Annotated in this window: 95 protein-coding genes, 1 other RNA gene, 1 pseudogene and 2 riboswitches (1 of these 99 running past the window's edge); of the genes and pseudogenes, 32 read left to right on the plus strand and 65 right to left on the minus strand. The window is 67.2% G+C overall.

Annotation, left to right across the window (positions count from 1 at the left end):
- Positions 1-521: 521 nt before the first annotated feature.
- The 3 genes from AC5P8J_RS13620 to AC5P8J_RS13630 form a co-directional block, all read right to left on the minus strand.
- A complete protein-coding gene (locus AC5P8J_RS13620; protein WP_495216867.1) occupies positions 522-1,682 on the minus strand; it encodes an MFS transporter in 1,161 nt (386 codons plus the stop codon).
- Between the two features lie 225 nt (positions 1,683-1,907).
- Positions 1,908-2,657 carry a TerC family protein gene (locus tag AC5P8J_RS13625; protein WP_019661110.1) on the minus strand — a complete coding sequence of 250 codons (750 nt, stop codon included), beginning with the start codon at positions 2,655-2,657 and terminating at the stop codon, positions 1,908-1,910.
- 33 nt (positions 2,658-2,690) lie between these two features.
- A complete protein-coding gene (locus AC5P8J_RS13630) occupies positions 2,691-3,086 on the minus strand; it encodes a diacylglycerol kinase (protein ID WP_005415335.1) in 396 nt (131 codons plus the stop codon).
- Between the two features lie 212 nt (positions 3,087-3,298).
- On the opposite strand from AC5P8J_RS13630, the gene AC5P8J_RS13635 reads away from it, so the two are divergent.
- Positions 3,299-4,000, plus strand: a complete 702-nt coding sequence (locus AC5P8J_RS13635; protein WP_495216868.1) for an SGNH/GDSL hydrolase family protein — start codon at positions 3,299-3,301, stop codon at positions 3,998-4,000.
- Positions 4,001-4,093: 93 nt separating this feature from the next.
- Here the strand turns inward: AC5P8J_RS13635 and AC5P8J_RS13640 are convergent, their stop codons facing one another.
- The 3 genes from AC5P8J_RS13640 to AC5P8J_RS13650 all read right to left on the minus strand — a co-directional run bounded on the left by AC5P8J_RS13640 (position 4,094) and on the right by AC5P8J_RS13650 (position 6,964).
- On the minus strand, positions 4,094-5,365 hold the full coding sequence (locus AC5P8J_RS13640; protein WP_019661107.1) for a sensor histidine kinase: 1,272 nt from the start codon (positions 5,363-5,365) through the stop codon (positions 4,094-4,096).
- Positions 5,366-5,518: 153 nt separating this feature from the next.
- Complete coding sequence (locus AC5P8J_RS13645; protein WP_002811889.1) at positions 5,519-6,232, minus strand: response regulator transcription factor; 714 nt, start codon at positions 6,230-6,232, stop codon at positions 5,519-5,521.
- Between the two features lie 87 nt (positions 6,233-6,319).
- Complete coding sequence (locus AC5P8J_RS13650; protein ID WP_019661105.1) at positions 6,320-6,964, minus strand: arylesterase; 645 nt, start codon at positions 6,962-6,964, stop codon at positions 6,320-6,322.
- A gap of 75 nt (positions 6,965-7,039) precedes the next feature.
- Here AC5P8J_RS13650 and AC5P8J_RS13655 point away from each other — a divergent pair, with 75 nt between their 5' ends.
- Positions 7,040-7,687 carry an ABC transporter ATP-binding protein gene (locus AC5P8J_RS13655; RefSeq protein WP_495216869.1) on the plus strand — a complete coding sequence of 216 codons (648 nt, stop codon included), beginning with the start codon at positions 7,040-7,042 and terminating at the stop codon, positions 7,685-7,687.
- The gene (locus AC5P8J_RS13660; RefSeq protein WP_495216870.1) at positions 7,684-10,200 is read left to right on the plus strand and encodes an ABC transporter permease; all 2,517 of its coding nucleotides are present in this window, start codon (positions 7,684-7,686) and stop codon (positions 10,198-10,200) included. Before AC5P8J_RS13655 ends, AC5P8J_RS13660 begins: the two co-directional genes overlap by 4 nt.
- 107 nt (positions 10,201-10,307) lie before the next feature.
- Here the strand turns inward: AC5P8J_RS13660 and AC5P8J_RS13665 are convergent, their stop codons facing one another.
- The 5 genes from AC5P8J_RS13665 to AC5P8J_RS13685 all read right to left on the minus strand — a co-directional run bounded on the left by AC5P8J_RS13665 (position 10,308) and on the right by AC5P8J_RS13685 (position 15,737).
- Positions 10,308-11,234, minus strand: coding sequence for a DUF6607 family protein (locus tag AC5P8J_RS13665; RefSeq protein WP_134735122.1), 927 nt, complete (start codon positions 11,232-11,234; stop codon positions 10,308-10,310).
- Positions 11,235-11,307: 73 nt separating this feature from the next.
- Complete coding sequence (locus AC5P8J_RS13670; protein ID WP_495216871.1) at positions 11,308-11,907, minus strand: Hemin transport protein; 600 nt, start codon at positions 11,905-11,907, stop codon at positions 11,308-11,310.
- 4 nt (positions 11,908-11,911) lie between these two features.
- Positions 11,912-14,155 carry a TonB-dependent hemoglobin/transferrin/lactoferrin family receptor gene (locus AC5P8J_RS13675; RefSeq protein WP_495216872.1) on the minus strand — a complete coding sequence of 748 codons (2,244 nt, stop codon included), beginning with the start codon at positions 14,153-14,155 and terminating at the stop codon, positions 11,912-11,914.
- A 153-nt stretch (positions 14,156-14,308) separates the two neighbouring features.
- Entirely contained in the window at positions 14,309-14,503 is a 195-nt protein-coding gene (gene hemP, locus AC5P8J_RS13680; protein ID WP_005412278.1) for a hemin uptake protein HemP, read from the minus strand.
- Between the two features lie 262 nt (positions 14,504-14,765).
- A complete protein-coding gene (locus AC5P8J_RS13685; RefSeq protein WP_134735121.1) occupies positions 14,766-15,737 on the minus strand; it encodes an aldo/keto reductase in 972 nt (323 codons plus the stop codon).
- 193 nt (positions 15,738-15,930) lie between these two features.
- On the opposite strand from AC5P8J_RS13685, the gene AC5P8J_RS13690 reads away from it, so the two are divergent.
- From AC5P8J_RS13690 to AC5P8J_RS13710, 5 genes are all read left to right on the plus strand, one after another.
- On the plus strand, positions 15,931-17,229 hold the full coding sequence (locus AC5P8J_RS13690; RefSeq protein WP_019661098.1) for a NupC/NupG family nucleoside CNT transporter: 1,299 nt from the start codon (positions 15,931-15,933) through the stop codon (positions 17,227-17,229).
- A 25-nt stretch (positions 17,230-17,254) separates the two neighbouring features.
- Positions 17,255-18,220, plus strand: a complete 966-nt coding sequence (locus tag AC5P8J_RS13695; protein WP_019661097.1) for a ribokinase — start codon at positions 17,255-17,257, stop codon at positions 18,218-18,220.
- A gap of 149 nt (positions 18,221-18,369) precedes the next feature.
- Positions 18,370-18,801, plus strand: a complete 432-nt coding sequence (locus AC5P8J_RS13700; RefSeq protein ID WP_021203449.1) for a hypothetical protein — start codon at positions 18,370-18,372, stop codon at positions 18,799-18,801.
- A gap of 147 nt (positions 18,802-18,948) precedes the next feature.
- Positions 18,949-19,944, plus strand: a complete 996-nt coding sequence (dusB, locus tag AC5P8J_RS13705; RefSeq protein WP_049453467.1) for a tRNA dihydrouridine synthase DusB — start codon at positions 18,949-18,951, stop codon at positions 19,942-19,944.
- A 59-nt stretch (positions 19,945-20,003) separates the two neighbouring features.
- On the plus strand, positions 20,004-20,831 hold the full coding sequence (locus AC5P8J_RS13710; RefSeq protein ID WP_005415318.1) for a class I SAM-dependent methyltransferase: 828 nt from the start codon (positions 20,004-20,006) through the stop codon (positions 20,829-20,831).
- 44 nt (positions 20,832-20,875) lie between these two features.
- On the opposite strand, the gene AC5P8J_RS13715 is transcribed toward AC5P8J_RS13710, so the two are convergent.
- The 3 genes from AC5P8J_RS13715 to olsF form a co-directional block, all read right to left on the minus strand.
- Complete coding sequence (locus tag AC5P8J_RS13715; RefSeq protein WP_494540266.1) at positions 20,876-21,922, minus strand: metal-dependent hydrolase; 1,047 nt, start codon at positions 21,920-21,922, stop codon at positions 20,876-20,878.
- A 119-nt stretch (positions 21,923-22,041) separates the two neighbouring features.
- Positions 22,042-22,842, minus strand: a complete 801-nt coding sequence (locus AC5P8J_RS13720) for a UDP-2,3-diacylglucosamine diphosphatase (protein ID WP_019338088.1) — start codon at positions 22,840-22,842, stop codon at positions 22,042-22,044.
- Positions 22,839-24,554 (minus strand): bifunctional ornithine lipid synthase OlsF, encoded by a 1,716-nt coding sequence (olsF, locus tag AC5P8J_RS13725; protein ID WP_043398002.1) that lies wholly within the window; start codon positions 24,552-24,554, stop codon positions 22,839-22,841. Before olsF ends, AC5P8J_RS13720 begins: the two co-directional genes overlap by 4 nt.
- 326 nt (positions 24,555-24,880) lie before the next feature.
- Here olsF and metK point away from each other — a divergent pair, with 326 nt between their 5' ends.
- Complete coding sequence (metK, locus tag AC5P8J_RS13730; RefSeq protein WP_494540263.1) at positions 24,881-26,092, plus strand: methionine adenosyltransferase; 1,212 nt, start codon at positions 24,881-24,883, stop codon at positions 26,090-26,092.
- Positions 26,093-26,232: 140 nt separating this feature from the next.
- Positions 26,233-26,739 carry an acyl-CoA thioesterase gene (locus AC5P8J_RS13735; RefSeq protein ID WP_019661090.1) on the plus strand — a complete coding sequence of 169 codons (507 nt, stop codon included), beginning with the start codon at positions 26,233-26,235 and terminating at the stop codon, positions 26,737-26,739.
- A gap of 67 nt (positions 26,740-26,806) precedes the next feature.
- Here the strand turns inward: AC5P8J_RS13735 and ppc are convergent, their stop codons facing one another.
- Both ppc and AC5P8J_RS13745 read right to left on the minus strand, forming a co-directional pair.
- The gene (gene ppc / locus AC5P8J_RS13740; protein ID WP_134731301.1) at positions 26,807-29,518 is read right to left on the minus strand and encodes a phosphoenolpyruvate carboxylase; all 2,712 of its coding nucleotides are present in this window, start codon (positions 29,516-29,518) and stop codon (positions 26,807-26,809) included.
- Positions 29,519-29,755: 237 nt separating this feature from the next.
- Entirely contained in the window at positions 29,756-32,272 is a 2,517-nt protein-coding gene (locus AC5P8J_RS13745; protein WP_134731250.1) for a S9 family peptidase, read from the minus strand.
- 120 nt (positions 32,273-32,392) lie between these two features.
- A riboswitch (S-adenosyl-L-homocysteine riboswitch) is annotated at positions 32,393-32,476 on the plus strand.
- Between the two features lie 36 nt (positions 32,477-32,512).
- On the opposite strand from AC5P8J_RS13745, the gene ahcY reads away from it, so the two are divergent.
- The 3 genes from ahcY (at position 32,513) to AC5P8J_RS13760 (ending at position 35,114) form a co-directional block, all read left to right on the plus strand.
- Complete coding sequence (gene ahcY / locus AC5P8J_RS13750; RefSeq protein WP_019661087.1) at positions 32,513-33,958, plus strand: adenosylhomocysteinase; 1,446 nt, start codon at positions 32,513-32,515, stop codon at positions 33,956-33,958.
- A 197-nt stretch (positions 33,959-34,155) separates the two neighbouring features.
- Positions 34,156-34,629, plus strand: coding sequence for a Cys-tRNA(Pro) deacylase (ybaK, locus tag AC5P8J_RS13755; RefSeq protein WP_134731248.1), 474 nt, complete (start codon positions 34,156-34,158; stop codon positions 34,627-34,629).
- The gene (locus AC5P8J_RS13760) at positions 34,629-35,114 is read left to right on the plus strand and encodes a hypothetical protein (RefSeq protein ID WP_134731246.1); all 486 of its coding nucleotides are present in this window, start codon (positions 34,629-34,631) and stop codon (positions 35,112-35,114) included. The genes ybaK and AC5P8J_RS13760 overlap by 1 nt, the downstream gene beginning before the upstream one ends.
- 75 nt (positions 35,115-35,189) lie before the next feature.
- Here the strand turns inward: AC5P8J_RS13760 and AC5P8J_RS13765 are convergent, their stop codons facing one another.
- Genes AC5P8J_RS13765 through AC5P8J_RS13780 form a run of 4 tightly spaced genes read right to left on the minus strand, consistent with a single transcriptional unit; the run spans position 35,190 to position 38,527 of the window.
- The gene (locus AC5P8J_RS13765) at positions 35,190-35,747 is read right to left on the minus strand and encodes a DUF3228 family protein (RefSeq protein ID WP_134731244.1); all 558 of its coding nucleotides are present in this window, start codon (positions 35,745-35,747) and stop codon (positions 35,190-35,192) included.
- 51 nt (positions 35,748-35,798) lie between these two features.
- A complete protein-coding gene (locus tag AC5P8J_RS13770; protein WP_134731242.1) occupies positions 35,799-36,530 on the minus strand; it encodes a LytR/AlgR family response regulator transcription factor in 732 nt (243 codons plus the stop codon).
- On the minus strand, positions 36,527-37,576 hold the full coding sequence (locus tag AC5P8J_RS13775) for a sensor histidine kinase (RefSeq protein ID WP_134731240.1): 1,050 nt from the start codon (positions 37,574-37,576) through the stop codon (positions 36,527-36,529). The genes AC5P8J_RS13770 and AC5P8J_RS13775 overlap by 4 nt, the downstream gene beginning before the upstream one ends.
- A 24-nt stretch (positions 37,577-37,600) precedes the next feature.
- Positions 37,601-38,527, minus strand: coding sequence for an alpha/beta fold hydrolase (locus AC5P8J_RS13780; RefSeq protein ID WP_134731238.1), 927 nt, complete (start codon positions 38,525-38,527; stop codon positions 37,601-37,603).
- A gap of 203 nt (positions 38,528-38,730) precedes the next feature.
- On the opposite strand from AC5P8J_RS13780, the gene metF reads away from it, so the two are divergent.
- Complete coding sequence (gene metF / locus AC5P8J_RS13785) at positions 38,731-39,558, plus strand: methylenetetrahydrofolate reductase [NAD(P)H] (RefSeq protein ID WP_164145421.1); 828 nt, start codon at positions 38,731-38,733, stop codon at positions 39,556-39,558.
- 40 nt (positions 39,559-39,598) lie between these two features.
- Positions 39,599-40,183, plus strand: a complete 585-nt coding sequence (locus AC5P8J_RS13790) for a DUF4124 domain-containing protein (protein WP_058980414.1) — start codon at positions 39,599-39,601, stop codon at positions 40,181-40,183.
- 87 nt (positions 40,184-40,270) lie between these two features.
- Here AC5P8J_RS13790 and AC5P8J_RS13795 read toward each other — a convergent pair whose 3' ends face one another.
- The 3 genes from AC5P8J_RS13795 to AC5P8J_RS13805 form a co-directional block, all read right to left on the minus strand.
- Positions 40,271-41,227, minus strand: coding sequence for a Nudix family hydrolase (locus AC5P8J_RS13795; RefSeq protein ID WP_227853646.1), 957 nt, complete (start codon positions 41,225-41,227; stop codon positions 40,271-40,273).
- A gap of 102 nt (positions 41,228-41,329) precedes the next feature.
- Positions 41,330-44,062 (minus strand): preprotein translocase subunit SecA, encoded by a 2,733-nt coding sequence (gene secA / locus AC5P8J_RS13800; protein WP_111108789.1) that lies wholly within the window; start codon positions 44,060-44,062, stop codon positions 41,330-41,332.
- A 278-nt stretch (positions 44,063-44,340) separates the two neighbouring features.
- Positions 44,341-45,297 carry a M23 family metallopeptidase gene (locus tag AC5P8J_RS13805; protein WP_019661077.1) on the minus strand — a complete coding sequence of 319 codons (957 nt, stop codon included), beginning with the start codon at positions 45,295-45,297 and terminating at the stop codon, positions 44,341-44,343.
- A gap of 12 nt (positions 45,298-45,309) precedes the next feature.
- Here AC5P8J_RS13805 and AC5P8J_RS13810 point away from each other — a divergent pair, with 12 nt between their 5' ends.
- Complete coding sequence (locus tag AC5P8J_RS13810; protein WP_026347140.1) at positions 45,310-45,759, plus strand: DciA family protein; 450 nt, start codon at positions 45,310-45,312, stop codon at positions 45,757-45,759.
- A gap of 282 nt (positions 45,760-46,041) precedes the next feature.
- Here the strand turns inward: AC5P8J_RS13810 and lpxC are convergent, their stop codons facing one another.
- The 15 genes and pseudogenes from lpxC to mraZ all read right to left on the minus strand — a co-directional run bounded on the left by lpxC (position 46,042) and on the right by mraZ (position 62,865).
- A complete protein-coding gene (lpxC, locus tag AC5P8J_RS13815) occupies positions 46,042-46,953 on the minus strand; it encodes a UDP-3-O-acyl-N-acetylglucosamine deacetylase (protein WP_019661076.1) in 912 nt (303 codons plus the stop codon).
- Between the two features lie 171 nt (positions 46,954-47,124).
- Positions 47,125-48,360 carry a cell division protein FtsZ gene (gene ftsZ, locus AC5P8J_RS13820; protein ID WP_058980418.1) on the minus strand — a complete coding sequence of 412 codons (1,236 nt, stop codon included), beginning with the start codon at positions 48,358-48,360 and terminating at the stop codon, positions 47,125-47,127.
- 177 nt (positions 48,361-48,537) lie between these two features.
- Positions 48,538-49,773, minus strand: coding sequence for a cell division protein FtsA (ftsA, locus tag AC5P8J_RS13825; RefSeq protein WP_005408083.1), 1,236 nt, complete (start codon positions 49,771-49,773; stop codon positions 48,538-48,540).
- 68 nt (positions 49,774-49,841) lie between these two features.
- Positions 49,842-50,519, minus strand: a pseudogene (locus AC5P8J_RS13830) (cell division protein FtsQ/DivIB); the annotation flags it as partial.
- Entirely contained in the window at positions 50,516-51,478 is a 963-nt protein-coding gene (locus tag AC5P8J_RS13835; protein WP_134735112.1) for a D-alanine--D-alanine ligase, read from the minus strand. The pseudogene AC5P8J_RS13830 and the gene AC5P8J_RS13835, both read right to left, overlap by 4 nt.
- A complete protein-coding gene (murC, locus tag AC5P8J_RS13840; RefSeq protein ID WP_019661073.1) occupies positions 51,475-52,911 on the minus strand; it encodes a UDP-N-acetylmuramate--L-alanine ligase in 1,437 nt (478 codons plus the stop codon). The genes AC5P8J_RS13835 and murC overlap by 4 nt, the downstream gene beginning before the upstream one ends.
- A 40-nt stretch (positions 52,912-52,951) precedes the next feature.
- Positions 52,952-54,040, minus strand: coding sequence for an undecaprenyldiphospho-muramoylpentapeptide beta-N-acetylglucosaminyltransferase (gene murG / locus AC5P8J_RS13845; protein ID WP_111102184.1), 1,089 nt, complete (start codon positions 54,038-54,040; stop codon positions 52,952-52,954).
- Entirely contained in the window at positions 54,037-55,362 is a 1,326-nt protein-coding gene (gene ftsW / locus AC5P8J_RS13850; RefSeq protein ID WP_019661071.1) for a putative lipid II flippase FtsW, read from the minus strand. Before ftsW ends, murG begins: the two co-directional genes overlap by 4 nt.
- A 1-nt stretch (position 55,363) precedes the next feature.
- Entirely contained in the window at positions 55,364-56,449 is a 1,086-nt protein-coding gene (gene mraY / locus AC5P8J_RS13855; RefSeq protein ID WP_019661070.1) for a phospho-N-acetylmuramoyl-pentapeptide-transferase, read from the minus strand.
- Positions 56,439-57,833 (minus strand): UDP-N-acetylmuramoyl-tripeptide--D-alanyl-D-alanine ligase, encoded by a 1,395-nt coding sequence (locus tag AC5P8J_RS13860; RefSeq protein ID WP_134731232.1) that lies wholly within the window; start codon positions 57,831-57,833, stop codon positions 56,439-56,441. The genes mraY and AC5P8J_RS13860 overlap by 11 nt, the downstream gene beginning before the upstream one ends.
- Positions 57,830-59,338: a UDP-N-acetylmuramoyl-L-alanyl-D-glutamate--2,6-diaminopimelate ligase gene (locus AC5P8J_RS13865; protein ID WP_021203427.1), complete on the minus strand. Its 1,509-nt coding sequence runs from the start codon at positions 59,336-59,338 to the stop codon at positions 57,830-57,832. Before AC5P8J_RS13865 ends, AC5P8J_RS13860 begins: the two co-directional genes overlap by 4 nt.
- Entirely contained in the window at positions 59,335-61,179 is a 1,845-nt protein-coding gene (locus AC5P8J_RS13870) for a peptidoglycan D,D-transpeptidase FtsI family protein (RefSeq protein ID WP_111098017.1), read from the minus strand. Before AC5P8J_RS13870 ends, AC5P8J_RS13865 begins: the two co-directional genes overlap by 4 nt.
- A complete protein-coding gene (gene ftsL, locus AC5P8J_RS13875; protein WP_005412242.1) occupies positions 61,176-61,439 on the minus strand; it encodes a cell division protein FtsL in 264 nt (87 codons plus the stop codon). The genes AC5P8J_RS13870 and ftsL overlap by 4 nt, the downstream gene beginning before the upstream one ends.
- On the minus strand, positions 61,436-62,404 hold the full coding sequence (gene rsmH / locus AC5P8J_RS13880; RefSeq protein WP_012479154.1) for a 16S rRNA (cytosine(1402)-N(4))-methyltransferase RsmH: 969 nt from the start codon (positions 62,402-62,404) through the stop codon (positions 61,436-61,438). The genes ftsL and rsmH overlap by 4 nt, the downstream gene beginning before the upstream one ends.
- 14 nt (positions 62,405-62,418) lie before the next feature.
- Positions 62,419-62,865, minus strand: a complete 447-nt coding sequence (gene mraZ, locus AC5P8J_RS13885; protein ID WP_004143635.1) for a division/cell wall cluster transcriptional repressor MraZ — start codon at positions 62,863-62,865, stop codon at positions 62,419-62,421.
- Positions 62,866-63,188: 323 nt separating this feature from the next.
- Here mraZ and AC5P8J_RS13890 point away from each other — a divergent pair, with 323 nt between their 5' ends.
- A complete protein-coding gene (locus tag AC5P8J_RS13890; RefSeq protein ID WP_111098018.1) occupies positions 63,189-63,941 on the plus strand; it encodes an NRDE family protein in 753 nt (250 codons plus the stop codon).
- A gap of 355 nt (positions 63,942-64,296) precedes the next feature.
- Positions 64,297-64,776, plus strand: coding sequence for a DM13 domain-containing protein (locus AC5P8J_RS13895; RefSeq protein ID WP_134731228.1), 480 nt, complete (start codon positions 64,297-64,299; stop codon positions 64,774-64,776).
- 89 nt (positions 64,777-64,865) lie between these two features.
- On the opposite strand, the gene rnpB is transcribed toward AC5P8J_RS13895, so the two are convergent.
- Positions 64,866-65,217: RNase P RNA component class A (rnpB, locus tag AC5P8J_RS13900), an RNA gene on the minus strand.
- Positions 65,218-65,372: 155 nt separating this feature from the next.
- Entirely contained in the window at positions 65,373-66,191 is an 819-nt protein-coding gene (gene rsmI / locus AC5P8J_RS13905) for a 16S rRNA (cytidine(1402)-2'-O)-methyltransferase (RefSeq protein WP_483017117.1), read from the minus strand.
- A gap of 81 nt (positions 66,192-66,272) precedes the next feature.
- On the opposite strand from rsmI, the gene AC5P8J_RS13910 reads away from it, so the two are divergent.
- The 4 genes from AC5P8J_RS13910 (at position 66,273) to AC5P8J_RS13925 (ending at position 70,461) form a co-directional block, all read left to right on the plus strand.
- Positions 66,273-67,994 carry a penicillin-binding protein activator gene (locus tag AC5P8J_RS13910; RefSeq protein WP_155028954.1) on the plus strand — a complete coding sequence of 574 codons (1,722 nt, stop codon included), beginning with the start codon at positions 66,273-66,275 and terminating at the stop codon, positions 67,992-67,994.
- On the plus strand, positions 67,984-68,352 hold the full coding sequence (locus AC5P8J_RS13915) for a YraN family protein (RefSeq protein ID WP_181453528.1): 369 nt from the start codon (positions 67,984-67,986) through the stop codon (positions 68,350-68,352). Before AC5P8J_RS13910 ends, AC5P8J_RS13915 begins: the two co-directional genes overlap by 11 nt.
- Positions 68,353-68,461: 109 nt before the next feature.
- Entirely contained in the window at positions 68,462-69,079 is a 618-nt protein-coding gene (locus tag AC5P8J_RS13920) for a metal-dependent hydrolase (protein ID WP_495216874.1), read from the plus strand.
- A complete protein-coding gene (locus AC5P8J_RS13925; protein ID WP_346469866.1) occupies positions 69,076-70,461 on the plus strand; it encodes an FAD-binding oxidoreductase in 1,386 nt (461 codons plus the stop codon). The genes AC5P8J_RS13920 and AC5P8J_RS13925 overlap by 4 nt, the downstream gene beginning before the upstream one ends.
- Before the next feature lie 100 nt (positions 70,462-70,561).
- Here AC5P8J_RS13925 and AC5P8J_RS13930 read toward each other — a convergent pair whose 3' ends face one another.
- Positions 70,562-72,583 carry an acyltransferase family protein gene (locus tag AC5P8J_RS13930; protein ID WP_495216875.1) on the minus strand — a complete coding sequence of 674 codons (2,022 nt, stop codon included), beginning with the start codon at positions 72,581-72,583 and terminating at the stop codon, positions 70,562-70,564.
- Positions 72,584-72,775: 192 nt separating this feature from the next.
- Complete coding sequence (locus tag AC5P8J_RS13935; RefSeq protein ID WP_495216876.1) at positions 72,776-75,997, minus strand: autotransporter family protein; 3,222 nt, start codon at positions 75,995-75,997, stop codon at positions 72,776-72,778.
- A gap of 335 nt (positions 75,998-76,332) precedes the next feature.
- Here AC5P8J_RS13935 and AC5P8J_RS13940 point away from each other — a divergent pair, with 335 nt between their 5' ends.
- The 5 genes from AC5P8J_RS13940 to AC5P8J_RS13960 all read left to right on the plus strand — a co-directional run bounded on the left by AC5P8J_RS13940 (position 76,333) and on the right by AC5P8J_RS13960 (position 81,533).
- On the plus strand, positions 76,333-78,732 hold the full coding sequence (locus tag AC5P8J_RS13940; protein WP_483017121.1) for an autotransporter family protein: 2,400 nt from the start codon (positions 76,333-76,335) through the stop codon (positions 78,730-78,732).
- A 378-nt stretch (positions 78,733-79,110) separates the two neighbouring features.
- Positions 79,111-79,659 (plus strand): hypothetical protein, encoded by a 549-nt coding sequence (locus AC5P8J_RS13945; protein ID WP_155028946.1) that lies wholly within the window; start codon positions 79,111-79,113, stop codon positions 79,657-79,659.
- Positions 79,660-79,776: 117 nt separating this feature from the next.
- Positions 79,777-80,169: a DUF805 domain-containing protein gene (locus tag AC5P8J_RS13950; protein ID WP_483017127.1), complete on the plus strand. Its 393-nt coding sequence runs from the start codon at positions 79,777-79,779 to the stop codon at positions 80,167-80,169.
- Between the two features lie 452 nt (positions 80,170-80,621).
- Positions 80,622-81,032: a hypothetical protein gene (locus AC5P8J_RS13955; RefSeq protein WP_346473710.1), complete on the plus strand. Its 411-nt coding sequence runs from the start codon at positions 80,622-80,624 to the stop codon at positions 81,030-81,032.
- Positions 81,033-81,161: 129 nt separating this feature from the next.
- Positions 81,162-81,533, plus strand: a complete 372-nt coding sequence (locus AC5P8J_RS13960) for a DUF805 domain-containing protein (RefSeq protein ID WP_021204583.1) — start codon at positions 81,162-81,164, stop codon at positions 81,531-81,533.
- Positions 81,534-81,680: 147 nt separating this feature from the next.
- Here the strand turns inward: AC5P8J_RS13960 and thiL are convergent, their stop codons facing one another.
- From thiL to AC5P8J_RS13985, 5 genes are all read right to left on the minus strand, one after another.
- Positions 81,681-82,643 carry a thiamine-phosphate kinase gene (gene thiL / locus AC5P8J_RS13965; protein ID WP_483017122.1) on the minus strand — a complete coding sequence of 321 codons (963 nt, stop codon included), beginning with the start codon at positions 82,641-82,643 and terminating at the stop codon, positions 81,681-81,683.
- Between the two features lie 125 nt (positions 82,644-82,768).
- Positions 82,769-83,248: a transcription antitermination factor NusB gene (gene nusB, locus AC5P8J_RS13970; protein ID WP_005408062.1), complete on the minus strand. Its 480-nt coding sequence runs from the start codon at positions 83,246-83,248 to the stop codon at positions 82,769-82,771.
- The gene (gene ribH, locus AC5P8J_RS13975; RefSeq protein WP_005408061.1) at positions 83,245-83,712 is read right to left on the minus strand and encodes a 6,7-dimethyl-8-ribityllumazine synthase; all 468 of its coding nucleotides are present in this window, start codon (positions 83,710-83,712) and stop codon (positions 83,245-83,247) included. Before ribH ends, nusB begins: the two co-directional genes overlap by 4 nt.
- A 197-nt stretch (positions 83,713-83,909) precedes the next feature.
- Positions 83,910-85,010, minus strand: a complete 1,101-nt coding sequence (gene ribB, locus AC5P8J_RS13980; protein ID WP_021204342.1) for a 3,4-dihydroxy-2-butanone-4-phosphate synthase — start codon at positions 85,008-85,010, stop codon at positions 83,910-83,912.
- Entirely contained in the window at positions 85,007-85,633 is a 627-nt protein-coding gene (locus AC5P8J_RS13985; RefSeq protein ID WP_021204341.1) for a riboflavin synthase, read from the minus strand. Before AC5P8J_RS13985 ends, ribB begins: the two co-directional genes overlap by 4 nt.
- A 77-nt stretch (positions 85,634-85,710) precedes the next feature.
- Positions 85,711-85,856: riboswitch (FMN riboswitch) on the minus strand.
- Positions 85,857-86,043: 187 nt separating this feature from the next.
- On the opposite strand from AC5P8J_RS13985, the gene AC5P8J_RS13990 reads away from it, so the two are divergent.
- The 3 genes from AC5P8J_RS13990 to AC5P8J_RS14000 all read left to right on the plus strand — a co-directional run bounded on the left by AC5P8J_RS13990 (position 86,044) and on the right by AC5P8J_RS14000 (position 88,221).
- Entirely contained in the window at positions 86,044-86,664 is a 621-nt protein-coding gene (locus tag AC5P8J_RS13990) for an outer membrane beta-barrel protein (RefSeq protein ID WP_021204340.1), read from the plus strand.
- Between the two features lie 151 nt (positions 86,665-86,815).
- On the plus strand, positions 86,816-87,700 hold the full coding sequence (locus tag AC5P8J_RS13995) for a hypothetical protein (protein ID WP_134731596.1): 885 nt from the start codon (positions 86,816-86,818) through the stop codon (positions 87,698-87,700).
- Positions 87,701-87,834: 134 nt separating this feature from the next.
- Positions 87,835-88,221, plus strand: coding sequence for a hypothetical protein (locus tag AC5P8J_RS14000; protein WP_171953417.1), 387 nt, complete (start codon positions 87,835-87,837; stop codon positions 88,219-88,221).
- Positions 88,222-88,246: 25 nt separating this feature from the next.
- Here the strand turns inward: AC5P8J_RS14000 and ribD are convergent, their stop codons facing one another.
- From ribD to AC5P8J_RS14030, 6 genes are all read right to left on the minus strand, one after another.
- Entirely contained in the window at positions 88,247-89,332 is a 1,086-nt protein-coding gene (gene ribD, locus AC5P8J_RS14005; protein ID WP_495216878.1) for a bifunctional diaminohydroxyphosphoribosylaminopyrimidine deaminase/5-amino-6-(5-phosphoribosylamino)uracil reductase RibD, read from the minus strand.
- 120 nt (positions 89,333-89,452) lie between these two features.
- Positions 89,453-89,974, minus strand: a complete 522-nt coding sequence (gene nrdR / locus AC5P8J_RS14010) for a transcriptional regulator NrdR (RefSeq protein WP_019661036.1) — start codon at positions 89,972-89,974, stop codon at positions 89,453-89,455.
- A 144-nt stretch (positions 89,975-90,118) separates the two neighbouring features.
- Positions 90,119-90,568: a hypothetical protein gene (locus tag AC5P8J_RS14015; protein WP_021204335.1), complete on the minus strand. Its 450-nt coding sequence runs from the start codon at positions 90,566-90,568 to the stop codon at positions 90,119-90,121.
- Positions 90,569-90,595: 27 nt separating this feature from the next.
- Positions 90,596-91,015: a hypothetical protein gene (locus tag AC5P8J_RS14020; protein WP_111098850.1), complete on the minus strand. Its 420-nt coding sequence runs from the start codon at positions 91,013-91,015 to the stop codon at positions 90,596-90,598.
- Positions 91,016-91,080: 65 nt separating this feature from the next.
- Complete coding sequence (gene glyA, locus AC5P8J_RS14025; RefSeq protein ID WP_019661033.1) at positions 91,081-92,334, minus strand: serine hydroxymethyltransferase; 1,254 nt, start codon at positions 92,332-92,334, stop codon at positions 91,081-91,083.
- Between the two features lie 159 nt (positions 92,335-92,493).
- Positions 92,494-92,970: an RcnB family protein gene (locus AC5P8J_RS14030; protein WP_019661032.1), complete on the minus strand. Its 477-nt coding sequence runs from the start codon at positions 92,968-92,970 to the stop codon at positions 92,494-92,496.
- A 252-nt stretch (positions 92,971-93,222) separates the two neighbouring features.
- Here AC5P8J_RS14030 and ettA point away from each other — a divergent pair, with 252 nt between their 5' ends.
- Positions 93,223-94,887, plus strand: a complete 1,665-nt coding sequence (gene ettA, locus AC5P8J_RS14035; protein ID WP_005415249.1) for an energy-dependent translational throttle protein EttA — start codon at positions 93,223-93,225, stop codon at positions 94,885-94,887.
- 124 nt (positions 94,888-95,011) lie between these two features.
- Positions 95,012-96,328: an NCS2 family permease gene (locus AC5P8J_RS14040; RefSeq protein ID WP_019661030.1), complete on the plus strand. Its 1,317-nt coding sequence runs from the start codon at positions 95,012-95,014 to the stop codon at positions 96,326-96,328.
- A 65-nt stretch (positions 96,329-96,393) separates the two neighbouring features.
- Here the strand turns inward: AC5P8J_RS14040 and bcsZ are convergent, their stop codons facing one another.
- The 12 genes from bcsZ to AC5P8J_RS14100 all read right to left on the minus strand — a co-directional run.
- Positions 96,394-97,527 carry a cellulose synthase complex periplasmic endoglucanase BcsZ gene (gene bcsZ, locus AC5P8J_RS14045; protein ID WP_495216879.1) on the minus strand — a complete coding sequence of 378 codons (1,134 nt, stop codon included), beginning with the start codon at positions 97,525-97,527 and terminating at the stop codon, positions 96,394-96,396.
- A complete protein-coding gene (gene bcsC / locus AC5P8J_RS14050; protein ID WP_134731602.1) occupies positions 97,511-101,092 on the minus strand; it encodes a cellulose synthase complex outer membrane protein BcsC in 3,582 nt (1,193 codons plus the stop codon). Before bcsC ends, bcsZ begins: the two co-directional genes overlap by 17 nt.
- The gene (gene bcsB, locus AC5P8J_RS14055; protein ID WP_134731604.1) at positions 101,092-103,455 is read right to left on the minus strand and encodes a cellulose biosynthesis cyclic di-GMP-binding regulatory protein BcsB; all 2,364 of its coding nucleotides are present in this window, start codon (positions 103,453-103,455) and stop codon (positions 101,092-101,094) included. Before bcsB ends, bcsC begins: the two co-directional genes overlap by 1 nt.
- On the minus strand, positions 103,452-106,076 hold the full coding sequence (gene bcsA, locus AC5P8J_RS14060; protein ID WP_019661026.1) for a UDP-forming cellulose synthase catalytic subunit: 2,625 nt from the start codon (positions 106,074-106,076) through the stop codon (positions 103,452-103,454). The genes bcsB and bcsA overlap by 4 nt, the downstream gene beginning before the upstream one ends.
- Positions 106,076-106,831, minus strand: coding sequence for a cellulose biosynthesis protein BcsQ (gene bcsQ / locus AC5P8J_RS14065; RefSeq protein WP_021204329.1), 756 nt, complete (start codon positions 106,829-106,831; stop codon positions 106,076-106,078). Before bcsQ ends, bcsA begins: the two co-directional genes overlap by 1 nt.
- A complete protein-coding gene (gene bcsR / locus AC5P8J_RS14070) occupies positions 106,828-107,007 on the minus strand; it encodes a cellulose biosynthesis protein BcsR (protein ID WP_021204328.1) in 180 nt (59 codons plus the stop codon). The genes bcsQ and bcsR overlap by 4 nt, the downstream gene beginning before the upstream one ends.
- Positions 107,007-108,638 carry a cellulose biosynthesis protein BcsG gene (gene bcsG, locus AC5P8J_RS14075; RefSeq protein ID WP_031270787.1) on the minus strand — a complete coding sequence of 544 codons (1,632 nt, stop codon included), beginning with the start codon at positions 108,636-108,638 and terminating at the stop codon, positions 107,007-107,009. Before bcsG ends, bcsR begins: the two co-directional genes overlap by 1 nt.
- A complete protein-coding gene (gene bcsF, locus AC5P8J_RS14080) occupies positions 108,635-108,814 on the minus strand; it encodes a cellulose biosynthesis protein BcsF (protein ID WP_021204326.1) in 180 nt (59 codons plus the stop codon). Before bcsF ends, bcsG begins: the two co-directional genes overlap by 4 nt.
- Positions 108,811-110,349: a BcsE family c-di-GMP-binding protein gene (locus tag AC5P8J_RS14085; protein ID WP_167692779.1), complete on the minus strand. Its 1,539-nt coding sequence runs from the start codon at positions 110,347-110,349 to the stop codon at positions 108,811-108,813. Before AC5P8J_RS14085 ends, bcsF begins: the two co-directional genes overlap by 4 nt.
- Positions 110,350-110,563: 214 nt before the next feature.
- Positions 110,564-111,598, minus strand: coding sequence for a fimbrial protein (locus AC5P8J_RS14090; protein WP_021203174.1), 1,035 nt, complete (start codon positions 111,596-111,598; stop codon positions 110,564-110,566).
- On the minus strand, positions 111,589-114,153 hold the full coding sequence (locus tag AC5P8J_RS14095) for a fimbria/pilus outer membrane usher protein (protein ID WP_346484069.1): 2,565 nt from the start codon (positions 114,151-114,153) through the stop codon (positions 111,589-111,591). Before AC5P8J_RS14095 ends, AC5P8J_RS14090 begins: the two co-directional genes overlap by 10 nt.
- 92 nt (positions 114,154-114,245) lie before the next feature.
- Positions 114,246-114,755, minus strand: the 3' portion of a protein-coding gene (locus AC5P8J_RS14100; protein WP_021203172.1) for a fimbrial biogenesis chaperone. Its footprint extends 219 nt past the window's final position; only the last 510 of its 729 coding nucleotides appear in the window; its start codon lies beyond the right edge, outside the window; the stop codon is at positions 114,246-114,248.

Consider the following 114,755-nt stretch of genomic DNA (forward strand, 5'->3'; position numbering starts at 1 on the left):
GCTGCTTACATCCACGGCTTCTACAATCCAGCCCGGCTACACTCGGCGCTGGGCTACCACTCGCCTAACAACTACGCCCGGCAGCTCCGGGCTGCCGCCTGAAACGGCTTCATGGCGTCCGTTTTCAGGGGGCCAGATCACACGCCCCCAGCCGACCCACCCTCCAGGCCACGGACAATTTCCTGCGCACCGCGGGAAGATCAAAAGAAAAATCAAAAGCAAAAGCCGGTTCTTCAGGCATTCGTGTCGACCAAGGTCGACACCTACCAAAGCAGAACGCCGTTCCGACCGATCGCGGCAATCTGTCGGAGGCGGGGCGGTACGGGTTGGCAGGACCGTTGGCGCCATGGATGGCGCCATCGAGCCCCCATGGATGGGTTCACGGCGTGTCCTGCCAACCCACACCGCCCCGCCCAACCCTCAGAAAACCAGCGCCGGCTGTTGCGGTTGCTGTTGCTTCGGCGGTTGCCTTCGCCTTTAGCGGGTGCAGGGCTGCAAGCCCTGCCGGAACCCCATATCACTCAGCAGGCCTCAGCCACCGCAGTGCGGCTACGGCCCAGCCATGCCAGCAGCAGGCCCGACGCGGCCAGCAGGCCACCGGCCACCGGAATCGCGGCGTAGCCCAGTCCCGAGCTGATCACCGCACCACCCAGCGCAGCACCTACCGCATTGCCCAGGTTGAATGCACCCACGTTGATCGACGACGCCAGGCCCGGCGCCTCGCTGGCCACCTGCATCACCCGGATCTGCAGCGGCGGCACGAGGGCGAAGGTCGCCGCACCGAACAGCAGTACACCCAGCGCCGCGGTGGCGTGGCTCATGAAGGCCAGCGGCAGCACGAACATCAGCACCGTCAGGACGGCCAGCAGGATCCGTGTGGCGCCATCGAGCGACCAGTCAGCCATGCGTCCACCGATGCCGTTGCCGAAGGTGAAGCCGATGCCGATCAGGGCCAGCGCCATCGCGATGAAGGTATTGGGGGCGCCGGTCAACTCGGTCAGTACTGGTGCGACGTAGGTGTACAGCGTGAACATCGCACCCGCACCAAGCACGGTAGTGGCCATGGCCAGCAGCACCTGCGGCTGCAGGATCGCCTTCAGTTCGCGGCGCACGTCCGGGCGCGGTCCCGGTGCGGACGCGGGCAGCGCGAAGCCCAACGCAGTGATCGCGACCAGGCCCAGCGCCGCAGTCCCGGCGAAGGACAGGCGCCAGCCCAGCTGCTGGCCGACCCAGGTCGCCAGCGGCACGCCGCCGATGTTGGCGATGGTCAGGCCCATGAACATGGTGGCCACGGCCGCAGCCTGCTTTTCCTTCGGCACCAGGCTCGCAGCGACCACCGCACCGATGCCGAAGAAGGCACCGTGGTTGAGGCTGGTGACCAGGCGCGACAGCAGCAGCATCCCGTAGTTCGGCGCCAGCGCAGACAACAGATTGCCGGCGACGAAGATCGACATCAGCAGCATCAGCGCGGTGCGCTTGCCGAAACGCCCCATCAGCAGGGTCATCACCGGCGCGCCCAGCATCACGCCCACGGCATAGGCGGTGATCAGCATGCCCGCAGTGGGGATGCCAACGCCGACGCCGTCGGCGATGACCGGCAACAGGCCCATCGGGGCAAACTCGGTGGTTCCGATGGCGAAGGCGCCAACGGCAAGCGCCAGCAAGGCGGCTCTGGAATTCATGGGGGAGTCCTGGGGGGCGGAATCGGGAGTGCGTAGCCTGCGCGCTTTGCTGCGCCGGATTAAGCCTCGCCCCGGGAAAACACTGTTGATCCTGATTCACAAGTGGAGGCCGGAACGCAGCCAAAAGTGCAAAAACCGCAGTGCCGTTGCAGAGCCAACCTCCCCCACAACGCAGAACCCCCGGCGTGCCGGGGGTTCTGAGGGACTCACACGCCTGTGGCGCGCTTACCAGTTGCCGGCACCCGGCACGTTGTGCTCGCGGGCGCGGCGGCGCATCAGCAGATTCAGCCACTCCACCAGCACCGAGAAGCCCATCGCGGCGTAGATGTAGGGCTTGGGCACGTGCACGTCCAGGCCGTCCAGGATCAGCACCGCACCGATCATCAGGATAAAGGCCAGGGCCAGCATCTTCACGGTCGGGTTGGCATCGATGAAGCGGCCCAGCGGGTTGGCGGCCAGCAGCATCACCATCACCGACAGCAGGATCGCGGCGACCATCACCGGGATGTGGTCGGCGATGCCGACGGCGGTGATCACCGAGTCCAGCGAGAACACGATGTCGATCACCGCGATCTGCGCGATCACGTAGCCGAACACGGCCGAGGCCTTGGTGGTGCTGGGATCTTCATCCTCGCCGCCGCTGATCAGCTCCTTGATCTCCATGCAGCCCTTGATGATCAGGAACAGGCCACCAACGATCAGCACCAGGTCGCGGATGGAGATGCCCATGCCGGCCACGGTGAACAGGTTGGCCGCCATGTGCGCCAGGTAGGCCAGCGACACCAGCAGCGCGATGCGGGTGATGCAGGCCACCGCGATGCCAAGCTTGCGGGCGAACGGGCGACGCTCTTCCGGCAGCTTGCTGACCGCGATGGAAATGAACACCAGGTTGTCGATGCCGAGCACGATTTCCAGCGCGCTGAGCGTGAACAGGGTTACCCAGGCATTGGGGTCGGCGAGGAACTCAAAGGACATGGAAACTCTTCAAGGCAGTGGGGGAATGGGGTTTCAGCCGTAGTTGCCGGCCAGCGCGTGCGGAACCACGACAAGCGCCCAGCACAGCAGCACGTTCATCATCAGCACGAAGACCGCCGCCGAGCCCATGTCCTTGGCGCGGCCGGCCAGCTCGTGAATCTCACTGCCGTAGCGTTCGATCACCGCTTCGATGGCCGAGTTGGCCAGCTCCATCGCCAGCACCAGCAGCATCGAGCCGATCAGCAGCGCGCGTTCGACCGGCGTCTGGCCCAGCCAGATCGCAATCGGCGTCAGCAGGATCAGCAGGTAGACCTCCAGCCGGAACGAGGACTCGTGCAGCCAGGCAGCGCGCAGGCCCTGCCAGGACCAGCGGGCGGCCTGGAAGATGCGGCGCGGGCCGCGCGGCAGATGGCCGAACTGATCAGCCACGGGGCGAACATCCAGCAACAGGGACGCGGCGCAGCGACCGCTCAGACGCACGGCAGGGGATCATGGGCGCACAGGAATAGGCAGATGGCCGCCATTTTGCCACAAGGCCGCCCGCCGCCGCCCGGCACCGGCCCGGTGAACGGACTGCCAGGGGCAAGCTTCGACCTGCCCCAGCTTCTATCATGGTCGTCCCTACCCTGCCGGAGCGCCTGATGTCCCATCGCCGTACCTGCCTGCTGATGCTGGGCCTGCTGACCGCCGCCCCCCTTGCCCAGGCCCTGGGCCCGGCCAAGTCACCGCGGGTACCCGAACAGGTCTCCAACGTGGCCTGGGCCAGCGACATGGCCCACTTCGCCAGCGCCGACGAGGCCAGCCCGCCGCCGCGTGGCGGTATCGAGTTCATCGGCAGCTCCTCGATCCGCATGTGGGAGAGCCTGGCCACCGACTTCCCCGGCCAGCCGGTGTTCAACCGCGGCTTCGGGGGTTCGGAAGTGCGTGACAGCACCTGGTATGCCGATCGCATCGTGGTGCCGTATGCACCGTGCAAGGTGTTCTTCTACGCGGGCGACAACGACCTCAACAGCGGCCGCAGCGCCGTGCAGGTGCGCGACGATGTGGTTGCCTTCGTGCAGCGCGTGCATCGCGACCTGCCGAAGACCCGGGTCGAGTACCTGTCGATCAAGCCGAGCCCGTCGCGTGCGCATCTGCTGCCGGCGATCAACGAGGCCAATACGCTGATCAAGGCCGCCCTGGCCACGCTGCCCAACACCGGCTTCACCGACATCTACACGCCGATGCTGGGCACCGATGGCCAGCCGGATGCAACGCTGTTCCGCGAGGACATGCTGCACATGACCCCGGCCGGGTATGCGATCTGGACCAAGGCGCTGGCGCCGAAGGTCAACTGCAACTGAGGGACTGCGGACGCCGGGCATGGCCCGGCGCTACCGCAACCCCATCCACGCATGGCGTGGATCTACTGAATCACGGGCAATGGGGTCGGAGGATCAGCGGAAGATGACCGTGGCCTCCGTGCCCTGGCCTGGCTCGCTGGCCAGCCTGACCTTCCAGCCGAAGCGGTCGCACAGCCGGCGCACGATCGACAGGCCCAGGCCGGTGCCCTGCGGGCGGCTCGGCTCGGCGCGGTAGAACGGTTCGAAGGCCCGCGACAGGGCGTCGGCAGACATGCCGATACCGGTATCGCGCACTACCACCCGGTCGTTGTGCACATGCACGTCGATGCGCCCCTCGTCGGTGTAGCTGCAGGCATTGCGCACCAGGTTGCTGATCACCACCTGCAGCACCCGCGGCGGCGCATGCAACTGCACCGGGCCGTCGCTGTGCAGGTGCACCGACACCGGGCGAGACCCCAGCAGTTCGTTGGCATTGTCCACCTCGTAGCGGACGATGTCGTTGACGTCGAACAGCTCGATCTGCGGTTCGACATCGGCCTCGCGGGCCAGGATCAGGAACGCATCGATCACCGCCTCCATGTCGCGGCCAGCCCGCTGGATGCGCTGCAGGCTGCGGCGCAGGCGCGGCTGCAGGGTTTCATCGCCAAGGGCCATGTCGCTGGCGACGCGGATGACGGTCAGCGGTGTGCGCAGTTCATGGCTGGCGTCGCGGGTGAAATTGCGCTCGCGCGCCACATGCGCGCTGACCCGGTTGGCCAGCGAATGCAGTGCGGCCGCCAGCTGGCGGGTCTCGCCCTGCATGTCCGCCGGCAGCTTGTTCGGCTCCAGATCGGCCGCTTCGGGGTGGCCCGGGTCCCAGCGCGAGACGCGCCGTGCCAGCCAGTTCACCGGCGACACCAGGCGCTTGGAAGCCCGATAGGTCACCCAGCTGGCGCCATACACCGCCAACAGGGTCAGCAGCACCGGCACGATGCCGAACCAGAACGCCAGCATCTCCGCACGCGAACGCAGGAACACCAGGTACAGGCGACCGGCGGGGCGCACATCGACCAGCACCAGCTGGTCATCCTGAGGCAGTTCGTGGAAGCCGGGCTCCAGGTTGCGCAGGTTGGCTGGCAATGACAGCGCCGACTGCCCGCTTTCCAGCAGGTAGCCGCGGATGTTCTGGGTGTTGGGCGGCGGCTGCACCGGCGACGCCTCGTGCAGCGTCCAGTAATAGGCCGCTTCCTCGCGCAGGGCGGCGCCGACCAGGCTGTGCTTGATGACCAGCGACACCAGCCAGGCACCGAGCAGGATGCCCAGGCTGGCCAGGACTGCCTGCAGGATGAAGGCGATACGGATCTTGCGCGGCAGGCCGTGCGGCATTGCGGGGTCCCGGTCAGAGCGCTGCGATTATAGGCAGCGCGCTGCGCCGTAGTCGTGCACGGACGCTGACCGGCGGCAGCGCCGGCCGGTCATCCGTGCCCGATGCGGGGTCGTTGCCCGGCCGGGCCTGATGCTGCACCGGCCCGGCCCCGATCAGGCCATCGGCTGTGCGATATCGGCAATGCGGTAGCCGGCGCTCTGCACAGTGTGCAGCAGCGGACGGTCGAACGGCTTGTCGATGATCTTGCGCAGGTTGTACAGATGGCTGCGCAGCGTGTCCGAGTCCGGCAGGCCATTGCCCCAGATCTCGCGTTCGATCTCCTGGCGGGTGACCACGCGCGGCGATTCGCGCATCAGGATGGTCAGCAGGCGCAGGCCGATCGGCGACAGCTGCAGCTCGGTACCGGCACGGGTGGCCCGCATGCTGACCGGATCGAGCACCAGGTCGGCGACCTTCAGCACCTCCGAACCCACCTGGCGACGTTCGCGGCGGATCAGCGCGCGCAGGCGGGCTTCCAGCTCCTGGATCGCGAACGGCTTGGTCAGGTAGTCATCGGCGCCGAACCCGAGGCCGGTGAGCTTGTCGTCCAGCGTGTCGCGTGCCGTGAGCATCAGCACCGGGGTGGACTTGCGCGCATCGTTGCGCAGGCGACGGCACACTTCGATGCCATCCAGGCGCGGCAGCATCAAGTCGAGCACCACGACGTCATAGCTGTTCTCCGCCGCAAGGCGGTAGCCATCCAGGCCGTCCTGTGCATAGTCGACTTCGAAGCCGCGACCTTCCAGGTATTCGCCGATCATCTCGGAGATGTTGCGGTTGTCTTCGACCACCAGCACCAAGCCGGAGGTCTCCTTCGTCTGACGCATGTGATTCCCTCTAACTTCAGCTTTGTGAAACATGCCGGATCGACGGTGGACGCGATGTGAAGTTCCGTCAAGAGGTACACAAACGGTTCAGAGGAGCGGCCTGAGCAGCGGCCAGACGTTGTCCAGCACCCTCGGTTGCGCCTGCGCCGTGGGGTGCAGCCCGTCGGCCTGCATCATGCCCGGCTGCAGGGCCACGCCTTCCAGCAGGAAGGGCAGGAGCGGCACCTCGTACTGCGTGGCCAGCGCCTTGTAGGCCGCAGCCAGGCGCTGGCGATAGGCCGGCCCGTAGTTGGGCGGTACGTCGATGCCCAGCAGCAATACCTTCGCGCCGGCCTTCTGGCTGGCCTGCACCATCTTTTCCAGGTTGCCCTGCACCTGCGCCGGGGTCAGCCCACGCAATGCGTCATTGCCGCCCAGCGCGATCACCACCACCGTCGGCTTTTCCTTCGCCAGCAGGCCCGGCAGGCGGGTCAGCGCGCCGGCGGTGGTCTCCCCGCTCATGCTGGCGTTGACGATGCGCGCCGGGGTTTTCGACTGCTGCCTGACCCGCTGTTGCAGCAGGCTGACCCAGCCGGCGTCGGCAGGGATATTGTGGGCGGCACTGAGGCTGTCGCCGAGCACCAGCACGGTGCGGGCCGGACCTTTGGCACAGGCCAGCCCCGGCAACAGCAGGAACCCTAGCAGCAGCACCACCATCGCGCCGGCTCGCCGGCTCCATCCCGTCTTGCGCATTGGAGTCTCCTCATCGACAGCCTGTCCCCCCGCAGCGCGCCCGTCGCCATCGCCGTCGACCAGGTCGGCAAATCCGTGCAGGGCCCGGAGGGTGAAGTCCACATACTGGACAACATCACCCTGACCGTCCATGAAGGCACCAGCGCGGCCATCGTCGGCGCCTCCGGTTCGGGCAAGACCACCCTGCTCGGCCTGCTGGCCGGGCTGGACCTGCCCAGCCGCGGCCGCATTGCACTGTCGGGCCAGGACCTGGGCGACCTCGATGAAGAAGCGCGGGCCCAGCTGCGCGCGCGTGAGGTTGGCTTCGTGTTCCAGAGCTTCCACCTGCTACCGGCGCTGACCGCCGCCGAAAACGTCGCGTTGCCACTGGAACTGGCCGGGCGCGAAGACCGTGCGCGGGTCGATGAAGTGCTGGCCCAGGTCGGGCTGGCCCATCGCGCCCGCCACTATCCGCGCCAGTTGTCGGGCGGCGAGCAGCAGCGCGTGGCATTGGCGCGTGCGTTCGTCACCCGCCCGCGCATCCTGTTCGCCGACGAACCGACCGGCTCGCTGGACCACGCCACCGGCCAGCACATCAGCGACCTGCTGTTCGAACTCAACGCCGGCAGCGGCACCACCCTGGTGCTGGTCACCCACGACCTGCGCCTGGCCCATCGCTGCCAGTACATCCATCGCATCGACGAGGGCCGGCTGCTGCCGGTCGACCATGGGGCGCAGGCATGAACCTGCTGCGGCACGCGTGGCGCGCGCTGCGTCGCGAGGCCCTGGCCGGTGACCTGCTGACCGTGTTCGCCGCACTGGTGCTGGGCGTGGCGGTGATGACCGCGGTGGGCACGCTGGTCAACCGGGTCAACCTGGCGCTGACCGGCAGCGCTGCGGAAATGCTCGGCGGCGACCTTGGCATCGTCGGGCGCGATGACCCGCCGCAGGCGTTCGCCGACGAGGCACAGCGGCGTGGACTGGCCTACACCCGCATCGCCAGCTTCGGCAGCGTGCTGTTCAACGGTGATGCCAGCCAGATGGCCAGCATCAAGGCGGTGCAGGCGGGCTATCCGCTGCGTGGCACGCTGCGGGTGCGGGCCACACCCGGCGGCGCCCTGATCGCCGATGCCGGCATGCCGCCCAAGGGCCAGGCCTATGCCGACCCGCGCCTGTTGCAGGGACTGGGGCTGAAAGCCGGCGATGACCTCGAATTCGGCGCCGGCACGCTGCGCATCGCCGGCATCATCGAGGCCGAACCGGATACCGGTGGCGACCTGCTGACGCTCTCCCCCACCCTGCTGGTCAACCGCGCCGATGTGGAAGGCACAGGCCTGCTTGGCCCCGGCAGCCGCATCAACTACCGGCTGATGTTCGCCGGCTCCGCCGACCAGGTTGCCGCGTTGCGCCAGTGGCTGCTGCCACAGGTGAAAGGCCTTCGCCTGCTGAGCGTGGACGACACCCAGCGCGGCGTGCGCCACGCCTTTGATCTTGCCGGGCGCTTCCTCGGCCTGAGCGCGCTGCTGGCGGTATTGCTTGCCGGCGTGGCGACCGCGCTGGCGGCCAACCGTTTTGCCCTGCGCCGCATCGACCAAGTGGCGATCCTGCGCTGCCTGGGCGCGCGCCAGCGCGACATTCTGTCCGGTCTGGCACTGCAGCTGCTGATGCTGGCAGTGCCGGCCTGCGCACTCGGCATCGGCCTGGGCATGGCTGCGCAGGAAGGTCTGGTGCAGGTACTGGGCAGCCTGGTGCCGCAGCGCTTGCCGCTACCCGAGGCAATGCCGGCGCTGACCGGCGCCGGCATCGGCCTGTTGCTGCTGTTCGGCTTCGGCCTGCCGCCGCTGCTGCGCCTACGCGGGGTGCCGCCGATGCGCGTGCTCAACCGCTCCTTCGCCGCCCTGCCCCCGGCCTCGCTGCTGGCCTACGTAGCAGCGCTGGCGGCCAGCCTGCTGCTGGCGGTGCAGGTGACCGGTGATCTCAAGCTGGCGCTATGGGTGCTGGGCGGCCTGGCCGCGTTGGCGGTGGCGGCCGGCGTGGTCGGTTTCGTGCTGCTGCAGCTGCTGCGCGGCCTGCAGCACCGTCTGCACGGCCACTGGCGGCTGGGCCTGGCGGCGCTGACCCGGCGCCGGATGCTGGCGGTGATGCAGCTGGTCGGGCTGTCGCTGTCGCTGTGCGCGCTGTTGCTGCTGGCGGTGACCGGCCCTGGCCTGCTGCAGCAGTGGCGCGAACGCCTGCCCGCGGATACGCCGAACTACTTCCTGATCAATATCCAGCCCGGACAGCGTGACAGCGTGCTGGCCGCGCTGCGCGGACTGGGGGCCAACGACGCCAGCATCGAACCGATGGCGACCGGTCGCCTGATCGCGATCAACGGCAAGCCGCCGCTGCGCGTGGATCGCTCGCCGGACCAGAGCGGGCAGCCGGCGTCAGGCGAAGCCCAGCGCGATGACGACGACGAGAACCGGCCGTTGAACTTCAGCTGGCGCAGCAGCTTCCCGCCGGCCAACACGCTGATGAACGGCACCTTCTGGACGCCCGACAGCACGGCGGCGGAGGCGTCGGTTGAAATCGGCTGGGCCAAGCGCTACGGCGTGTATCCGGGCGACCGCATCACCATTTCAGTAGGCGAGCAGGAGCGCGAGTTCACCGTCACCAGTGTGCGCAAGGCCGACTGGAACACCTTCCGGCCGAACTTCTTCGTGCTGCTGAATCCCAATGCGGTGGGCGACACCCCGCACAACCTGCTGTCGGCGTTCCATCTGCCGGCCGGCAACGCGGCCGGGCTGGGCGAGCTGGTGCGCGCGCAGCCCAACCTGTCGCTGCTGGACGTGGACGCGGTGATCTCGCAGGTGCGCGATGTGATGGAGCGGGTCGCGCAGGCGGTGCAGCTGGTGATGGTGTTCAGCCTGCTGGCCGGCGTGCTGGTGCTGCTGGCCGCACTGCAGGCCACGGCGGGCGAGCGCCGCTACGACAGCGCGGTGCTGCGCACGCTGGGCGCGACCCGGCGCCAGTTGCGTGGCGCGGTGCTCGTTGAGTTCGGCGCGCTGGGCACGCTGGCGGCGATGCTGGCGGTGGGCGCGGCGGCCGTCATCGGCGTGGCAGTCTCGCAGAAGGTGTTCGAGCTGCCGTTGCTGCCGCCGTGGCCGGGCCTGCTGATCGGCGGCGTGGTCGGCATCGGGCTGAGCCTGCTGGCAGGCTGGTGGGGTACGCGGGCGATCCTGCATACGCCGCCGGCATTGGCGCTGCGTGAGGCCTGAGGCGGCGCCGGACCGGGGCGCGTGCCGAGCAAGCTCGGCACCTACCAAGTGCACATGACGGCGTTGCCAGTGTTCAAGGAACAAGCACATCCACGCATGGCGTGGCTCTACTGGGCCTTTTCCACGTACTTGGCGAACACGTCGTCAATCTGCTTGTCCTTCACCTTCTTGCCGGACTGGATCTCTTCGGCCTGGGTGAACAGCGGGATGATCATCGCCATGCCGTCGATCCTGGTCTTCAGGTGCACGCCCGGCGCCTGGGTCAGGAAACCATCCCAACGCTGGCGCACCTTGGCCCAGTAACCGGCGGTGGCCTTCCAGTAGTTGCGCGCCGGGGTGAAGTCGACCTCGGTGGTCTTCACGTAGTCGTTGAAGCCGAACTCGCGTGCGATCTCCACCTGGCTGCCATCGGCGTTGCGCTGCACCTTGGTGTTGAACTGTTCGTGGGTCCAGCCGTTCGGGGTCAGCGTGTGGCGGTTGATCACGGCCAGCGCGTTGTAGTCGCTGCGCTTGGTGTACTCACGGCGCGGCAGCGGGCGCCAGCTCAGGTCGCTGGTCCAGCTCGGCACGTTGTTGGTGTAGGTCCAGGTGCCGGTGCCGCAGTAGCGCGGTGCGTCGCTCACTTCGTACACGCACTGGGTCCAGGCGCCCTGGTTCACCGCCGACGGAATATTGCGCACCTTCCAGGTCTGGTCGGCGCTGAACTCGAAACGATTCGGTGCTTCGTACACCCAGTCCTGGCGCCAGTGCTTGGTGATGTGGCCGCTCTTTTCATCCAGCAGCAGGTGCTGCAGCACGATGCGCTTCGGGGTGTCCTCAACCACGATGACCACTTCGCTGCCGCCGCTGCGCATCGCCGGTGCACGCTCGTAGCCCGGCTTCAGCAGCACGGTCTCGTCGAAGGCGAAGTCCACGGTGTACTCACCCTGCATGGCGAGGATGCTGTCGTGGTCGCGGGCGATATCGGAGGGCTGCGCGCTGGCCACGCCGCTGGCGGCGAGCAGCAGCATGGCGCTGGCTGTCTGGAGCTTCATCGGGGTCTTCCTTCGGGGGTGCAGATTCATTGAGGGGCCATCCGTGGCCAACGGGCGTTCCATCAGGAGAGGGTCACAGGCGGATCAGCGGCAGGTCGCCGGGAATCTGGGGCGCCGGACGCCGGGCGGCGTCGGCACAGCAGCAGTCGTCGATCACCAGCTCGCCTTCAGCACCTTCCAGGCGTACGATGCGGCGCGCGGTGGCCGCGCCCAGCGAGGACAGGGTCGACAGACTGGCGGCCAGCGTGCGTCCGTCGTCGGCGGCATGCAGGCGCAGCGCGCACAGGCGCCAGCGCTGGCCGCCAAGATGGCCGGCCAGGCGCCGCCACAGGCGTTCGCCAACGCTCGCCTCGCTGTCGTGTTCCGGTCCCGGCGGCAGCGGCGCGACCAGACGGTCCCAGGCCAGGAAATCACTGTCGGGCAGCAGGTACAGGCGCCACACGCAGCGGCCGCGGCCATCAAGGAAGCACAGGCTTTCGCGCAGGCCCTCGCTGTCCACGCCCTGGCAGGCGTGTACGCGTACGGCCTGGCGCCAGCCGCCCAGCTCGTTGCCGTCGGCGTGGTACAGGCACAACACGGTGCCGAGCGTGGCCAGCTGTGCCGGGGTCGGCCAGGCCGCGCTGTTCGGCGCGGCGATGGAGTCATTCCTGCGTGCGGACAAGGCTCGGCTCATGAGATCACCAGGAAACGGCAAGGCTGGCGGAGAAGGTGCGGCCCGGGCTGCTGAAACGATCGCTCAGTGCGCGATCGGTGATCAGGCTCGGGGTGATCGACGACCATTCGATGTAGCGCTTGTCGGCCAGGTTGAACACGCCGACATTGAAGGTGGCACCCGGCGCGAAGTTCCAGTGCGCCATCAGGTCCAGCACGCCGTAGCCGGCCGGCTGGTAGACGAACGGCGCCGGTGCGTTCGGATTGGTCTGCGCCGCAGGCGGCGGCAGGCGCTTCTTGCGCTGCACGAAGGTACCGGCCAGTTCGACGCCCCAGGTATCGGTGTCGTACATCAGGCCCAGCGTGCCACGCAGCGGATCGACCGAGGCCAGCGGTTCGTCATCGGTCCGGTTGTCACCACGCGACCATGCCAACGCACTGCGCAGCGCCCAGCCCTTCAGCGCCGGGCTGAGTTCGCCAAACTCGATGCCGGCCTTCATTTCCGCGCCATAGATGCGCGCGTCGGCGATGTTCTGCGACTGGAACACGGTCAAACCCTGCGCGTTGCGACCGGTATCGACGTTGGACTCGATGAAATCCTTGTAGTCGTTGTAGTAGCCGCTGACGCTGACGTACGCCGCCGGCGCGATGAAGCGCAGGCCCAGTTCGTAACCGTCGCTGGTTTCGGGCTTCAGGTCCGGATTGGCGATGGCGGTATAGCGGAAGGCGATGTTGGTCAGGCCGATGTTGACGTCGTTGTACGGCGGCGAACGGAAGCCACGCGCATAACCGGCGAACAGCGACCATTCGTCGGTAAAGCGCCAGACCATGCCCAGCTTCGGCGACACGCTGGTCTTCTTCAGCTGCGCCACGGCCGTGGTCGGGTTGTCTTCGGCGAAGATGCTGTCCACTTCCGGCTTCAGCTCGTAGCGGTCCACGCGCACGCCCGGCACCAGCGACAGCCTGCCATCGGCAAAGCGCATCTCATCCTGTGCATACAGGCCCAGCTCGGTAGTCTTGCTGATAGGGAAGTCACGCACCGGGAAGGTGTCCGGCAGCACCGTGTTGCTGACCACGCCAGCCTTACTGACCTGATAGCCGTCGCGCTTCTGGCGGATCTCGGTACGGGTGCCTTCGAAACCGTAGGTCAAAGCGTGCTCGACGCTGCCGGTGGCGAACGCCTTGTTGAACTGCGCCTGCAGGCCATAGGCATGCTGGTCGAAGGAGAACACGCGGTGGCGACGGGTGCCGTCGGTGCGGGTCTCGTCGGTCTGCTGCCGGGTTTCGCTGTTCTGCGCGTACACCTGCCAATGCAGGCTGTCGGCGAACGGCTGGTCCAGCGCATCCATCTCGTGGGCGAAGGAGACGCGGTTGCGCTTCTGGGTGTCGTGGGACTTCATGCCAGTGGCAGCAGCCATCGCGCCGGGGCGCGGTGCAACGCTGGCGATCGCCGACAGCACATTGGTATCGGTGGTGTCTTCGTTGCCTTCCACGGTCAGGCGGAAGCGCTGGTCCTCGCTGGGTGCATAGACCAGTTTGCTGAGCAGGCTGCGGCCGTCGCGATCCTGCGGATTGGACGCGGTGCGGGTGTCGTTGTCGCTGCGAACCGTGCCCTTGTTGTCCGTTTCCTGGCCCTGGTGGTGATTGACGTTGACCAGGCCGCTCCAGTGGTCGCCACCGAAGGCGGCCGTGGCACCGCCGAGCAGGCCCTTCCACTCACCGTCGTAGCCGAACTTCAGGCCGAAGTAGCTGTTCTTGCCGTCCTTGAGATAGTCGGCCGGGTCTTTGGTCACGAACGTGACCACGCCACCGAGTGCATCGGAGCCGTACAGCGGGCTGGCCGGTCCACGCACGATCTCGACGCGCTTGAGCGTATCGAGGTCGGTGAAGTTGCGGTTGGAACTGGCGAACGAACCGATGTCGAACCGGGTCGGCATGACGATGCCGTCGGTCTGGATGCGCACGCGGTTGCCGTCCAGGCCACGGATGCGGAAACCATCCAGGCCGAAGCGGGTCGCGCTGCGGGTGACCGACAGGCCCGGCTCGTAGCGCACCAGATCCTTGATGTCCTGCACCAGGTGCCGGTCCATCTGCTCACGGTCGATGACATCCACGGTGGCCGCCACGTCACTCAGCGCCCGCTCGGTGCGGGTGGCGGTGACCTGCACCCGATCGAATTCGCGCGCATCGGGGGCAGCAGTGGCAGCAGCGTGGGCGGACAGCGGCAGCGCCATCCAGACAGCAAGGCAAAGGGCGGTATGGCGGGTCATCGGGTTCGTTCGGTCAGGCAGGGGAACCCCCGGTTACCGGCGCACCCGGAAGGTGCACGCGGTAGACCGAGGGGGAGAGAGCGGGAGCGGACGGGTCGCCCACCCTGTCGGCGCTGCCGGCAGGAGGGAGGGAGGCGGGCGACCAGACCGCGATTACTTGGTCAGGATCAGCTTGTCGTTGCTGGTGTGCCGCAGGCGATAGAAGCGGTCGCCGTGCTGGATCAGGATTTCACGACGGCCCTTGAGCAGGGCTTCGCTGTCGATGACCTCTTCCGGCGGAACGACACGGACCGGACGATCGCGGAGGGTCAGCGTTTCGGGGCGCAGCAGTACAGGTTGAGCATTCATGAGCATCTGGACTCGTGCGAGGGACGAGTTAAATGATAATGATTCTCAGTTGATAATCAACAACCATTCTCAACTTGATCGATTGGATTAATGATCGAATTTTCAGATTCGATAGATCGCATCAATCAAATGGCGACGCATGTGTGTAGAGTCGACTGTTGGTCGACTGCTTCGAGCAACAGCAGTCGACCAACAGCCGACTCTACCGAGGCACGGGCCCGAGCCGGCCCGACCGAGGCCCAGGCCCGGTCGGCCCCGGGGTTCAGGCGAAGGCGGCTTCGACGTCGGCCCAGCCGGCGGCGTCGACCTGCTCCAGCGCTTCCAGTGCCTGCAGGTTCTGCAGCAGCTGGCTGACCCGGCTGGCACCGAGGATCACGCTGGAGACGTTCGGGTTGCGCAGGCACCAGGCGATGGCCAGCGTGGCCGGCGCCTGCCCCAGCGCACGCGCCACCTCGCTGAAGCGGCGCACCTGGGCCAGGCGGGCTTCGGCGTCGGCACCCAGCACCAGGTCCTGCAACCACTGCATGCCTTCCCGGCCCAGCCGCGCATCGGCCGGAATGCCCTGGTCGTACTTGCCGGTGAGCAGGCCCGAGGCCAGCGGCGAGAAGATGGTGGTGCCCAGTCCGGCGCCGGCATACAGCGGCGCGTACTCGACCTCCACGCGCTCGCGGTGCAGCAGGTTGTACTGCGGCTGCTCCATCGACGGGCCCTGCAGGTTGCGCGCCTGCGCGATGTCCAGCGCCTGCTGGATCTGCACGGCCGACCACTCCGAGGTCCCCCAGTAGAGGATCTTGCCCTGCCGCACCAGGGTGTCCATGGCATGCACGGTCTCGGCGACCGGTGCGTCCGGATCCGGGCGGTGGCAGTAATAGAGGTCCAGGTAATCCACCCGCAGGCGCTTGAGCGCGGCGTGGCAGGCATCGGTCACATGCTTGCGCGACAGGCCGCGCTGGGTCGGCCGCGGGTCCTTGGCGCTGCCGAAGAACACCTTGCTGGAGACGCAGAAACCGTCGCGCGGCAGGCGCAGGTCGGCGATCACATCGCCCATCACCTGTTCGGCGCGGCCGTTGGCATAGCCCTCGGCATTGTCGAAGAAGTTGACGCCATGATCCCAGGCGGCCGCCACCAGGTTGCGGGCCTCGTCGCGCGGGATCTGGTCACCGAAGGTCACCCAGGCGCCGAAGGACAGGGCGGAAATCGGCAGGCCGGTGGAGCCCAAGCGACGGTATTGCATGCGAATCTCCTGCTGCGGGCCCGCATCCGGGCCGGGATCGAACTCCATTCTACCTGCCGCCGCCGGCCGCAAGCCCTTGCCGTTGCTGGCCCGATCGGTACCGTTGGGTGCGCGCACGCTGCTTTTTCTTGCCCCGGCCCCTGCCCTGCACTAGGCTTCCCGTTTTTCGCGACGCCCCAGGGGAGTCACTCACATGGTCGAAGGTTTGGGCAGGATCGGCTTCGGCCTGTTCGGGTTGGCGGTGCTGATCGGCATCACCTGGTTGTTTTCCAACAACAAGCGTGCAGTTGACTGGAAGCTGGTTGCCACCGGTATCACCCTGCAGATCGCCTTTGCGGCGCTGGTGATCCTGGTGCCGGGCGGGCGCGACGTGTTCGATGCGCTGGGCAAGGGCTTCGTCAAGATCCTCAGCTTCGTCAACGAGGGCTCGGGCTTCATCTTCGGCTCGTTGATGGACACCAAGAACTACGGCTTCATCTTCGCCTTCCAGGTGCTGCCGACCATCATCTTCTTCTCGGCGCTGATGGGGGTGATGTACCACCTCAACGTCATGCAGGCGATCGTGCGCGTGATGGCCTGGTCGATCACCAAGGTGATGCGCGTGTCCGGCGCGGAAACCACCAGCGTCTGCGCCAGCGTCTTCATCGGCCAGACCGAGGCGCCGCTGACCGTTCGCCCGTACATCGCCAGGATGACCCAGTCCGAACTGCTGACCATGATGATCGGCGGCATGGCGCATATCGCCGGCGGCGTGCTGGCGGCCTACGTGGGCATGCTGGGCGGCGGCGATCCGGCGCAGCAGGCTTTCTACGCCAAGCACCTGCTGGCGGCCAGCATCATGGCGGCCCCGGCCACCCTGGTCGTGGCCAAGCTGCTGATTCCGGAAACCGGCACCCCGCTGACCCGCGGCACGGTGAAGATGGAAGTCGAAAAGACCTCCAGCAACATCATCGATGCCGCCGCTGCCGGCGCCGGTGACGGCCTGAAGCTGGCACTGAACATCGGCGCGATGCTGCTGGCCTTCATCGCCCTTATCGCGCTGCTGAACGCGCCGCTGACCTGGGTGGGCGAAGTGACCGGCCTGGCCGCTGCCATCGGCAAGCCGACCAACCTGTCGACCATCTTCGGCTATCTGCTGGCCCCGATCGCCTGGGTGATCGGCACGCCGTGGGCCGACGCCACCACCGTCGGCTCGCTGATCGGCCAGAAGGTCGTGATCAACGAGTTCGTCGCCTACACCGAACTGTCGCAGATCGTGAACGGCCAGATCCCGGGCGTGAGCCTGTCCGCCGAAGGCCGCCTGATTGCCACTTACGCGCTGTGCGGCTTCGCCAACTTCAGCTCGATCGCGATCCAGATCGGCGGTATCGGTGGCCTGGCGCCGGAGCGCCGCCACGACCTGGCCAAGTTCGGCCTGCGCGCGGTGCTGGGCGGTACCATTGCCACCTTCATGACGGCGACCATCGCCGGCGTGCTGACGCACTTCAGTTGAACCCCTGGTTGAGAAAAGATTTCCTATGAGCAGCAGTGTCGTTGTCGTCGGTTCCTTCAATGTCGATCACGTGTGGCGGTGCGAAACGCTGCCGGCACCGGGTGCGACCATTGCCGGCCGCTACAGCACCGGCCCCGGTGGCAAGGGCTTCAACCAGGCCGTGGCGGCCTGCCGCGCTGGTGCGGACACCCACTTCGTGTGTGCGTTGGGCGATGACGCCGGTGGCGCCACTGCGCGCGAACTGGCTGCGCACGATGGCTTCGCGCTGATCGCCGAGGCCAGCAGCGAGCCGACCGGCACCGCCGGCATCTACGTCGATGCCCGTGGCCGCAACACGATCGTGATCGGCCCCGGCGCCAATGCCGCGCTGGGCACCGATTTCCTGCAACAGCAGCAGGCCCTGCTGGCCGGTGCCAAGGTGGTGCTGGTGCAGCTGGAATCGCCGGTGCAGACCATCGAAGCGGCGCTGGCCACGGCCCGCGAGGCCGGTGTCACCACCGTGCTCAACACCGCGCCGGCCGATGCGCCCTCGACCATCGGCCTGCTCAAGCTGGCCGATGTGATCACCCCGAACGAGACCGAGTTCGCCGCCCTGCTCGGCCGCCATGTCGGCGAGCGCGTGGATGCCAACGACGTCGCGGCGCTGGATGGCGCCAGCCTGCATGCGCTGTGCCGCAAGCTGGTCGGCAACGGCACGGTGGTGGTGACCCTGGGTTCGGTGGGCGTGTTCGTCTCTCACGCCGACGAGAACCTGCGCGGCGATACCCAGCCGTACTACCGCGTCGGTGCCGAACAGGTGCAGGCCATCGACACCACCGGTGCCGGTGATGCCTTCAACGGTGCGCTGGCTGCGTCGCTGGCACAGGTGGCCGATGCACCGTTCGCCCGCCACGTGCGCTTTGCCAACCAGTTCGCCGGTCGCTCGACCGAGAAGGAAGGCGCTGCAGCGGCGATGCCGCGCTTCACCCCGGCCGACGCCGAAGCCAAGTAATTCCACGCCACGCGTGGATGACAAGGCCCGGGTGCACAGGCACCTGGGCCTTTCTTTCGCCCATTGCCCAGCCCCTGCGACCGCCTGTCGCATTGCCCACATCCTGCCCCTCGCTCACGATCCGCGCAGCTTCCTTGCACGGGCAGGACATGGACGGATTCCCCTGGTTGCTGGTCGCGGCCGCAGGCAGTGCCGCTGCGGCGCTGCTGCATATCGGCTGCATCGCCTTCGGCGCCGCGTGGTACAGGTACTTCGGTGCCGGCCAGCGCGTGGTCCGGCTGGCACAGGCCGGGCATTGGTGGCCACCGCTGATGACCGCCGGCATCACGGCCGTGCTGGTGGCCTGGACGCTGTACGCACTGGCCGCTGCGGGCTGGCATTCGCCACTGCCGGCCAGTCGTCTGGTCCTGTCGGGCATCGCCCTGCTGTTGCTGCTGCGCGCCGCGATGGGCTTCGGGCTGGCGCTGCTGCGGCCCGGCTACAACGGCCGGCGCTTCTGGATGGTCAGTTCACTGGTCTGCCTCAGCCTGGGGCTGGCCTTCGCACTGGGTACCCGCCAGGCCTGGCAGCGCCTGGGGTAGCCGCCCACCTTCGCCCGCCCTTGGGGGCGGCGGAAGCAACCGTCAAGCATCTGCTGATGCCGGTACGGCATGAGGTCGGTGCCGATCGGCCTGAACCGGGGCGCAGCCGATACGGCCGCGTCGCTGTCGGCGCCCTACAATGGGCGCATGCAGATCGGCCCGTACACCATTGCTCCGAACGTCGTGCTGGCGCCCATGGCCGGCGTCACCGACAAGCCCTTCCGCCTGCTGTGCAAACGGCTGGGCGCGGGGCTGGCCGCCTCGGAAATGACCATCAGTGACCCGCGTTTCTGGAACACGCGCAAGTCGATCCACCGCATGGATCATGATGGCGAGCCGGCCCCGATCAGCGTGCAGATCGCCGGCACCGAGCCGCAGCAGCTGGCCGAGGCCGCACGCTACAACGTCGACCACGGCGCGCAGATCATCGACATCAACATGGGCTGCCCGGCCAAGAAGGTGTGCAACGCCTGGGCCGGCTCGGCGCTGATGCGTGACGAGCAGCTGGTGGCGCGCATCCTCGAGGCCGTGGTCAACGCGGTGGACGTTCCGGTCACGCTGAAGATCCGCACCGGGTGGGACTGCGACCATCGCAATGGCCCGGTGATCGCCCGCATCGCCGAGGACAGCGGCATCGCCGCGCTGGCGGTGCATGGCCGCACCCGCGACCAGCATTACACCGGCCAGGCCGAGTACGCCACGATCGGCGAGATCAAGGCCGCGCTGCGCATTCCGGTGATCGCCAACGGCGATATCGATTCGCCGCAGAAGGCGGCATACGTGCTGCAGCAGACCGGCGTGGACGCGGTGATGATCGGCCGCTCGGCACAGGGCCGGCCGTGGATCTTCCGCGAAGTGGCGCACTTTCTGGCCACCGGCGAGGAACTGCCACCACCGTCGCTGGCGGAAGTGCGCGACATCCTGCTCGGCCACCTGCACGCACTGCATGCGTTCTATGGCGAGCCGCAGGGCGTGCGCATCGCGCGCAAGCACCTGGGCTGGTATGCCAAGGACCGGCCGGAGAATGCGGCCTTCCGCGCCGTGGTCAACCGCGCCGAAGACCCGCAGAGCCAGGTCGCGCTGACGACCGAGTACTTCGACCGCCTGATCGCCGGGGAACCGGCGTTGTCTTCGGCGGCCTGAGCCGCCAATCCTGCGTTTCCGGACAGTCGAGCCTGCTCGACGCTACAAGAGCCCGCCCCATGACCCCGCCGATCTCCTCCCCGACCTACCTGCACGGGTTCTCCGGCACCGAGCAGCAGCGCCTGATGACCCAGGCGCGCCTGCTGGAATCGAGCATCTTCGGCCAGATCGACTACAGCGGCGCGCGGCGCCTGCTGGAAGTCGGCAGCGGCGTGGGTGCGCAGACCGAGATCCTGCTGCGCCGCTTCCCCGAGCTGCACGTGACCGGTGTGGACCTGAGCGAGACCCAGCTGGCCACCGCGCGCGAGAACCTGGCGCGCACGCCGTGGTGCAGCGATCGCTACACCCTGCAGCAGGCTGACGCCGGCGAGCTCCCGTTCGAGGCACGCAGCTTCGACTCGGCGTTCCTGTGCTGGGTACTGGAGCACGTGCCGTCACCGGCGCGCGTGCTGAGCGAGGTGCGCCGGGTGCTGGCACCGGGTTCGCCGGTCTACATCACCGAGGTGATGAATGCCTCGTTCCTGCTCGACCCGTATTCGCCGCACATCTGGCGTTACTGGATGGCGTTCAACGATTTCCAGTACGACCACGGGGGCGACCCGTTCGTTGGCGCCAAGCTGGGCAACCTGCTGCTGGCCGGCGGCTTCCGCGACGTGCACACCGAGATCAAGACCATCCACCTGGACAACCGCGAACCGGCGCGGCGCAAGACGATGATCGCGTTCTGGGAGCAGCTGCTGCTGTCGGCCGCCGACCAACTGCTGCAGGCCGGCTCGGTGGACGAGGAAACCGTGGAAGGCATGCGTCGCGAGTTCCGCCTGGTGCAGAACGACCCGAATGCGGTGTTCTTCTATTCGTTCGTGCAGGGCCGCGCCACGGTGTATTGAGCCGACGCGGCACCAATGCTCCCGCATCCACGCATGGCGTGGATCTACTCGACAGCGCCGACTACGGGCGCATGCCAGATCCGCTGCCACATCGCCGCCAGCCGGCGCCCGGCATCAGCGCGCGCGGCGGGACTGCTGTAATCCGCCCGCAGCTGCTCGGGCGTGATTGGCCGCCACTGCCCGTCGACCTGCTCGGCTACGGCGAAGTTGAAGGTGTAGTCCGGCTCCAGGCCCATGCGCAGGTCGCTCAGCACCAGCCGGCCGTCCATCACCTGCGCACGCATGAAGCCACGGTTGAACCAGGTCAGCTGCTGCACCGCCGGGATGCCCCCTGCTTCGCGCAGTGCCTGCACGTTGGACGCGTGGCCTTCGAACTGCATCGGCCCATGGTCGGCCACCAGCGAGCGGTCGCCCACCACGTAGCCGTTCGGCGTCATCGCCACCACCCGCCACAGCAGGGTGTTGAACGGCATCGGCACCGAGAAGCGCGGGGCATCGCCCAGGCCCATCGCCGCCAGGCTCTGCTGGGCAGCACGGTCGACCTGGGCCTTGGCGATCAGGCCCCAGCCCAGATAGGCACTGCTGGCCAGCAACGCCACACCCAGCACCTTGCCAGCCCAGGGGCGGGCGCGGCCAAACCAGGCCAGCACGCAGCCCAGCAGCAGCCACACCGTGTAGCCGGGATCGATGATGAAGACGCTGGAGCCCATGGTCGGCTGTGGCCGCAACGGCCACCACAACTGGGTGCCGTAAACGGTGAATGCATCCAACAGCGGATGGGTGACCAGTGCCAGCTGGATCGCCCAGAACCAGCGCACCGGTGACTGCGCAACGCGGCCGTTGCCGAAGCGCTTGAACAGCCACCAGATCAGCGCTGCCACCCAGGGCAGCACCAGCAGCGAATGACTGAAGCTGCGGTGCCCGATCATGTTCGCCACGGGGTCGGCGGCGGTGAAGCCAAGCCACAGGGCATCGAGGTCCGGCAGGGTGCCGAGCGCGGCACCGGCCAACAGGGCCGCGCGGCGCTGGCCGGGCGGAGCGATGGCAGCGGCGACGGCGCCGCCGAGCACGATCTGGGTCAGGGAATCCATGGACCGATGCTAGCGGCTTGCGGGCGGTGCATGTAGAGCCGAGCCCATGCTCGGCTGCCGTTACACGCAATGAAGAGCAGCCGAGCATGGGCTCGGCTCTACATGGGGACAGACGCGGGTTACGCCGCCTGCGACAGGCGCGCGCCCGGCAGCTCCACCAGCGTCTGGCCGTTGTGGTCCAGCAGGCGCAGCGCGCCATCGTGGTCTTCGGCCAGCGCGGTCAGGCTTTCCACCCAGTCGCCGTCGTTCGCGTAGACCAGGCCATCGCGTTCAATCAACGCAGCGCGGTGGATGTGGCCACAGATGATGCCATCCAGTCCGCGACGGCGGACATCGTCCAGCCCGGCCTGCACGAAGCGTTCGATGTAGCGTTCGGCGGCGCCGCTGCGCTTCTTCAGGAATTCAGACAATGACCAGTAGCGCATCCCCAGCAGGCGCCGCACCGCGTTCAACGCCTGGTTGCCGGTCAGGATGCGGTAGTACAGCCAATCGCCGAATTTCTCCTGCAGGCCGCCGAAGTGGGTCACGCCGTCGTACTCGTCCCCATGCGCGACCAGCAGCCGGCGGCCATCGGCGGTCACGTGGATGGCGCGGCGGCGCACCTGCATCGCCGGCAGCATCAACCCGCAAACCTGGCGCAGCGAAGCATCGTGGTTGCCGGGGATGTAGACGATCTCGGTCCCGGCACGGCGCAACGCGTGCAGGGCCTGGATGACTTCGCTGTGTGACTGCCGCCAGTTGGCCCGGCGGTGCGCCATCCACCACAGGTCGATGATGTCGCCGACCAGATACAACCGTTCGCAGCGCAGCTGCGAGAGGAACCGTGCCAGCTCGGTGGCATGGCAGTGACGTGAACCCAGATGTACATCGGAGACGAACACTGCGCGCCGGTGCGGCGACAGGTTCGCCAGCGCGCTCATGCCGGCGTCCCCGCGTCGCGCAGGTAGCGTTTGCGCTTGTTCGGCCGGATCGCACACAGGTCCACTTCGATCAGGCCGTCGATCGAATCGCTGAAGTCCGGGTCCACGCCGAAGGCGAGGAAGCGCGCGCCACCGGGTTCACACAGATCGGTGTACTGGCGGTACAACGTGGGCACGCCGGTGCCGAGTGCGGCCAGGTTGGCCTTGAGCACATCGAACGCGGCGCCTGCATCCAGCTCGCCGAAACTGGGCGGCGCGGCGAAGTACTGGAACGGGCGGTTCGATTCGACCAGGCCAGCAGTACCGCTGTAATAGCGCTGGTAGTACGCCACCAGCTGCTCGCGCGCATCGCGTGGCAGCGCCGCGCTGATCGACACGGCGCCGAACAGGTAGCGGATACCCGGCCGGCACTGCAGGTAGGCGCCGATGCCCTGCCACAGGTAATCCAGGCTGCGGCTGCCCCAGTAATCGGGCACCACGAAGCTGCGGCCCAGTTCCAGGCCCTCGGCGATGTGGGTGATGGCATCGTCGGAATAGCGGAACAGCGACGCACTGTAGAGCCCGGACAGGCCGTGCCGGGCCAGCGCATGGGCGCCGCGCATGATCCGGTACGCGCCGGCGATGCGCTGCGCGGCCGCGTCCCAGATCACGATGTGCTCGTACCGCAGGTCGTAGTCGTCCAGGTCGCGGCTGCGCCCGGTACCCTCGCCCACCTGGCGGAACGTCAGTTCGCGCAGGCGGCCCAGCTCCAGCAGCAGCGGTGAATCAGCGGTACAGGTGGCCAGCAGGATCTGCTTGCCATCGGCGGTCTGGCCCAGCTGGGTCGCTGCGGCAATCCCTGCGGCGACCTGCGAGGGCGGCACCGGGGCAGCCAGCGGCTCCGGACCTGCGCAGGCAGCGGCAATACCGGCTGTGCCATTGCGGCCCAGCGCATAGAGCGCGCGGCGTACCGCCAGCAGCTGTGCGCCCGGGTCGCCGCCTTTGCCCAGCTGCATTGGCTCGCCGATGCTCAGGCGCAGCGGGCGGCCACGGCGGGTGAACATCTCGCGCGCCAGCAGCGCCGTGCCAGCCGGCTTGAACAGGGTCGAGGCGCCGTAGAACAGTGCCGAATTGCGTGCTTCCACGCGCACCGGCAGCACCGGCGCACCGGCGGCACGGGCAAAGCGGACGAACCCGCGCTGCCAGCGGCCATCGCGGATGCCGCGCAGCGACAGGCGCGAGACCTCACCTGCCGGGAACACGATCACGCACTGCTCGGCGGCCAGCGCCTCCTCCACCGCGTGCAGACTGCCGCGCTGGGCCTTGCCGCCAAGGATGCGCACCGGCAACAGCAGGTCCTGCAGTGGCGCGATGGCCCCCAACAGATCGTTGGCCACGATCCGCACGTCACGACGGATGCGGCCGACCGCGTCCAGCAGTGCGAGGGCGTCCAGCGCCCCCGAGGGGTGGTTGGCGACGATCAGCAGGCGGCCGGTGGCGGGAATCTTCGCCAGCGCGGCCGGATCCACCTGGTACTGGCCATCGATGAACTCCAGGGCGGCGGCGACGAAGCCGAATCCGCGCAATCCTGCACTGCGCTGCAGGAACGCTTCGATCTGGTCCAGGCGCGACCAGCGGCCGACACTGCGCAGCAACGGCCGTGCCAGTTGGCCCCGGCGGCCGTGGAACCAATCGGGGAAGCGTTGCTGGAGACGCTGTTCGAGTTCCTGCATGGCGGATCCACTCATGCCCGGCGGCCGGATTGGCCGACAGCCTGCGCCCGGCAGGCGGCAGCCAGATGGCGGTTTCGGGGCAGAACGATGACGGCCGGCCTGGCAGGGTCGCGGCCTGCGCGGTCCGGGGTTGGACAGCGCCGTCCGTCGTCACGCTGGTGGAACACTGGGCCTCGAGGCCGGGCCCAATCCCGTCACGACGGCCCTTGCCAGGCCTACGCGGGCTTAACCACCGGCAACCGGTACCGGTTCACAATGCACAGGCGGCGCACCCCGTGTATCATTCGCGCCCATCTTTCCATCCGAATCAAGGGATATTACGCCTGATGTCCAGCTATCTCTTCACCTCCGAGTCGGTCTCCGAAGGCCATCCGGACAAGGTTGCCGACCAGATCTCCGATGCGGTGCTGGACGCGATCCTGACCCAGGACCAGCGCGCCCGCGTGGCCTGCGAGACCATGGTCAAGACCGGTGTTGCCATCGTGGCCGGTGAAATCACCACCAGCGCCTGGATCGACCTGGAAGCACTGACCCGCAAGGTCATCACGGACATCGGCTACGACAGCTCCGACGTCGGCTTCGACGGCGCCACCTGCGGCGTGCTGAACCTGATCGGCAAGCAGTCGCCGCACATCGCCCAGGGCGTGGACCGCAAGAAGCCGGAAGAAATGGGCGCTGGCGACCAGGGCCTGATGTTCGGCTATGCCACCAACGAGACCGACAGCTACATGCCGGCCGCGATCCACCTGTCGCACCGCCTGGTCGAGCAGCAGGCCAAGATCCGCAAGAAGAAGAACTCGCCGCTGTCGTGGCTGCGCCCGGACGCCAAGAGCCAGGTCACCCTGCGCTATGAAAACGGCGTGGTCTCGGCCATCGACGCCGTGGTCCTGTCGACCCAGCATGCCCCGGGCATCAAGCAGAAGGACCTCATCGAGGCCGTCCGCGAAGAGATCATCAAGCCGGTGCTGCCGGCCAAGTGGCTGCACAAGGGCACCAAGTTCCACATCAACCCGACCGGCAAGTTCGAGATCGGTGGCCCGGTGGGCGACTGCGGCCTGACCGGCCGCAAGATCATCGTCGACACCTACGGCGGCTGGGCCCGTCACGGTGGTGGCGCCTTCTCCGGCAAGGACCCGTCCAAGGTCGACCGTTCGGCAGCCTACGCGGCCCGCTACGTCGCCAAGAACGTGGTTGCCGCCGGCCTGGCCGACCGTTGCGAAGTGCAGGTCTCCTACGCCATCGGCGTGGCTGAGCCGACCTCGATCTCGGTCACCACCTTCGGCACCGGCAAGATCAGCGACGACAAGATCGAGAAGCTGATCCGCAAGCACTTCGACCTGCGCCCGTACGGCATCATCAAGATGCTGGACCTGGTGCACCCGATGTACCAGCAGACCGCGGCCTATGGTCACTTCGGCCGCAAGCCGAAGGAGTTCAGCTACCTCAACGGCGAAGGCGAGAGCGTCAACGCCACGGCCTTCTCCTGGGAGAAGACCGATCGCGCCGCCGCCCTGCGCGCCGATGCGAAGCTGAAGTAAGAAACACGAAGGGCCGCTCACGCGGCCCTTCTGCTTTCTGTAGAGCCGAGCCCATGCTCGGCTTTCTTTTTCCTGCCACAAGAGCAGCCGAGCATGGGCTCGGCTCTACAAGAGCTACGCCACGCCGATACAATCGGCCCATGTCGACCGAACTGAAAACCCACCAGCTGTCCATGACCGTGCTGATGTCGCCGGACATGGCCAATTTCTCCGGCAAGGTCCACGGTGGCGCGATCCTGAGGCTGCTCGACCAGGTCGCCTATGCCTGTGCCAGCCGCTACGCCGGCAGCTATGTGGTCACCCTGTCGGTGGACCAGGTGATGTTCCGCCAGCCCATCGCGGTGGGCGAGCTGGTCACCTTCCTGGCCTCGGTGAACCATACCGGCACCTCGTCGATGGAGATCGGCATCAAGGTGGTGGCCGAAGACATCCTCAAGCGCAGCGTGCGCCACGCCAACAGCTGTTTCTTCACGATGGTGGCCGTGGATGAGGAAGGCCGGCCGACGCCGGTGCCAACATTGCAGCCGGTCACCTCGGACGAGAAGCGCCGCCAGGCCGCAGCGCTGATCCGCCGCCAACTGCGCCAGGAAATGGAACAGCGCCACCTGGAACTGCTGGCATCGAATCCTCCGTCGCCGGAGGAGTGAGCGTGTGCGGGGCACGCCCCGCACCCACCGAGGCAGGTAGCGCCGGGCCATGCCCGGCGGATACGCATCAACCCGTGTTCTGCACCCCCTGCGAAACTCCGTTCACGCACGCCACCAGCGCGCGCAGCAGCTCATCATCCTCGCGCCCGCTGGCCCGCCAGCGCTGCAGCAGATCCACCTGCAGCACGCTGATCGGATCGACGTAGGGATTGCGCAGGCGGATCGACAGCGCCAGCCGCGCATCATGGTCCAGCAGCGTCTTCTGGTCCATCAGCGCCAGCAGCCAGTGCCGGGTAAGTTCCAGTTCGCGCTGTACCTGCGGGAAGAAGCGCCCGTGCAGGTCGCCAGACAACAGCGAGAACTGCTCGGCGATGGTGATATCGCCCTTGGACAGCACCATCGCGATGTCGTCCAGGAAGGTGCGGAAGAACGGCCAGTCACGCGCCATTTCGCGCAGGGTCTCTTCATGGCCAGCGTCCACCGCCGCCTGCAGGCCGCTGCCCACGCCGTACCAGCCGGGAATGACGGCACGCGCCTGGCTCCAGGCAAACACCCAGGGAATCGCACGCAGGTTGCCCAGTGCCGCATCCTGGCCGAGCCGGCGCGAAGGACGCGAGCCCAGCGTCATCCGCTCGATCACGTCGATGGGTGTGGCGGTACGGAAGTAGTCCATGAAGCCGGCCTGGCCAACAAAGGCGCGATACACCTCGCTGCTGGCCGATGACACCGCGTCCATCACCGGCCGCCACGCATCCTCGCGCGGCTCGGCGGCACGCGGGCGCAGGCTGGCGCGCAGCACCGCACCGGTGGCCTGTTCCAGCGAGCGCAGGGCCAGCGCGCGGATGCCATATTTGCGATGGATCACTTCGCCCTGCTCGGTCACCCGCAGGCGGCCATCGATGCTGCCGCGCGGTGAAGCATCCACCGCGTGCGTGGTCTTCCCACCGCCACGGCTGATCGAGCCGCCACGGCCATGGAAGAAGGTCAGGCGGATGCCCGCCTCGGCCGCCACCTCCAGCAGTTCCACCTGCGCGCGCTGCAGGCCCCAGCGCGAGGCGGCGATGCCACCGTCCTTGCTGCTGTCCGAGTAGCCGAGCATCACCATCTGCACGTCGCCGCGCGCGCGCAGATGGGTGCGATACACCGGGTCGTCCAGCAGGTCGCGCAGCGTGGCGGTGCCGCGCTTGAGGTCATCCACGGTTTCAAACAGCGGCGCGATGTCCAGCGGCACCGTGTCATCGGCGTCGACCAGGCCACCACGCCGCGCCAGCGCCAGTACCGCCAGCACGTCGCTGCGGTCGTGCGCCATCGAAATGATGTAACTGCCCAGTGCATCGCCGCCATGGCGTGCGCGTGCATCAGCCAGCGCGGCAAACACCGCATCCAGCCGCTGGTTGCCTTCGTCGTCGCCCTTCGGCAACGGCGTGTCACCACTCGCATGCGGCGCCAGCAGGCGCGCACGCCCCACGGCATCGAGATCGTCCCACGCTACGTCACTGCCCAGCACCGTGGCCAGCGCACGCGCATGCACGCTCGATTCCTGGCGCACATCCAGCCGCGCCAGATGGAAGCCGAACGTCTTCACCCGCCACAGCAGACGCTGCACGGCAAAGCCGCCGGCATGTTCGCCGCGATTGGCGCGCAGGCTGTCGAGGATCAGCTGCAGATCGTCGATCAGTTCGGCGGGGCCGGCGTAGGCGCCGCTGCCATCATCCAGCGTGGCCTGCAGGCGTGCGCGCATGCGGTCGTTGAGCAGGCGGTACGGCATGTCGGCATGGCGCGGGCGCGACTGCACCTGCGGCAGCAGCTGCTGGTACTGCGCCACGCGTGCCTGCAACGCATCACTCACGCCCACTCGCTCGGTAGACTGGCTGAGCAGGCTGGCCAGCTGCAGCAGTTCCTTCTGGTAGCGCCCCAGCACTGCCTGCCGCTGTGCATCCAGCGTGTTGCGGATGGTGGTGGCATCCACGTTCGGGTTGCCGTCCATGTCGCCGCCCACCCAGGTGCCGAAGCGCAGCAGGCGCGGCAGCGGCAGTTCTTCGCCGAAGGTATCGCGCAGCGCCTGCTGCAGCGATTCGTACAGCACCGGGATCACCCGGTACAGCACCTGTACCAGATAAAAGCCGACGTGCTCGCGCTCGTCGTCCACGGTGGGCCGCACCGGCGAGGAATCGGTGGTCTGCCACGAAGCGGTCAGCGCCATGCGGAAGCGCGCGGCATCGGCGGCCGCTTCCCCCGGCGTGCGCTGGCCATCAAGGTTGTCGACCAGGCTGGCCACCATCAGCTGCTCTTTCTCCAGCAGCGCGCGGCGCACCGCTTCGGTCGGGTGCGCGGTAAACACCGGTTCGATGTCGATGCGCGGCAGCCATTGCGCCAGCTCGTCCAGCGTCACGCCCTGCGCCTTCAGGTGCTGCAGCGCATCCTGCAGGCCATCGGGCTGCGCCCCTGCGGTACCGGCACGCTGGTAGTCACGGCGGCGGCGGATGCGATGCACGCGCTCGGCGATGTTGACCACCTGGAAATAGGTGCTGAACGCCCGCACCATGGTCTCGGCCTGCTGCGGCGTGCGCCCGGCCAGCCCTTCGGCCAGCTCGGACAACGCCGCCTGGTTCTCGCGGCGGGCGATGGCGCGGGTGCGCACGTCTTCGACATCGTCGAGAAACGCGGCGGAGACCTGTTCAACCAGCAGGTCGCCGACCAGCGCGCCGAGCCGGCGCACGTCATCGCGAAGCGGAAGATCGGGAGAAGCAAACTCGATGCTGCTGCGGTACTCGTTCATCGGCGACGCACAGGCCTCGGTCAACGGATCCAGGTCCCAAGCCTAAACCAGAACGGGCAGCGTGCTGCGATGCAAAAATGGTTTCATCTGCACGTATCCATGGCGGACGCAGCCGAGCATGGGCTCGGCTCTACAAGCGTCATGGCGCGTGACACCGTGTAGCGCCCGAGCCCATGCTCGGGCGGCGGCGCAGCCGCACAGGCGGCCGCTGTTGCAGCGGCCACCCTCATGCACGTATCAGCGCTTCTTCTTCGCCTTGCCCTGCTCGGCCGGGCCAATGGTCTGCTCCAGCCAGCGCTCGCTCTCGGCCAGCATGGTCATGATCGATTCGCGTGCGCGGTAGGCATGCGATTCGTTGGGCAGCATCACCAGCCGCGCGGTGCCGCCCAGGCCCTTCACCGCGGCGAACATGCGCTCGCTCTGGATGGGGAAGGTGCCGGAGTTGTTGTCGTCCACGCCGTGGATGAAGAGGATCGGATCCTTGATCCTGTCGGCGTAGTTGAAAGGCGCCATCTTCTGGTAGACCTCCTGTGCCTGCCAGTAGTTGCGTTCCTCGGCCTGGAAGCCGAACGGGGTGAGCGTGCGGTTGTAGGCGCCGCTGCGGGCGATGCCGGCCTTGAACAGGCGGGTGTGTGCCAGCAGGTTGGCGGTCATGAACGCACCGTAGGAATGGCCGCCGATGGCGATGTGATCGCGATCGGTCACGCCACGGCGCACCACCTCATCCACCGCTGCCTGCGCGTTGGCCACCAGCTGTTCGATGTAGGTGTCGTTCGGCTCCTTGTCGCCCTCACCGATGATCGGCATCGACGGGCTGGCCAGCACCACATAGCCCTTGGCCAGGAACGCCTGCGGGCCCCAGTAGCTGACCGCGTTGAAGCGGTACGGCGAATCGGTCACCTGGCTGGCCGCAGCCGCGCTCTTGAACTCACCCGGGTAGGCCCACATCAGCAGCGGCCGTGGGCCGTCCCGCTTGGGGTCGTAGCCCGGCGGCAGCAGCAGGGTCGCGGTCAGGTCGACCCCATCCTTGCGCTTGTAGCGGATCTGCTCCTTCTGCACGCCCTTCAACTGCGGCAGCGGGTGCGCGAAATGGGTCAGCGCGCGCGGTGCCGCACCGGCATCGGCCAGCGACTGCACGTAGAAGTTGGCCGGCTCATCCGGGCTCTCGCGGCTCAGCAGCAGCGAGCTGGCCTGGTCGTCCAGCAACGCCACCGGCAGCGAATAGCTCGGCGCCTGCGAGTGGAACAGGCGCGTTGCCTTGCCCGTGGCGATGTCGAAGCGGTCCACGAACGGACGGTCGCCTTCCGGCGAAGCACCGGCACCGGCCAGGTACAGGCTGCTGCCATCGGGGCTGGTCTGCAGCAGCGAACGACCCCGCTCGTCACTGGCCAGCAGCGGCCGGCCCGGATCGGCATAGCGGTCCTGCGCGTCACGATCCCACAGCAGGCGCGGCTCGGCACCGGCGTTGTCCGGGGCGATCAGCCAGGTCTTGGTCCTGCGGGTCTTCCACCACGATTCGGTCAGCAGGGCCAGGTCACCGCGGCCCCAGCTGATGCCGGCCAGGCGGCTGCCAAGCTGGGCCAGGGTGACCGGCGGTTTGTCGAACGGCGCGGCCTGCATCAGCACCGCATCGCGCACCTTGGCGTCCCTGTTCGGGTCGCCGCCGTCCTGCGCTTCGGCCCAGACGAGGGTGGCGTCGGCATCACCGCGCCAGCTGATGTCGCGCACGCCGGTCACTTCGGCATCGTTGCCGGTCGGCAGCCCTTCCACCAGCGGGCGAACGGCGACGGTGTGCACCAGCTTGCCGCTGGCACGGTCGATCACTTCAATGCGGCGCGGGAAACTGCTCACCGGCACCACGTAGGAGTACGGGCGCTGCACCGGCTGGCGCAGCACGAAGCGGCCATCCGGCGACACCGAGAAGCCCATGAAGATGCCGGCCGCGCCGATCGCGCGGGTGCTGCCATCCAGGCCGACTTCCATTGGCTGGGTAGTGGCGTAGTAGTCGAACTGGCGTGCGTCGGCCTCGTTCTTCAGCAGGTCCTGGTAGGTACGGATCGACACCACGCCGCCGCCCTGGCTGGTCTGCTGCACGGCCGGGCCGGTCGGAATGCCATCGGCGGGCGGGGCCGCACCGAGGTTGGCCGGGCGGGTGAACACCACCAGGCCGCGGCTGTCCGGCAGCCACTGGTAGCCGCTGCCGATCACCGTGTTCAGGCCGGCAACCAGGCGGCGGGCACTGCCGCCGGCCACGTCCACCAGCCACAGTTCATTGGCGCCACTGGCAGCGTCGACCTGGTTGAAGGCAAGCCACTTCTGGTCCGGCGACCACATCACACTGGCGATCGACAGCTTGGCCGGCAGGCCGCTGATCTGCCGCTCCTTGCCGTCGGCCACGTTCATCAGCCACAGCTTCTCGCCGAAGCTGAAGCGGCTGTCGGAGAACGTGCGCGGGTTGATGCGCAGGCCAGCCAGCTTCAGTTCCGGCTGCGCCACCACCTGGATCGACGGCAGCGACGGCATCTGCATCATCGCGGCCACGTCGCGGCGCGGCGACAGGAACAGCGACGGCGCGCGCGGGGCGTCGACCACTGCCTGCAGTGCGGCCGATGGCAGTTCGTAGCCATTGACGCCCTGCGCCTGCGCCGGAGCTGGCTGCGAGGCGGCCGCCCAGGCCAGCGGGGCCACCGCCAGCAGCCCCATCGACAGGACCAGGCCGGTCCACCGCCGCGTACGGCGCGCGTGCATGCTCATCGTTCCACCTGTGTGATGCGTGAAAACACCGACCTTAACAGGCCGTGCACGCGGCCCCATCTGCCGATGGTTGGGTCATCCGGATGTCACGCCGGGGCCGCGATATAATGGGGGTTCTCCCCTGCCGAGGGGCGCTGCGACCGGATCCCACGAGGCCCGGCCAGGCTCGGTAAGGTGGCTTTGTAACAACGGCGCCCGGCTAGATGCGAGCATCCGCTCGCCCACAACCGGAGCACACGAATGAACGCTGTTGCCAAGACCTTCTCCACCGAAGGTGACTACAAGATCCGCGATATCACGCTGGCCGACTGGGGCCGCAAGGAACTGGACATCGCCGAGCACGAAATGCCGGGCCTGATGTCGATCCGCCGCAAGTACCAGGCCGAGCTGCCGCTGAAGGGCGTGCGCGTGACCGGCTCGTTGCACATGACCATCCAGACCGCCGTGCTGATCGAGACCCTGAAGGACATCGGCGCCGACGTGCGCTGGGCCTCGTGCAACATCTTCTCGACCCAGGACCACGCGGCCGCCGCCATTGCCGCCACCGGCACCCCGGTGTTTGCCTGGAAGGGCGAGACCCTGGAAGAGTACTGGGACTGCACCCTGGACGCGCTGACCTTCACCCTGGCCGATGGCACCCTGACCGGCCCGGAGCTGGTCGTGGACGACGGCGGTGACGTGACCCTGCTGATCCACAAGGGCTACGAGCTGGAAAACGGCAGCGACTGGGTCAACACCGCCTCCGCCTCGCACGAAGAACAGGTCATCAAGAACCTGCTCAAGCGCGTGGCCAAGGAGCGCCCCGGTTACTGGGGCCGCGTGGTCAAGGACTGGAAGGGTGTCTCCGAGGAGACCACCACCGGCGTGCACCGCCTGTACCAGCTGGCCCAGGCCGGCACCCTGCTGATCCCGGCGATCAACGTCAACGACTCGGTCACCAAGAGCAAGTTCGACAACCTGTACGGCTGCCGCGAGTCGCTGGCCGACGGCCTGAAGCGCGCGATGGACGTGATGCTGGCCGGCAAGGTGGCCGTGGTCTGCGGCTACGGCGACGTCGGCAAGGGCTGCGCGGCCTCGCTGCGTGCCTACGGTGCGCGCGTGATCGTCACCGAGATCGACCCGATCTGCGCCCTGCAGGCGGCGATGGAAGGCTATGAGGTCAACACCATCGAATCGACCTTGGGCCGTGCCGACCTGTACGTCACCACCACCGGCAACCGCGACATCATCCGCATCGAGCACCTGAGCGCGATGAAGGACCAGGCCATCGTCTGCAACATCGGCCACTTCGACAACGAGATCCAGGTCGACGCACTGGTGTCCTACCCGGGCATCAAGCACGTCAACATCAAGCCGCAGGTGGACAAGTACATCTTCCCGAACGGCAACGCGATCTTCCTGCTGGCCGAAGGCCGCTTGGTGAACCTGGGCTGCGCCACCGGCCACCCGAGCTTCGTGATGTCCAACAGCTTCGCCAACCAGACCTTGGCGCAGATCGACCTGTGGGCGAACAAGGACAGCTACGAGAAGAAGGTCTACCTGCTGCCGAAGAAGCTGGACGAGGAAGTGGCGCGCCTGCACCTGGAAAAGATCGGCGTAAAGCTCACCACCCTGACCCAGGAACAGGCCGACTACATCGGCGTGCCGGTGGAAGGCCCGTTCAAGCCGGACCACTATCGCTACTGATGCCTGCAGGGTGCCGGACAGCGGCCGGCACTACCGGTGCATGCGACACGGACGGGCGCCTTCGGGCGCCCGTTCTGCGTTGGCGTGTGGTCGTACACCCCGCATCCAATCCCCACTGGTAGATCCACGCCATGCGTGGATGCTCCGGCAGTAGCTTCGGTCAAGGCAACGCGCCCAGCGCGCGCTACGATGCAGCCATGACCCCGGCCATCAACCTGCTCAAGCGCGAGAAGATCGCCCACACCGTGCGCAGCTACGTGCACGACGCCCACGCCGAATCCTATGGCGGCGAAGCCGTGGACAAGCTCGGCCTCGATCCAGCCCAGGTGTTCAAGACCCTGCTGGCCAGCACCGAGACACACGAACTGCTGGTGGCGATCGTACCGGTGGCCGGCCAGCTGGACCTGAAGGCACTGGCCGAAGCGGCCGACTGCAAGAAGTGCGAGATGGCTGCTGCTGACGCCGCGCAGCGCGCGACCGGTTACCTGGTCGGTGGCATCAGCCCGCTCGGGCAGAAGAAACGCCTGCGCACCTTCCTGGATGCCAGCGCTCAGGCATTGCCCGCGCTGCATGTCAGCGCCGGTCGCCGCGGCCTGGAAGTGGAACTGGCTCCGGCTGACCTGCTGCGCCTCACCGCCGGCCACTACGCTGCCATCGGCAAGTCTCGCTGATGCGCTGGCCGTGGTCTGCAGCACCGATTCCCCGTCTCGACGATGCACAGGCCGATGTGCTGTTGCAGGACCTGCTGTCGCGCGACGCAACGCGCATCACCGATGCCGCACGTAGCGTCGCACGGCTGTTCAGTGCCTCATCGTTGGACACGTTGGCCACACATGTCGACCTGATCGAACGCAGCTGCGAGGGCATCGCCCTGGGCGGCATGCTGATCAGCAACCAGGCACACCTCAAGGCGGGCCTGCAACGGCTACGCTACTGGCAGGCGCGTAAGGGATGCCTGTGTGCGCTCAACCCCGGCTACCCGTTCTTCGATCCGCGTCGCCTGATCGAACAAGGGCAGATGCAGCTGCTCTCGTTGCAGGAGGCCGAGGATGGTTGGGGCGATTGCCACACCGTTGCCTGCACGCAATGCGGCCAGCATTGGCAGGCCATCGACCGCGAGTACCATTACCCGTGGTGGGAATGGAAAGCTGCCTGAAGGCCAAGCAGCCACGCATGGCGTGGCTCTACTGCGGTCCGCACATTCACGCGATGCGTGGATGGCAAATATTGCTCACGGCCGCCAGTTCGCGTTGTTCTCCCAGAACTCGACAGAACGCCGGTACGCCTCACGGTCCAGCGGCACGCCGGAGCCGCCCTCCTCCACGCCCAGCGCATTGCGCATCATCGTGATCGGCGCCATTGGCACCTCTTCCGGTTCGGCGGTGTAGATGCAGCCGACGATGCCCCAGTCGGCCTCGATCGGCGAACCTTCCCTGGCCAGCTGCTCGGCGCTGTACAGGATCACCACCAGGTAGTTCGCACGCGGCGATTCCACGCCCTCGAACCAACGCACCAGCACCGGCAATTCCTCGCGGTTGCGCGCTTCGTAACCACTGCGCAGCAGGTGGCGGTTGGCCTCGGTGACCGGCACCGTCAGGCAGCGCGTGCTGGTCCAGTTCTCGTAGACGAACAGCTTGCAGAACGGGGCGTAGCCGTCGAGTACCTTCAGTGGCGCATGCGCATTGAGATGTGCCTCGAACTGCTCGGCGGTGCAGTCCTGGATGGTGTTGCCACGCGGCACGCGCGGGAACAGGCGGGGACGGGCGAAATCGGTGAGGACGATGGACATGGCGCAGGTGTGATCAGGAGTTCTGCTGCACAGGGTAACCGCTGGCAGCCCCTACAACGCCATCCGCTCGCGCAGTTCACGTGCCTGCCGCCGCGATACCTCCACCTCGCTGCCGTCGTCCAGCGTCAGGTCGTAGCCATCTGCAATGCTGGGCGTCACGCCACGAATGCGGCGCAGGTTGACCAGCGTGTTGCGGTTGGCGCGGAAGAACAACTCCGGCGGCAGGCGTGCTTCCAGCGCGCTCAGGCTGCGGGTCAGCAGGGCGTTCTGGTCGCGGAACCATAGCCGTGTGTAGTTGCCATCCACCACCAGCCGACGGATCTCCGAGACCGCGACGAACCAGCAGCGTTCGCCCTCGCGCACGAACACCTGGTCCTGCGCGCCCAGCGTGCTGCGCGGCTCCGGCGTTTCGCCCGCCACCACCTCGCGCTGGCGCGCCCGCTGCAACGCTTCCAGCAAGCGCGGCGCCTCGACCGGCTTCACCAGATAGTCCAGCGCATTGGCCTGGAAGGCGCGCACCGCGTAGGTGTCGTAGGCAGTAACGAACACCACCGCCGGCACCGCCTCCAACCCATCCAGCACATCGAAGCCGCTGCCGGAGGGCATCTGTACATCCAGCAGCACCAGGTCCGGGGCCAGTGTGGCGATCGCCTCGCGTGCAGCGGGCACATCGTCGGCCTCGCCCACGCACTGCACCCACGGCAGCGCCGACAACAGCGTGCGCAGCTCCTGGCGCGCCAGCCGTGCATCATCAACGATCAACACACGCAGCATGGCACTCATTGCGGAATCTCCAGCAGGGCCTGCATGCGGTCGCCGACCGGCTGCAACATGAAACTCCCCTGCGTGCCAAGCTGCGCACGCAGGTAGGCAAGGCCGACGCCATGGCCATGGGTGGGCTCGTTGGCGCCGCCCAGCGGATTGTCCACCTGCAGGCGCAGTACGTCATTGTCCAGCGTGGCCCGGATCTCTATCCCGCCGCCGCCCGGGCGGCTGGCGATGCCATGCTTGATCGCGTTTTCCACCAGCAGCTGCAGCGCCATCGCCGGCAGCTGTGCCTGCAGGGCGTCGGCATCGATCTGCCGGTTCACCTGCAGGCGCTGTTCGAAGTGGACTGCCTCGATGGCCAGGTAGTCGTCCACGACCGCCAGTTCCTCGGCCAGCGTGACCTGCTCGCTGCGGTTGTTCGCCAGCGCCTGCCGCAGCGTGCGCGACAGGCGGGTGACCATGTCGCGGGCCCGCTCGGGATCTTCCAGGATCAGCGCGCGCAGGTTGTTCAGCGCATTGAACATGAAGTGCGGGTTGAGCCGTGCGCGCAGTGCATCGCGCTCCAGTGCGCTGCGTTCGGCTTCGGCTCGCAGCCGGGCCAGTTCACTGTGGCGCGCCCGGCGCAGACCGTGCAGGCCGGCCCACAGGCCGGTCCACATCAGCAGGAACAGCGCGGTGTTCATCCAGTACACCAGCAGCGAAGACCATCGGTAATCCGCGTGGCCACCGGGCAGCTGCACCCAGCCCAGTGCCAGCGCCGGCAGCAGCAGCGCCGCCGTCATCGCCTGTGCGACGCTGGCACCGGCCACCACACCGGCGGCCAATTTCAACACCAGGCTGCCCAGGCTCCCCTCCCACCAGCGCTGGCGCAGCGCCACCGCGCGCAGCATGCCGCTGCACAGCCACAGGCAGGCGGCCACGCTGACGGTGATCAACACGATGCCGCTGAACACCACGCCGCCGCCGATCCGCATCCCCGCCCACAGCCCGTACATCGCATAACCCGCCCATGCCAATGCATTGAGCGTCCAGAAACGGCGGGATGAGGTGGTGGCGTCCATGCGGGCTCTCGGCGAGGACAAGGGTCAGGGGTGCGCGGCGAGGAAACGCTGCACCTGCTCCTGCAGACAGCGCGGATCATCCCACATCAGGAAGTGGAACCCCTGCGCGCTCATCGCGATCTGCACGCCCTGCAGTTTCGCGTACTGCGCCTGGAACACCGCGCGCGTGCTGTCCTCGGTGCCGCCCATCGGCTGGTAGCCGGCCCAGCTGCCCAGCACCAGTGTCGGTGCGGTGATCGAGGCGATGCTGTCGCGCAGGTCAGTGGTCATCACCGCATGCATGGCGTCAGCGGTGGTCTGGCGGTCGCTGGCTTCGCCCCAGCGCCCCAGTTCGGCCTGCCGCTGCGGATCGCGGGTCATGCCCGGCAGGCCGGCTTTCAGCTGCGCCTGCCACTGCGCGACATCGGCGGCGAGCATGCCCTTGCGCAGCTGGTCGGCCATCGGCCGCACGCTGTCTGCGGTGGCGTTCGGGTCACGCGCGGCCGGCAGGAACGGCAATGCATCGACCACCACCAGCGCGCTGACTGCCTTCGGCTCGGCCTGCGCCATCTGCAGCCCCAGCAGGCCGCCAAGACTGTGGCCGATCACCACCACCGGGCCCAGCTGTTGGTCATGCAGGTAGGCCAGCAGCTGCCCGCGCATCGCCGTCAGGAATTCGGCCGGGCGCGGGTCGGCAGGCGCAGCGCCGGCAAAGCCCGGCAGCTGCACCAGATGGCACTGCACGTCCTTCAGCGCCAGGCAGGTCTCGCGCCAGACCTCGGCGCTGCTGTTCAGGCCGGGGATCATCAGCAGCGGACGGCCCTTGCCGACCACCTCGACCTGCACCTTGCCGGTGCCGGTGGCGGCCGCCGCATGGGCCGAACCGGAGCCGAGCACGGCCATCGCCATGCCGATCATCGCCAGCCGGGCCAGCGCCTTCATTGCGTACCAGAGTGCCAGGAAGATCTTCATCGTCTGCTCCTTCATGGGATGGGTGGCGCCGGGATGGGAGCAGCGTGGGCCCGGCCGACGCATGCCGGTTGCGATTTCGGAGCAGCGGCCGGACGGCGGGGCGAACGGTCGCGGGTTGGGGACGGCAGGCCCTCACGCAATCTTCAAGCATCCATCTTGATGAAGAGATATACTGCTTAGCACCGACCGCCGCCATCCGCGCCATGACCGCCATCAGCTTCGAGTTCTATCCGCCCAAGACCGACGAACAGCGCAGCCAGCTGGACCGTGCTGCGGCCAAGCTGAAGGACTACGCCCCCGAATACGTGTCGTGTACCTTCGGCGCCGGTGGCTCGACCCTGAGCTACACCTCCGAGACCGTGCGCCACCTCAACCAGCACCATGGGTTCGATGCCGCGCCGCACCTGTCGTGCGTGGGCGGCACCCGCCAGGAGATCCGCGAGCTGCTCAAGCTGTACCGCGCCATCGGCTGCCGCCGCTTGGTCGCGCTGCGTGGCGACCTGCCCTCGGGCATGGGCTTTCCCGGCGACATGCGCTATGCCGCCGAACTGATCGCCTTCATCCGCGCCGAACACGGCGATGCGTTCCACATCGAAGTGGGCGCGTATCCGGAGACGCATCCGCAGGCCTCCGATTCGCTGGCTGACCTGAAGCACTTCAAGGCCAAGATCGATGCCGGTGCCGATGCGGCCATCACCCAGTATTTCTTCAATCCGGACGCGTACTTCCATTTCGTCGATGAAGTGCGGCGGCTGGGCGTGCAGGTGCCGATCACGCCGGGCATCATGCCGATCGCCAACTTCAGCCAGCTGCGCCGCTTCTCCGAACAGTGTGGTGCGGAGATTCCGCGCTGGATCAGTCGCAAGATGCAGGCCTATGGCGATGATGCGGAGTCGGTGCGTGCATTCGGCACGGAAGTGGTGGCCCGGCTGTGCCAGCGCCTGATCGAAGGCGGCGCGCCCGGCCTGCACTTCTACACGCTGAACCTGGCCAAGCCGACCACCTCGGTGCTGAGGCTGCTGCAGGGCTGAAAGCACGCCGCGCGAGCATGATCGGCGTTACCCTGCGGGCATGATCCGGCTTTCCTTCCTGCTGTTGCTGCTGCCGCTGTGCGTGCTGTCGAGCGTCGCCCACGCACAGTCCACGCGCCTGAACCGCTGCACCGATGCGCAGGGCCAAAGCGTGTATACCGACCGACCCTGCGACAGTGTGGGCGCGCGGTCGCGGGTGCCACCGCCTGCGCCCAGCGGCAACATCCTGCAGCGCGATACCCTGGGGGCACGCTGCCCGCGGCGGCTGAGTGAACTGGTGGACGCATTGCGCAACGGCATCGTCAGCAATGATGTGAACCGGCTGTCCTCGCTGTACCTGTGGGGCGCGGTCTCCGATGCGGGCGCGCAGCGAATCCTGGGTCAACTGGAATCGCTGGTGCGGCGGCCGCTGGTGGACGTCGTGCCGGTGTATCCAGGACAGGGCCAGGACGCAGTGACTGACGAGGGCCAGGGCCCTGCTGCGCAGGGATCCGCCCCTGAGCCGACGGCTGTTCGCCATCCGGTCGGCCTGCGCCTGGAGCAGACCCTGCCAGGCAGCGTGGCGCGTGCCTCGACGGTGGTGGGATTACGGCGGCAGTACGGGTGTTTCTGGATCACGTTGTGATCGCGGGCATCCATCCACGCATGGCGTGGATCTACTGCTTCCATTCCACAGGGTAGCGCCGGGCGATGCCCGGCGACCGACGCGGCTTTACGCCAGCCACAGCCCGCGAATGGCGGCGATGCCCTGCCCACCATGGCGACGCGCCTCACTGATGTGGCCACTGCCCATGCCACCCAGCGCGTAGATCGGCAGTGACACCTGCGCACGCAGCTCGGCGAAGGCATCCCAGCCCAGCGGCACGGCATCGGGATGGCTGGCCGTGGCCTGCACCGGACCCAGCACGGCGAAGTCGCAGCCCAACTGCTGTGCGGCCTGCAGCTGCTGCAGGTCATGGCAGGACGCGGCCACCAGCTGGCCTTCGGGCAGCGGGCGCTGCGACAGCTGCAGCAGCTGTTCGCTGCCCAGGTGCACGCCCACGCCCAACGCACGCGCCAGTTCGATATCGCGGTTGAGCAACCATTGCACGCCGCTGCGGCGATGCGCACGCACGACCTGCTCGACCATCGCCTGCCGCTGCGGATGGGCCGTCGGCAACCGCAGTTGGATGCGCTGCTGGCCCGCAGCCACCACGCGCTGCAGCTGTTCATGCCAATGCTGCACGCCGCCCTCATCATCGGCCGGCGCCGGGGTGATCAGGTAGCTGTCGGGCTGGCGCAGGGCGGCCACCACCGGCAGGTCTGCCGGCGGCATTGAATAGCGGCCCAGCTTGTCCGGCGCCACCCAGGTGATCGCCTGGCCCTCCCGCCCACGCGGTGTCCCCTTCCAGCTGCGCACGTGGCGCACCTCCAGGGTCAGGTGCTTGTCCGGATAGCGCTGCGGCACATCCATCAGCCACTCGCCGACATCGGCCTCGATGCCCAGTTCCTCGCGCAGCTCGCGCACCAGCGCCTGTTCGGAGGTCTCGCCGGATTCGCGTTTGCCGCCGGGAAACTCCCACAGGCCGGCCATGTCGCGGTTCTCGGTACGGCGGTTGAGCAGCACGCGGCCACGGGCGTCGGTGATGACGGCGGCCACGACATGGATCGATCGGGTGGGGGAAGGCATGGGGGGAAGCATGCCCAGAACAGGGCGGCCGGCGCAATCACGGATCCGCTGCAACTCCCCTGCCACAAACGAAAAGCCCCGCTTTCGCGGGGCTCTTCGGCATCAGCTCAGCTGGCCGTGGCAGTGCTTGTACTTCTTGCCACTGCCGCACGGGCACGGATCGTTGCGGCCGATCTTCGGCTCGTCGCGCTGCATCTGCGCCACGCCCTGCTGGGCAGCCTGCACCTGCGCGGCTTCCTCGTCGGCGCTGTAGCCGCCCACGTCCTGGTGCTGGAACTGCGACTGGCTCAGGCGGGCTTCGGCCTGCTGGCGTTCGGCCGCTTCCAGCGCCTGCACTTCCTCGTCGCTGCGGATGCGCACGCGCGACAGCAGGGTCACCACTTCGCGCTTGACGTTTTCCAGCATGTCCGAGAACAGCTCGAAGGCTTCCTTCTTGTATTCCTGCTTCGGCTGCTTCTGCGCGTAACCACGCAGGTAGATGCCCTGGCGCAGGTAATCCATGCGCGCCAGGTGCTCCTTCCAGCTCTGGTCCAGAACGGTCAGCATCACGTGCTTCTCCAGCGCGCGCATGGTCTCTTCGCCCACGCCGGCTTCCTTCTCGGCGAAGTGCTGGTTGACGCGTTCCTGAACCTTGGCGGCAATCGCCTCGGCGTCCAGCTCCTCGTGTTCCTTGACCAGGTCGGTCAGCGACATCTGCAGGCCGAAGTCCGACTCGAGGGTCGCTTCCAGGCCACGCAGGTCCCACTGCTCGTCGATCGAGTTCGGCGGCACGAAGCGGGCCACCACGTCGAAGATCACGTCGTCGCGGATGCCGTCGACGTTGTCCTTCACCGATTCGGCGTCCAACAGCTCGTCGCGCTGGGCGTAGATCACCTTGCGCTGGTCGTTGTTGACGTCGTCGAAGTCCAGCAGGTTCTTGCGGATGTCGAAGTTGTGGGCCTCGACCTTGCGCTGCGCCTTCTCGATCTGGCGGCTGACCAGGCGGTCTTCGATGACGTCGTCTTCCTTCATGCCCATCATGCGCATGGCCTTCTGCACCCAGTCGGAGGCGAAGATGCGCATCAGGTTGTCTTCCAGCGACAGGTAGAAGCGGGACGAACCCGGGTCACCCTGGCGGCCGGAACGGCCACGCAGCTGGTTGTCGATACGGCGCGACTCATGGCGCTCGGTGCCGACGATGTGCAGGCCGCCCGCCGCCTTCACTGCCTCGTGGCGCTTCTGCCAGTCGGCCTTGACCGCGGCTTTCTGCTCGTCGGTCGCGTCCTCGCCCAGCGCGTGGAGCTCTGCTTCCAGCGAACCGCCCAGCACGATGTCGGTACCACGACCGGCCATGTTGGTGGCGATGGTCACCGCGCCCGGACGGCCGGCGTTGGCGACGATGGTCGCTTCGCGGTCGTGCTGCTTGGCATTGAGCACTTCGTGCTTCACACCGGCCTTGCTCAGGTGCTCGGACAGCATTTCCGAAGTTTCAATCGAGGTGGTACCGACCAGCACCGGCTGGCCGCGCTTGGCGCACTCTTCAATGTCGGCCAGCACCGCATTGAACTTGCCCTTGCGGTTGAGGAACACCTGGTCCGGGCTGTCCTTGCGGATGGTCGGGCGGTTGGTCGGGATCACCACCACTTCCAGGCCGTAGATGCTCTGGAACTCGAAGGCTTCGGTATCGGCCGTGCCGGTCATGCCGGACAGCTTCTTGTACATGCGGAACAGGTTCTGGAAGGTGATGCTCGCCAGCGTCTGGTTCTCGCGCTGGACCGGCACGCCTTCCTTCGCTTCCACCGCCTGGTGCAGGCCATCGGACCAGCGGCGGCCGGCCAGGGTACGCCCGGTGAACTCGTCGACGATGACCACTTCGCCGTCGCGCACGATGTAGTCAACGTCGCGCTGGTAGATCGCGTGCGCGCGCAGGGCGGCGTTGAGATGGTGGACCACGGTCAGGTTCTGCGCCGCGTACAGGCCTTCGGTTTCGCCGTTGAGGATGCCGGCTTCAACCAGCAGCTGCTCGGCGTGCTCCATGCCCGCTTCGGACAGGTGCACCTGCTTGCCCTTCTCATCGACCCAGAAATCACCTTCGCCGTCCTCGCTCTCCTGCTTGACCAGGTGCGGCACGACGCGGTTGACACGGATGTACAGCTCCGGGGAATCGTCGGCCGGACCGGAGATGATCAGCGGGGTACGCGCTTCGTCGATCAGGATGGAGTCGACTTCGTCGACGATGGCGTAGTGCAGGCCGCGCTGGTAGCGGTCGGCCTTGGACAGCGCCATGTTGTCGCGCAGGTAGTCGAAACCGAATTCGTTGTTGGTGCCGTAGGTGATATCCGCAGCGTAGGCTTCGCGCTTGTCGCTGTGCGGCATGCCCGGATACACCACGCCCACGCTCAGGCCCAGCCAGTTGTACAGCTTGCCCATCTGCGCGGCGTCGCGGCGGGCCAGGTAGTCGTTCACGGTGACCACGTGCACGCCCTTGCCTTCCAGCGCGTTGAGGTACACCGGCAGGGTCGCCACCAGGGTCTTGCCTTCACCGGTACGCATTTCTGCGATCTTGCCCAGGTGAAGCACCATGCCGCCGATCAGCTGCACATCGTAATGGCGCATGCCCAGCACGCGGCGGCCGGCTTCGCGGCACACCGCGAACGCTTCCGGCAGCACTTTGTCCAGGGCTTCACCACCGGCAATGCGCTGCTTGAACTCCGGCGTCTTGGCCTGAAGCTGCTCGTCGGAAAGCTTCTCGATCTCCGGCTCCAGCGCATTGATCTTGGCGACGATGCGGTTGAGCTGGCGCAGCTGTCGTTCGTTACGACTGCCAAATACGCGGGTAAGCAGGCTGTTGATCATTGAAGGAACCGGGTTGGATGGACACGACGCCCGGCCTCCCCCTGGGGATCCGTCCGCCGCAAACGAAACAGGGCGCCTGGCGCCCTGTCGATGGCAACACCCATTGTAGCTTGGGACGGGCGGCTGAGGTTTCAACCCCGAGGGGGTAGTGCCGGCCGCTGGCCGGTGATCCGCGATGCTGCCGAAGATCATGAGGTTGCCGGCCAGCGGCCGGCACTACCAGGTCAACCGCATCGGGTCAGAGCCCTCCCGCGGCGCGGAAGGGATCCGACCCGGGATCAGCCGCGGCTGACGCGGCCGACCGGCGTGTTGCCGCCGTCGCCGAGGAATTTGCGCGGGTTGACCACGTTGCCGTTCTCCCACACCTCGAAGTGCACGTGGGCGCCGGTCGAACGACCGGTGGAACCAGCCTTGGCCACTTCCTGGCCGGCACGGACCAGGTCGCCGGCCTTCACCACCAGGCGGGAATTGTGCGCGTAGCGGGTGACGTAGCCATTTCCGTGGTCGACGTCGACCACGTTGCCGTAGCCCCCCTTCACGCCGGCGAAGCTGACCACGCCTTCGGCCACGGCCATCACCGGGTCACCGACCTTGGCGTGGAAGTCCATGCCCTTGTGGGTGGCGGCGCCTCGGCCGAACGGGTCGGCACGGGTGCCGAAGCCGGAGGTCACGTAGCTGTTGCGGATCGGCATGCGCGAAGGCACGGCGTTCTGCTGCAGCTGGTGGTCGAACATCAGCGACTCCATCACCGACAACTGGCGGCCTGAAGCAGCGAAGCGCTGCTCCAGCACCTGTAAGTCGGCGTTGACGTCCTTGACCGGGATGTCGCTGGTCGGACCGCCTGCGTCACCGTCACCGAGACCGGGGGTCTCGTTGAAGTCGAACTCGCCATCCTCCAGCTTGCCCATCTGGGTCAGCCGTTCGCCGAGCGCGTTGAGGCGGGTGGCCTGGGCCTGCAGCTCGCCGAGACGGGCCGCCAGCGCGTTGACCTGGGTCTGCGCATCGCGCTTGACCTTGGCCAGCTCCGCATCCTGGCGCTCGACCTTGGCCTGCAGCCGGGAATCATTCAGCGCGCTGACGCCAATGCCGCCAGCGAGGCCGATAATGCAGCCTACCCCGAGCACGCTGCCCAGCAGGGCGCGGGGGCGGTCCTCGAAATAGAACCGCAAACGCGTGATCGGCGACGATTTGGCCTGTCCTTCACGCGTTTTGATTACGATCTTTTTGAATGCCATCAGTGAGTTTTCATGTCTGAGCCGAAATCCAGCGTTCGCCCCGCGTCGGCACCGAAACCGGCGCTGGATGCGGTAATGGCGGACAAAAGCGGGAACCCGCTGCGGCGTGCCCTGTGGCTCGACGCGCTGGACCGACAGTTGCGCCCCCAGTTGCCGCCACCTCTGCGCAGCCGCTGCCGGCTGGCCAATGTGGACGGGGAACACCTCGTTTTTCTCGTCGAATCCCCGGTCTGGCATGCCAAGTTGCGGCTTGCCGAAGCCCAGTTGCTCGACGCGGCCCGTTCCATCGGGCTGAAGGCCACCAAGGTGACCATCAAGACTGCGTCTCCCACTCCCACGCGCTCCCCAGCGCTCGACAACCGGAATGGACCCCACGCAGTTTCAGCCGCCACGCACAAAGGGCTACGCGACGCCTTGGCTTGCCTGCAGGACGTTCCTTCCAAACCGAAGAAACGGTCATGATGGCAACGGAGCATCCGGCTCCGCTCCCCGTCGCGCGTGTCACCACGGCGTGAAACATTTCGGGGGCCGGGTCGCATCCTAGCGGCCATCCAGGGGCCTGTCGTTAGATTGTTGTTAAAACGGCGTTAAATTCAGGCTTCGGATCCAACAGGTTCACAAAACCGTGACCTCGAACCGGCCTTGATGCCTTTTCAAGCACACTGAATGCGTCGTCTTCGCCGGAAACAACAACGCCGCCTTGGGTGGCGGCGTTTTTATCTTTAAATTCAACGGCCTACGGAATCAGGCATAGGCCGGAGTGGCGTATTCGACCGGACCCGGGGTGGCAGGCGAGTCGAAGCTGACCCATTCCCAGGCAGTGGCGTCGGCCATCAGCGCCCGCACCAGCTTGTTGTTGAGCGCGTGGCCGGATTTGAAGCCCTCGTAAGCGCCCAGCACCTGGCCACCGGCCAGGTAGAGGTCGCCGATCGCATCGAGGATCTTGTGGCGCACGAATTCGTCGGCGTAGCGCAGGCCGTCTTCGTTGAGCACGCGGAACTCGTCCAGCACGATGGCGTTGTCCATCGAACCGCCCAGGCCCAGGTTGCGCTCGCGCATGTATTCCAGGTCGCGCATGAAACCGAAGGTGCGCGCGCGGGAGATTTCCTTGGTGTAGGCCAGCGTCGAGAACTCGATTTCCTGGCGCGACTGCTTGGCCGGGATCATCGGGTGGTCGAACTGGATGGTGAAGCCCAGCTTGTAACCCTCGTACGGGGTGAAGCGGGCCACCTTGTCGCCCTCGGTCACTTCCACGGTCTTCAGCACGCGGATGAAGCGCTTGGGCGCATCCTGTTCCACGATGCCTGCCGACTGCAGCAGGAACACGAACGGGCCGGCCGAACCGTCCATGATCGGCAGCTCGGCCGAGGACAGTTCGACGATGATGTTGTCCACACCCAGGCCAGCCAGCGCCGACATCAGGTGTTCGACGGTCTGGATCTTGGCGTCGTTGCAGGTCAGGCCGGTGCACAGGGTCACTTCGGTGACCAGCTCGGCCTTGGCCGGCACTTCCACCACCGGGTCCAGGTCCACGCGGCGGAACACGATGCCATGGTTGACCGGTGCCGGGCGCAGGGTCATGTAGACCTTGTCGCCGCTGTGCAGGCCAACGCCGGTGGCGCGGATCGTGTTCTTGAGGGTGCGTTGCTGGATCATGGGGGATGGACCGGAAGTGACACATTAGATTAACACGCACGCTCCCCTACCCCGGCTGAAACGCCGGCAGGACGCGCGTGAAGCAGGGCGGCCGGGCCCATCCTGGCCCGGCGCCCGCGTTTTCAGGACATGGTGGCGCTACCCGGGGAGGACAACCCCGGGCCGCCCCGCTCAGTCCGCCTGGCGGCGCAGGAACGCCGGGATGTCCAGGTAGTCGTTCGGCAGTTCCGCCGCAGCCGGGGCCGAGGAGGACGGCGCCGACGGGGCCGAAGCGGCCGCGGTATCGCTGCTGGCGCGACGCAGGCCCAGGCCCATGCCGCCGACGGCCTTGGACACGGCGTCGCCACCGTTGTCGAAGTCGCCGAACTCCGGCTGGCCGGTCGTGGCATTGCGGACCAGCTTGATCGGCGCACGCTCGCCCGGACGCTGGGTCTTGCTGGCCGAAACGCGGTTCAGGCCGGTAGCGACCACGGTCACGCGCACTTCGTCCTGCATGTCCGGATCCAGCACGGTACCGACCACCACGGTGGCGTCTTCGGAAGCGAAGCCATCGATGGTGCGGCCGATCTCGTCGAACTCGGCCATGGTGAAGTCGGCGCCGGCGGTGATGTTGACCAGGATGCCGTTGGCACCGGCCAGGTTCACATCGTCCAGCAGCGGGTTCTGGATGGCGGCTTCGGCGGCGGCCTGGGCGCGGTCATCGCCACGGGCGGTGCCGGTGCCCATCATCGCCAGGCCCATTTCGGACATGACGGTACGCACGTCGGCGAAGTCGACGTTGATCAGGCCCGGACGCACGATCAGGTCGGCGATGCCCTGCACGGCGCCCTGCAGCACGTCGTTGGCGGCGCGGAAGGCCTGGATCATGGTCGCGTTGCGACCCAGCACGGTGATCAGCTTCTCGTTCGGAATGGTGATCAGCGAGTCGCAGTGCTGGCTCAGTTCCTCGATGCCCTTCAGCGCCACCTGCATGCGGCGACGGCCTTCGAACGGGAACGGCTTGGTGACCACGGCCACGGTCAGGATGCCCATTTCCTTGGCCAGCTGTGCCACCACCGGCGCAGCGCCGGTGCCGGTGCCGCCGCCCATGCCGGCGGTGATGAACACCATGTCCGCGCCCTGCAGCGCGTCCATGATGCGCTCACGGTCTTCCAGCGCGGCCTGGCGGCCGACTTCCGGGTTCGCGCCTGCGCCCAGGCCCTTGGTCACGTTGGTACCCAGCTGCAGCTGCAGCTTGGCACCACAATTCTTGATGGCCTGCGAGTCGGTGTTGGCGGTGATGAATTCCACGCCGTCCACCGCCGAGTTGACCATGTGCGCCACGGCATTGCCGCCGCCGCCGCCCACGCCAACAACCTTGATCACCGCATTGGGTGCCATCTTTTCGATCAGTTCAAAATGCGCCATGTCCGTGTCCTCGTTGTATCCGCTTGTCGGTGGCATGGACGGTCGGGCCTCCTGCCTTCGCGTGTCATGTTGCCGTTGCGGCTGTGTGGGTTGTGTATTGCGTTGTTGCGTTGTTGCGTTGTGATGCGGGTACTGCGGGTGTTGCGCCGGGCCGGGCCCGGAGTTGCGGGTTCCGCGTCAGAACTCGCCGCGGAACCAGGTCTTGAGTTTCTTGAACATGCTTCCAGCGCGCCCGGTCGGCAGCGATGGCCGCCGCGGGTGCTCGATCTGGCTGCCCATCAGCAGCAGGCCCACGCCGGTGGCGTGCACCGGGTTGCCGACCACTTCGCCCAGGCCGGTGACGTGCTGCGGGATGCCCACGCGCACCGGCATCTGCAGCATTTCCTCGGCCAGTTCGACCACGCCCTCCATCTTCGAGGCGCCACCGGTCAGCACCATGCCGGCGCGCACCAGTTCCTCGAAGCCGGAGCGGCGCAGTTCGGCCTGCACCATCTCGAAGATCTCCTCGTAGCGGCCCTGCACCGCCTGCGCCAGCGAATGGCGCGGCATGCGGCGCGGTGGACGGTCGCCCACCGACGGCACCTGGATGCTTTCCTCGGCGGTGGCCAGCTGGGCCAGGGCGCAGGCGTAGCGCACCTTGATCTGCTCGGCTTCCGGGGTGGGCGTGCGCAGCATGTGCGCGATATCGTTGGTGACGTGGTCGCCGGCAATCGGCAGCGAGGCCGTGTGGCAGATCGCGCCCTGCACGAACACCGCGATGTCGGTGGTGCCGGCGCCCATGTCGACCAGCACCACGCCCAGCTCGCGTTCGTCAGCGGTCAGCACCGCAACGCTGGAGGCCAGCGAGGACAGCACCAGGTCGTCCACCTGCAGGCCACAGCGCTGCACGCACTTGCTGATGTTGGCCGCGGCCGACTGCGCGCACACCACCAGGTGCGCATGCACCTCCAGGCGCACGCCGGTCATGCCGACCGGGTTGCGGATGCCTTCCTGCGAATCGTCCAGCACGTACTCGCGCGGGATCGCGTGCAGGATCTTCTGGTCGGCCGGAATCGCCACCGCCTTGGCCGCATCGAGCACGCGATCCAGGTCGCCCCAGGTCACTTCCCCGTCACGGATCGGCACGATGCCGGGCGAGTTCTTGCACTGCACGTGATTGCCGGAGATCGAGGCGTACACCGAGCGGATCTCGCAGCCGGCCATCAGCTCGGCTTCTTCCACCGCGCGCTGGATCGACTGCACGGTCGATTCGATGTCCACCACCACGCCGCGCTTCAACCCGCGCGATTCGTGCGAGCCGATGCCGATCACTTCGATCGGGTTGCCCGGCGAATACTCGCCCACCAGCGCCACCACCTTGGAGGTGCCGATGTCCAGGCCAACGATCAGCGATTTGTCACCCTTGCGATTCATGTCCTTTCCTGCGTCCTGCTGACTGGGGTCGCCGGCGTTTTCGCCGGCGTGGCCGGGGTACCCCAGCTCAGCGTGAAACCATTGGTGTAGCGGAGGTCGGCGCGCTCGATCGGCGCGTCCTGGCGGTTGAGCTGTGGCAGTACCTTGACGAAGCGCTGCAGGCGCGAGCGCGCATCGTCACGGCCGACCACCACTTCGGTGCCGTTGCTCAGCACCAGCGACCAGCTGCCGCGTGCATCCATCGTTACCCGGCGCACATCGACGCCGGCCGGTGCGAACAATGCACGCGAGTCGCTGTACAGCTTCATCACTTCTTCGGTCTGGCTGTCCGGGCCGTCCAGTTCGGGCAACGCCAGGTCGGCCAGCTTCTTCGGCGTGGGGAACAACTTGCCCTGCTCGGAAACCAGGCGGTCGTTGCCCCAGCGCGCGAACGGCTTGTGCTCGACCAGGGTCACTTCCAGCACGTCCGGCCACTGCTTGCGCACCCGCGCGCTTTCCACCCACGGCAGTTTTTCCAGTGCGTCCTGCGCGTCCTGCAGCTTGACCGCGAAGAAGCCGGCGCGCGCATACGGCAGCAGCACCTGCTGCAGCTGCTCGGCCGGTACCCGCTTGAACTCGCCATGCACGCGCAGCTTCGCCAGCGGCCAGCGCTCGGCGCCGACCCAGCCATTGACCACGGCCACCACCGGCAGTGCAACCACCGACAGCGCCAACAGCCAGACGAAGATGCGCAGCACCGCGTTCATGCGTGCGAGGCCTCCAGGGTCTGTTCCAGCACGCGCCACACCAGTTCCTCGAAACCGATGCCGGCCTGGCGGGCTGCCTTGGGTACCAGCGAATGGCTGGTCATGCCCGGCGCGGTATTCACTTCCAGCAGGAAGAAGCGGCCGCTGCTGCGGTCGCGCATCACGTCCACGCGGCCCCAACCACGGCAGCCGGCCGCGCGGAACGCGGCCAGCGCGATGCGGCGGATTTCCGCTTCGTCGCCACCCTCCAGGCCCGGGCAGAGGTACTGGGTGTCCTCGGCGATGTACTTGGCGTTGTAGTCGTACCACTGGCCCTTGGGCACGATGCGGATCGACGGCAGGGCAACGTCGCCGAGGATGGCCACGGTCAGCTCATCGCCCACCACCATCTGCTCCATCAGCAGCTGGCCGTCGTAGCGCGCGGCCAGGGTCACGGCCTCGTCCAGGCCAGCCTCGTCGGTGACCCGGCTGATGCCCACGCTGGAGCCTTCGTTGGCCGGCTTGACCACCACCGGCAGGCCCAGCTCGGCCGCCAGTGCATGCACGTTCGATGCGTCGACCTTGCGGTATTGCGGGGTCGGCAGGCCCAGCGACAACCACACCTGCTTGGTACGGATCTTGTCCATGCTCAGCGCAGAGCCCAGCACGTCCGAGCCGGTGTACGGCACGCCGAAGGCGTCCATCAGGCCCTGCACGATGCCGTCCTCACCACCACCGTTGTGGCCGTGCAGGATGTTGAACACACGGTCGATGCCGCCGGCAGCCAGCGCCTTGGCCAACGCCGGGATGCCATCGACGGCGAACGCATCGACGCCGCGCGACCGCAGGGCTTCGAGCACGTTGCGGCCCGAATCCAGCGACACCTCGCGTTCGCTGGAACTGCCGCCGAGCAGCACGGCGACGCGGCCGAACTCGGCTGGGTCGGTCACGCGCAGCGGCGGGAAGGTCAGCGTGCTCACGCCTCGCCCTCCCCCTTGAAGCCTTCCACCGCGATGTGGGTGGCCACGGCGCCAATATCGCCCGCCCCCATCATCAGCAGCAGGTCACCGTCCTGCAGCACGTCCGGCAGCACGCTGGCCAGTTCGGCAGCCTTGCCCACCACCACCGGCTCGCTGCGACCGCGGGCGCGGATGGCGCGGGCCAGCGCATGCGAGTCGGCACCGGCAATCGGTTCCTCACCGGCCGGGTAGACCTCGCTCAGTACCAGTGCGTCGACGCTGGACAGCACCGCAGCGAACTTGTCGAACTGGTCACGGGTGCGGCTGTAGCGGTGCGGCTGGAAGGCCACCACCAGGCGCTTGTCAGCCCAGCCACCGCGGGCCGCGGCGAACACGGCCTCCAGCTCGCTCGGGTGATGGCCGTAGTCATCGATGATACGGACCTTGGCACCACTGGCGGTGGTCACTTCGCCCAGATCGTTGAAGCGACGGCCGACACCGGCGAAGCTTTCCAACGCGCGCGCGATGGCATCCGGCGCCACGCCCAGCTGCCAGCCCACTGCGGCGGCGGCCAGCGCGTTGAGCACGTTGTGCCTGCCCGGCAGCGCCAGCACCACTTCCTGGCTGGTGCCCTGCGGCAGGCGCAGGGTGAAGCGCATGCGCGGCCCTTCCTGCACCACGTTCTCGGCGCGCACGTCGGCCTGCGGGCTCATGCCGTAGCTCATCACGTGACGCGGGGTTTTGGCGGCCAGCGCGGCCACTTCCGGGTCATCGATGCACAGCACGGCCAGGCCGTAGAACGGCAGGCGCTGCAGGAATTCGGCGAACGCCGCCTGCACGCGGGCAAAGTCGTTGCCGTAGTTTTCCAGATGGTCGGCATCAATGTTGGTGATGATCGACATCAGCGGGTTCAGGCGCAGGAAGCTGCCATCGCTTTCGTCGGCCTCGGCCACCAGCCACTGGCCTCCGCCCAGCTTGGCGTTGGCACCGGCCGCCAGCAGTTGGCCACCGATCACGAACGTCGGGTCCAGGCCACCTTCGCTCAGCACCGCCGCAGTCAGGCTGGTGGTGGTGGTCTTGCCGTGGGTACCGGCCACGGCGATGCCGCGGCGGAAGCGCATCAGCTCGGCCAGCATCGCCGCACGCGGCATGATCGGAATGCGCTGGCTGCGCGCTTCCATCAGTTCCGGGTTGTCTTCGCGGATGGCACTGGAGACCACCACGCAGTCGGTGCCCAGTACGTTGGCTGCCGAGTGGCCGCGCATGATGCGCGCACCCAGGCTGGCCAGCCGACGGGTCGCCACGTTGTCGGCATTGTCCGAGCCGGACACCTCATAGCCCAGCGTCAGCATCACTTCGGCGATACCGCTCATGCCGGTGCCGCCGATGCCGACGAAATGCACGCGCGGGAACGCGCGCACCAGGTCGTTGGTGTCGTGCAGGCGACGGATCATGCGCGGCCTCGCGCAGGGCAGGCGCGGTGGCATGCCTTCTTCATACAGCTTCCTCAAGAATGATATCGGCGATGCGCTCGGCGGCATCGACCTTGGCCAGGGCACGCGCGGCTTGCGCCATCTGCATGCGGCGGGCGGGATTTTCGGACAGATCGCGCAGCAGTGCGGCAATGCCGTCGGCCAGCGTTCCGTCCTGCTTCAGCAAAACCGCAGCACCGCGCTCGACCAGATACTCCGCATTGCGGGTCTGGTGATCGTCGACGGCAGCGGGGAATGGCACCAGCACACTGCCGACACCGACCGCGCACAGCTCGGCCAGCGTCGAAGCGCCCGCGCGGCACACCACCAGGTCGGCCCAGGCGAAGGCGTCGGCCATGTCGGCGATGAACGGCGTGATGTCGGCCAGCACGCCGGCCTTTGCATACGCCTCCACCGCTTCGGCGTGCATTTTCTCGCCACTCTGGTGGCGCACCTGTACCGGAATGCCGGGGCCGAGTGCGGCGATCGCCTGCGGCACGCCGGTGTTCAGTGCACGCGCGCCCTGGCTGCCGCCAACCACCAGCACGCGCAGCGGTCCGTGGCGGTCGGCGAAGCGCTGTTCCGGCGGTGCGGTGGCGGCGATCTCTGCGCGCACCGGATTGCCGACGAACTCCTCACGCTCGGCGAAGGTACCCGGGAAGCCGGTGAGGAGGCGGCGCGCATAGCGCGACAGGATGCGGTTGGTCATGCCGGGCGCGCGATTCTGTTCGTGCACCAGCAGCGGGAGGCCGTGCAGGCGGGTGGCCATGCCACCGGGGCCAGAGGCAAAGCCACCGAAGGCGACCACCGCACGCGGCTGGCGCTTGCGGATGATCATGCCGGCAGCGCGCAGCGCGCGCATCAGCCGCCACGGCGCGCCCAGCAGGGCCAGCTTGCCCTTGCCGCGCAGGCCGGTGATGGCCAGCGTGTCGATTGGAATGCCGTGCTGCGGCACCAGTCGCGTTTCCATCGCGCCGTCGGCGCCCATCCAGGTCACCGGCACGCCGCGCTCGCGCAGCACGCGGGCCACAGCCAGGCCGGGAAAGATGTGACCTCCGGTGCCACCGGCCAGGATCATCACCGGGCGCACGCTATCGGTGGCCGCGCTCATGACAGCCTCCCGAAGGTCGGTTCGATACGCGACTGAAGGCGGCTGGTGCCGCGCGCGGCGTTTGCTGGAGCTGGAGCTGCGGCCGTCGCCCCGGCGCTGATCGGCGCGCTGGCGGCCACCTGCACGGCTGGCTCGCCCACCGGCTCAGCAGCTGCGTCTTCGGCACCACCGATGCGCACGGCCTGGCGGCGCTCGGCACGCTTGAGTTCATAGGACACGCGCAGCAACAGGCCCATCGCAACGCAGGTCATCAGCACCGACGAACCGCCGGAGGAAATCAGCGGCAGAGTCAGTCCCTTGGTCGGCAGGATGCCCAGGTTCACGCCGATCGAGACGAAGGTCTGCATGCTGATCCACAGGCCGATGCCGAAGGCGATGTAGCCAGAGAAGTGGCGCTTCATTTCCACGCAGCGCATGCCCAGCCAGAAGGTCCGGCCGACCAGCAGCGCGTACAGGGCCACGATCACGCAGGTGCCCAGGAAGCCGAATTCCTCGGCGGTGACCGAGAAGATGAAGTCGGTATGCGCTTCGGGCAGGTAGTACAGCTTCTGCACCGAGTTGCCCAGGCCGACGCCGGTCCACTCGCCACGGCCCACCGCCATCAGCGCGTTGGACAGCTGGTAGCCGTCGCCCTGCTGGTCGGCCCACGGGTCCAGGAAGGAGGTGATGCGGCGCATGCGGTACGGCTCGATGATCGCCAGCGCGCTCATGCCGACCAGGCCGATGATCACCGGCATCGACATGCGCGGCATGTTCACCCCGCCCAATACCAGCATGCCGGCGGTGATCGCCAGCAGCAGGGTGGACGAGCCGAAGTCCGGCTGCAGCAGCAACAGCACCACCAGCGCACCGGCCACGCCCAGCGGCTTGAGCATCGCCGGCCAGGTCGCGTTGACCTCGTCGCGGAAGCGCACCAGGTAGCTGGACAGCCAGACGATGTAGAGCACTTTCACCGCCTCGACCGTCTGGAACTTGGAGATGCCCAGGTTGATCCAGCGGCGCGCACCGTTGACCGTGCTGCCCAGGCCCGGCGCGAACACCGCCAGCAGCAGCACGAAGCAGCCCAGCAGCAGCATCTGGTTGTACTGCTCGATGGACTTCAGCTCGGTACGGGCGGCAAGCACCGCCAGCACGATACCCACCGCCAGGAAGATCAGGTGGCGGTTGAGGTAGTAGAACGGGCTGCTCATCAGCGCGATCGAGCTGGACGCCACCATCACCACGCCAATGCCGGTGAGCGCGATGATCGCGCCCAGCAGCCACTTGTCGTAGCTGCCTTCGATGGCTTCAAGGCGTGTTGCCTGGCGGGACAGGTCGTTCATCTCAGCGCACCTTCAACGTGGCCAGGCCGATCAGCACGAGCACGACGGAGATGATCCAGAAGCGCACGATCACGCGCGGCTCCGGCCAGCCCTTCAGTTCGAAATGGTGGTGGATCGGCGCCATGCGGAACACGCGCTTGCCGGTCAGCTTGAACGAGGCCACCTGGATCATCACCGACAGCGTCTCGATGACGAACACGCCGCCCATGATCACCAGCACCAGCTCCTGGCGGGTGATCACCGCGATGGTGCCCAGCACCGCGCCCAGCGCCAGCGCGCCGATGTCGCCCATGAACACCATGGCCGGATAGGTGTTGAACCACAGGAAGCCCAGGCCCGCGCCGGCGATGGCCGCGCAGATGATGACCAGTTCGCCGGCCCCCGGGATCTGCGGGATCTGCAGGTAGTTGGCGAACACTACGTTGCCCGAGGCGTAGGCGAACACGCCCAGCGCGCAGGCCACCAGCACGGTCGGCATGATCGCCAGCCCATCCAGGCCGTCGGTCAGGTTCACCGCATTGGAGAAGCCGACGATCCAGAAGTAGGCGATGGCCACGAAGCCGATGCCGGCCAGCGGCAGCGCCACCGACTTGAACATCGGGATGTAGAAGGTCAGCGCTGCCGGCACGTCGGCTGTATGGAACAGGAACAGGCCGGCGGCCAGGCCGAAGATCGACTGCAGCAGGTACTTCCAGCGCGACTTCAGCCCGTTCGGGTCGCGGCGGACGATCTTGATCCAGTCGTCATACCAGCCGATGGCACCGAAGCACAGCATCACTGCCAGCACCAGCCACACGTAGCGGTTGCGCAGGTCGGCCCACATCAGCACCGACAGGGTGACGGTCAGCAGGATCAGCGAGCCACCCATGGTCGGCGTACCGGCCTTGGAGAAATGGGTCTGCGGACCGTCCTTGCGGATCGGCTGGCCGCCCTTGAACTGGGCAAGCTTGCGGATCATCGCCGGGCCGAGCCACAGCGACAGGAACAGGGCCGTCAGCGCGGCAAGGATGGCGCGGAACGTCTGGTAGTTGAACAGCCCGAACAGGCTCTCCAACTGCTGCAACCATCGAGCCAGTTCATACAACATGCGGGGATTCCTCTCCTTGCGCCAGCAGCGCTTTGACAATCGTGTCCATGGCGCTGCCACGGGAACCCTTGACCAGGCAGCGCACGCCGGCGTGCAGCTCGTCCTTCAGCGCCTTCGACAGCGCGTCATGGGTGGCGAAATGACGGCCGCCTTCGCCGAAAGCGGTAGCGGCAGCGGCGCTGAGCGGGCCCAGCGCATACAGGCGCTTGAGGCCGGCCGACCGCGCGCGGAGCCCGGCCTGCGCGTGCAGCGCTCCGGCGTCCGGACCCAGCTCACGCATGTCGCCCAGCACCAGCCAGCCCTCTTCCGGCGCGGCGGCCAGGGCGTCGATGGCCGCGGCCAGCGAACCGGGATTGGCGTTGTAGCTGTCGTCCACCAGCACCGCGCCATTGCGCAGCAGATGGGCAATCTGGCGGCCCGGTACCGGCTGCGCCTCGGCCAGGCCAGCCGCGATCAGCGACAGATCGACACCGGCGGACAGCGCCAGGCTGGCGGCAGCCAGCGCATTGCTGACGTTGTGGCGACCCGGCAGGCCGAGCACCACGCGAGCCTCGCCGGCCGGGGAGACCAGGGTGAACTGGCTGCCCTGCGCACCTGCGCGGATGTCGCGCGCGGTCACATCAGCAGTATGTTCCAGGCCGTAGCGCAGCACGCGGCAGCGTGCCGGGGTACCGACGAAATGCTGTTCGAACCAGCGGCCGTAGGCATCGTCGGCGTTGATCACCGCCACGCCATCGGCCGGCAGTGCGGCATAGATTGCGCCCTTGGTCACCGCCACGCCAAGCAGGCTGCCCATGCGTTCCAGGTGTGCCGGGGCGATGTTGTTGACCAGGGCATAGCGCGGGCGGGCGATTTCGGTCAGGTAGGCGATATCACCCGGCTTGCCGGCGCCCATCTCGTAGACGGCGTAGTCGGCATCTTCCGGCGCATCGATCACCGCCAGCGGCAGGCCGATCTCGTTGTTGCGGTTGCCCGGGTTGGCGTAGACCACCTTGTGGGCGTGCTGGGCCACCTGCTGAAGGATCGACAGCAGCAGGCTCTTCACGCTGGTCTTGCCGTTGCTGCCGGTGATCGCGAACACCTCGGTGTCCCGGTCACGCTGCATGCCGGTGGCGATCTTCGCCAGTGCAAGCTCGCTGTCGGCCACCAGCACCTGCGGCAGCTCGACCGGCAGCAGGCGCTCGACCAGCAGCGCGCTGGCACCGCGCACCTGTGCGTCGGCGGCAAAGTCATGGCCGTCGAAGCGCTCGCCGCGCAGCGCCACATACAGGCTGCCCGGACCGAGGCTGCGGGTGTCATTGCTGACCGCGTCGATGGCCACGTCGTCGCCGTGGATCTCACCGCCGGCCCAGTGGGCGATCAGCGAAAGCAGAGTGCGCTTCACGCGGCACCCTCCCCGGCCTGCGCCTCTAGTACACCGGCCTTGGCCGCCAGTGCAGCGGCAGCCACCTCGGTGTCGTCGAAGTCATGGCGCACACCGTTCACTTCCTGGTACGGCTCGTGGCCCTTGCCAGCAATCAGGATGATGTCGCCGGCACCGGCACGCTTCACCGCCAGGCCGATCGCACGCGCGCGACTGCGCTGCACGGTCACGGCATCGGCATTCTGGAAGCCGGCCAGGATGTCGGCGACGATCACGTCACCGTCTTCGCCACGCGGGTTGTCGTCGGTGACGATGACCTGGTTGGCCAGGCGCTCGGCGATCGCGGCCATCTGCGGACGCTTGCCGGTGTCACGCTCGCCGCCGCAGCCGAACACGCAGAACAGCGTACCCTGCAGGTGACCATGCAGGCTGCCCAGCGCTTGTTCCAGCGCGTCCGGGGTATGTGCATAGTCGACCACCACGGTCGGCAGGCCATTCTCGCCGCCGAGGCGGTTCATGCGGCCGCGGATCGGCTGCAGCGCCGACAGCACCTCGGCGATGCGCGGCAGCGGCTGGCCCTGCGCATGCAGGGTACCGGCCACCGCCAGCAGGTTGTCCACATTGAAGCGGCCCAGCAGCGGCGAATGCACGGCCGCGCGCTGGCCGTCGATGACCAGTTCAAACGCAATGCCACGACCATCCAGCTGCAACGCTTCGGCGCGCACGCTGGCATCGCTGGCACCACGCGAACTCAGGCCGATCGGCTGCACGCCCACCGGCAGGACGGCGAACAGCTGGCGACCGAAGGCGTCGTCCAGATTGATCACCGCTGCCTTCAGGCCCGGGCGATGGAACAGCCGCGCCTTGGCCGCGCCGTAGCTGGCCATGTCGCCGTGGTAATCCAGGTGATCGCGGGTGAGGTTGGTGAACACCGCCACGTCGTAGTGCACGGCATCGACGCGGCCCTGGTCCAGTGCGTGCGAGCTGACCTCCATCGCCACCGCGCGCGCACCGGCGTCGCGCAGCTGTGCCAGCAGCGCATGCATCTGCAGCACCAGCGGCGTGGTGAAACCGGTCGGCTCGACCGCACCATAAAGTCCGGCGCCCAACGTGCCGATACTGCCACTGGGCGTTCCGAGCAGGTGCCAGGCCTGGGCCAGCAGCTGCACGGTGGAAGTCTTGCCGTTGGTGCCGGTCACGCCCACCATCGCCATCGCCCGCGACGGCGCGCCATGGAACTGGTCGGCCATCGCACCCATGCGTGCGCGCAGGCCCGGCACGGCGATCGCATCGGCTGGCGCCGGCAGTTCGGCCGGTGCCGGGGGCTCGAACAGGATGGCGCTGGCACCGGCCGCGCGGGCCTGCTCGACAAAGTTCAGGCCATGCGCGCCGAAACCGGCGATGGCGACGAAGGCATTGCCGGGACGCACGGCGCGGCTGTCCAGCGCCAGCCCGGTCAGAACGGGATCATGGCCCGCCAGGGCCACGTCCGGAAGCAACTGCGAAAGCAACATCGAAGGACTCATTGCGTGCCTCCCGTAACGGGGGGCGTCTGGGCGTGCGCGCTCGGCAGCGCAGCATCGAATTCAGCGGCGGCATCCACCGGCAGCGCGGTCTCGGCCGGCGGCGCGGGCAGGATCGAGGCCGAGTGGCCGACCTTGCCGGACTGCTGTGCGGCCAGCCACGACTGCAGGTCATCCAGCGGCACGTCCATCAGGCGCAGTGTGCCTTCCATCACGTTGTGATAGACCGGCGCCGACACCAGGCCGCCGTAGAACTTGCCGGCCTGCGGATCGTTGATGACGATGACGGTGGCGAAGCGCGGGTTGGTGGCCGGCACCACACCGGCAAACAGCGCGTTGTAATGGCCACGCTCGTAACCACCCGGGCCGGTCTTGCGCGCGGTACCGGTCTTGCCGGCTACGCGGTAACCCAGCACCGCTGCCTGCTTGGCGCCGCCCTGGGTGACCACCGTTTCCATCATCGCCACCACCTGCCTGGCGACGCTCTCGTCGATGATCTGATGCGCTTCGTTGCGCTGGCCCTTGACGAAGGTCGGCGCGATCAACTTGCCGCCATTGGCCAGCGCCGAGTAGGCGGTGGCGATCTGCAGCGGTGTCACGTTCAGGCCGTAGCCGTAGGACATGGTGGTCTTGGTGGCACCGTCCCAGTTGGCCGGGCGCCGCACCACGCCACCGGATTCACCCGGGAACCCGCTGTGCGGCACCGAGCCGTAGCCGAAACGGCGCACGCCGTCATAGAACACCTGGTCCGGCATCTTTGCCGCGACCTTGGCCGCGCCGATGTTGGAACTGCGGGTGATCACGCCGGTCACGTTCAGCACGCCGTTGTTGCGCGGCACGTCGCGGATGGTGAAGCGGGCCACCTGCATGTAACCCGGGTTGGTATCGATGATGGTGTCCTTGGTCACCGCACCAGCCTGCAGCGCCGTGGCAATCGTCAACGGCTTCATCGTCGAACCCGGCTCGACCAGGTCGGTCACCGCACGGTTGCGGCGCGCATCGGGCAGCGCGCCGGTCAGCGAATTCGGGTTGTAGGTGGGCAGGTTGACCATGGCCAGGATCTCGCCGGTGTTCACGTCCATGATCACCATCGAACCGCCGGCCGCTTTGTTGGCCACCAGCGCGTTGCGCAGTTCCTTGAACGCCAGGTACTGGATGCGGCGGTCGATGCTGAGCGTCAGGTCCTTGCCCGGTTCGGCGGCGCGCAGCAGATCGCTTTCGACGGTCTCGCCCTTGCGGTTGCGGATCACCCGCTTGGCACCGGGCTTGCCGCGCAGCCATTCGTCGAACGCCAACTCCAGGCCTTCCTGGCCGCGGTCGTCGATGTTGGTGAAGCCCAGCACGTGCGCCATCGCCTCACCCTGCGGGTAGAAGCGGCGGAACTCGCGCTGCGCGGCCACGCCCGGAATCTTCAGCGCGACCACCTTTTCTGCCTCGTCCGGATTGATCCGGCGACGCAGGTACATGAATTCCTTGTCCGACTTCTGCGACAGGCGGCTGCTCAGCTCATCCACAGACATGCCGACCGCCTGGGCCAGCTCCGGAATGCGCTCGGGCGAACGCAGCAGGTCCTGCGGATTGACCCAGATCGAGGCGACCGGGGTGGACACCGCCAGCGGCTCGCCGTTGCGGTCGGTGATCATGCCGCGCGAGGTCTTGATCGGCAGCTCGCGCAGGTAACGGGCCTCGCCCTGGCGCTGGTAGAAGTCGCTGTTGATGATCTGCACGTAGGCGGCACGACCGACCAGCGACACCGAGCACAGGCCGAGCGCCAGCGCGACCCAGCGCAGGCGCTGGCGCAGGTTGAAGGCGTTGCGCGGGCGGTTGCGGCCGGTCTTGCTCATGGCCGCACCACCACGATGTCGGCGGCCTCGGGGAACTTCATGCCGAGCTTCTCGCGGGCGATGCGATCGACACGGTTGGCTTCGGCCAGGGTGGCCTGTTCCAGCTGCAGGCGACCGAACTCCAGGTTGATGTCATCGCGCTTGCGCTCGGCGCGCGACAGTTCGATGAACGTCTGCCGGTGACGATGACGCACGAACACGACGCCGATCGCCGAGGCCACGGTGGAAGCCAGCAGGATGATCAGCAGCAACCGGCTCATGCGTCGGCCTCCCGCTTCTGCGCCACGCGCAGCACGGCGCTGCGGGCACGCGGGTTGGCGGCCAGCTCTTCGTCGGTGGCCTTGATGGCACCGCCGATCAGGTCCAGCGTCGGCACGAACGCGACCGCCTCGGGCAGGCGGCGGTTGGCCGGCGGCGCCTTGGCCAGGCGGTTCATGTACTGCTTGACGATGCGGTCTTCCAGCGAATGGAAGCTGATCACTGCCAGGCGGCCACCGGGCTTGAGCCGTTCGACGGCGGCATCCAACCCGGCCTCCAGATCGGCCAGCTCGCGGTTGATGTGGATGCGGATGGCCTGGAAGCTGCGCGTGGCCGGGTGGATCTTGTCTTTTCCACGCGGCATCACCGAGGCGATCAGCTCGGCCAGTTCGGCGGTGCGGGAGAAGGGCTGCTTCTCACGGCGGGCCACGATGGCACGGGCGATGCGGCGGCTCTGGCGCTCTTCGCCGTAGGTCCACAGCACATCGGCGATCTCGCGCTCTTCCACGCGGTTGATCCACTGCGCGGCGCTTTCACCACTGTCCGGATCCATGCGCATGTCCAGCGGGCCGTCCTTGCCGAAGCTGAAGCCACGTTCGGCCACGTCCAGCTGCGGCGACGACACGCCGAGGTCGAACAGCACGCCGTCCAGGCCTTCGGCCGTCGCATCCCACTGCAGCAGCTGGGCGAAGCTGCCACGGAAGATGGACACGCGCGGGTCCGGCGCGAAATCGCGCTCGGCAACGGCGATGGCTTCCGGATCCTTGTCCATGACCAGCAGGCGCCCCTCGGGACCGAGCTGGGTGAGCACGCCACGTGCATGACCGCCACGACCGAACGTGCCATCCAGATAACGTCCGTTTTCGATCACCCTCAGGCCTTCAAGGACCTGGGTGTACAGGACCGGCAGGTGCACCGCCGGCGACTGCGACACCGGAAGGTGACCGGTCTGCGCTTCTGGGCGCATCCGGGCACCCCGGCTCACAACTTCAGGTCGAGCAACCCATCACCCAGATCCTCGTCAGACAACGTCTGCTGGATCAGGGCCCGATGCGCCTGCTCGCTCCACAATTCGAACTTGTCGCCCATACCGAGCAATACCGCCTTCTTTTCAATGCCCACCGCACCGCGGTGGCTGGCGGGGATGCTGATGCGACCGTTGCCGTCCAGTTCCAGATGGGCGGCCGAGCCGACCAGCTTCTGCTGCAACAGGCGCACGACGCGCTGGGTGTTGGGCTTGGACATGACGTCGTCGCGGACCCGCTCCCATTCCGACTCTGCATACAGCCACAGGCAGCCGGCTTCGAACGGGTTGTAGGTCAGCACGAGACGGTTGTTGCTGGCGCGCGCGACGAGGTCGCGGTAAGCGGTGGGAACCGCCATGCGCCCTTTATCGTCAACTGTGATGGCCGTCTCGCCCTGGAACACGACGCGTGCACCTATCCTTCGCCCGGTGAAACATTGAACCACGAAAACCCACAAAACACCCGGATTTCCCTCTGATGCCCACCTTAGCAGCGGCCGAAGGGTTGTCAACAACTTTTCAGCGGGGAAATCGCCAGCCGCATCAATGGCTTGCAACAACCTTTAGAGAATTGTTCAAGGCTTATCCACAAGTTGCTGATCCGTCTCAATTTTTGAGATTGAACGGAAGTTCAGGGGTGTGGACAGAGCGTGAAACATCGCTCGCGCATTCATCCGGGACGGGCAGGAAGCGGCGCCAGACTGCGCAAACCGTGCACAATGAGGCCATGTGCCTGCTCGCTCTTGGCTGGATGCACCACCCGCGCTGGCGGCTGGTGATGACCGGCAACCGTGATGAGTTCCACGCCCGCCCGACAGCGGCGCTGGCCCCCTGGCAAGATGAGACCTCCGTCATCGGGGGGCGCGACCTGCGCTCCGGCGGCGGCTGGGCCGGCGTCGGTGCGGGTGGACGCATGGCTGTGGTCACCAATGTCCGCGACCCGCTGGCCGCACAGACCGGTCCTTCACGGGGTGCGCTGGTGGCCGACTTCCTGCGCGGCCGCGACCCGGCCGCCGTGCATATCGACCGGCTGGCGACCGTGGCGGGCGCGTATGCGCCCTTCAACCTGTTGCTGGCCGATGGCGACAGCCTGGAGTACCTGGGCAACCACCCCGCCGAGCGCCAGCGCCTGGGCCCGGGCGTGCATGGCATGTCCAACGGCGCGCTGGACGCGCCCTGGCCGAAGACCCGGCGGCTGATGGCTGCGCTTGAAGCCTGGTTCGAGGCCGGCGATGAGGACCTGACCCCGCTCTGGGCCGCCCTGGCGGACGAACATCGCCCCGCCGACAGCGACCTGCCCGACACCGGCATCGGGCTGGAACGCGAGCGCTGGCTGAGCCCGGCCTTCATCCGCGGCGACGACTATGGCACCCGCGCCAGCACGGTGCTGCTGATCGACGCCGACGGCCACGGCGAGATCCACGAACGCCGTTTCGGCCCGCAGGGTGCACCGAGCGGACAAAGCCACGTCATTTTCTGACCCGGCCGTCCCGGCCACTGGGCGGATTCTCTTGCCAGCGGGGTAGTGCCGGCCGCTGGCCGGCAACCTTTGGATGCTCGGATTCGCCATGAAGCTGCCGGCCAGCGGCCGGCACTACCCACAGCGCGCTGTCGCGATCCACGCGACGGCAGCCGTCATCGCAGCGGGCCTGAAACGTCATTCAGCTTCCAGCCGCGACCGCGATCCGCCCGTGCCACAGGGGCCCGGTATCGCAGCCCGCCCACTGTGCCCTTTTCGCATTCGGCACTGTGTCTATAAATGTCGGCCCTGACCTCCCAGGGTGGTCGCGCCCGGCACCCCGCCGCGCGATCGACCGCAACCCCAAGGAGGCCCCATGCGCCGCATCCTCATCCTGCTCGCCACCCACCTGCTCGCCCTCGGCCTGGGCTTCGGCCTGGGCGTCTACTTCCTGCCGATCCTGATCGCCCCCGATGATCCACCAGTCGCGCAGGTGCAGGCCGCCATGGATGAGGCCCCCTACCGCACCACGTTTCGCCGAGACCTCAAGGGCAGCGATGCAGTGCATTGGGCGGAAGGCAAGATCAGCGTCAGCTCGGGTCAGGTCGCTTTTGACGGCAAGATGGGCCCGGGCCCTGACTACAAGGTGTACCTGGTCCGCGACTTCGTCGACAACAAGGCCGACTTCCTGAAGGTCAAGGCGCAGGCCCAGCGCATCGGCGAGGTGAAGACCTTCAACCGTTTCCTGGTGGACGTGCCTGAAAGCGTCAACGTGGACGATTACACCACCGTAGTGGTGTGGTGCGAACGGTTCGAGCAGTTCATTTCCGCCGGGCAGTACCGCACGCCGGGTTGAACAACATCCCAAGCATCTGGGCGAAGAGCAGCCGAGCATGGCTCGGCTCTACTGTAGAGCCGAGCCATGCTCGGCCTACCGTAAGAAAGAGGCGGAGCCGGCCGATAAGCCGGGTTCTGTCGTGGACAGTCATTCCTCTAGGCGTTACGTCACCGCAACGCTCAAGCAACCTACCCGGATCCAACGCGGGCCGCGCCAAAGGATCCCTATTTGGTCTTGCTCCAGGTGGGGTTTGCCGTGCCGGTCTGTTGCCAGACTCGCGGTGCGCTCTTACCGCACCATTTCACCCTTACCGGCCTTCCGAAGAAGACGTAGGCGGTATCTTTCTGTTGCACTTTCCGTCGGCTTGCGCCGCCCAGGCGTTACCTGGCACCTTGCCCTATGGAGCCCGGACTTTCCTCGGCACCCCCGAAGGGATGACGCGACTGTCTGGCCGACTCCGCCAGCGCGCATTCTAGCGTACGCACGCCTTTCCTGCCGTGCCGATCGCGGCGTCCGGTTCATCCATCCACGCGTGGCGTGGATCTACCGATGCCGCTGCCCTGGTGGGTGCGGATTCCGCTCTGGTGGGTGCGGACCTTGGTCCGCACGATCCATCAACTGCCGTACAACGCCTTGCGCGGCGCACCGGTCAGTTCCGCGGCCAGCTTCGCGGCGGTCGACGGCGGCAGATGCTCGCTCAGCTTGGCGTAGACGCGGCGGCCATGCGCCAGCTGCGCTTCCTCATCGTCGCCGGCGCCCTGCACCATCACCACGAACTCGCCCTTGCGCTGGTTCTCGTCAGCTTCCACCTTCGCCAACAGGCCGGCCAGGTCACCGTCGAGCACGGTCTCGAACAGCTTGGTCAGCTCGCGGGCCAGCACCGCCGGGCGCACGCCGCCGAAGATCGCCGCCATGTCGGCCAGCGACTCGGCGATACGGTGCGAGGATTCGTAGAACACCATCGTGCGCACTTCGCCGGCCAGCGCCTGCAGGCGGTCGCGGCGGCCGCTGGCCTTGGCCGGCAGGAAACCCTCGAAGCTGAAACGGTCGCTGGGCAGGCCGGCCACGCTCAGCGCGGCGATGGCGGCGCAGGCACCGGGCACCGGGCTGACCTTGATACCCGCCGCGCGCGCGGCACGCACCAGGCGGAAACCGGGGTCACTGACCAGCGGGGTACCGGCATCGCTGACCAGCGCCAGCGACTCGCCGGCCTGCAATCGCGAAACCAGGCGCTGCGCCAGGGCCTCTTCATTGTGTTCGTGCAGGGCCACCAACGGTTGCTGGATGCCGAAATGGGACAGCAGCTGGCCGCTGCGGCGGGTGTCTTCGGCACAGATGGCCGCCACCGAACGCAGCACCTCCTGCGCGCGCGGGCTCAGATCGGCCAGGTTGCCGATCGGGGTGGCGACGACGTACAGGGTTGGCACACTCATTTCAGCGGTACTCACGGGGCAAGGGTAGAATCGTAGCGTGTACCCGGCCAAGGCCGCTGCCCTCATCGCATGGACCCGATCATGAACAAGCCCGCCGCACGGATCTCCGCCCTGTCGTTGTCGCTGATGCTGCTGGCCGGCTGTGCCACCACCAGCCTGACCAGCGCGCCCGAATCGCCGGCCCAGAGCCAGGCGCTGGCGCTGATCGAACAAGGCAAACCGCGCGACGCCGCCCTGCAGCTGGAAGCGCTGGCCGCAACCCTGAAAGGTGGCGCCCGCAGCAATGCCCTGGCCGATGCCGCCTGGGCCTGGCACCTGGCCGGCGACAGTGCCCGCGCGCGCAGCCTGCTTGGCCAGCTCACCGCCCGCCAGCTGTCCGGCGCCAGCCTGCAGCGCTACCAGCTGACCGGCGCCGAGCTGGCACTGGCCGACAAGCAGCCGGCGCAGGCCCTGGCCCTGCTGAAGGAACAGGGCGACAACGTCTTCCCCGCGCTGCGCACGCGCTGGCACGTAGCCCGCGCCAACGCGCTGCAGGGCACCGGCGATGCCTTCGGTGCCGCCACCGAGCGCGCCCGCGCCCACGCCAGCCTGACCGGCAGCGCGCGCAGCGAGAACCAGGCCGCCATCGCCGGTCTGCTCGGTACGCTTGACGATGCCACCCTGCGCAGCCGTGCCGCTGCCCTGCCGGCCAACGACCCGCTGTACAACTTCGCCGGCCGCGCACTGATCGCGCGCGGCCTGCCGCTGCCGCGCCCGTTCGACCGCGATGGCGCCGCCCAGTTCGACACCAGCAAGCGCCCGCCGGCGATGAGCGACGGTTACCGCCCGCCGGCCAAGCTTGCCGTGCTGCTGCCGCTCAGCGGCCGCCTGGCCACTGCCGCACAGCCGGTGCGCGATGGCCTGTTGAGCGCCTACTACGGTGAAAGCCGCCGCCGCCCGGACATCAACTTCTTCGACACCGCCGGCACCCCGGCCGGCGCCCTGGCCGCCTATGACAAGGCCGTCGCCTCCGGTGCCGACTTCGTAGTCGGTCCGCTGGGCCGCGACGAAGTGGACGCGGTGTACGGCCGCCAGCAGCTGCAGGTACCGGTGCTGGCCCTGAACCGTGGCAAGGACGCGCCGCCGGCCGGCAGCGCCGGCTTCTCGCTGGCACCGGAAGACGACGGCATCGTCGCTGCCGAATATCTGCGCGGCCGCGAGCGCGGCAAGGCGTTGGTGATCAACAGCGCCGACGATACCGGCCGCCGTGCCGCCGCCGCCTTCGCCCAGCGCTTCGCCCAGCGCGGTGGCCAGGTGGTGGCCACCGTCGGCGTCAGCGACGCGGTTGGCGATGTCGGTGCGCAGGTGCGCAACGCCGGCCAGGTCGATGCCGTGTTCCTCGCCGTGCGCGCGCCGCAGGCCCGCCTGCTGGCGCCGCAGCTGGCGCTAGCCGGTGCCGGTGGCGCCACCCGCGTTGGCACTTCGCAGCTGACCGTCGGCAGCGGCAAGGTGGAAGAAGACGTGGCGCTGGACGGCATCGTCTACCCGAACGAAGCCTGGAACGTGCGCAGCGTGTCCGGCCTGCCCTCGGCCAGCCAGGTCGCCAGCACCCTGCCCAGCGCACGCGGTGCCGCCGGCCGCCTGTTCGCCTTCGGCGCCGATGCCTGGAAGATCACCGCCTACCTGGACAAGCTGTCCAACGAAGGCGGCCTGGACGGTGCCACCGGCACCCTGTTCCTGGACAGCAATGGCAACATCCTGCGCCAGCCGGCCTGGTCGACCTTCAATGGCGGCCGGCCGATGCCGATCGTCGGTGGTCGCTGAGCGCAGCCAACGTGGCTCGGCGGTGGAAGCCGCCGCCGAGCAGCATCTGCAACAGGCCGGACTGCGGCCGCGTGCGCGCAACGTGCGTTATCGCGGCGGTGAACTGGACCTGGTGATGGACGATGCCGGCACCGTGGTGTTCGTGGAAGTGCGCTATCGCGCGCGATCCGATTTCGGTGGCGGCGCGGCCTCGGTGGATGTGCGCAAGTGTCGGCGCCTGGCGCATGCTGCGTTGTTGTACCTGCAGGACCATCCCGCGCTGGCCGATGCGCCCTGCCGCTTTGATGTGGTGGAAGCTACGGGCGAGCCGCCGCAGTTGCAGTGGCTGCGCGATGCGTTCCGGCTGGATGACTGCTGATGGTTTCCGTCCGCTCTGGCAGAGGCCGACCTTGGTCGGCGCTTCTGTCCAACCAAGGTTGGCACCTACCAGCGCGCAGCCTGGCCGGCACGACCACGGTGCGTGACTGATGCCTTCGATCATCACCCATGCCGCTGTGCCGTTGGCGCTGTGGTGCGCCGCTGATCGTGGCCGCATCCCGCCGCGCCTGCTTGCGGCCGGCGTGATGGCCGCCATGCTGCCCGATGCCGATGTACTGGCCTTCGCGCTGCACATTCCCTACGCCGATGCGTTCGGCCATCGTGGCGCCAGTCATTCACTGCTGTTTGCCGGCGTGCTGGCTGCATTGGCCGCGGTGTTGGCGTTCTTTGGTAGCGACCGACCATGGTCGGCGCAGCACAGCTCCGGTAGTCGCCGACCTTGGTCGGCGTTTCTGTGCCAACCAAGGTTGGCGTCTACCGTACAAGCCGCTGCATTCGTCTTCGTCTGCGCCGCCAGCCATCCACTGCTGGATGCGATGACCGCCGGTGGCCTCGGCGTTGCCCTCGCCTGGCCGTGGAGCGAACAACGCTTCTTCGCACCGTGGCGACCGATCCGCGTGTCACCGTTCGCGCCACAGTTCTTCAGCGCGCGCGGCATCGCCACCCTGCTCTCTGAACTGCGCTGGGTCTGGCTGCCGCTGGCCGGCGCCGTTGTTGCCTGGAAACTGATCCAACCCGCCCCTGCTGTCCCGCGAGATCCATCATGAGTACTGTCCTGCCCGCCGCGTTGGTTGCCGAACTGTCCGCCCTGCTGGGTGCCGATGGCTGGCGCATGGATGACAACGCGCTGGAGGCGAACGCACAGGACAACTCGTGGCGCCACCAGCGCCCTGCCGCCGTCGCGCTGCCCGCCAGCATCGAACAGGTGCAGGCGCTGGTGCGTGCCTGCCGTGCGCATGGCGTGGCACTGGTCGCGCGCGGCGCGGGCACCGGCACCACCGGCGCGGCCGTGCCGTTGCCGGGCAGCATCGTGCTGTCGTTCACCCGCATGGACCGCATCGTGGAGATCCTCGCCGGTGATCGCTGCGCGGTGGTGCAGCCGGGCGTGCTCAATGGAACCCTGCAGCAGGCGCTGGCCCCGCATGGCCTGTTCTGGGCGCCGGACCCGTCCAGCGCGGAGATCTGCAGTGTGGGCGGCAACCTGGCCTGCAACGCCGGTGGCCCACGCGCGGTGAAGTACGGCACCAGCCGCGACAACGTACTCGGCCTGGCGGCGGTGACCGGCACCGGTGAGGTGATCCGCTGCGGTGGTGCCTACACCAAGGATTCCACCGGCTACGACCTCACCCACCTGCTGGTCGGCAGCGAAGGCACGCTGGCACTGATCGTGGAAGCCACCCTCAAGCTCACCCCGCTGCCAGTCAGCCAGGCCGGCCTGCGTGTGCTGTACCGCGATGCCGATGCGGCCGCGGCCGCCGTATCACGGCTGATGTCGCAGCCGGTGGTACCCACGCGCCTGGAATTCATGGATGCCCGCAGCCTTGAGCTGCTACGTCTCAACGGTGCGGAAGTACCCGACGCTGGCGCGATGCTGCTGGTGGAAGCCGATGGTGACCACGACACCCTGCCCTATCTGCTGCAGGCGCTGGCCAGCGCCGCTGAAGGTGACGGCATGATCGAACTGGACGTGGCGATGGAAGGGCGCGCACGCGACCAGCTGTGGGCCGCACGCAAGGCCTTGTCGCCGGCACTGCGCAGCGTCGCGCCGGGCAAGATCAATGAAGACGTGGTGGTGCCGGTGTCGCGCATTCCAGAGCTTGTGGCTGGCGTGCAGGCATTGGCGCGTGACTACAGACTCACCATCGTCACCTTCGGCCATGCCGGCAACGGCAACCTGCACGTCAACATCCTCTACCATCCGGAGGATGCCGACGAAAACGCGCGCGCGCATGCCGCGCTGCCGAAGATCTTCGAGCTGACCCTGGCACTGGGCGGCACGCTGTCGGGCGAGCACGGCATTGGCCTGGCCAAGCGCGATTTCATGGCGCAGGCATTCAGCCCGGCCACGCTGGCGACGATGCGCGCGATCAAGACCGCGCTGGACCCGGATGGGATTCTCAACCCGGGCAAGGTGCTGCCGCCGGTGTAGACCGCGCGCACTCCTGTAGCGCCGAGCCATGCTCGGCTCACCGCGCGCAGCGCGGACTTCCCGCCTGCGGAACGAAGAGCAGCCGAGCGTGGGCTCGGCTCTACAAAGGCTTGTCGTTCGCAATATCGATCAGGGTCTGCCGGAAACTGGGCAGCAGCACGCGATTACCGTGCCCACTCAGATGATCGTTGTCGAAGAACAACGGTCCGCCCTCTTCCACGGCCGAACAGGTCTGCGGCCCACACAGCAGCGGCAGTGGATCCCACACCGTCAGCGATGGATAGCGCGCTGCCAGTTCGGACAGCAACGCCATCTGCGGCGCTCGCAGCCTCTCCAGATCAGCGCGCGGCATGCTCAGGCCCCCGGCACAAGCCGGGTTGCGGCGGTTGAACCAGTCCGAACAGCGGTACGCACCGGCCTTGAACAACGGCAGCGGCGCATCCAAAACCACATGCACGCCCAGCTTCTGCAGACGTCCAAGAACACGATCAGCCTCATCACGCGCGGCCTGCGCATTGGTCGGGGTGCGCTCGGCAAGCAGTTGACGATAGATCTGCTGTGCATCCTGTCGCTGCCAGTCGAATCCGCGCAGCTCCGGCATGCGCAAGGCCGCCAGCACCACGATGTCACCCGGGCGCGCCTCGCGCTCGATGGTCGACAACGCGTCCTCAATGAAGCCCTGGCAGTCGTACGGGCTGGCCCGCAGCAGGTTGACGAAGCTGCAGCCGCCGCGATCCTGCTGGCGCACCTCCATGCCGGTCTGGCGCGCGACCATGCTGGTCATGGTGCGATACGCCGCCGCGTGCGAATCCCCCACCACGAACAGCCGCCGCCCTTCGAGCGCCGGCGCGCTCACCGGCTCCAGCGGACGCCATGCCGGGTAGCGCCGCGCCTGCCATGCATAGCCGTCACGGGTAACGCTCAGCGAGACCTGCTCGTGGTACTCCACGGTGGCCCAGGCACCCGCGCCACACAGCGCCACCACCGGCAACGCCATCACCAGCACCTTGGTCGGTGCCAGCCGCAGCAGGGGCGCTGCACGGCGCAGCGGACGTTCGATGAAGTGGTAGGACGCAGCGGATACCGCCAGCAGCAGCACCGGGTACAGCCACAGTGCCGCTCCCTGCAGACCGTAGGTCCAGCGCAGCAGCACCAGCAACGGCCAATGCCACAGGTACAGCGAATAGGACAAGCGCCCCAGGTAGGCGAGCGGTGCGCAGCCCAGCGCGCGGGCAATGCGCGATGACCCCGCTGTCGACACGCTCGCCAACAGCAGCAGGGTACCGGCCACGGTCGCCAGCACACCCGGCACCGGCATCGCCAGCTGCGGGGCGATCAGCGCACCTGCGGCCAGCAGCGCCAGGCCGGCCGCTGCGACCATGTCAGCGTTCTGGCCCGGCGTGCGCGTGCGCATCCACTGGTACAGCAGCGCGCCTGCGGCCAGCTCCCAGAACCGCGCCGGCAGCAGGTAGAACGCTGCCGCCGGTGCCGATTGCACCTGCCAACCTGCCCACGCCAGCGACAACGCGGTGAGCACCGGCAACAGCCAACGCGACCACGGCCAGCGCTCACGCCCGCGCAGCCAGACGAAGAACAGCAGCGGGAAGACCAGGTAGAACTGCTCCTCCACACCCAGCGTCCACGTGTGCAGGAACGGGTTGAGTTCGGCGCCGGGTGAGAAATAGTCGTCCTGCTGCCCAGCCAGCACGATGTTGCTGAAGCCGACCAGCGCGGCCCAGCCGGTCTGGTCGAACTGCTCGTTGCGCCACGCGCGGGGAATGAACAGCGCCGACAGCACGAAGGTGGCCATCAGCATTACCAGCAGCGCCGGCAACAGGCGCAGCACGCGTCGACGGTAGAAGTCGAGCAGCAGTGCGCCGAGTGATGCGTTGGTGCGCGAGGCCAACGACTGACTGATCACGAAGCCGGACACCACGAAGAACAGGTCCACGCCGGTGAAGCCACCGGGCAACCATGCCGCATTGGTGTGGAACAGGATGACGGCCAGCACCGCCAATGCGCGCAGGCCGTCAATGGCCGCATTGTGGGAACGTTCGGGAGGGGACATGCGGGTGACCGGCAGCGAGCGATCCGGCAGCATCGCCACCGTTTGCGCAGTCATTCAATGGACGATCGCGACAGGGCGGGTGTGTGTTTAGGTTCGATGCAGCCTGTGGGCCACTGCAGGGCCGAGCCCTGCTCGGCTGCCCTTCGTCCAGATCGCGTTGAGCCGAGCATGGGCTCGGCTCTACAGCAGCAGCGGGGTCAGAGCCCATTGCCCAGGCAATGGGATCCGACCCCGCTGCACGCCCGCTTACCAGGCCTTGCGCAGGCCCAGCTGGCCGCCCACGTTGCGGTAACCGTGGTCGCCGCGCTGCACGGTCAGGCCACCCCACGCACCCCAGCGCTGGCCCAGCTTCAGCTCGGCACCGGCCTGCACCTCGTAACGGTTGCGTGGCACGTCCGCGCCCAGCGTGTCACCGTTGAACTGCAACGTGCTGGCGCCGCTGCCACGCAGCCAGTTCACGCCCAGGTACGGCTGCACGGCATTGTCGGCTGCAGTGCCATGGCCAAACACACGCACGCCCAGGCGCCCGCTCAGGCCACCGGCATCGGCGTGGTCGATCACCGTGCCGTTGCTCTCCACGTGGCGATCGGCGCGGAAATCGACATGGCTCAGCTGCAGTTGCGGCTGCACGTACAGCGCGCTGGCGCTGCCCTGCCACACGTTGAAGGTGTAGCCGGTCTCCAGCGACACACTGGCCATGCGCGAATCGTAGTGCTCCGGCGCCAGGCCGATGCCCTGCACCCGGTTATCGAAGCGGCCGTACTGCAGGTTCGCATCCATGTACGCGCCCTGCGTGCCGTCAGCCGCCTGCAACCAGGTACCGTACACACCCACTGCGTTGCCACGCACCCGGCCGGTGGCGCTGTAGCCGGTCAGCCGCGAGACGGCACGATTGTCGGCGCGGCCGCTGCCGAGCATGACGCCGAACGCGGCATTGCCCCGCTGCAGCAGATCGCTGCCGATCTGCAGCACCGAGGTGGTGCCGTCCACCGACAGCTGACTGCCGACCGCGCTGAAATCGGCCTGCTGCCGGCCCACCCGTGCCCAGGCCTGGCGCTCAGTGCCCCACGAACGGGTGCCGCTGCGCTCATGCATGCGGTGTGCAAACAGGTTGATCGCTGCAGACTGGTTGGCCAGGTAGGCACCGGCCTCCGGGCGCAGTACCGGCGGCGGCAGGATCGGATCGACTGGATCCACAGGGTCGGTCGGATCGATCGGATCCGGGCCCGGATCGACCACGCATCCCGGCGCAGCCGGATTGTCCTTGCAGGCATCAAACCACTGCGAACGCAGGTACCAGTTGCCATCGGAAGGATCGGTCACACCGCCCTTGAACAGGAAGTACTCGTACGACCCACCGACCGCACGCCCGGCCAGCGTGTAGCTCGCCAGGGACGCACCGTCGATCTCGATCAACCGGATGCCATCCACCGTGGGCGCCCCCACACCGCCCATGTTCTTCACCAGGATGCTTGCATCGCCCGAGCTGTCGCCGCGCACATGCAGGCGGTCGATCGCGCTGTCATCGCCTGCCAGCGCGCCCTGGAACAGGAAGATGGCGTTCTCGCTGTGCAGGTCGCCGTCCACGGTGAGCGTGTTGAAGCGACCGGTGCCATCAGACAACGCCAGCCCGCTGCCAAGCACCTGCAGTCCGCCAACCGTGGCATCGCCCGTGAGCGTCCACTGGCTGCCGCTCTCGATCGCCAGCGTCTGCACCAGATCGGATGAACCCTGCCACAGCGAACCGTCGGCCAGGCGCACGTGCACTTCGGATTGCGGCACCAGCCCGGCATCTTCATCTTCAGGGGTGATGACGATGTCACCCACCAGCTGCGAGCGACCGTCCAGCACCAGATCGAGGCGCCCGGCGACGGCGGCGTCCAACGCCAACCCGATGCCGTTGCCACCCGACACCAAGGCACCGTTGGACAACGCCAGGCCCGGGTCGCGGCTGCTGCGCAGCCACACGCCGCCGTGCTGCGCACTCACCAGCGAGCCGCCGTCGATGCGCATCCGACCGTTGTCGTTGATCACTGCCGCCCATGCGCCCTCGCCTTCGGTGCGTACATGGGTATTGGTCAGGGTCATTTCGCCTGTACCACCCGACAACACACCGTGCGAGTTGATGCCGGTGGTTCGCACCACACTGTCGGTCAAGTGCACAGTACCGCCCAAGCGCGCGATCGCGCCAATGGCGCCGGGGCCTTCGGTCAGGATCTCCGTCGTGCCGGCGCTGACCTGCGGGTTTCGTCCAGCGGCACCTTCGGCATACAGGCCGTGCCCGTTCTGGCCAAGCGTGCGCAATCGGCTTGAGCTGACCCGCGCCGTGCCATCCATGACCCTGATGGCCTGCTGGTACGCGCCGTCCGCGGTGATCTCCGAGCCGTCCACATCCAGCTCGCCGTTGCTCTCCATCAGAATGCCAACGCCGTTGCGCGTGGTGATGGAAGAGCCCGCCACGCTGGCCACGCCGTCGCGCTGGTTGATGTTGATGCCCACCGCAGTGCTCTCCAGGCGGCTGTTGCGCAGGGTCAACTCGGCACCTGCAGTCATGTGGATGCCGTGGTGGCCCGACAGCTCAACGCCGTCCAGGAGCAGCTTGCCGCCGCCATCGGTCGCGAAGCTGACGATGCTGGCGTTGTCGCCGCGCGCGTGAATGCTGCCGCCCGTCATCTGGACATTGCCGCCGACATACAGTCCTTCCCCGGAGCGCTCGTGGGTGAGATTGATGTCCACGTCTTCCAGCACCACGTTGCCCAACCCGGCCAGCACCCCGCTGGAGCCGGCACCGACGCCATTGATCTGCACCGACCGCAGGACAGCATCGCCACCGTCCTGCAGCCAGAGTCCATGGCTGCCCCCACCCACCTGTATCCGTAGCCGTTCGGCGGTCAGGCTACCGCCGCGCACCTCCAGACCATTCGACTGGCTGGCATTCACCTCGATTACGCTATCGATTACCCGTGCAGTGCCCGCCCGAACGAAGACTCCGTGGGAAAGGCCAGCCTCCGTCGTGATGTGCACCCGTTCCAGGGACAGGCTGCCATCAATGGCTTCAGCGCCATTTGATACCGTGCCCTGCGTATGTATGCGCGTCCCCGCGGCATGAATCTGCCCGCCGTTGACCGCAGACAGGCCTGCCGCGTTGTAGCCGGAGGTCAGCACACTGCCCTGCTGCAGTTCGATGCGGCTGCCGCTGCCATCGGCCCGCGCGGCGGCCGCTCGCATGCCTTCGGTTCGAAGATTGACCTCGCCGGAGGGAACGATGCTGCCGCCATTGATGGCATGGAACGCGTAGCCCGCAGAGTTGCCCGGCTCGACGGGCTCTGTGGTGGCGTAGTCACCCGCCGCCGGAGTCTGCTCGTCGCCGTCGGCAATGATCTGCTGCGCCAGCGCGGGTGCAGTTGTGGCCAGTACAGTGGCCAACGACAGCGCCAGAACGTGTGGCTGGGAAATGGGAAGGTGCATGACATGCCTCCGGGGAAAGTGGGAGGCATGGTTGAAGATTGCTGCAGCCACCAACATCGAATCTCTTGCAATTCCAGGTGGCCGCAGCCGGCGACCACATGTAGCTGAACACAATCTGGGGCGCGATAGCGGGTAAGCGCCCTTTGCAACTAGTTGCATGGTCGCAGCGCGGCGCCACGGAGAAACTGGGCCCCTCGCAGCACGCACTGACGCCAATACCCCGAAATGACGTCACATTCACGGGATATTGACTTATAAGCCACCTATCTGAATAGCCACTGCCCCGGGTTGCAGTCAGTGCCGAGCCGAACGTTTTCTGGCCTATGGAGATGATCATGCAAGACCGTTCCCGACTGAGACCCCCGCCGATGCAGCCGCTGGCGCGTTGCCTGCTGGCAGCGCTGGCCCTGCTGCCGGCATCCACTGCCTTTGCCGGGGTTCTAGACGGCACAGAGGCCACGATCGAAGCCGGTGCGCCCATTGAAGAATGGACGATTCGCAACGACGCCTTGCTTATCCTGCAGGGTGCAGAAGCCAATGCGATCAAGTCAGATAACTCGTATCTCGGGGTGTTTGCATCCACCATCAACCGCACCGGAGACCATCAGCATGCGATCAGGCTGAATGGAGACTCAACCCTGCAACTCGGAACCAGCACGTTGCGTGGCGGCGGTGTTCATGTGGGCGGCAGTTCAAACGCCCACCTGATCGGCAACCGCATCCTGGTGACCGGCGCCGAGGGCCTGTCACCTATCGCCACTCTAAGCATCGGTCTCTCGATGGGGACCACGCCTGACGAGGCAGCTCAACCCGGAGCATGGGTCATCATCGATTCCACCTACATGCAGGTGGAGGACACGGCCGCCGCTAACGACATCTCCAGTGGTCTGGGTGTGCGCATGGAGAACGGCGAGGTCAGCATCGTCAACGGGTCACGCATTGATGCAGACAATGTGGGCGTGCTGATGTATGGCACGCTCTACACCCCGGACACGCTGCAGCTTGCTGTGGATGGCTCAACGATCGCGTCTGGCCGTAGTGCCGCCATTCGTGTGGCTGCCGCCCAGCCTGCCGACTTCGTCATCAACGTCAGTAACGGCGCACAGCTGCATGGCGGCAACGGCAACCTGCTGCAGGTCGACTCCCGCTCTGGCACTCCTACGCCAGGTGCCAGCCACGTAACTTTCAACGTGGATGATGCGCGGCTTGCAGGCAATGTCAGTTTCGACGCAGCTACTGTCGACGGCACCCTCGACCTCTTCCTGCGCAACAAGGCGCAGATCGACGGCCGCTTCCTCAACGTCACCTCGGCCAGCATCGACAGCGACAGCACCTGGCTGATGACCGGCGACAGCAACGTCGGCCACTTGGCGCTGGGCAACACCGGCACCGTGGCGCTGGGCAATGGCAGCACGTTCAACACGCTCAACGTGGATACCTTCGACGGTTCCGGCGGCACCCTGCTGTTCAACACCCAGCTGGACGACGACAGCTCGGCCACCGACAAGCTTATCATCAAGGGCGACTCGAACGGTCAGGCCAACGTGCGCGTGCTTAACGCTGGCGGTGCCGGTGCGAAGACCGACAAGGGCATCGAGCTGATCCGCGTGGGCGGTGCGTCCAATGCACAATTCGACCTGCAGGGCCGCGCGGTGGGCGGGCAGTACGAGTACTTCCTGTTCAAGGACGCGACCAACGGCGGCTGGTACCTGCGCTCGGAGCTGGCCGGTGCGCCGGACCCGTGCGTGGCGGATCCCACGTTGCCGGAATGCAAGCCAATCGATCCGGTAGACCCGGTCGATCCGATCGACCCCACGCCAGTGCTGCGCCCGGAAGCCGGCGCGTACCTGGCCAACCAGTTCGCGATGGACCAGCTGCTGCGCCACGGCTGGCGCGACCGCCAGGGCGGCACCACCTCCGCCGTTGATGGCGTGCGTGGCTGGGCGCGTGTGGATGCAACCCAGAGCAAGCTGTCGGCAGTGGAAGACCAGCTCGACCTGCGCGTGGACCGCTCGCGCATGCAGCTGGGTGCGGACATTGGCGTGTTCGACAACGGCCAGGGCCGCGTTGGCCTGATGGGCACGCTGGCCAAGTCCGACGCCACCTCGCGTTCGCAGCTGACCGGCTACAGCGCACGCGGCAAGGTCAACGGCGGTGCGCTGGGCGTATACGGCAACTGGAGCAACGATGCACTGTATGTGGATGCCAGCGTGCAGCGCGGCCAGTTCCGTAACCGCGTGCAGGGCGAAGGCCTGGCCGAGGAACGCTACGACTCGGACATCTGGCAGTCGTCGCTGGAAGCGGGCTATCGATTCGGCATCGGCCAGATCGGCAGCACCGCGCTGAGCCTGCAACCGGAACTGCAGCTGGTCTATACCGATGCCAACACCGATCGCCACCAGGAAGCGAACGGCACGGTGGTGCGCAGCTTGGGCGACAGCGGCCTGTCCGGCCGCGTGGGCCTGCGTCTGCAGGGCGAATCCCGCTCGGCAGCGGGTGCCTCGGTCAGCCCGTATGTGGTGGCCAACTGGTACCGCGATGGCGCCAGCAACGGCATGGCGTTTGATGATGAAGCACTGAAGGCCAGCGTGCCGCGCAACCGCTACGAGTTGAATGCCGGCGCGCGCGTGGACTTCCGTTCCGGGCTGAGTGCGTGGGGTGGCTTCGGCGTGATGCGCGGTGACCATGGGTATCGCGAAGCCACGGCCAATCTGAGCATGTCGTACCGCTGGTAATGTAGAAACATGCACGGCGCCGGATGATTCCGGCGCCGTTCTTGTATTTCGGCACCGGACTTGGATTGAAAGGCCCTCAGGCCATCTCCTGCCGACGGGGAGCCACACTTTCCTCAGTGATCACATGACGTCAACGTTTCGCCTGAAGCGCCCCCCTACGCGTGAGCGAGGCCATGACTCATAGCCCGCCTCTGGGGATGCCCACGATTCAACCGCGACAACAACCCACTGTCGCTTCTGACCTTGAGCGCCGCACGTCTCCGCTCATAGACTCGCGTCCCACTGGATCCCCGAGTGCGGAGTCGTGCATCGCAGCACTTCTTGGCCCATCTATCCACGCCAGGCTTCAGCCATCTTCCCTAGCCACTGGTACCTCACATGAAATGCGCGACCAGCCTCTTCCTGCTTCTATCTATTGGCCTTCTTACGGCATGCGATGCCCGCCCGCATACGCGCGGCTACGTTTATCCAAATGACCGCTATCTGGAGGAAAACGTAGCGAAGTGGAACAGCACGGTCGGCACGGTGAACACGTGGAACGACGGCCCATGGGCGGAAGAGTTCTATGAAGCAATCGATAACGGGGATGATCTCTCCAAGTTTCGCTTTCGACTTCAGAATGCACACAAGGACGCCATTGAGAGGCGAACCGCTGCAGAACGCATGACACATCGCTCCGAGGCAGCGGATCTGCACCAGCATCTACTCACATCACTGCAGAGTGTCGAAGACATGTTCTCGATCATGGTGACCATGGCAGAGCTGCCAGAAGGCTACACCACCGAGCAATCCACATCGATTCTGGCTCGCTTGGAACCCGCCATCGAGCGCATGGATACAAACCTTCAGAAGCTGAGTGACGCCCAGGACGCCTTTGCCAAGTCAGAGAAGATCCAGCTCACGACAAGCGATCCCACCCGTCGCTAGGACCGATTCACCAATCGGCCCGACGGCGTTGAAGACGGGTCAATATGCAACTTGTTGCATCGCATGCTCAAGACAGGGTCGATACGCTCGGCGACCGGCCCATCATCCATCTTCAATATGATCAGTCTTGCACTACGCCCCTTTCGTCTTTTCGCCTGTTTCAAAGGGCGATCATCACGACGCGAGTTCTGGTTCTTCTTTCTTCTTCAGGTCATGGTTAGCCTGTCGATCATCGGTATCGCCGCATACAGCTCCCGCCGATTTCCGCCTGGCGCCCTGGGAGAAGGCATGCGATTGAACGATCTGCTTGCATACGTTTGGTTTGGCTACATCGTGTTCAGCCTCGTCCCGTTCTACGCGCTTGTCGCGCGCAGATTTCGGGATCTCGGACAATCTGGGTGGATGTGCCTTACATTGATGATCCCTGCCGTCGGACTCGCCTTTGTACTGCTTCAAATGCTTCGCCCTGGTCAGGAGGGCGATAACCTTTATGGACCAGCACCACGCTAGATCCGTTTTCGTATTTTGTAGAGCCGGGTACACGCTCGGCTGCACGTGACAAGCCGAGCATAGGCTCGGTTCTACAGGTGATGTCGCGGTCTGCACGCATTGACGGCTTTCGCCGCGTCGCCGCAAACATTCGTATTTTTTCTACTTTCCAACTTTTCTCATTGGCAGCATTGGCGCTGCGTGCAAATGATGGACCGCCACCGACAACGGGTGGCACGGGCTTCCAATCCCGTTAGGTTGATGTGTTGGTTACGCTTGCCTGCCGGCGTCGCTCTTTCCTTGTTGGGTGGCGTCGGCAGGCATTCTGTCCGCGCTTACATGGCGGGCGGTGCGTGGGGGCCTCGTGCCCGCCGGCGCTTCTACATCGACCTCCGGCATTGGAACCATGCACCGTCCGCCACCCTCGCTGTTAAGCTGGGTGGCTCCTTCGTCACATGCACAAGGAAGCCGCCATGACTGCCACACACTACCCGTTCCTGTTCGCCACCCTCGGCGAGGCCGCCAACGTGCTGCCCGAAGCCGTCGCGCGCGCATTGGAGACCACGCTGAGCGCCACGCACGGCAACACTGTGCCGGCCAGCACCTCGTTATTGGCGTGCCTGCAGCGCATCCGCCAAGTGGATGCCGCCGACGGCCAGCCCTGGCCAGAGAAGGGCCGCACATCCGGACAGCGCATGGCCATGGCCCGCGCCAACCGCGCCAATGCCGGCCTGACGTTGCTACTGGAACTGCTGCATGCCACCGAACGCGTGCGCGTGGATGGCGATGATGATCAGCAAGTGGGTGACGACGTGCGCGAAGGACTGCTGCTGGCCTGCCGTGGGCTGGCCGAGTATGTGGATGTGCAGTTGCACGCGAATTGAGCAACTCGCGTTCTGAACTGCGGAAGAGCGCTCAGTTCCGTATTGCACGGTTCGCGATTACAACAAATCTGATGGCCGACCTATCGCGCTGGCGCGGATAGTTCGCACTTCTTCTCAGGGAGTGTACCGATGCACAAGATGATGGTTCCGCTGAAGCGCTATACGCAGTTCAGTGGACGCGCCAGCCGCAGCGAGTACTGGTGGTTCCAGTTGTTCATGATGATGTTCACCATTCCGTTGAACGTGCTGGGCTTCATCGCCGGGTACACCAACTCCACATCGCTGGCGCTGGTTTCGTCCGGGCTGATGTTGGTGGTTTGGCTGGCGCTGGCGCTGCCACTGATCGCGGTGACCATTCGCCGGCTGCACGATACCGATCGTTCGGGCTGGTGGTTGTTGCTTGGGCTCGTGCCGATTGCCGGCCTGGCCGTGCTGGTGTTCATGCTGCTGCCCAGCACGCCGGGTGATAACCGGTTTGGCAAGCCCGTTCCGCACGTTTAAGGGGGGCGCCGGGCAATGCCCTGCGTTCCCGTTTGCCACGGCCCCGCCTTGTTAGGTGTCGACCTTGGTCGATACGGAGTAACGCCAACCAAGGTTGGCATCTACCACAGCAGCGCGGTAGCGCCGGGCCATGCCCGGCGTCTTCGCTCAGGCGAAGTGCTGGTAGCCGCCGTCGGCGGCTTCGCCGTCCACGTGCACGCCCTGCCCCTCGGCGATGCGGCCGATGCGGGTGAGCGGCACGTCCAGCGATTCGGCCAGGTAGTGCAGCGCGTCGCGCTGATCGGCGGCGGCGGTGAAACACAGCTCGTAGTCATCGCCACCGCGCAATGCGCAGTCACGCGCACCGTCGCGGCCGAGCAGATCGCGCAGCGCGTGCGAGATCGGCAGCGAATCGGCATCGACGTGTGCGGCCACGTTGCTGCGCGTGGCGATATGACCGAGGTCGGCCAGCAGGCCGTCGGACACATCCACCGCCGCGTGCGCGAAGGCCCGCAGGCGCAGGCCGAGGGTGACGCGCGGCGTCGGCCGCAGCAGGCGCAGGCGCAGGCTTTCGTAGTCGGCCAGCAGGGTCGCGGTGGCCACGTTCAGCGCACCCTGCTGCCACAGGCGCAGCGCGCCGGCGGCATCGCCCAGCGTGCCACTCACCCAGATGTCATCGCCTGCCTGTGCGCGGTCGCGCCGCAGGGCCTGGCCACGCCCGACCTGGCCCATCGCGGTCACCGACAGCGACAGCGGACCGCGCGTGGTGTCGCCACCGATCAGCGCGATGTCGTGCTGGTCGGCCAGGGCGAAGAAGCCATCGGCGAAGGCCTCGATCCAGTCTTCAGACGCTTCCGGCAGTGACAGTGCCAGCGTGCACCACGCCGGGCGCGCGCCCATCGCGGCCAGGTCCGACAGGTTGACCGCCAGGGTCTTCCAGCCGATGTCGAAGGCCGGGGTTTCCACCGGGAAGTGCACGCCGCTGTTGAGCGTGTCGGCGGTGACCACCAGTTGCTCGTTGGCGCGCGGCTGCAGCAGCGCGGCGTCGTCACCGATGCCGAGCAGGATGTCGTCGCGCTCGAGGGTACGGGCGCGGATGCGTTCGATGAGGGCGAATTCGGCCAGGGACATGGGGCGTTCTACTTTCATGTAGAGCCGAGCCATGCTCGGCTGCAGTTCGATCACGCGCCGCACTGCCGGACGCAACCGTGCGCTGCACGGTGAGCCGAGCATGGCTCGGCTCTACAGGAATCGGGTCAGTGACCCGATTCGACCTTGCGCCATTCCACGGCGGCACGATCCAGCACGCCGTTGACGTAGGTGTGGCCATGTTCGGAACCGAAACGCTTGGCCGATTCGATGGCTTCGTTGATCACCACGCGGTACGGCACGTCCAGGCGGTAGCGCAGCTCGTAGGCGGCCAGGCGCAGCACGGCGCGTTCGATCGCGTCCACTTCTTCGATGCCACGGTCCAGGTACGGGCCGAGCGCTTCGTCGATGTCGCGACGGTTGTCGAGCACCCCATGCAGCAGCGCCTCGAAGTAGGCCAGGTCGGCAATTTCGCGGGCCTGCTCGTGGGCGAACTGGGCGATCAGCGACTGTGCGTTGCCGCCGGAGATCTGCCAGGCGTAGATGGCCTGCACGGCACGACGGCGGGCGCGCGAGCGCAGCACCGGATCGACGCCATCGCGACGGACGGGTTTACCGGAGGGCTTGCCCTGGGTGTTCTTGTTCATGGCAGCTGCTCCAGAAGATTGACCATTTCCAATGCGGCGAGTGCGACTTCCTCGCCCTTGTTGCCGTGGCTGCCGCCTGCGCGGGCCTCGGCGTCTTCAACGCGTTCCACCGCCAGCACGCCGTTCAGCACCGGCACGCCGAAATCCAGCTGCACGCGCATCAGGCCTTCGGCGCAGCGGTCGGCCACGTGTTCGTAATGACGGGTATCGCCACGGATCACGCAACCCAGGGTGAGGATGGCGGCGTGTTCGTGGGCGGCGGCCAGGCGCGCGGCCACCAGCGGCAGCTCCCAGGCACCCGGCACGCGGATCACGTCGATGTTGGCTTCGGTGATGCCGTTGCCGGCCAGGCTCTGACGGGCGCCAGCGACCAGCGTGTCGGTGATGCGGGCATTCCAGCGGCTGGCCAGGATGGCGAAGCGCGCCGATTCGGGAGTGCGAAGATCGCCTTCGAAGTGGCTCATATGCGGCTTGGGGACTCGATAAGGGGGTAATTCTAGCGTGGATGGGCCCCGGCCGTGGCTGGCGGAGGCCCAGGGCTGTGCCGACCAACGGTCGGCACCCACCCGAGGTAGGGCATGGTCGGCACCTACCGGTAGTGCCGGCCGCTGGCCGGCAATCCCAGGGAATGCGGTTGCCGGCCAGCGGCCGGCACTACCCATTACAGAGTGACCGTCTCCACCACTTCCAGGCCGTACCCGGCCAGGCCGATCTGGCGGCGCGGGGTGCCCAGCACGCGCAGCTTGCCCAGGCCCAGGTCGGACAGGATCTGTGCGCCGGCACCGTTGCGGCGCCACTGGCCCACATCCTTGTCCTTGCCCGGCACCACCGGTGCCGGCTGCTGGCGCAGGCGGGCCAGCAGGGCTTCGCCGTCGCGTGGGGCCGACAGCACCACCATCACGCCCGCGCCTTCGGCATCGATCGCACGCAGGGCATCGGTGGCCGCCACGCCGAAGTCGTCACGGCGCCAGTGCAGCAGGTCGGCCAGCGGGTTTTCCACCTGCACACGTACCAGGGTCGGGGTGTCCGCGTCCGGGGTGCCGCGGACCAGAGCGAAATGCAGGTCGTGGGCGATGCGGTCGCGGTAGGTCACCAGCTTGAACGGGCCGAATTCGGTGTCGATCTCGCGCTCGTCGACACGTTCAACGGTCTTTTCGGTAGCCAGGCGGTAGGCGATCAGGTCGGCGATGGAGCCCATCTTCAGGCCGTGCTCGCGGGCGAACACTTCCAGCTCCGGGCGGCGCGCCATGCTGCCATCCGGGTTCAGGATCTCCACCAGCACGCCAGCCGGCTCCAGCCCGGCCAGCATGGCCAGGTCAACGCCGGCTTCGGTGTGGCCGGCGCGGGTCAGCACGCCGCCCGGCTGGGCGATCAGCGGGAAGATGTGGCCCGGCTGGTGCAGGTCCGACGGCTTGGCGTTGGGCTTCACCGCGGTGCGGATGGTGTGCGCGCGGTCATGTGCCGAAATGCCGGTGGTGACGCCCTCGGCGGCCTCGATACTGACCGTGAAGTTGGTCTGGAACTGCGCGGTATTGGCCTGCACCATCGGCGCCAGGCCGAGGTCGGCGGCGCGGGTGCGGGTCAGCGGCAGGCACACCAGGCCGCGGCCGTGGGTGACCATGAAGTTGATGTCACTTGCCTTGACCAGCTCGGCGGCCATGATCAGGTCGCCTTCGTTCTCGCGGTCTTCGTCATCGACGATGACCACCATGCGGCCCTGGCGGATGTCTTCCAGGATTTCCGGGATCGGGGCGAAATTCATGCGACGTCTCCCTGGGGGTGCTGACCGTTGGTCGGCACGCTGATCAGCCGCTCCACGTAACGGGCGACCAGATCGATTTCCAGATTGACCGCGTTGCCCACGCCGGTGGCGGAGAAGGCGGTGTTGGCTACCGTGTGGGGGATCAGGGCGACTTCAAAACCCTCATCGTCCACTTCGTTGACGGTGAGGCTGACGCCGTCCACGCAGATCGAGCCCTTCCTGGCGATGTAGCGGCGCAGCGAGGCCGGCGCGGCGAAACGCCAACGCTGGGCACGCGCGTCTTCGTGGATGGACAGGACCTGGCCAAGGCCGTCGACGTGGCCGCTGACCAGATGGCCGCCGAGGCGGTCGGTCGGCCGCATGGCGCGCTCCAGGTTGATGACCGCCCCTTCGCCCAGCTGGCCCAGCGTGGTCAGGCCCAGGGTTTCGGTGGAGGCATCGGCTTGGAAGCTGCTGGCGTCGAATGCGATGACGGTGAGGCAGACGCCGTTGATGGCAATGCTCTCGCCCATCTGCACGTTGTCGAACGGCAGGTTTCCGACATTGAAGGTGAAGCGGACATCGCCGCCGATGGATTCGCGTGCGGCCAGACGGCCGACGCCTTCGATGATTCCAGTAAACAAGTAACGTTCTCCGCGAAAAGTGAGCGAAAAACGCCGCAAGGCAAACAGGCGGGCGCAGGGCCGCGAAGGCCCTGTGGCACCGTCTTCTTTCATCCGGACTATGACCGTCGGCTCCGGCATTGGACCGGATCTGCTGACCCCCGACCGTGGGCCGGAGCGCTCGCGGGCTCGTGCTTGCGCACCTACCGCCGGTGGGGAGTTGCACCCCGCCCTGAAGACGTTTGTGTACCGGCGAACCGGCGTGGCCAGTGTACCAGCCCGGGCTGAACGGGGCTGGATGCCACAGCTGTGACGGCCGTCGCTCGCAATTTGTAAAACTTTCATTAAAATTCGCAGCGGACGACATGAGGTCGCCCACGGGTAGCCGAGAGGGCTGGCCCGCCAATGGACTGAAATTCACAGGAATTCCCATGCGCAAGATGCTGATCGTGGCCGCCCTGCTGGCCGCCGCCCCGCTCTCGGCCTCGGCCGACGCCCTGAGCTACACCTACGTCGAAGGCGGTTGGACGCAGGTCAAGGTTGACGACAACGCACTGGACGACCCCAAGGTCGACGGCGGCTACCTGCGTGGTTCCGTGGCGATCGCCGAACAGGTCTACGTGTTCGGTGGCTGGTCGCGCACCAGCAAGACCAATCACTACGGCAATGATTCGCTGAAGCTGGAACTGAACCAGCCGGAGCTCGGCATCGGCTACCACATGCCGTGGACCGACCGCCTGGACTTCACCGCCGATGCCGCATGGGTGCGCCAGAACGCCGAAGCCACCGTCCGCTACGACGGCCTGCGTTTCAGCCAGAAGGACCACACCAACCTGGGCCGCGTCACCCTGGGTATCCGTGGCAAGCCGTCGCGCATGACCGAAGGTTGGGTCAAGGCCGGTTACATGGACGGCGGCAACAACTTCAAGGGCACCTGGGTCGGCACCGTCGGCGGCCAGATCAACTTCACCAGGACCTGGGGTCTGGTGGGCGAGATCTCCGGCTACCGCGACGTCACCCAGTACTCGGCCGGCGTCCGCGCCAGCTTCTGATCCAACGATCGCTCCTCGTCGTGCGATCGAACGGGCCCCGCAAGGGGCCTGTTTTTTGTCCGCTGCACACCGTCACCTGGCTGCATCGCGCCATCGAAAGTGTGGGTAGATGCGCTAGGCTTGCGCGCCTCTGGAACAGTAAAACACCGTCATGAAGACCCCCACCCGTACCCTTCTGGCCAGCGTGCTGCTGTGCGCCCCGCTGATTGCCAGCGCTGCACCGGCCCAACTGTCACCCGAGCAGGCCTTCGACCTGTATGCGCGCGTGCTGCTGGAGGACGATGCCACCGCCACGCGCACGCTCAACGACGCACTGAAGCCGGCGTTCGAAGGCCAGGACGCCGTGACCCCCAACCCGGGTGCGCTGGCCAAGGCCTTGGCCGAACCCTGGCAGACGGTACTGGCCAGCACCGGCGCCAAGGTCGACGCTGCGGCCACCGAAGCGCTGTATGCCAAGGCGCTGCGTGATTCGAAGTGCCGCGCGACCAAGAGCGTGATCGAAGACAACGAGTACGTTGAAGACCAGAAACTGGCGCGGATCACCTACAACTGCCAGCTGCCCGACCTGGGCAAGGTCCGCCCGCTGTTTGCCGCCAGCCTCGCGTCTGACGCCAGCCCGGCCGCGCGCAAGCAGTTCACCGATGCCTATACCCAGGCACTGCTGAGTGGCATGCGCGTGCCGGTCAACGGCACCTTCACCCTGTACCCGGCCAAGGACAACGGCTACTGGTACAGCGGTAATTTTGACGATCTGGTGGGCACCGTAGCCGGTGCGCTGGCGCCGTTCGAGGACTGGATGCAGGACGCGCAGGCGGCCAACGCGCCGAAGGTGACCGGCGTTCCGGATTGCGACCTGTTGCTGCAGCAGCACCGCGCCTGCGTGGCGAAGATCGCGCCGGACCAGATCAGCGGCGTGGATGCGATGGCCGAGGAACTGAAGGCCAAGGCGCAGGTGAAGTCAGCCGATGAGATGACGCAGGAGTGCAAGGCGCTGCGCCCGATCGCCGAAATGATGTGGACCGACGAATGCGCGTAAGCGCGAGCTAGAGCCGGGTCCACGCTCGGCTCATCGTTACCTGCGGCAACGGCGAGCGCACTTTCAGAACCGTTGCATGGCCTTGCGCGGCCCGCATGGTCAATGCTGTTGCCCTCTTCCACCGGGGCAACCGCATGAAACATCGTACGACGTCGACTACCGTCATGCTGCTGGCGCTGATGGTGAGTGGGCAGGCCGAAGCGTACAGACCCAAGACCTTCATCGTCCGTCCATCGGTTGCCTTCGAGTCGAACCAGCTACGTGACAGGGACATCGATGCACAGCTGAGCGAGAACGACGACTGCCGCGCCTTCCTGCAGTACCACGATCGATGTGCACCGACGGTCCTGCCGGACGAGTACGACGACGGCATCAGCCGCCGCAGACTACGGTCGAAGTCGACAGAGCTGGCGGGGGAAGCGCTCAGTGCCTACTGCCGCGACCTGCACGTGCTGTGGAAGCAGCAGTGGAAAGAACAGTGCCCCGCCTACGAAGACGAGGACGAGGACAAGGGCACCTGACGACGCCGGAGATACCGCCATTCCCTCACGGCCGCAGCAGCAGCCTGATGTCCTCGCCGACCTGGCGCTGGTCAACCACCCGCAGGCGGCGCTGCTGGTCCATGGCATCGATGCCGAGGCCGGTCAGCAACGGGCGTCCGCCGTCGCCCAGCAGTGTGGGGGCCTGGTACAGCAGCAGCTCGTCCACCCAGCCGCCGCGCAGCAAGGCACCGGCCAGCGTCGCGCCGGCTTCGGTATGCACTTCGTTGATACCGCGTTCGGCCAGCAGGGCCAGCACCGCGCCCAGATCCAACCGTCCCTCTGCGCTGGGCACGCTGGCGAATTCGGCGTCGGCCGCATCCGGCGCGCTCACCGCCGCATCGTGCAGGTACAGCGTCGGGGCCCCGCCTTCGCGCACGCGGCTGCATTCGAGCGAACGCAGGCGCGAATCGAGCACCACGCGCAGCGGTGGCATCACCTCGGTATCGGCCAGGCGCACGGTCAGCATCGGGTCGTCGGCAATCACGGTGTCGGCGCCGGTCAGGATTGCACCCGCACGTGCGCGCCAGTGCTGCACGTCTTCGCGCGCGGCCGGCCCGGTAATCCACTTGGAGCTGCCATCGGCCATCGCGGTGCGGCCATCGAGGCTGGCGGCCAGCTTCACCCGCAGCCACGGGCGGTTGCGCTCCACGCGCGACAGGTAACCCTTGTTGAGCTCGCGCGCCTGTGCCGCCATCAGCCCTTCGGCGACGTCGATGCCGGCATTGCGCAGCAGATCGAAGCCACCGCCATCGACCTTGGGGAACGGATCGCGCATCGCCGCGACCACACGCGACACGCTCGCTTCGATCAGTGCCAGCGCACACGGTGGCGTGCGCCCGTAGTGCGCGCAGGGTTCCAGGGTGACGTAGGCGGTGGCGCCACGGGCGTCGCTGCCGGCCTCGCGCAGCGCGAACACTTCAGCATGCGGGCCACCGGCGCGCTGGTGCCAGCCCTGCCCGACCACGCGTTCGCCATGGGCGATGACGCAGCCGACCATCGGGTTGGGACGGGTGGTGTAGGCAGCGCGCACGGCCAGGCGCAGCGCGTTGGCCATGTGCAGGTGGTCGAGGGCGGAGAACGGGGTGGTCATGCGGCCATGGTAACGCCGCCGGTGTGGATCCATGCCGTCAGTGCCAACCAACGGTTGGCACCCACCAGTGAATGCGGCCACCGGTGCCCCCCAAGGTTGGCACCCCCAAGGCAGAGGCAGTCAGCCTTTCTTTTTCTTGGTCAGGGCAATCACATCGCCCAGCAGCTGCAGCTGTTCGGTACTGGCCGGCAGCTCGCGCTCGAGCTTCTCGATCTCCTCGCGGAAATCGGCCACGTCCTCGAAGCTGCGGTACACCGAAGCGAAGCGCACGTAGCCCACGTGGTCGAGCTTGCGCAGTTCGTTCATGACGAACTCGCCAACCTTGATCGAGGGCACTTCGCGCTCGCCGCTGATACGCAGCTGGTGCACCACCGCACGTACCGCTGCTTCGATCTTTTCTTCGGGCACCGCGCGCTTCTGCAGCGCGCGATCGAACCCCGCGCGGACCTTGCGCTGGTCGAACGCTTCGCGGGTGCCATCGCTCTTGACGATGGCCGGCAGCTTCAGCTCGACCGTTTCCAGGGTGCTGAAGCGCTCGCCGCAGGCTTCGCATTCCCGCCGACGGCGAATCGTCGCGCCGTCTTCAGAGACGCGCGAGTCGATGACCCGGGTATCGGCATGTTGGCAGAAGGGGCAATGCATGGAACGCCTGGCTCAGGGAGCAATTGCCATGGTCATGGCAGCGTCGCAAAGGTACCTGAGAAAGGGCGCCGCAGCAAATGCTGCCTGCGCGGAAGCGCCTGCATTCTGGCTACCCAGCGTGTCCGGCGAGGTCGGATGCCCGGCTCAACCGGGTGCGGGTGGCGGCGATGCCATGCGTGCCCAGCGCAGCCACGCCAAGTGCCCGGACATCACCAGTAGCGGCGGGCCAAACCCGAGGAAGCCCAATGTTGAGATCTCGCCATTGCTGATCGTGGAGTACAGCGTGGCGACGACCACGCCCGATGCGGCCAAGCCACCCAACGCCAGGCCGACCCAGGCCATGACCGGTGATTGGCGAAGGCCGGCAACACCGCGCCACAGGAACAGCCCGCTCAGCCACAGCCACGACAGCAGGCCGATGATGCCGGCCGACGACCACAGCAGCAACAGCGTGTACTCGTCGCCCGTCAGGTACTTGCCGTCCCATACGGCCATCAGCCCCAGCACGGCACCCGTGCCGCCTGCCGCCACGGTGGGCAGGCCCACCAGCAGGCCGGCGATCGCCATCCAGCGCTTGTGCAGGCGCTCATCCATGCGTTCGATGTCCTTCCATGGGCCACGTCATGCCCGGCGCTTGATCCACACCAGCATCGCAGCCGGCACCAGCATCGACGGGCCCAACAGCAGCAGGGCGATGCCTTCGGCGTGGACGGTGCTGCTCCACCACAGCGCCAGCCCCAGCGGGGGCACGGCGGCAAGACCGCCGGCCAGCAGCATCCACCACCAGAGGCGATGCACCTGCAGCCCGGCACGCCCCTGCAGCAGATACCCGGCGCTGAGCCACAACCAGGCCAGGCAGCCGGCAATGCCGGCCAGGCCCCACAGCGGCATCACGGTCACCGCAGCCAGCGTGCCATGGCCGAACTGGCCCAGCCCCGTCAGCAGCAGCATCAGTGCCGCAACGCCGCCGGCCACCAGGCTGGGCAGGCCGAACAGCACGGCCAGGGTGGCGTACAGGTATTTGAGGCGGCGCTCATCCATGCGCGATCGCTGCAATGCCGGGGTCAGAGCCCTTCCCTGCGGGAAGAGGTCCGACCCCAACCCGATCAGCCGTAGACCGGGTACTTGCGGCACTGCGCGCTGACGGCGTCGCGCACGCGGGCAATGACAGCGTCATCGTTCGGTGCATCGAGCACGTCGGCAATCCAGTTGGCCAGGTCCACGCAGTCCTGCTCGACGTAGCCACGGGTGGTCACCGCCGGGGTACCCAGGCGCAGGCCCGAGGTCACGAACGGCGAACGCGGGTCGTTCGGCACCGAGTTCTTGTTGACGGTGATGTGGGCCTTGCCCAGCGCGGCTTCCGCGTCCTTGCCGGACACGTCCTTGCCGATCATGTCCACCAGCATGAGGTGGTTCTGGGTGCCGCCGGAGACGATCTTGTAGCCGCGCGCGATGAGCGTGTTGGCCATCGCCTGGGCGTTCTTCACCACCTGCTGCTGGTAGGTCCTGAAGGCCGGTTCCAGCGCTTCCTTGAAGGCCACGGCCTTGCCGGCGATGACGTGCATGAGCGGACCGCCCTGGATGCCCGGGAACACGATCGACTGCAGCTTCTTCACCAGGTCTTCGTCGGCGCCCTTGGCGATGATGATGCCGCCACGCGGGCCGCGCAGGGTCTTGTGGGTGGTGGAGGTCACCACGTGGGCGTGTTCCAGCGGGCTCGGGTAGACGCCAGCGGCGACCAGGCCGGCCACGTGGGCCATGTCGACGAACAGGTAGGCACCGACCTTGTCGGCGATGGCGCGGAAGCGCGCCCAGTCGATCACCTGCGAATAGGCCGAGAAGCCGGCAACGACCATCTTCGGCTTGTGCTCCAGGGCCAGGCGCTCGACTTCGTCGTAATCGATCAGGCCCTGGTCGTTCACACCGTACTGCACGGCGTTGAACAGCTTGCCCGAGGCATTCACCTTGGCACCGTGGGTGAGGTGGCCGCCGTGGGCCAGGCTCATGCCGAGGATGGTGTCACCCGGCTGCAGCAGGGCGAAGTACACGGCCTGGTTGGCCTGCGAGCCGCTGTGCGGCTGCACGTTGGCGTAGTCGGCACCAAACAGCTGCTTGAGGCGGTCGATCGCCAGCTGCTCGGCAATGTCCACGTATTCGCAGCCGCCGTAGTAGCGCTTGCCCGGGTAGCCTTCGGCGTACTTGTTGGTCAGCTGGCTGCCCTGGGCTTCCATCACCGCCGGGCTGGTGTAGTTCTCGCTGGCGATCAGCTCGACGTGGTCTTCCTGGCGCTGGGTTTCAGCGGCAATGGCCTTGGCCAGTTCGGGATCGTAGGATTCGATGCGGACGTCACGCGGGAACATCGGGTACTCCAGCAGGCAGGGAAAGGGGTACGGCTCAGCCCCTGATTGTAGCCCCGCACCGGCCCGCCGGGGCCGAAAAGGACGGGGCCGGCACTTCCGAAGGAATCCGGCCCCGTGCATGCCAGTGGATCCACGCCATGCGTGGACGTGGCCGCCGGCTCAGCGGCTGTTGATGATGTAGTCGGCGATGATGCCGGTTGCCACCGCCACCAGCAGCATGTTGCCGCGGTCATCGCGGATCCAGTGGTGCCCATGCGGCGGGCGGCGCAGGTGGTAGCGCGGGTAGTCGTTCACCACGTAGATCGGGCCACGGTAGTAGTCGCGGTAGCGGTGGCCGACCTTCCAGCCGTAGCCCGGGCCATAGGCCGGTCGATAGACCACGCGCGGCGGCGGTGCCGGGCGGTAGTAGCGGTCATGGTCGCGGTGCCAGTCGCGGCGGTCGCGTTCCCAGTCGCGCCGGGCCTCGCGGCGGTCGCGTTCCCAGTCACGGCGGTCCTGTCGCCACTCGCGGCGGTCCTCGCGCCACTCGCGGCGGTCGTGGCCGCGGCGGTGGTCGTTGTCGGCGAAGGCGGGAGCCACGGCACCGAGCGCCAGCACAGAGGCCACGGCGCTGGCCATTACTCGATTGATGCGCATGTCAGACCTCTGTTTGGGTGGTGGTGAGCCCATATTGCGCAACCGATCTGAACCGTTTCCGGCTGGAAACGCTTCCCGCTGCAGGACTGTGACGGAGTATTCAGGCCACGGCCAGCCGGCGCCCCTGCGCCGGGCGCGGCCCGGAACCGGTTCCGGCTATAATTGGCGGTATTCCATTCCAGTCTGTGCCCGCTGCCGCAACGGGATGTTCCCGTGACGGGTCGGGTGCAGGGCCGCGCCTACGGAGACCTCATGTCGTCGCAATACATCTACACCATGAACCGCGTGTCCAAGGTGGTCCCGCCCAAGCGGCAGATCATCAAGGACATCTCGCTGTCCTTCTTCCCGGGTGCCAAGATCGGCCTGCTGGGCCTGAACGGCGCCGGCAAGTCCACCGTGCTGAAGATCATGGCCGGCGTGGACACCGATTTCGAGGGCGAGGCCCGCCCGCAGCCGGGCATCAAGGTCGGCTACCTGGCGCAGGAACCGGAACTGGACCCGAACAAGACCGTGCGCGAGTCGGTCGAGGAAGGCGTGGGCGAAGTGCTGCAGGCGCAGGCTGCGCTGGAAGCGGTGTATGCCGCCTACGCCGAGGAAGGTGCCGACTTCGACGCGCTGGCCAAGGAGCAGGAGCGCCTGGAGGCGATCCTGGCCGCCGGTGATGCGCATACCCTGGAAAACCAGCTGGACGTGGCCGCCGATGCGCTCCGCCTGCCGCCGTGGGATGCCAAGATCGCCAACCTGTCCGGTGGTGAAAAGCGCCGCGTGGCGCTGTGCCGCCTGCTGCTGCAGAAGCCGGACATGCTGCTGCTGGACGAACCGACCAACCACCTCGACGCCGAGTCGGTGGAATGGCTGGAACAGTTCCTGGCGCGCTACACCGGCACCGTGGTGGCCGTTACCCACGATCGCTACTTCCTGGACAACGCCGCCGAGTGGATCCTGGAACTGGACCGCGGCCGCGGCATTCCGTGGAAGGGCAACTACACCGAATGGCTGGTGCAGAAGGATGAGCGCCTGAAGCAGGAAGAAAACCAGGAAAAGGCCCGCCAGAAGGCGATCCAGAAGGAACTGGAGTGGTCGCGCCAGAACGCCAAGGGCGGCCGCTCCAAGGGCAAGGCCCGTCTGGCCCGCCTGGAAGAGCTGCAGTCGCAGGATTACCAGAAGCGCAACGAGACCAACGAAATCTTCATTCCGCCGGGCGAGCGCCTGGGCAACATGGTGATGGAGTTCAAGAACGTCTCCAAGAAGTTCGGCGACCGCCTGCTGATCGACAACCTCTCGATGCTGATTCCGCCGGGCGCGATCGTCGGCATCATCGGCCCGAACGGCGCCGGCAAGTCGACCCTGTTCAAGATGATCACCGGCCAGGAAAAGCCGGATTCGGGCGAGATCGTGATCGGCCCGACCGTGCAGCTGTCCTACGTGGACCAGAGCCGCGACAAGCTGGAAGGCAACCACAACGTCTTCCAGGAAATCGCCGGCGGCCTGGACATCCTCAACATCAACGGCATCGAGATCCAGTCGCGCGCCTACATCGGCCGCTTCAACTTCAAGGGCCAGGACCAGCAGAAGATGGTCGGTTCGCTGTCCGGTGGTGAGCGTGGCCGCCTGCACATGGCCAAGACCCTGCTGCAGGGTGGCAATGTGCTGCTGCTGGACGAACCGTCCAACGACCTGGACATCGAAACGCTGCGTGCGCTGGAAGATGCGCTGCTGGAGTTCCCGGGCAACACCTTCGTGATTTCGCACGATCGCTGGTTCCTGGACCGCATCGCCACGCACATCATCGCTTTCGAAGGCGACTCGCACGTGGAGTTCTTCCAGGGCAACTACCGCGAGTACGAGGAAGACAAGAAGCGCCGCATGGGCGACGACGCTGCGCCGAAGCGCCTGCGCTTCAAGGCGCTGAAGTAAGGCAACCGGAAAGGCCGCGCTCGCGCGGCCTTTCTCCTTTCGGTAGGTCACCACCGTTGGTGGTGACGCTTCAAGGCGTACCGACCAACGGTCGGTACCCACCACCAACGGGTCGAGATTCCCCATGTCCCTGTTCGAGCGCCTGTTCCAGCTGCAGCAGCACGGCACCACCGTGCGCACCGAGCTGCTGGCCGGTGTCACCACCTTCCTGACGATGTCCTACATCGTCTTCGTGAACCCCGAGATCCTCGGCACCACCGGCATGGACGCCGGCGCGGTGTTCGTGGCCACCTGCCTGGCTGCTGCACTGGGTTCGGCGGTGATGGCGCTGGCCGCCAACTTCCCGGTCGGCATGGCACCGGGCATGGGCCTGAACGCGTTCTTCGCCTTCACCGTGGTTGGTGCTGCCGGCCTGCCGTGGCAGCAGGCGCTGGCGGCGGTGTTCATCTCCGGCCTGGTGTTCCTGGTGCTGTCACTGACCGGCGTTCGGGCATGGCTGGTATCGGGCATTCCTTCGTCGCTGCGCTCGGCCATCGTGGCCGGCATCGGCCTGTTCCTGGCGATCATCGCGCTGCAGAAATCCGGCGTGATTGTCGGCAATGAAGATACGCTGGTGGCACTGGGACCGTTGAACACGGCGCCGCCGCTGCTGGCACTGGCCGGCTTCCTGCTGATCGCGGTGCTGGAAGCGCGCCGCGTGCGTGGTGCGATCCTGATCGGCATCCTGGCGGTGACCGGCGCCGGCTGGGCATTGGGCGATGTGCAGTACCAGGGCCTGGTTTCGCTGCCGCCGAGCCTGGCGCCGACCTTCCTGCAGCTGGACCTGCCGGGCCTGCTGCACCATGACGGTGGTGCGCCGATCGCCGTATTGCTGCAGGTGGTGCTGGTGTTCGTGCTGGTGGAAGTGTTCGATGCCACCGGCACGTTGTACGGCGTGGTCGGTCGCGCCGGCCTGCTGAAGCTGCCCGGCGCGCAGAAGCGTTTCGGCCGCGCGCTGCTGGCCGACAGCACCGCCATCGTGGCCGGTTCGGTGCTCGGCACCAGCAGCACCACGGCCTTTGCCGAAAGCGCCTCGGGCGTGCAGGTGGGCGGCCGCACCGGCCTGACCGCATTGGTTGTGTCGGCACTGTTCCTGGCCGCGCTGCTGTTCTCGCCGCTGGCGTCGATGGTGCCCAGCTATGCCACCGCACCGGCGCTGCTGTTCGTGGCCGGCCTGATGCTGCGCGAACTGGTGGAGGTGGACTGGAGCGACCTGACCGAATCGGTGCCGGCCGCGCTGTGTGCGCTGGCAATGCCGTTCACCTACTCCATTGCCAACGGCCTGGCCTTCGGCTTCATCGCCTATGCCGCGCTGAAGGCGGGCACCGGCCGCTGGCGCGAAGTGCATCCGGCGGTGTGGCTGGTGGCGGTGCTGTTCACCCTGCGCTACGCGCTGGAATGATGCCTGGCTGAGGGTCGGTCGGAGCCCACTGCGCTGCGTAGGTACCTGACCCCGCAGCGCTGCAGCTACCAGCGCGGCTGCAGGCGGCCGTCGGTGGCGAAGCGCCAGCGTCCTTCGGCCCAACCCACGCCGAACAGGGCCAGCATCTGCGAGTAATAGGCCGGTGCATCGGCGCGTTGCTGCTCGGCGCTGGGCAGGCTGGCCCGCAGCGACTGCGCGCGCTCCGCTTCGCCCTGCGCGATCAGATAGGGCAGCAGGGCCGCGCGGAATCCGTAGTTGCCTTCGCCCTGCCCCTGGCCACTGCGGGTGTCGATCTTTTCCCACATCGGTGCACCACTGCGCAGGCGCTGCAGCGGTCCGGACAGCGCCGCCAGCTGCGCGCGGAACAACGGATCGCGCGATGCGGTCATGCCTGCCCAGGTGTAGCAGCGGATGGCATCGTAGCCGCCGACCGCACCGCGCACCGGATCGACGACGAAGCGATCGCCTTTCCACGCCGCCCAGTCCGGTGCGAACCCGTGCGGGCTGCTCTGCTGCAGCAACTGCACGCTGTTGCGCGCCAGCGCCTGCCACGGCCCGCCGCGATCCTCCGCCGCAAAGCGGCGCAGCAGCGGCAGTGGCAGATAGCTGGGGTTGACCCGCGTGGCGTCCCCTTCAATGAACCCCTGTGGGCCTGGCAACAGCATTGGGCCGAGCCCGGGCAGATCCACGATCTCGCGCGCCCGCACCTGCACCAGCATGCCCTCCGCGATGGCCTTCAGCGCCGGACGGCGCCACAGCCGCGCGCCTTCCAGCAGCGCGTAGGCCAGCCAGAGATCGGAGTCCGAGGCCGGGTTGTCGTCCAGCACCCGCCAGGCGCCGGCGTCATCGCGTCCCCACAGCCAGGCCGGCAGGCGCTTGCCCATGTCGCCACCGGCAAGGTTGTCCTGGGTCCAGCCCAGGATGCGGTCGAACAGCGCCTGGTCGTTGTCGACCAGGGCGAAGAACAAGGCATAGGACTGGCCTTCGGAGGTGCTGCGCTGATCGTCCTGGCTGCGATCGATCATGCGCCCGTCGCGGCTCAGGCTGCTGTCGAGCAGTACCTGCCACGCCGGCCAGCGCGGGGCGGGCGCGGCCTGCACACGGCACACGCCGAGCAGCGGCAGCGTGGCGACCGCCTGCAGCAGGCGCCGTCGCCGCAGGTCAGCGGAATTCGCCATACGGCACCAGTGGTGATACGGGCAGCGGCAGGTTTCCCTGCCAGGGCTTGAAGGTGTAGCGCAGGTAGAGCTGGAACGAATTCGGCGAGAAATCGCGGCTGCGCTGGAGGGTGCCGGCAGCGCCCAGCACGAAGTGGTCGCCGAGGCGGCGCTCCACCGCGCCGTACAGGCGGTACCCGGTGCCCGTGCTGCTGCTGTCACCGGTGTACAGGCCGGCCTCGTCCAGCCGCAGCGGGCCGTACTGCGGCTCAAGCTGTGCAATCACGCGCTCGATCAAGGCCTGGTCGGGGAAACGGCTGATCGACGAGGTACGCGCACTGGACACACTGACCGAGCCATCCAGGCGCACCGACCACACGTCGTTGCGCCAGGCAAAGCTGACCGGCAGGCTCAGCGATGCATAGCGCTGCGGGCTGTAGTAGCCGCCCTGGCCCAGCGAGTAGCCGCCCAGGTCCTTCTGGTAGCGCCAGTACATCGCGGTGGTACCCACATCCAGCCGCATGTCGGGGCGCTGGATCAGCTTGTGGTACCAGCCCACCATCGCGCGTGCGCGGGTGTTGTCGACCACGTTGTGCCCGGTCAGCCGATGCCAGCTCCAGTTCGACCACACGCCATCGCGGCCGCCCTGGTCGTAGCCGAGGCTGAAGGTCACGCCGTTGGCGGTGACGCCGCCCCAGCTGAAGCCGCTGCGCGGTTCAACCGCACCGGCCTGCGACAGCAGCGAATTGGTCATCGGCCGCCGCGACAGCGTGGCGCCCCAGCCGAAGCGCCCGAGGTCGCCATTGAGGGTGACACCGCCAAGCCAGTTGCCGACCACGTAGTTGGACGGGGTGTGGCCGATATCGACGTTCCAGCGGTCATCCAGGGTGCGCCAGCCGACGGCGAAGCCGGCACCGGAGGTGCGCCGCTGGTGCACGAAGCGGGTGCAGCCCGGTGCGCGCAGGCGGCTGTCGTCGGCCTGCAGCAGATCCAGGTCACAGCTGCCGAAATCCTCGTCGTAGGCGCCGCTCTCATCGGTCTGGAAGCGGCCCGCATCGAAGCTGACCTGCTCGATGCGCGCCCAGCCCAGGCCACCGGCGAATGGCGCGTCCAGATGCGCGATGCGGGTATCGCGCGACAGCCGCGAAATGCCCGGCGTGCCATCGCTGCGGCGACCGGTGTCCTGCATCACCGTCAGGGTGGGATTCTCCTGCTGGTACAGGGTTTCCACATCGCTGCGCAGGCTGCGCCGCAACCAGTCATCGCCGGCTGTCTCGCGGCTGGCCAGGGTCAACGCGCGGTTGTCGCGCGGCGTGACCTGGCCGGGAGCCAACACGCCGTTGTCGGCCATCGCCTGCGCGTACATGTCCAGCGCCTGCTGCGGATCATCGCGGCGCACCAGCCGTGCCGCATCACGCCAGGACTGTGCGTCGGGCCCGGTCTTGCGCGCAAGCAACGCGCGCAGGATCGCCAGGGCCTTCGTGTCCTCGCGCAGGTCGGTCCAGATGGTGGCGAGCTGACGCTGCTGGCCGATCTCGTCATCGTCCACTGCCGGCGGTGCGTCGTGCATCTGGCGGCGTGCGCTGGCCAGATCGCCGGTGCCAATCCAGGCCTGGACCTGGCCCAGCTGCGCATCCACATTGTCCGGCTGTGCGGCAAGCACGCGCTGGTAGTAATGCAGCGCCTGCGCGTGATCGCCGCGCAGGCGCGCCCACTCGGCCATCAGCAGATCATTGTCGGTGCTGGGCGGTTGCTGCTGCAGCAGCGCGATGGCTTCGGCCTCCCTGCCCTGCGCACGCAGATCCCACAGATGATCGACCAGCTGCTGCCGCTGCAGGCGCGCCGACAGCGCGCGGATGTCGTCGTTCCACTTCGCCTGCGGCAGCGCGTCGAGTACCGCCAGCGCCTGCGGCAGCCGATCGGATCCCGACAGGTAGAGCGCCTGCGCGTAGCGCGCTTCGGCGCTGTCGTTATGCGTGGCCATGTCGGCCACCGCCGCGTCGGCCTCGTCCTGCCGGCCAGCGGCGCGCAGCTCGTTGGCCAGCGCATAGGCCAGCCATGCATCGCCCGGCAGTTCGCCGCGCAGCTTCTGCCCCAGCGTGATCGCGGTGGTCGCATCACCGGCAGCCAGCGCCTGCTCGCGACGCTCACGCAGGCGGCTGATCTGGAGCTGGCGCAGGTCTTCGGCATACAACCTGCGTTGCGCAGCGGGCAATGCGTTGATGAAGGCTTCCAGCCGCTGCGGGTCGGTGCGGCCGTACAGCTGCACCAGCTTGCGGATCACGTTGGCATCGTTGGGCGCCATCCGCCGCGCAACCTGCAGCTGGCGTTCGGCTGCGGCGTCGTCACCGCGGGCCACGGCCACGTCGACCAGGCCCAGTGCAGCATTGACGTCGCGGGGCTGCTGGCGATGCGCCTGCGCATAGAGGCGCTCGGCCTCGTCCAGCCGGCCGGCCGCCAGCGCCGCATCGGCCTGGTCCAGCTGCAGCCAGTAGCGGGTGCTGGCGATCAGGTCGCGCCACTTGTCGTTGCTGTCGCCGGCCGGGGTGGCCTGCACCGCACGCTGGAAATAGCTGATGGCCTGCTCGCGGCGGCCCTGGCGCATCAGCGCCATGCCCAGCCCCCCCAACAGGTCGGGCTCGCGCGGATAGCCGCGCAACGCCTGCAGGAAAGCGCGCTCGGCCTCTGCATTGCGGCCTGCGTCGAGCAGCTGCTGGCCGCGCAGGCCGGCGCGCCACGCCGGGTCGCTGACCCGCTTGTGCTGGTCGGTGTAGCGCTCGCGCACCAACGCGATGTCGGCAAACGCTGGGTTGCGGGTGATGAAGTCCTGCAGCCGGCGCACGCTGCGGTCGTCGGCCGGCTGATCCTTCAGGTAGGCCCATTCGGCGTCCGCCGCCATGCCGCGGGCCTCCGGATTACGCCCCATGCGCTGCAGCGCGGCGAGCGCCTCTGCATCGCGGCCGGCAGCGAACAGCATCTGCGACAGCGCCTGCAGCAATGGCACATTGCCCGGATAACTGCGGTCCAGTTCGCCCAGCGCACGGATAGCCTGTGCACGCCCATCCGCCTGGCCGCCGCGCAGGCGCCAGTACTCCAGGCCCAGCTGCAGGCCGGGTGGATCATCGTTGAACAGGCGGCGGTAGATCGCCAGCGCTTCGGCGCTGCGACCACCGGCAGCGAACAGGCGCGCCTGCTGCAGATCCTGCTGCAGATCACCGCGGTAGGCCCTCCAGAGGCGTTCGCCGGCGGCCAGTTCACGGGTACCTGTACCGATCTCGCGCAGGCGCTTCAGGGTCGCCCCGGCATCCTGCAGCTTCTGTTGCGAGAGCTGCACTTCCAGGATCGCCACCAAGGTGCCGCGATCATCCGGTGCCAGCATGCGCAGCCGCGCCAGTGCGTCTTCGATCAGGCTCTGGCGACCGGTGGCCTCACCGATGCGCACCTGCTGCAACAGCCACTGGCGCTGCTCGGCGACGGTTCCGCCCGGCGTATCGGGCAAGGCCTGCGCCGCGCAGGGCCCGGCACCGGCCAGTCCCAACAGGACGAGGCCGGACGCGGTGACCAGCGGATGCCGCGTACGTGCCATCAGTGCCCCGGGTCCAGGCGCTTGGCCGCGACCCAGCGCAGCGCGCGCCACAGCAGGAAGGCGACCATCAGCACCACCAGCGTGGCCAGCACCGCCAGCAGCGCCGGGTGGTCGGCCAGGTGGTACCACAGCAGCAGCCACCACGGCAGCGCGCCAACGTAGTAGTGATCACCGACGAACTGGCTGTGAATGCCCGAGGTACGCAGGATCGCCACCGATCCGGCGATGGCTTCGCGCTTGCCGGTATCGCTGAGCGCATCGTGGAGCAGGCCGTAGTCGGCGGCATTGCTGGCGGCCAGCGAAACGATGCTGCGCTGCGCATGCGTCGGTGACTGCATGCCGATGATCGCGGCAAACGGTGCCTGCGCGCTCACTGCCACTTCGGTCACCGCTGGATCGCCATCGCGGCTGCCACGGCGGGCCTGTTCCATCGCCTGCTGCGGCGACGGAGACTGGCCATTGAGCAGGCGCGTGCGCTGGTCGTCGATCAGCAGCGACAGCTGCTGGCTACCGCGCAGTTCGGCCGGCAGGGCGCCCAGCATCAGCAGGTCCGCATCCAGCGCGCTGGCCTGCTTCCAGTCATCGGACAGGCGCAGCCCATAGGCCGGATAGCCGCTCTGCACGCCCAGCCCACCGATCAGGTTCAGCAGCAGGCTGACCTGTGCCTCGTTGGCTTGGGGCGGCACCAGCACGACAGTCTCCGACAGATCGGCCATGCGGGTGAAGGGGAATCCACTGAGCGCGAACGCGGACAGGTCCGGCAGGCCCATGTAGTGATGGAATCCGGAGAAGTCGATGGTCGAGTCGTCTTCGATCGCTGCCTGCAGGTTGGGCGGCAGCACGGTCTGGCAATGATCGCGCTGCGCACTGCCCATCACGCTGGCAAAGTTGAAATCGAAACGCAGCTGGTTGCGGTCGCCCAGTTTGAGCGCCGGAATCAGCAGGCGACCGTCATCGGCACCGGCATCGCCGGCCAGCACCGGCAAGCGGATTTCCTCCAGGCCCTGCTTGCCGTTGCGGCGCACCAGCGGGAAGCTGGAGATGAACTGGTCGTTGATCGCCACGCCCAGCCGCGACTCATCGCTGCCAAACGGCGGCGTGTAGCGGTAGCGCAGGTTCAGCGGAATACCCTGGTTGCGCCAGATGAACAGATCCGGCGGCAGGTTGAGGTTGACCGTGATCGGCTGCGGCGACACGCCGTTGGCATGCAGTTGTTGCGGATAGTCGAGCAGTTCAGCCAAGCGGACGGCGCGGTCGGTGCGCACCCAGTTCGGTGCGTCGTACGGCTTGCGCGGGGCCAGTGGCTTGACCTCATCGACACTGACCTGGCGGCCGCGGAACAGCACGTTGCCGGCCGCCATCGCAGCCACGGCCTTCTGCAGGTCGTCATCGTTGCGGCCCAGCACCAGCAGCAGCTTTCGCTGCGGATCCTCCGGCAGCGACATCAGTTCGATCATCGGGCCCTTCACCGGAGCATGGTTGGCGATCACCGGCGGGAACCTGCCGTTGACCGCCAGCACCACCGCGTGGCCCTTGTCCGGCAACGTGCCGAAGCTGACCGGGAAACGTGCCTGGCGCCACCAGCCGGACAGGCTGCCGAAGTACGAGGACATCACCGCCGCCGCCCGCTGCTGTGCCAGGCTCGGCGCAGCGGCGAACACCACTGGCAGTTCCAGCCGTGCTGTATCACGCGGATCGAAGAACGGCAGCGGGAAGTTGGCCAGGTCGTCCTGCATCGCCAGCGGCTGGCCGCCCAGGCGCAGCGTGCTGTTGCTGGAGAGATTGACCCACAGCGAGCTGTGCGTCGGCTCTTCGCAGATGTCGGTGTAGTGGCCGACGAACTCCAGGCGGACCTGGTTGAAATCAGCAATCAGGCGCGCGTCCAGCGGTAGCTTGGCCTGCACCGGGCGGCCCAGCTGCTCGTTGCTGATCGGCACCACACCCATCATCGCGTCGTTGAGATAGACCCGCAGGTGCGACAGGGTCGGCAGCAGCGACGGTGAAGGCGTGAAGCTCAGATCCAGCTCGGCATCGCGGACCAGGCGGTCACGGCGGACCTGGAACTCGAAGGTGGTGGCATTGCGCACGCCCGACAGCAGCGTGTCCTGGCGGCGCCCCAGCTGCGCGAAGGTGTTCTGCCGCTGCCAGGGCCAGGCGCTGCCCGCCCAGGTCTGCGCCAGCGCGGGCTCGGTACCGGTGGCAGGCGTGGTGGCTGGCGCGGCCTGCCCCCCCGGCGCCGGCGGAGCGGCAGGCGCGGTAGTGGGAGGGACAACCGGCGCCGGGGCAGGCGCGCTGTTGCCTGACGCCACGGGCAGGGCCAGCAGGGGCAGCAGCAGCCAACGCAGAGAGGACGGACGGGTCATGGACGAAGCCCTGGATCAGCGGCTGGGTCAGCCGGGTGGGAAGGAAGCGGACGTTGCGGAGCAAAACTGGCCAGCCATCGCAGCAGGCGACGGTTCCAATGTGCGGGGCGGTCGAGGTCGAACGGTGCGAAATCACCCATCCGCCGGTAGCCGCGCCAGCCCAGGACCAGCACGCTCCACAGGCTGCGCGGCAGGCTCTTGGGCTGGTAACCGGCGTGCCAGTCAAGCCAGGCATCGGCGCGGGCGAAGGTGCATTGGGCGAACTCGACGCGCTGGCGCTCGTCCTCGAACAGCAGCAGCAGGCCCAGTCGCTGGCCGACCGTGCGTTGCACGCGCGCCGGGAATGCGAACTCGCGGCGACCCCGCCCCAGCAGCACCTGCACGCGCTGGCCTTCGGCCAGCTGTGCGTCTTCGCCGAGTTCGACGCCCACGCCATCGTTGGAGTAATCCTGCAGCACGCCGCGCAGGCGGCGGCCATCGGGCACCTGCAGCGCCATCGGCAGACGGGTGGTGACGCGATGCGTGCGTCGCACCTGCTGCACTTCGGCCGCCACCGCCAGCGCACCGCCGATGATCAGCAGGTTGTACAGCACCCACAGCGAACTCACGATCACCGTGCCACGTTCGTCAAGTGGGCCGTGCACGAAGCGCCACACGGCAAAGCACAGGCCCAGCACGTTCAGCAGCGCCAGCACCAGGTAGGGCTGCGCCACGCGCCAGTCGAAACGATCGCCGGCCTGGGTACCGCCCTTGTCGGTGACGTTGAACTTGCCGCGGCCCGGACTGAACAGCGCCACGGTGGTGGGCCGTGCGATGTACCAGGCCAGCACCGTCTCGTACACCTCACCCCAGAACGGACGCCGGTACTTGCCCTGGATGCGTGCGTTGGTCAGGCTGGCGTGGGCCATGTGCGGTACCACGAACAACAGGATGGCCAGCGCCGGTGCGTAGATGATGTACACATGCAGCAGCAGGAACGCCAGCGGCGCAGTGAGGAACACCAGGCGCGGAATGCCAGCCAGGAAATGCAGCATCGCGTTGGCATAGCAGAAGCGCTGGAACAGGCTCAGGCCCTTGCCCAGCAACGGGTTGTCGATGCGGAAGATCTGCACCATGCCACGCGCCCAGCGGATGCGCTGGTTGACGTGTGCGCCGAGGCTGTCGGTGGCCAGGCCGGCCGCCTGCGGAATGCGCAGGTAGGCCGAGTTCCAGCCCTTGCGGTGCAGCCGCAGCGCGGTGTGCGCATCCTCGGTGACGGTCTCGGTGGCAAACCCGCCGATGGCATCGATGGCTTCGCGCCGCAGCACCGCGCAGGAGCCGCAGAAGAACGCCGCGTTCCACAGGTCGTTGCCGTCCTGCACCAGGCCGTAGAACAGCTCGCCTTCGTTGGGATCGCTGCGGAACACCTGCAGGTTGCGTTCGAATGGATCGGCCGAGAAGAAGTGGTGCGGGGTCTGCACCAGCGCCAGTTTGGGATCACGCAGGAACCAGCCGCAGGTGATCTGCAGGAACGACCGCACCGGCAGGTGGTCGCTGTCGAAGATGGCCACCAGCTCGCCATCGATCAGGGTCAACGCATGGTTGAGGTTGCCGGCCTTGGCATGGCGGTTGTCGGCACGGGTGATGTAGTTGACCCCGGTGCGCTCGGCGAATGCGCGGAATTCTTCGCGCTTGCCATCATCAAGGATGTGGATGCGCAGCTTGTCGGCCGGCCAGTCCAGGCCCATCGCCGCGTACACGGTGTGCCGCACCAGCGCCAGGTCTTCGTTGTAGGTGGGGATCAGCACATCCACCGTCGGCCACTGGCGGATATCGGCCGGCAACGGCGCCGGGCGGCGCCGCAGCGGCCAGGCCACCTGCACGTAACCGAGCATCAGCACGAGCCACGAGTAGGTTTCCGCCGCCAGCAGCACCACGCCACAGACCAGGTCGAAGGTGCTGTTCCAGTTCAACGTGGCCGTATAGCGCCACCACAGGTACCGGCAGGACACGGTGATCGACAGCACGACCAGCACCAGCGTCGCATAGCGCCCCTGCATGCGCCGCACCAGCAGCGCGATGGCCCACAGCAGCACCACGAACACGAACTGCGCCAGATAGGTGAACGGCTGGGTGATGCACAGCGCCGCCAGCCCCAGCGTGGCCAACCCGACCAGCAGGGTCAGCAGGTGCCGCGAACGCGGCGACAGGCTGCCCATCTTCCGGCCGAACCATGCCGCCACGCGGCTGTTCCAGAATTCACTGGGTGCATCGCGCATGGCGCGCAGGTAGCGCAGGCGGCCGCGACCGGCCGCACCGCGCAGTTCGGCAATGCGTTCGCGACGGGCCCGGGCCAACCGTTGCCGCCTCAGCGAGGGCTGCGGTACCAACCGCACCACCGACAGCCACATGGCCTGGATCAACAACCGCAGTGGATCGCCCGGGCGCCAGCGGCGGTCACCCTGGATCTGCGGGAAGGCGTTGCGCAGGCGCGGGGCCTGTGCCTGCCATGCCGGCCCTTCCAGGCGCAGGAACGCCCAGCCCACGCACTGCAGCAGCCACAGCAGCGAGCGGGTTGGCCAAGGCGCATGCACGCGTTCGCGCAGGCGCCCCCAGTCCAGGTAGTAGACGCGGGCGCCCATCAGCGTGTCCCCGCAACGGGCTGGCGCCGTGCGGCCTCGGCCAGGCACCACAACACCAGGCCATCGACATCGGCAGCGGCCAGCGAATCGGTCGCATAGCGCCCCAGTGGCTGCTTGCTGGCCAGCGCGGAGGGCACCCGCGCATCCTCGTGCAGCGGCTGCGGCACCAGCCGCGGGCCGTGCGCGTGAAGCCACAGCTGCATCAGATCGCGCTGCACCGGGATGACCGGGTCATAGCGGTTGGCCAGCAACAGGCGTGTGTCCTCCGGCTGCCGCTGCAGGAACACGTGGCTGACCGGATCGACACAGGCCAGGCGCAGCGGCAGCGTGCAGCGCACGTGCTGGTTGATGGCCGCTGCATGCGCCGGCAGGCGCTGCGGCAGGTCGAACAGGATCCAGTCGAACTGGGTCTCCAGCAGCGGAATGCGTTCGGCCCAGGTGCCCGGTGCCTGTTGCAGCTGCTGTTCGATGCGCATTGCGGCCTCGCTATCGACGCGACCATAGGGCAGCACCGCAAGTCCTGCTGCAACAGCGTAGGCGGCATCACGCCAGTCCGTGCCGTCCAGCTGCGCGCGCCCCCAACCGTTGTCCACGTCGGCAGGCAGCCCCAGGTGCAGGCCGAGCATCTGGTCCGGACTGCATTCGACCAGCAGGACGCGCTGGCCCTGCGCGTGCAAGCCCTGGCCGAGTGCGGCCAGCACCGTGGTGACACCGGTTCCGCCATGGATGCCCTGCAGCGACAGCACGGTGCTCATCGGCGCGGCTCCAGTTCGGCCAGCAACGGCCAGCGCGCCAGCGCCTGGGCACGCTCATGCTGGGCAGAGAAGTCCACGTAGGGCAGCCCCGGCATGCCCAGGCTGCGGCGCAGCAGGTCGATATCGTCCTCTTCCACGGACAGCGTGACCGGTACGGCAAGGATGTCGGCAGGCATCAGCGTGCCTCCTCGGGGTAGGGGCTCCAGGCCTGGCTGCCCTGCAGCTGCAGCCAGGGCTTGCCGGCGTACTCGATGACCTTGGCGCCTTCGTTTTCCGACACCGACGGTGTCTGCGGCAGCCCCTTCAGCAGGCTGTCCCAGTTGCGCTCGCTCGGCGGCGACTGGGCGTTGAGCGCGTACACGCGCGAAACCAGCTCGGACACGGCCAGGTAGCTGCTCGGTTCGGGGACATGACGCGGGCCGCCGGCCGCCGGCGCGCCCATGCCGATCAGCTTCACGCCCACCGGCACGTGGGTGATCGACGGGCTGGGAATCTCGCGCATGCCCGGAATCTGCATGCGGTCGCCATGCAGGGCCGCGCCATGCTCGGGTACCACCACGATCATTGCGCGGCGGCCACTCTTCTCCACCGCATCGACGAAACCGGCCATGTCGCCCAACACCATTTCCGCACGTGCCTTGTAGTCGGCGGCATTCGAACGGCCATCGGCGCCGACGATGCGGTTGCCATCGTGCAGCGAAATCGTGTTGTAGAACAGCGCCACCTGCTGGCTGGACCCGGCCAGCCGCTGTTTCCACCACGCCATCAGCACATCGCCATCGCGGCGCAGCGGCGACTTGTCGAACGCCACCAGCGCTTTAGGAAACGCGCTGATATCCATCGGCTGTGCCTGCAGCCCGCCGTACTGGTGCAGTTCACCGATGAAGTCGTCGAAGTGACCGTCGTGGTTCATCGCCAGCTCGCTCTGGAAGCCCAGACGCTGCAGGTTCGAGAACAGCTGGCACTCGGCCGGCACCGGATCGAACAGCCCGGTATGCGAGGTCTGGCCACAGCTGGCGCGCAGCAGGCGGATCGCCGCCGGGCCGCTGTAGGCGGTTGCCGAGTTGAAGTCGTCGAACACCACGTCCATGTGGTCGAGCAGATTGTTCTGGCGCAGCCCCACTTCATCCAGATCGCTCCATGCCAGCGAGCAGATGTTGAGGATGATGACGTCGAACGGCGCGCCGCTGCCCGGTGCCGGGAAGCTGGTCTTGAGGCTGGCCTGCTGCTGGTAGAAGCCTGCCAGCCATGCGTTGAGCGTCTCGTTGTTGGCCGGCGGCAGGCCGCCACCTGAAGTGCCTGCGACGCTGGTGGTGGCCGCGGTGGCGGTACCCTGCCCCCAGTTCCAACCCGCCGGCATCGGTATCGCCATCACAGCCAGGCCAAGCATGCCCAGCACGCTCAGAGTGGTGATGCGCAGCCACGGCTTGAGCAGTACGTAGGCCAGCACCAGCATCGCCAGTACCGCCACCATCTGCCAGTTGATGAAGCGCTGGGCCAGCTCGAGCCAGTAATCCGCCGAGAAGTCCAGCACGCCAGGTTGCACCAACAGGCGCCGGAATGGCGGCCACCAGGTGTCCTGGTAGTACAGCGCCACGCCCACCGGTACCGCAGCGACAGTACGCGCGATGCGTGCCCAGCGCCAGCGCAGTGGAACCAGCAGCGCGCCCAGGAACAGCAGGTTGGGCAGGATCTTCAGATCCAGCGCGCCCATCCAGGCCAGTACCACCTTGGACAGGAAATACAGGTTCCAGCCGCGCAGGTCGGCCCAGGCGAAGGGCGATGCGGGAGCCACCTGCGGACTCATGCAGCCCCCCGCGGCGCACGCAGGCGTACACCGGCGCGGCGCAGGTGGCGAGGGGGCAGCCAGCGCGCGGCACGGCGGCCCAGCGCACGCCACAGCGTACCGAGCATGGCACCGAAGGGAATCATCACGAGCGCACAGGCGACGATCAGGGTCCAGAGTTGCTGGTCGGTGGTCATGCGCGATCTCCCAGTCGCAGCGGCTTCGGGACAGTGAAAACAGGCGCCTCCAGCGCCGGGGCCACCGGCGGCAGGACGGCGGGGGCTTCGGGCAGGACCTCGGCCTCCGGATCGCTGCTGCCGGCGTTCATCGCTGCAATGTCGTATTCGGCCAGACGCTGGTAGCCATCGAACAGCTCCCGCCAGGGCAGGCGGAACAGATTGCCCAGGGCCTGTTCGACCGCATCACGCCGGCACCCGAACAGGAACAGGCGCACCTGCCCGCGGTAGACACAGGCCAGATCGCCCTGGCGGCGGATGCGCAGCTGCTGCAACGTCTGCTCGGCGCGCAGGCCGGCCACCGGCTGCAACGCCAGCACGGCGCTTTCCACCGCGCTGCCGTCCTGGTCGATGCGTTCGCCAGCGATCTGGCGGAAGCGTGCGGCGTTGACCAGGCCGCTTACCGGTGGCGGCCGATGCGCACGGATCAGCGGCTCCGGATCGTCAGCCAGCTGGCCCTGCCAACGCTGACGCTGCACGGTTTCCAGCAGGGTCAGCAGGCGCGGCAACGGCGTGGCTGACGGCACTACCAGGCTGCAGCCGCACTGCATCAGCAGCCGCTCATCAGCGTAGCGCAGGCAGGGCTGCAGCTCGCGCACCACCAGTTTCAGTGCATTGCCACGTTCCCGGCGCAGGCGGTGCAGCAGTCGGGCCAGTGCATCCACCTTGGCGTTCTCGTCGATGGCCAGCACTACGGTGGCCTCGCGCGCCTGCAGCGCGGCCGGCAACAATCCAGCCCAGCCGTCATACAGGTGCCAGGCTGCCGACAGTGGCGGCGCACCGTCCAGTACTTCGGTCTGGGCCAGGAAGACATCGCGATCACTGCCACTGGTGGCATCGACCCCAGTCCCGGCGGCATCGTCCTCGGCCAGATGGCGCAGCCCGCGGCTTTCCTGCTCGACGCCGAACGATCGCTGGGCCACCACGCCATGGCTGTTGGACCAGTAGTGCAGCAGCAGCTGCAGGGCACCACGATGCGGATGCAACTGGGCCACACCGGCGCAGCTCCGGTTCAATGACAACAGGCGCGGGGCCAGGGTCGCCACTTCGCCATGGCACAGCAACAGCAGCACCTGCTGCGCCTGCCCGGCCCAGTCCTGCAGCTGCTGGCACCAGCGCGCCAGCCGGGCATCATCCCAGCCGTCCAGCGCCGCCACCGGGAACTGCACCACGCTGAGCCGGGTGCGCACCGAGGCGGTGCGCGGCAGATCGGCGGTCAGCCCGCGCAGCGCCTGCTGCATGCCGTGATGCGACCGCTGGAACAGCCGCAGGCGGGCCGGCCCCTGATCGGCCGGCAGCAGCGTCAGCATCGATTCGGGCCCCCGCCCCAGCGTGACCAGCACGGCCTCATCCAGTGCGTCGGCCGTGGCCAGCACACCGGCACCGAGCAGATCCGTCGGCGCGCTGCCCGCGGCAACGACCCAATACAGGCCCCCGCTGCGCATCTCCACCAGTTCGGTGGGCAGTCCGGCAATGGCAAGGTGTGTTGCTGGCACGCCGGATCCTTTCATTGCCCCTCACCCAGGCCGACGGCCCGGCAGCGGGGGCGCTGCAGTGGAGAGGGGATCATTTCCATGACGCACATCACATTCATGTGTCTGTACGGCAATGATAGCCCTGATCTTCACGTCTGCGGGATCAAGACGCAGTCAACGCCCCCCCCGCGGAGCGGGGGGGGGAGGCTCCAAACTCAGCAATGGGAGACCTGCGCTACTCGTACTGGATGGTGAACGTCGCCTGCCCGTTGGCGGTGCCCGCACCGACGGTACCTGCCTGGGTCTGCACATAGCGCGCGCGCAACGGCAGCGCCATGACGCTGGTACCCGGCGCCGTAGTGCCGACGTTGATGGTCTGGCCGAAGCGCACTTCTCGCTCGGTGCTGCCGTCGCGCTGGACCATCTGGATGCCGATGCGCGTGGCGCTGTTGCTGGCCGCGCTGAGCTTGAGCACGCCCGGCATGTTCGAGCTGTCCTGGTCGGCGTCGAGGCGGATGCCGATCTTGCTCTGGTAGGCGGCCACGTTGCTGCCCTGGCAGTTCAGGCGGATCTCGAAATCGCGATCAGCGGCCTTGGAGCCGACACCGGTGAAGGTGGTGTTGGGCACGCTGCCGAAGTCGACGGCGATGTTGCGGCTGCCGGCCTGCACTTCGCAGGTCGGGCTGACCACGGTGGTACCCGAGCCCTTGAAGGTCGAGGTCAGCTCCGGACGGCCAGGACCGTCGCCGTCGAGATAGTAGGTGGTGAAGCGGCCGTTGGGCGCGATGATGCCCGAGCCCGTCTGCGCGGCGGTCTTGATCAGCTCCACGCGGAAGCGGCCACCATTGAGGGTCAACGTCCGGTTGCCCCCCAATTGCAGCGTGTGCGGGTAGTAGGTCTGGATGGTGCCCGAATCACGATAGACACGGATACCCACTCCCGCTACATCGGTCGCATAGACGTTGCTGAAACCCGGGACTGCGTTTTGCTGTGCGGCGTTGACGAAACGCCCGTTGGCACTACCGCCCCAACGATCGCAGTAACCGATGCTGTCGCGCTGGTTGATCGGCACGATCAACTCCTTGATCACACCACCGACGGGCAGGCTGGGCAGGATCACGATCTGCCCCATGTCCATCTGCACGTCCTGCGCGACAAAGCCCTGCTGGGTGATATAGCAGGTCGCCAACGCCGGGCTGGCCACGGCGATACCCCCCATCACGGCCATGGCGGCAAGCAGCGTGCGGCTGCGGGAAGAAATCATCGGCATGCTGCCTCCAGCGGGATGAAGCCGGTCTTGGACGCATCGGCGCCCGCCGGAACCTGGTAATCGATGGTGCAGCGCTGGTCTGCACCGGCGCCCCACTCCACCAGCAGGCGGCCCTGGCTCTTTTCACTGCGCACGTACAGACGGCCGCCCTGGCTGACCATGCCCACCGGCTGGCCCTGCTCATCCTTGACCTGCGCACCGAACGGCATGCTGCGGCCATCGGCATTGCGTACCTGGATCAGCAGCGCATTGCCTTTGCGGGTATCGAAGCGCAGGTAGCTGATGGCACCGGCGAACGGCGCGATCGACTGGCTGGTGCTTTCCAGCTCGACGTCATGGGCCATGCCCTGCGGGTCGAGGGTGACGGTGTTGAGGCGGTACGGCGACACGTACGGGACCACCGCGTAGCCGCGGCCATCGACGCGCAGGCCCGGGGCGTTGCTGACGATCGCATCGCGCGCACCCGGCGCTTCCACCAGCACCATGGTGTCGCCCCGCTGCGGAGTGAAGGTGAAGCCGCCCGGATGCACGACCACGCTGCCGTTGGCACCGACCGAGGCCTGGCGGAAATCACGCGAGTGGCTGTAGGTCGCGTTCAACGCGGAGTAGCGGCTGCGGTACTCGGCGTTGCCGACCGCCGTGGTGCCACCCTCGCGGGAATCGGACAGCGCCACGCCGTAGCTGAAGTTGTTGTCGACGCCGGCCGACCCGGTGATGCCGACGCGGCTGTTGTCGTAGCCACCGCGATCGCGCATGCCCAGGTCGGCGCTGAACGATACCGGGTGAGTGCCACGGCCCAGCGGCACGCTCATCGACAGCAGGTACTGGGTGTCGGAACGGCCGAGCACGCCCTCTTCGGTGCGCAGCGCCGAGAAGCCGTAGTTCACCGAACGCCAGGCGTTGTTGTAGCCCACCTGGTACTGCTTGGAGGTGCCGGAACGGTCGTAGAAGTCACGCACCGAACCGGTCACGTACAGCGCGCCGCCGCGACGTCCCAGCGGCTGGTTCAGCGTTATCTGGAACTGGCTGCGCTGACGGCCACGGGTGGTCGGATCGATGCCGCGCGTGTCCGAGTCACGGCCGTACAGCGCATCCTGCAGGCTGTAGAAACCTTCGGTCGAATAGCGGTAGGCGGCCAGGGTCAGGTTGGTCCCGGTCTCGCCGATCATGTTGCTGTAGCTCAAGCGCACGCTGGCACCGGTGTGGTTGCCGTAGTGGTCGAACGTCGTACGTGCGTGGGTGACGTCGGCGGCGAACGCGCCAACCGGCGTGGACAGGCCGACGCCGTACAGCAGCGACAGGTAGCCGTCGCTCAGTGCACTGCCGCCGTACAGGGTCAACTGGTTGCCGATACCGCGCTGGTAGGTGCCCTGCACCAGCCACGGCTCATCGGCCAGCAGCTTGTTGCGCACCTGGCCGGCCGTCAGCGAGTAACGCGACACGCCTTCGCGCAGCATCTGCGGCACCGAGCCGAACGGCACCTTGAATTCGCGGCGGCGGCCATCGGCCTCGATCACGCTCACTTCCAGATCGCCGCCGTAGCCGGTCGGGTACAGGTCGTCGATGACGAAGCTGCCCGGCGACACGGTGGAGGAGTAGATCAGCTGCTCGTTCTGGCGCACTTCGATGCGCGCGTTGGTCTCGGCGATGCCGCGCACGACCGGCGCGTAACCGCGCAGCGAATCGGGCAGCATGCGGTCGTCGCTGGCCAGGCTGGCACCGCGGTAGCCGATCGAATCGAACAGTTCACCGGTGGTGTAGGCCTCACCGATGGTGAGCATGCCGCGCACCTGCGGGATGCCGCGTTGTGCGTAGGTGGCGATGCTCTGCCAATGGCGGCCGTCACCCTCGGACCAGGTCAGGTTGGAATCATGGCGGAACTGCCAGCCGCCCAGGTTCAGGCCGGCGTTGAGGCCGAGGTAGGCGCTGCGGTTGCGCTGGCCACCTTCCACACGGCTGTTGCTGTCGATGGCGTTGAAGCTGTAGCCGACGAAGCCGGCATTGATGCCACGGTCCCACAGCGCCGGGTTGACGTAGCCGCGTGCCTCACGGCGCAGGAACACCTGCGGGATGCTGAGGTCGTAGCGCAGGTTGCCGCTGTCATAGACACCATAGGCATTGGCCATGCGCTGCTGGACCGGCACGCAGCTGGTCTTGTCGGTGGGCACGGACGGATCCTGCTGCAGCAGCACGGCCTCGCTGTCCACGCCCATTTCTTCCAGCATCGGCAGCGGCAGGCAGGCGTCGACACGGCCCTGCGCATCGGCCTTGAACTGCAGATCGCGACGGCCCTGCCAGGCACCGTTGACGTAGACGTCGACACGATAGTTGCCGGCCACCATCGGATTGCCGTTGCTGAAGGCCGCCAGGTCGACCTGCTTGGCTTGGCCAGACAGGAAGCTGGAGTTGAACTGGGCCGATTCCGGTGCACGCGCATTGGCCGCACCACTCTGCGCCATCAGCGCCTGTTCGCCGAGATTGGCCGGGGCAGCCAGCGCCCATCCTGGGCAGGCCACACCAGCAACCAACAGGCAAAGCGCCTGATGGATCGACAATGTCAATCTGTTTCCGATCACACTGACATTCCTTCAATTCGCCGCACAGCGGCGGTGGCGGGATGCGCAGGCCAGGGGCCGGCGCGGCGCGTTCAGCCCCCGGTGCTGCCGAGGCGGATGGTGTGTTCCACCCGGCCGCCGTAGTCGTTGATGGTGATGAAGCGGACCTCGTCGGTGCCCGCCGGTGCGGCGAACTCCAGGCTCTGCTTCGGCGCGACCATCGCGCCCTTGTCCTCGACGGCCTTTTCACTGCTGCCGGTTACAGCATGTACTTCGGCCAGAGTGACGTGGAAGGGGCTCGGGTTTTCCACCCGCAGGCGGTCGCCATTGCGGGTCCAGCGCAGCGCTGCCGGCGCGTCGTTGGCGACGCCCTTCAGGCCCTGCGGCCGGTAGAAAAGCTTCAGGCGCGAACGGAACGCGACCTGCAGGTAATTCTGTTCGCCGCTTTCGGCGTTGTCCGGGGACGGCGGCACATCCAGCACGTTGAGCCAGAACACCGACTCACGGTCGGTCGGCAGCTGCGCGCCGGAGAAGATCAGTCGCAGCGCCTGGCTGCGGCCCGGCTCGACACGCGCGATCGGCGGTGTAAGCACGAACGGGGC

This window comes from Stenotrophomonas sp. YJH_SMC_37 (assembly GCF_059370035.1).

What these genes read in the sequence shown, in the direction of transcription:
- ftsL (WP_005412242.1), bottom strand. Translation starts at nt 61,439, where the DNA reads ATGAGCCGGTTGCTGCTGATCATCCTGCTGGCTTCCACCGTGGCCTCG.
- ftsA (WP_005408083.1), bottom strand. Translation starts at nt 49,773, where the DNA reads ATGAATCGCAAGGGTGACAAATCGCTGATCGTTGGCCTGGACATCGGC.
- AC5P8J_RS13695 (WP_019661097.1), top strand. Translation starts at nt 17,255, where the DNA reads ATGAGCAGCAGTGTCGTTGTCGTCGGTTCCTTCAATGTCGATCACGTG.
- AC5P8J_RS13960 (WP_021204583.1), top strand. Translation starts at nt 81,162, where the DNA reads ATGCACAAGATGATGGTTCCGCTGAAGCGCTATACGCAGTTCAGTGGA.
- AC5P8J_RS14020 (WP_111098850.1), bottom strand. Translation starts at nt 91,015, where the DNA reads ATGGATGAGCGCCGCCTCAAATACCTGTACGCCACCCTGGCCGTGCTG.
- AC5P8J_RS14090 (WP_021203174.1), bottom strand. Translation starts at nt 111,598, where the DNA reads ATGCCGATGATTTCTTCCCGCAGCCGCACGCTGCTTGCCGCCATGGCC.
- bcsB (WP_134731604.1), bottom strand. Translation starts at nt 103,455, where the DNA reads ATGACCCGTCCGTCCTCTCTGCGTTGGCTGCTGCTGCCCCTGCTGGCC.
- murG (WP_111102184.1), bottom strand. Translation starts at nt 54,040, where the DNA reads ATGAGCGCGGCCACCGATAGCGTGCGCCCGGTGATGATCCTGGCCGGT.
- glyA (WP_019661033.1), bottom strand. Translation starts at nt 92,334, where the DNA reads ATGTTCCCGCGTGACGTCCGCATCGAATCCTACGATCCCGAACTGGCC.
- ribB (WP_021204342.1), bottom strand. Translation starts at nt 85,010, where the DNA reads ATGAATTTCGCCCCGATCCCGGAAATCCTGGAAGACATCCGCCAGGGC.
- AC5P8J_RS13895 (WP_134731228.1), top strand. Translation starts at nt 64,297, where the DNA reads ATGCGCCGCATCCTCATCCTGCTCGCCACCCACCTGCTCGCCCTCGGC.
- bcsC (WP_134731602.1), bottom strand. Translation starts at nt 101,092, where the DNA reads ATGGCACGTACGCGGCATCCGCTGGTCACCGCGTCCGGCCTCGTCCTG.
- AC5P8J_RS13935 (WP_495216876.1), bottom strand. Translation starts at nt 75,997, where the DNA reads ATGCACCTTCCCATTTCCCAGCCACACGTTCTGGCGCTGTCGTTGGCC.
- AC5P8J_RS13925 (WP_346469866.1), top strand. Translation starts at nt 69,076, where the DNA reads ATGAGTACTGTCCTGCCCGCCGCGTTGGTTGCCGAACTGTCCGCCCTG.
- AC5P8J_RS13770 (WP_134731242.1), bottom strand. Translation starts at nt 36,530, where the DNA reads ATGAGTGCCATGCTGCGTGTGTTGATCGTTGATGATGCACGGCTGGCG.
- bcsZ (WP_495216879.1), bottom strand. Translation starts at nt 97,527, where the DNA reads ATGGCGAATTCCGCTGACCTGCGGCGACGGCGCCTGCTGCAGGCGGTC.
- ettA (WP_005415249.1), top strand. Translation starts at nt 93,223, where the DNA reads ATGTCGTCGCAATACATCTACACCATGAACCGCGTGTCCAAGGTGGTC.
- AC5P8J_RS13620 (WP_495216867.1), bottom strand. Translation starts at nt 1,682, where the DNA reads ATGAATTCCAGAGCCGCCTTGCTGGCGCTTGCCGTTGGCGCCTTCGCC.
- AC5P8J_RS13690 (WP_019661098.1), top strand. Translation starts at nt 15,931, where the DNA reads ATGGTCGAAGGTTTGGGCAGGATCGGCTTCGGCCTGTTCGGGTTGGCG.
- nrdR (WP_019661036.1), bottom strand. Translation starts at nt 89,974, where the DNA reads ATGCATTGCCCCTTCTGCCAACATGCCGATACCCGGGTCATCGACTCG.
- AC5P8J_RS13790 (WP_058980414.1), top strand. Translation starts at nt 39,599, where the DNA reads ATGATCCGGCTTTCCTTCCTGCTGTTGCTGCTGCCGCTGTGCGTGCTG.
- AC5P8J_RS13670 (WP_495216871.1), bottom strand. Translation starts at nt 11,907, where the DNA reads ATGAGCCGAGCCTTGTCCGCACGCAGGAATGACTCCATCGCCGCGCCG.
- metF (WP_164145421.1), top strand. Translation starts at nt 38,731, where the DNA reads ATGACCGCCATCAGCTTCGAGTTCTATCCGCCCAAGACCGACGAACAG.
- AC5P8J_RS13955 (WP_346473710.1), top strand. Translation starts at nt 80,622, where the DNA reads ATGACTGCCACACACTACCCGTTCCTGTTCGCCACCCTCGGCGAGGCC.
- AC5P8J_RS13930 (WP_495216875.1), bottom strand. Translation starts at nt 72,583, where the DNA reads ATGACTGCGCAAACGGTGGCGATGCTGCCGGATCGCTCGCTGCCGGTC.
- AC5P8J_RS13870 (WP_111098017.1), bottom strand. Translation starts at nt 61,179, where the DNA reads ATGAGCAAGACCGGCCGCAACCGCCCGCGCAACGCCTTCAACCTGCGC.
- AC5P8J_RS13765 (WP_134731244.1), bottom strand. Translation starts at nt 35,747, where the DNA reads ATGTCCATCGTCCTCACCGATTTCGCCCGTCCCCGCCTGTTCCCGCGC.
- AC5P8J_RS13775 (WP_134731240.1), bottom strand. Translation starts at nt 37,576, where the DNA reads ATGGACGCCACCACCTCATCCCGCCGTTTCTGGACGCTCAATGCATTG.
- AC5P8J_RS13910 (WP_155028954.1), top strand. Translation starts at nt 66,273, where the DNA reads ATGAACAAGCCCGCCGCACGGATCTCCGCCCTGTCGTTGTCGCTGATG.
- AC5P8J_RS13890 (WP_111098018.1), top strand. Translation starts at nt 63,189, where the DNA reads ATGTGCCTGCTCGCTCTTGGCTGGATGCACCACCCGCGCTGGCGGCTG.
- AC5P8J_RS14000 (WP_171953417.1), top strand. Translation starts at nt 87,835, where the DNA reads ATGAAACATCGTACGACGTCGACTACCGTCATGCTGCTGGCGCTGATG.
- AC5P8J_RS13945 (WP_155028946.1), top strand. Translation starts at nt 79,111, where the DNA reads ATGAAATGCGCGACCAGCCTCTTCCTGCTTCTATCTATTGGCCTTCTT.
- AC5P8J_RS13865 (WP_021203427.1), bottom strand. Translation starts at nt 59,338, where the DNA reads ATGAGTCCTTCGATGTTGCTTTCGCAGTTGCTTCCGGACGTGGCCCTG.
- AC5P8J_RS13780 (WP_134731238.1), bottom strand. Translation starts at nt 38,527, where the DNA reads ATGAAGATCTTCCTGGCACTCTGGTACGCAATGAAGGCGCTGGCCCGG.
- AC5P8J_RS13650 (WP_019661105.1), bottom strand. Translation starts at nt 6,964, where the DNA reads ATGCGCAAGACGGGATGGAGCCGGCGAGCCGGCGCGATGGTGGTGCTG.
- bcsA (WP_019661026.1), bottom strand. Translation starts at nt 106,076, where the DNA reads ATGGGCGCCCGCGTCTACTACCTGGACTGGGGGCGCCTGCGCGAACGC.
- AC5P8J_RS13805 (WP_019661077.1), bottom strand. Translation starts at nt 45,297, where the DNA reads ATGGCATTCAAAAAGATCGTAATCAAAACGCGTGAAGGACAGGCCAAA.
- AC5P8J_RS13995 (WP_134731596.1), top strand. Translation starts at nt 86,816, where the DNA reads ATGAAGACCCCCACCCGTACCCTTCTGGCCAGCGTGCTGCTGTGCGCC.
- AC5P8J_RS13685 (WP_134735121.1), bottom strand. Translation starts at nt 15,737, where the DNA reads ATGCAATACCGTCGCTTGGGCTCCACCGGCCTGCCGATTTCCGCCCTG.
- AC5P8J_RS13660 (WP_495216870.1), top strand. Translation starts at nt 7,684, where the DNA reads ATGAACCTGCTGCGGCACGCGTGGCGCGCGCTGCGTCGCGAGGCCCTG.
- AC5P8J_RS13635 (WP_495216868.1), top strand. Translation starts at nt 3,299, where the DNA reads ATGTCCCATCGCCGTACCTGCCTGCTGATGCTGGGCCTGCTGACCGCC.
- lpxC (WP_019661076.1), bottom strand. Translation starts at nt 46,953, where the DNA reads ATGATCCAGCAACGCACCCTCAAGAACACGATCCGCGCCACCGGCGTT.
- AC5P8J_RS13645 (WP_002811889.1), bottom strand. Translation starts at nt 6,232, where the DNA reads ATGCGTCAGACGAAGGAGACCTCCGGCTTGGTGCTGGTGGTCGAAGAC.
- AC5P8J_RS13990 (WP_021204340.1), top strand. Translation starts at nt 86,044, where the DNA reads ATGCGCAAGATGCTGATCGTGGCCGCCCTGCTGGCCGCCGCCCCGCTC.
- ftsZ (WP_058980418.1), bottom strand. Translation starts at nt 48,360, where the DNA reads ATGGCGCATTTTGAACTGATCGAAAAGATGGCACCCAATGCGGTGATC.
- AC5P8J_RS13710 (WP_005415318.1), top strand. Translation starts at nt 20,004, where the DNA reads ATGACCCCGCCGATCTCCTCCCCGACCTACCTGCACGGGTTCTCCGGC.
- bcsR (WP_021204328.1), bottom strand. Translation starts at nt 107,007, where the DNA reads ATGCCTGCCGACATCCTTGCCGTACCGGTCACGCTGTCCGTGGAAGAG.
- AC5P8J_RS13665 (WP_134735122.1), bottom strand. Translation starts at nt 11,234, where the DNA reads ATGAAGCTCCAGACAGCCAGCGCCATGCTGCTGCTCGCCGCCAGCGGC.
- AC5P8J_RS14040 (WP_019661030.1), top strand. Translation starts at nt 95,012, where the DNA reads ATGTCCCTGTTCGAGCGCCTGTTCCAGCTGCAGCAGCACGGCACCACC.
- AC5P8J_RS13950 (WP_483017127.1), top strand. Translation starts at nt 79,777, where the DNA reads ATGATCAGTCTTGCACTACGCCCCTTTCGTCTTTTCGCCTGTTTCAAA.
- AC5P8J_RS13675 (WP_495216872.1), bottom strand. Translation starts at nt 14,155, where the DNA reads ATGACCCGCCATACCGCCCTTTGCCTTGCTGTCTGGATGGCGCTGCCG.
- mraY (WP_019661070.1), bottom strand. Translation starts at nt 56,449, where the DNA reads ATGTTGTATGAACTGGCTCGATGGTTGCAGCAGTTGGAGAGCCTGTTC.
- rsmH (WP_012479154.1), bottom strand. Translation starts at nt 62,404, where the DNA reads ATGCGCCCAGAAGCGCAGACCGGTCACCTTCCGGTGTCGCAGTCGCCG.
- bcsF (WP_021204326.1), bottom strand. Translation starts at nt 108,814, where the DNA reads ATGACCACCGACCAGCAACTCTGGACCCTGATCGTCGCCTGTGCGCTC.
- AC5P8J_RS13715 (WP_494540266.1), bottom strand. Translation starts at nt 21,922, where the DNA reads ATGGATTCCCTGACCCAGATCGTGCTCGGCGGCGCCGTCGCCGCTGCC.
- AC5P8J_RS13625 (WP_019661110.1), bottom strand. Translation starts at nt 2,657, where the DNA reads ATGTCCTTTGAGTTCCTCGCCGACCCCAATGCCTGGGTAACCCTGTTC.
- ahcY (WP_019661087.1), top strand. Translation starts at nt 32,513, where the DNA reads ATGAACGCTGTTGCCAAGACCTTCTCCACCGAAGGTGACTACAAGATC.
- AC5P8J_RS13920 (WP_495216874.1), top strand. Translation starts at nt 68,462, where the DNA reads ATGCCTTCGATCATCACCCATGCCGCTGTGCCGTTGGCGCTGTGGTGC.
- thiL (WP_483017122.1), bottom strand. Translation starts at nt 82,643, where the DNA reads ATGTCCCTGGCCGAATTCGCCCTCATCGAACGCATCCGCGCCCGTACC.
- AC5P8J_RS14030 (WP_019661032.1), bottom strand. Translation starts at nt 92,970, where the DNA reads ATGCGCATCAATCGAGTAATGGCCAGCGCCGTGGCCTCTGTGCTGGCG.
- AC5P8J_RS13940 (WP_483017121.1), top strand. Translation starts at nt 76,333, where the DNA reads ATGCAAGACCGTTCCCGACTGAGACCCCCGCCGATGCAGCCGCTGGCG.
- AC5P8J_RS13760 (WP_134731246.1), top strand. Translation starts at nt 34,629, where the DNA reads ATGCGCTGGCCGTGGTCTGCAGCACCGATTCCCCGTCTCGACGATGCA.
- olsF (WP_043398002.1), bottom strand. Translation starts at nt 24,554, where the DNA reads ATGCAGGAACTCGAACAGCGTCTCCAGCAACGCTTCCCCGATTGGTTC.
- AC5P8J_RS13810 (WP_026347140.1), top strand. Translation starts at nt 45,310, where the DNA reads ATGTCTGAGCCGAAATCCAGCGTTCGCCCCGCGTCGGCACCGAAACCG.
- ppc (WP_134731301.1), bottom strand. Translation starts at nt 29,518, where the DNA reads ATGAACGAGTACCGCAGCAGCATCGAGTTTGCTTCTCCCGATCTTCCG.
- nusB (WP_005408062.1), bottom strand. Translation starts at nt 83,248, where the DNA reads ATGAACAAGAACACCCAGGGCAAGCCCTCCGGTAAACCCGTCCGTCGC.
- ftsW (WP_019661071.1), bottom strand. Translation starts at nt 55,362, where the DNA reads ATGAACGACCTGTCCCGCCAGGCAACACGCCTTGAAGCCATCGAAGGC.
- secA (WP_111108789.1), bottom strand. Translation starts at nt 44,062, where the DNA reads ATGATCAACAGCCTGCTTACCCGCGTATTTGGCAGTCGTAACGAACGA.
- hemP (WP_005412278.1), bottom strand. Translation starts at nt 14,503, where the DNA reads ATGAATGCTCAACCTGTACTGCTGCGCCCCGAAACGCTGACCCTCCGC.
- metK (WP_494540263.1), top strand. Translation starts at nt 24,881, where the DNA reads ATGTCCAGCTATCTCTTCACCTCCGAGTCGGTCTCCGAAGGCCATCCG.
- AC5P8J_RS13700 (WP_021203449.1), top strand. Translation starts at nt 18,370, where the DNA reads ATGGACGGATTCCCCTGGTTGCTGGTCGCGGCCGCAGGCAGTGCCGCT.
- ribH (WP_005408061.1), bottom strand. Translation starts at nt 83,712, where the DNA reads ATGAGCCACTTCGAAGGCGATCTTCGCACTCCCGAATCGGCGCGCTTC.
- AC5P8J_RS14015 (WP_021204335.1), bottom strand. Translation starts at nt 90,568, where the DNA reads ATGGATGAGCGCCTGCACAAGCGCTGGATGGCGATCGCCGGCCTGCTG.
- AC5P8J_RS13720 (WP_019338088.1), bottom strand. Translation starts at nt 22,842, where the DNA reads ATGAGCGCGCTGGCGAACCTGTCGCCGCACCGGCGCGCAGTGTTCGTC.
- bcsG (WP_031270787.1), bottom strand. Translation starts at nt 108,638, where the DNA reads ATGAGTCCGCAGGTGGCTCCCGCATCGCCCTTCGCCTGGGCCGACCTG.
- ribD (WP_495216878.1), bottom strand. Translation starts at nt 89,332, where the DNA reads ATGACCACCCCGTTCTCCGCCCTCGACCACCTGCACATGGCCAACGCG.
- murC (WP_019661073.1), bottom strand. Translation starts at nt 52,911, where the DNA reads ATGATCCGTCGCCTGCACGACACCAACGACCTGGTGCGCGCGTTCCCG.
- AC5P8J_RS13640 (WP_019661107.1), bottom strand. Translation starts at nt 5,365, where the DNA reads ATGCCGCACGGCCTGCCGCGCAAGATCCGTATCGCCTTCATCCTGCAG.
- rsmI (WP_483017117.1), bottom strand. Translation starts at nt 66,191, where the DNA reads ATGAGTGTGCCAACCCTGTACGTCGTCGCCACCCCGATCGGCAACCTG.
- ybaK (WP_134731248.1), top strand. Translation starts at nt 34,156, where the DNA reads ATGACCCCGGCCATCAACCTGCTCAAGCGCGAGAAGATCGCCCACACC.
- AC5P8J_RS13735 (WP_019661090.1), top strand. Translation starts at nt 26,233, where the DNA reads ATGTCGACCGAACTGAAAACCCACCAGCTGTCCATGACCGTGCTGATG.
- AC5P8J_RS13745 (WP_134731250.1), bottom strand. Translation starts at nt 32,272, where the DNA reads ATGAGCATGCACGCGCGCCGTACGCGGCGGTGGACCGGCCTGGTCCTG.
- dusB (WP_049453467.1), top strand. Translation starts at nt 18,949, where the DNA reads ATGCAGATCGGCCCGTACACCATTGCTCCGAACGTCGTGCTGGCGCCC.
- AC5P8J_RS13795 (WP_227853646.1), bottom strand. Translation starts at nt 41,227, where the DNA reads ATGCCTTCCCCCACCCGATCGATCCATGTCGTGGCCGCCGTCATCACC.
- bcsQ (WP_021204329.1), bottom strand. Translation starts at nt 106,831, where the DNA reads ATGAGCACCGTGCTGTCGCTGCAGGGCATCCATGGCGGAACCGGTGTC.